At 72.2% G+C, this 113,675-nt stretch carries 108 protein-coding genes, 1 tRNA gene and 1 pseudogene (1 of these 110 running past the window's edge); 49 read left to right on the forward strand and 61 right to left on the reverse strand.

Going from position 1 to position 113,675, the window contains the following annotated elements:
• Positions 1-755 precede the first annotated feature (755 nt).
• Complete coding sequence (locus Q9R28_RS11970) at positions 756-1,742, reverse strand: helix-turn-helix domain-containing protein (protein ID WP_311206195.1); 987 nt, start codon at positions 1,740-1,742, stop codon at positions 756-758.
• 121 nt (positions 1,743-1,863) lie between these two features.
• Here Q9R28_RS11970 and Q9R28_RS11975 point away from each other — a divergent pair, with 121 nt between their 5' ends.
• Together Q9R28_RS11975 and Q9R28_RS11980 are read left to right on the forward strand one after the other, a co-directional pair.
• Positions 1,864-2,310, forward strand: coding sequence for a MarR family transcriptional regulator (locus Q9R28_RS11975; protein ID WP_251160547.1), 447 nt, complete (start codon positions 1,864-1,866; stop codon positions 2,308-2,310).
• Between the two features lie 161 nt (positions 2,311-2,471).
• The gene (locus Q9R28_RS11980) at positions 2,472-2,624 is read left to right on the forward strand and encodes a hypothetical protein (protein WP_158407728.1); all 153 of its coding nucleotides are present in this window, start codon (positions 2,472-2,474) and stop codon (positions 2,622-2,624) included.
• 135 nt (positions 2,625-2,759) lie between these two features.
• Here the strand turns inward: Q9R28_RS11980 and Q9R28_RS11985 are convergent, their stop codons facing one another.
• The 4 genes from Q9R28_RS11985 to Q9R28_RS12000 form a co-directional block, all read right to left on the reverse strand.
• Positions 2,760-3,608, reverse strand: coding sequence for a carbohydrate ABC transporter permease (locus Q9R28_RS11985; RefSeq protein ID WP_311206196.1), 849 nt, complete (start codon positions 3,606-3,608; stop codon positions 2,760-2,762).
• On the reverse strand, positions 3,608-4,534 hold the full coding sequence (locus Q9R28_RS11990) for a sugar ABC transporter permease (RefSeq protein ID WP_311206197.1): 927 nt from the start codon (positions 4,532-4,534) through the stop codon (positions 3,608-3,610). Before Q9R28_RS11990 ends, Q9R28_RS11985 begins: the two co-directional genes overlap by 1 nt.
• Positions 4,535-4,587: 53 nt before the next feature.
• On the reverse strand, positions 4,588-5,907 hold the full coding sequence (locus tag Q9R28_RS11995) for an ABC transporter substrate-binding protein (protein ID WP_311206198.1): 1,320 nt from the start codon (positions 5,905-5,907) through the stop codon (positions 4,588-4,590).
• A 160-nt stretch (positions 5,908-6,067) separates the two neighbouring features.
• Positions 6,068-7,087, reverse strand: a complete 1,020-nt coding sequence (locus Q9R28_RS12000; RefSeq protein WP_245171591.1) for a LacI family DNA-binding transcriptional regulator — start codon at positions 7,085-7,087, stop codon at positions 6,068-6,070.
• 247 nt (positions 7,088-7,334) lie between these two features.
• On the opposite strand from Q9R28_RS12000, the gene Q9R28_RS12005 reads away from it, so the two are divergent.
• The 8 genes from Q9R28_RS12005 to Q9R28_RS12040 all read left to right on the forward strand — a co-directional run bounded on the left by Q9R28_RS12005 (position 7,335) and on the right by Q9R28_RS12040 (position 15,738).
• Positions 7,335-8,573, forward strand: a complete 1,239-nt coding sequence (locus Q9R28_RS12005) for a sugar ABC transporter substrate-binding protein (protein WP_066652409.1) — start codon at positions 7,335-7,337, stop codon at positions 8,571-8,573.
• Positions 8,574-8,631: 58 nt separating this feature from the next.
• Positions 8,632-9,582, forward strand: a complete 951-nt coding sequence (locus Q9R28_RS12010) for a carbohydrate ABC transporter permease (protein WP_066652406.1) — start codon at positions 8,632-8,634, stop codon at positions 9,580-9,582.
• Complete coding sequence (locus Q9R28_RS12015) at positions 9,579-10,469, forward strand: carbohydrate ABC transporter permease (protein WP_209683854.1); 891 nt, start codon at positions 9,579-9,581, stop codon at positions 10,467-10,469. The genes Q9R28_RS12010 and Q9R28_RS12015 overlap by 4 nt, the downstream gene beginning before the upstream one ends.
• A 49-nt stretch (positions 10,470-10,518) precedes the next feature.
• Complete coding sequence (locus Q9R28_RS12020; protein WP_311206199.1) at positions 10,519-11,364, forward strand: ThuA domain-containing protein; 846 nt, start codon at positions 10,519-10,521, stop codon at positions 11,362-11,364.
• A complete protein-coding gene (locus Q9R28_RS12025) occupies positions 11,361-12,482 on the forward strand; it encodes a Gfo/Idh/MocA family protein (protein ID WP_066652397.1) in 1,122 nt (373 codons plus the stop codon). Before Q9R28_RS12020 ends, Q9R28_RS12025 begins: the two co-directional genes overlap by 4 nt.
• 260 nt (positions 12,483-12,742) lie before the next feature.
• Complete coding sequence (locus Q9R28_RS12030; protein ID WP_311206200.1) at positions 12,743-14,107, forward strand: ATP-binding protein; 1,365 nt, start codon at positions 12,743-12,745, stop codon at positions 14,105-14,107.
• Positions 14,104-14,724, forward strand: a complete 621-nt coding sequence (locus Q9R28_RS12035) for a response regulator transcription factor (protein WP_251155306.1) — start codon at positions 14,104-14,106, stop codon at positions 14,722-14,724. Before Q9R28_RS12030 ends, Q9R28_RS12035 begins: the two co-directional genes overlap by 4 nt.
• Before the next feature lie 135 nt (positions 14,725-14,859).
• Positions 14,860-15,738, forward strand: coding sequence for a hypothetical protein (locus tag Q9R28_RS12040; RefSeq protein ID WP_251160551.1), 879 nt, complete (start codon positions 14,860-14,862; stop codon positions 15,736-15,738).
• A 199-nt stretch (positions 15,739-15,937) separates the two neighbouring features.
• Here the strand turns inward: Q9R28_RS12040 and opgC are convergent, their stop codons facing one another.
• The 4 genes from opgC to Q9R28_RS12060 form a co-directional block, all read right to left on the reverse strand.
• On the reverse strand, positions 15,938-18,445 hold the full coding sequence (gene opgC / locus Q9R28_RS12045; RefSeq protein ID WP_311206201.1) for an OpgC domain-containing protein: 2,508 nt from the start codon (positions 18,443-18,445) through the stop codon (positions 15,938-15,940).
• The gene (locus Q9R28_RS12050; RefSeq protein ID WP_311206202.1) at positions 18,442-18,855 is read right to left on the reverse strand and encodes an ATP-binding protein; all 414 of its coding nucleotides are present in this window, start codon (positions 18,853-18,855) and stop codon (positions 18,442-18,444) included. The genes opgC and Q9R28_RS12050 overlap by 4 nt, the downstream gene beginning before the upstream one ends.
• Positions 18,852-20,879 carry a glycosyltransferase gene (locus Q9R28_RS12055; RefSeq protein ID WP_311206203.1) on the reverse strand — a complete coding sequence of 676 codons (2,028 nt, stop codon included), beginning with the start codon at positions 20,877-20,879 and terminating at the stop codon, positions 18,852-18,854. Before Q9R28_RS12055 ends, Q9R28_RS12050 begins: the two co-directional genes overlap by 4 nt.
• Positions 20,880-20,994: 115 nt before the next feature.
• The gene (locus tag Q9R28_RS12060) at positions 20,995-21,744 is read right to left on the reverse strand and encodes a TetR/AcrR family transcriptional regulator (protein ID WP_209683867.1); all 750 of its coding nucleotides are present in this window, start codon (positions 21,742-21,744) and stop codon (positions 20,995-20,997) included.
• A 121-nt stretch (positions 21,745-21,865) separates the two neighbouring features.
• Here Q9R28_RS12060 and Q9R28_RS12065 point away from each other — a divergent pair, with 121 nt between their 5' ends.
• Together Q9R28_RS12065 and Q9R28_RS12070 are read left to right on the forward strand one after the other, a co-directional pair.
• Positions 21,866-22,273, forward strand: coding sequence for an FAD-dependent monooxygenase (locus Q9R28_RS12065; RefSeq protein ID WP_311206204.1), 408 nt, complete (start codon positions 21,866-21,868; stop codon positions 22,271-22,273).
• Between the two features lie 140 nt (positions 22,274-22,413).
• Complete coding sequence (locus Q9R28_RS12070) at positions 22,414-22,794, forward strand: hypothetical protein (protein ID WP_311206205.1); 381 nt, start codon at positions 22,414-22,416, stop codon at positions 22,792-22,794.
• A 191-nt stretch (positions 22,795-22,985) separates the two neighbouring features.
• On the opposite strand, the gene Q9R28_RS12075 is transcribed toward Q9R28_RS12070, so the two are convergent.
• Positions 22,986-24,806: a DEAD/DEAH box helicase gene (locus tag Q9R28_RS12075; RefSeq protein WP_066652376.1), complete on the reverse strand. Its 1,821-nt coding sequence runs from the start codon at positions 24,804-24,806 to the stop codon at positions 22,986-22,988.
• Between the two features lie 182 nt (positions 24,807-24,988).
• Here Q9R28_RS12075 and Q9R28_RS12080 point away from each other — a divergent pair, with 182 nt between their 5' ends.
• The 4 genes from Q9R28_RS12080 (at position 24,989) to Q9R28_RS12095 (ending at position 29,850) form a co-directional block, all read left to right on the forward strand.
• Positions 24,989-27,229 carry an MDR family MFS transporter gene (locus Q9R28_RS12080; protein ID WP_066652372.1) on the forward strand — a complete coding sequence of 747 codons (2,241 nt, stop codon included), beginning with the start codon at positions 24,989-24,991 and terminating at the stop codon, positions 27,227-27,229.
• 119 nt (positions 27,230-27,348) lie between these two features.
• Complete coding sequence (locus Q9R28_RS12085) at positions 27,349-27,939, forward strand: TetR/AcrR family transcriptional regulator (RefSeq protein WP_066652370.1); 591 nt, start codon at positions 27,349-27,351, stop codon at positions 27,937-27,939.
• A gap of 182 nt (positions 27,940-28,121) precedes the next feature.
• On the forward strand, positions 28,122-29,171 hold the full coding sequence (locus Q9R28_RS12090) for a hypothetical protein (RefSeq protein WP_311206206.1): 1,050 nt from the start codon (positions 28,122-28,124) through the stop codon (positions 29,169-29,171).
• Between the two features lie 256 nt (positions 29,172-29,427).
• A complete protein-coding gene (locus Q9R28_RS12095) occupies positions 29,428-29,850 on the forward strand; it encodes a glyoxalase (RefSeq protein ID WP_066652363.1) in 423 nt (140 codons plus the stop codon).
• A 6-nt stretch (positions 29,851-29,856) separates the two neighbouring features.
• Here Q9R28_RS12095 and Q9R28_RS12100 read toward each other — a convergent pair whose 3' ends face one another.
• The gene (locus Q9R28_RS12100; protein ID WP_066652361.1) at positions 29,857-30,141 is read right to left on the reverse strand and encodes a hypothetical protein; all 285 of its coding nucleotides are present in this window, start codon (positions 30,139-30,141) and stop codon (positions 29,857-29,859) included.
• A gap of 64 nt (positions 30,142-30,205) precedes the next feature.
• Here Q9R28_RS12100 and Q9R28_RS12105 point away from each other — a divergent pair, with 64 nt between their 5' ends.
• The gene (locus Q9R28_RS12105; RefSeq protein ID WP_066652360.1) at positions 30,206-30,514 is read left to right on the forward strand and encodes a hypothetical protein; all 309 of its coding nucleotides are present in this window, start codon (positions 30,206-30,208) and stop codon (positions 30,512-30,514) included.
• A 54-nt stretch (positions 30,515-30,568) separates the two neighbouring features.
• Here Q9R28_RS12105 and Q9R28_RS12110 read toward each other — a convergent pair whose 3' ends face one another.
• The gene (locus Q9R28_RS12110) at positions 30,569-31,381 is read right to left on the reverse strand and encodes a glycoside hydrolase family 16 protein (protein WP_311206207.1); all 813 of its coding nucleotides are present in this window, start codon (positions 31,379-31,381) and stop codon (positions 30,569-30,571) included.
• A 295-nt stretch (positions 31,382-31,676) separates the two neighbouring features.
• On the opposite strand from Q9R28_RS12110, the gene Q9R28_RS12115 reads away from it, so the two are divergent.
• Positions 31,677-32,555: a DUF808 domain-containing protein gene (locus tag Q9R28_RS12115; RefSeq protein WP_311206208.1), complete on the forward strand. Its 879-nt coding sequence runs from the start codon at positions 31,677-31,679 to the stop codon at positions 32,553-32,555.
• 128 nt (positions 32,556-32,683) lie between these two features.
• Here Q9R28_RS12115 and Q9R28_RS12120 read toward each other — a convergent pair whose 3' ends face one another.
• The 5 genes from Q9R28_RS12120 to Q9R28_RS12140 all read right to left on the reverse strand — a co-directional run bounded on the left by Q9R28_RS12120 (position 32,684) and on the right by Q9R28_RS12140 (position 37,956).
• Positions 32,684-32,899: a hypothetical protein gene (locus tag Q9R28_RS12120; RefSeq protein ID WP_066652356.1), complete on the reverse strand. Its 216-nt coding sequence runs from the start codon at positions 32,897-32,899 to the stop codon at positions 32,684-32,686.
• Positions 32,900-32,999: 100 nt separating this feature from the next.
• On the reverse strand, positions 33,000-34,949 hold the full coding sequence (locus Q9R28_RS12125) for a potassium transporter Kup (protein ID WP_251160559.1): 1,950 nt from the start codon (positions 34,947-34,949) through the stop codon (positions 33,000-33,002).
• A 444-nt stretch (positions 34,950-35,393) separates the two neighbouring features.
• Entirely contained in the window at positions 35,394-36,098 is a 705-nt protein-coding gene (gene mtnN, locus Q9R28_RS12130) for a 5'-methylthioadenosine/S-adenosylhomocysteine nucleosidase (protein ID WP_251160560.1), read from the reverse strand.
• Between the two features lie 47 nt (positions 36,099-36,145).
• Positions 36,146-37,261, reverse strand: a complete 1,116-nt coding sequence (locus Q9R28_RS12135; RefSeq protein ID WP_311206209.1) for a HAMP domain-containing sensor histidine kinase — start codon at positions 37,259-37,261, stop codon at positions 36,146-36,148.
• On the reverse strand, positions 37,258-37,956 hold the full coding sequence (locus Q9R28_RS12140) for a response regulator transcription factor (RefSeq protein WP_311206210.1): 699 nt from the start codon (positions 37,954-37,956) through the stop codon (positions 37,258-37,260). The genes Q9R28_RS12135 and Q9R28_RS12140 overlap by 4 nt, the downstream gene beginning before the upstream one ends.
• 88 nt (positions 37,957-38,044) lie before the next feature.
• Here Q9R28_RS12140 and Q9R28_RS12145 point away from each other — a divergent pair, with 88 nt between their 5' ends.
• The 3 genes from Q9R28_RS12145 to Q9R28_RS12155 are packed head-to-tail and all read left to right on the forward strand — an operon-like array spanning position 38,045 to position 40,847.
• The gene (locus tag Q9R28_RS12145) at positions 38,045-38,725 is read left to right on the forward strand and encodes a M15 family metallopeptidase (RefSeq protein WP_311206211.1); all 681 of its coding nucleotides are present in this window, start codon (positions 38,045-38,047) and stop codon (positions 38,723-38,725) included.
• Positions 38,722-39,879, forward strand: a complete 1,158-nt coding sequence (gene alr, locus Q9R28_RS12150; RefSeq protein ID WP_311206212.1) for an alanine racemase — start codon at positions 38,722-38,724, stop codon at positions 39,877-39,879. Before Q9R28_RS12145 ends, alr begins: the two co-directional genes overlap by 4 nt.
• A complete protein-coding gene (locus Q9R28_RS12155) occupies positions 39,876-40,847 on the forward strand; it encodes an ATP-grasp domain-containing protein (protein WP_311206213.1) in 972 nt (323 codons plus the stop codon). The genes alr and Q9R28_RS12155 overlap by 4 nt, the downstream gene beginning before the upstream one ends.
• 41 nt (positions 40,848-40,888) lie before the next feature.
• On the opposite strand, the gene Q9R28_RS12160 is transcribed toward Q9R28_RS12155, so the two are convergent.
• A complete protein-coding gene (locus Q9R28_RS12160) occupies positions 40,889-46,345 on the reverse strand; it encodes a discoidin domain-containing protein (protein ID WP_311206214.1) in 5,457 nt (1,818 codons plus the stop codon).
• 203 nt (positions 46,346-46,548) lie between these two features.
• On the opposite strand from Q9R28_RS12160, the gene Q9R28_RS12165 reads away from it, so the two are divergent.
• Positions 46,549-47,406: a formate/nitrite transporter family protein gene (locus Q9R28_RS12165; RefSeq protein ID WP_066652338.1), complete on the forward strand. Its 858-nt coding sequence runs from the start codon at positions 46,549-46,551 to the stop codon at positions 47,404-47,406.
• Between the two features lie 70 nt (positions 47,407-47,476).
• Here Q9R28_RS12165 and Q9R28_RS12170 read toward each other — a convergent pair whose 3' ends face one another.
• The 6 genes from Q9R28_RS12170 to Q9R28_RS12195 all read right to left on the reverse strand — a co-directional run bounded on the left by Q9R28_RS12170 (position 47,477) and on the right by Q9R28_RS12195 (position 53,954).
• On the reverse strand, positions 47,477-49,036 hold the full coding sequence (locus tag Q9R28_RS12170) for a glycoside hydrolase family 32 protein (protein ID WP_311206215.1): 1,560 nt from the start codon (positions 49,034-49,036) through the stop codon (positions 47,477-47,479).
• Complete coding sequence (locus Q9R28_RS12175; RefSeq protein WP_209683910.1) at positions 49,033-49,977, reverse strand: carbohydrate ABC transporter permease; 945 nt, start codon at positions 49,975-49,977, stop codon at positions 49,033-49,035. The genes Q9R28_RS12170 and Q9R28_RS12175 overlap by 4 nt, the downstream gene beginning before the upstream one ends.
• Complete coding sequence (locus Q9R28_RS12180; protein WP_066652333.1) at positions 49,974-50,966, reverse strand: carbohydrate ABC transporter permease; 993 nt, start codon at positions 50,964-50,966, stop codon at positions 49,974-49,976. Before Q9R28_RS12180 ends, Q9R28_RS12175 begins: the two co-directional genes overlap by 4 nt.
• 103 nt (positions 50,967-51,069) lie before the next feature.
• Positions 51,070-52,389, reverse strand: a complete 1,320-nt coding sequence (locus tag Q9R28_RS12185; protein WP_066652332.1) for an ABC transporter substrate-binding protein — start codon at positions 52,387-52,389, stop codon at positions 51,070-51,072.
• 89 nt (positions 52,390-52,478) lie between these two features.
• Entirely contained in the window at positions 52,479-53,540 is a 1,062-nt protein-coding gene (locus tag Q9R28_RS12190) for a LacI family DNA-binding transcriptional regulator (RefSeq protein ID WP_311206216.1), read from the reverse strand.
• A gap of 111 nt (positions 53,541-53,651) precedes the next feature.
• Positions 53,652-53,954, reverse strand: coding sequence for a hypothetical protein (locus tag Q9R28_RS12195; RefSeq protein WP_066652329.1), 303 nt, complete (start codon positions 53,952-53,954; stop codon positions 53,652-53,654).
• Between the two features lie 103 nt (positions 53,955-54,057).
• Between Q9R28_RS12195 and Q9R28_RS12200 the strand changes: the two genes are divergently transcribed.
• Positions 54,058-54,567: a BLUF domain-containing protein gene (locus Q9R28_RS12200; RefSeq protein ID WP_251155317.1), complete on the forward strand. Its 510-nt coding sequence runs from the start codon at positions 54,058-54,060 to the stop codon at positions 54,565-54,567.
• Between the two features lie 96 nt (positions 54,568-54,663).
• Here the strand turns inward: Q9R28_RS12200 and Q9R28_RS12205 are convergent, their stop codons facing one another.
• A complete protein-coding gene (locus Q9R28_RS12205; RefSeq protein ID WP_271826807.1) occupies positions 54,664-55,344 on the reverse strand; it encodes a response regulator in 681 nt (226 codons plus the stop codon).
• On the reverse strand, positions 55,341-57,002 hold the full coding sequence (locus Q9R28_RS12210; RefSeq protein ID WP_271826806.1) for an ATP-binding protein: 1,662 nt from the start codon (positions 57,000-57,002) through the stop codon (positions 55,341-55,343). Before Q9R28_RS12210 ends, Q9R28_RS12205 begins: the two co-directional genes overlap by 4 nt.
• A gap of 190 nt (positions 57,003-57,192) precedes the next feature.
• Between Q9R28_RS12210 and Q9R28_RS12215 the strand changes: the two genes are divergently transcribed.
• Genes Q9R28_RS12215 through Q9R28_RS12225 form a run of 3 tightly spaced genes read left to right on the forward strand, consistent with a single transcriptional unit; the run spans position 57,193 to position 62,042 of the window.
• Positions 57,193-58,629 (forward strand): cation:dicarboxylate symporter family transporter, encoded by a 1,437-nt coding sequence (locus Q9R28_RS12215; RefSeq protein ID WP_311206217.1) that lies wholly within the window; start codon positions 57,193-57,195, stop codon positions 58,627-58,629.
• Between the two features lie 24 nt (positions 58,630-58,653).
• Positions 58,654-60,513, forward strand: coding sequence for a phosphoenolpyruvate carboxykinase (GTP) (locus Q9R28_RS12220; protein WP_311206218.1), 1,860 nt, complete (start codon positions 58,654-58,656; stop codon positions 60,511-60,513).
• On the forward strand, positions 60,513-62,042 hold the full coding sequence (locus Q9R28_RS12225) for a glyceraldehyde-3-phosphate dehydrogenase (protein WP_311206219.1): 1,530 nt from the start codon (positions 60,513-60,515) through the stop codon (positions 62,040-62,042). Before Q9R28_RS12220 ends, Q9R28_RS12225 begins: the two co-directional genes overlap by 1 nt.
• A 190-nt stretch (positions 62,043-62,232) precedes the next feature.
• Here Q9R28_RS12225 and Q9R28_RS12230 read toward each other — a convergent pair whose 3' ends face one another.
• The 4 genes from Q9R28_RS12230 to Q9R28_RS12245 form a co-directional block, all read right to left on the reverse strand.
• Positions 62,233-62,616, reverse strand: coding sequence for a hypothetical protein (locus Q9R28_RS12230; protein WP_311206220.1), 384 nt, complete (start codon positions 62,614-62,616; stop codon positions 62,233-62,235).
• A 119-nt stretch (positions 62,617-62,735) separates the two neighbouring features.
• A complete protein-coding gene (locus Q9R28_RS12235; RefSeq protein ID WP_311206221.1) occupies positions 62,736-62,936 on the reverse strand; it encodes a hypothetical protein in 201 nt (66 codons plus the stop codon).
• Between the two features lie 153 nt (positions 62,937-63,089).
• Positions 63,090-63,320 carry a hypothetical protein gene (locus Q9R28_RS12240; RefSeq protein WP_311206222.1) on the reverse strand — a complete coding sequence of 77 codons (231 nt, stop codon included), beginning with the start codon at positions 63,318-63,320 and terminating at the stop codon, positions 63,090-63,092.
• Positions 63,321-63,403: 83 nt separating this feature from the next.
• A complete protein-coding gene (locus Q9R28_RS12245; protein WP_311206223.1) occupies positions 63,404-63,697 on the reverse strand; it encodes a hypothetical protein in 294 nt (97 codons plus the stop codon).
• 529 nt (positions 63,698-64,226) lie between these two features.
• On the opposite strand from Q9R28_RS12245, the gene Q9R28_RS12250 reads away from it, so the two are divergent.
• Positions 64,227-64,688 (forward strand): hypothetical protein, encoded by a 462-nt coding sequence (locus tag Q9R28_RS12250; RefSeq protein ID WP_311206224.1) that lies wholly within the window; start codon positions 64,227-64,229, stop codon positions 64,686-64,688.
• A gap of 505 nt (positions 64,689-65,193) precedes the next feature.
• Here Q9R28_RS12250 and Q9R28_RS12255 read toward each other — a convergent pair.
• The 3 genes from Q9R28_RS12255 to Q9R28_RS12265 form a co-directional block, all read right to left on the reverse strand.
• Complete coding sequence (locus tag Q9R28_RS12255; RefSeq protein WP_396137160.1) at positions 65,194-66,006, reverse strand: MerR family transcriptional regulator; 813 nt, start codon at positions 66,004-66,006, stop codon at positions 65,194-65,196.
• A complete protein-coding gene (locus Q9R28_RS12260; protein ID WP_311206226.1) occupies positions 65,990-66,526 on the reverse strand; it encodes a VOC family protein in 537 nt (178 codons plus the stop codon). Before Q9R28_RS12260 ends, Q9R28_RS12255 begins: the two co-directional genes overlap by 17 nt.
• Positions 66,527-66,738: 212 nt before the next feature.
• Positions 66,739-66,810, reverse strand: a tRNA-Gln gene (locus Q9R28_RS12265).
• 94 nt (positions 66,811-66,904) lie between these two features.
• Here Q9R28_RS12265 and Q9R28_RS12270 point away from each other — a divergent pair.
• Genes Q9R28_RS12270 through Q9R28_RS12280 form a run of 3 tightly spaced genes read left to right on the forward strand, consistent with a single transcriptional unit; the run spans position 66,905 to position 68,524 of the window.
• Positions 66,905-67,399: a MarR family winged helix-turn-helix transcriptional regulator gene (locus Q9R28_RS12270; protein ID WP_209683931.1), complete on the forward strand. Its 495-nt coding sequence runs from the start codon at positions 66,905-66,907 to the stop codon at positions 67,397-67,399.
• Positions 67,400-67,457: 58 nt separating this feature from the next.
• Positions 67,458-67,925, forward strand: coding sequence for a VOC family protein (locus Q9R28_RS12275; RefSeq protein ID WP_311206227.1), 468 nt, complete (start codon positions 67,458-67,460; stop codon positions 67,923-67,925).
• Between the two features lie 35 nt (positions 67,926-67,960).
• Positions 67,961-68,524 (forward strand): hypothetical protein, encoded by a 564-nt coding sequence (locus Q9R28_RS12280; protein WP_311206228.1) that lies wholly within the window; start codon positions 67,961-67,963, stop codon positions 68,522-68,524.
• Positions 68,525-68,584: 60 nt separating this feature from the next.
• On the opposite strand, the gene Q9R28_RS12285 is transcribed toward Q9R28_RS12280, so the two are convergent.
• The 8 genes and pseudogenes from Q9R28_RS12285 to Q9R28_RS12315 all read right to left on the reverse strand — a co-directional run bounded on the left by Q9R28_RS12285 (position 68,585) and on the right by Q9R28_RS12315 (position 74,479).
• Positions 68,585-69,907, reverse strand: coding sequence for an ABC-F family ATP-binding cassette domain-containing protein (locus Q9R28_RS12285; RefSeq protein WP_396137164.1), 1,323 nt, complete (start codon positions 69,905-69,907; stop codon positions 68,585-68,587).
• A gap of 56 nt (positions 69,908-69,963) precedes the next feature.
• A pseudogene (locus tag Q9R28_RS16825) lies at positions 69,964-70,432 on the reverse strand (ATP-binding cassette domain-containing protein); the annotation flags it as partial.
• A gap of 221 nt (positions 70,433-70,653) precedes the next feature.
• Positions 70,654-71,052 (reverse strand): PLD nuclease N-terminal domain-containing protein, encoded by a 399-nt coding sequence (locus Q9R28_RS12290; protein ID WP_209683939.1) that lies wholly within the window; start codon positions 71,050-71,052, stop codon positions 70,654-70,656.
• A gap of 91 nt (positions 71,053-71,143) precedes the next feature.
• The gene (locus Q9R28_RS12295; protein WP_209683941.1) at positions 71,144-71,773 is read right to left on the reverse strand and encodes a hypothetical protein; all 630 of its coding nucleotides are present in this window, start codon (positions 71,771-71,773) and stop codon (positions 71,144-71,146) included.
• A gap of 33 nt (positions 71,774-71,806) precedes the next feature.
• Positions 71,807-72,235, reverse strand: coding sequence for a molybdenum cofactor biosynthesis protein MoaE (locus Q9R28_RS12300; protein ID WP_311206230.1), 429 nt, complete (start codon positions 72,233-72,235; stop codon positions 71,807-71,809).
• Positions 72,232-72,744: a molybdenum cofactor biosynthesis protein B gene (locus Q9R28_RS12305; protein ID WP_066652261.1), complete on the reverse strand. Its 513-nt coding sequence runs from the start codon at positions 72,742-72,744 to the stop codon at positions 72,232-72,234. The genes Q9R28_RS12300 and Q9R28_RS12305 overlap by 4 nt, the downstream gene beginning before the upstream one ends.
• Positions 72,741-73,241 carry a cyclic pyranopterin monophosphate synthase MoaC gene (moaC, locus tag Q9R28_RS12310; RefSeq protein WP_066652259.1) on the reverse strand — a complete coding sequence of 167 codons (501 nt, stop codon included), beginning with the start codon at positions 73,239-73,241 and terminating at the stop codon, positions 72,741-72,743. The genes Q9R28_RS12305 and moaC overlap by 4 nt, the downstream gene beginning before the upstream one ends.
• Entirely contained in the window at positions 73,238-74,479 is a 1,242-nt protein-coding gene (locus Q9R28_RS12315) for a molybdopterin molybdotransferase MoeA (RefSeq protein ID WP_311206231.1), read from the reverse strand. The genes moaC and Q9R28_RS12315 overlap by 4 nt, the downstream gene beginning before the upstream one ends.
• A 117-nt stretch (positions 74,480-74,596) precedes the next feature.
• On the opposite strand from Q9R28_RS12315, the gene Q9R28_RS12320 reads away from it, so the two are divergent.
• From Q9R28_RS12320 to Q9R28_RS12355, 8 genes are all read left to right on the forward strand, one after another.
• Positions 74,597-75,457, forward strand: coding sequence for an MTAP family purine nucleoside phosphorylase (locus Q9R28_RS12320; protein WP_251160616.1), 861 nt, complete (start codon positions 74,597-74,599; stop codon positions 75,455-75,457).
• Positions 75,454-76,527: an NAD-dependent epimerase/dehydratase family protein gene (locus tag Q9R28_RS12325; protein ID WP_311206232.1), complete on the forward strand. Its 1,074-nt coding sequence runs from the start codon at positions 75,454-75,456 to the stop codon at positions 76,525-76,527. Before Q9R28_RS12320 ends, Q9R28_RS12325 begins: the two co-directional genes overlap by 4 nt.
• Before the next feature lie 435 nt (positions 76,528-76,962).
• Positions 76,963-77,706, forward strand: a complete 744-nt coding sequence (locus Q9R28_RS12330) for a glycosyltransferase family 2 protein (RefSeq protein WP_058728516.1) — start codon at positions 76,963-76,965, stop codon at positions 77,704-77,706.
• A complete protein-coding gene (locus Q9R28_RS12335) occupies positions 77,703-78,353 on the forward strand; it encodes a DUF2064 domain-containing protein (RefSeq protein ID WP_311206233.1) in 651 nt (216 codons plus the stop codon). The genes Q9R28_RS12330 and Q9R28_RS12335 overlap by 4 nt, the downstream gene beginning before the upstream one ends.
• Positions 78,350-79,012, forward strand: coding sequence for a class I SAM-dependent methyltransferase (locus Q9R28_RS12340; protein ID WP_066652249.1), 663 nt, complete (start codon positions 78,350-78,352; stop codon positions 79,010-79,012). Before Q9R28_RS12335 ends, Q9R28_RS12340 begins: the two co-directional genes overlap by 4 nt.
• A gap of 120 nt (positions 79,013-79,132) precedes the next feature.
• The gene (locus tag Q9R28_RS12345) at positions 79,133-79,378 is read left to right on the forward strand and encodes a hypothetical protein (RefSeq protein WP_311206234.1); all 246 of its coding nucleotides are present in this window, start codon (positions 79,133-79,135) and stop codon (positions 79,376-79,378) included.
• Positions 79,379-79,541: 163 nt separating this feature from the next.
• A complete protein-coding gene (pgm, locus tag Q9R28_RS12350) occupies positions 79,542-81,161 on the forward strand; it encodes a phosphoglucomutase (alpha-D-glucose-1,6-bisphosphate-dependent) (RefSeq protein WP_311206235.1) in 1,620 nt (539 codons plus the stop codon).
• 212 nt (positions 81,162-81,373) lie between these two features.
• Complete coding sequence (locus Q9R28_RS12355) at positions 81,374-83,788, forward strand: MDR family MFS transporter (RefSeq protein WP_311206236.1); 2,415 nt, start codon at positions 81,374-81,376, stop codon at positions 83,786-83,788.
• 89 nt (positions 83,789-83,877) lie between these two features.
• On the opposite strand, the gene Q9R28_RS12360 is transcribed toward Q9R28_RS12355, so the two are convergent.
• Together Q9R28_RS12360 and Q9R28_RS12365 are read right to left on the reverse strand one after the other, a co-directional pair.
• The gene (locus Q9R28_RS12360; RefSeq protein ID WP_311206237.1) at positions 83,878-84,384 is read right to left on the reverse strand and encodes a hypothetical protein; all 507 of its coding nucleotides are present in this window, start codon (positions 84,382-84,384) and stop codon (positions 83,878-83,880) included.
• A gap of 67 nt (positions 84,385-84,451) precedes the next feature.
• Positions 84,452-85,348, reverse strand: coding sequence for a DNA-methyltransferase (locus tag Q9R28_RS12365; protein WP_396137161.1), 897 nt, complete (start codon positions 85,346-85,348; stop codon positions 84,452-84,454).
• Positions 85,349-85,427: 79 nt separating this feature from the next.
• On the opposite strand from Q9R28_RS12365, the gene Q9R28_RS12370 reads away from it, so the two are divergent.
• Positions 85,428-85,712 (forward strand): GNAT family N-acetyltransferase, encoded by a 285-nt coding sequence (locus Q9R28_RS12370; RefSeq protein WP_311206238.1) that lies wholly within the window; start codon positions 85,428-85,430, stop codon positions 85,710-85,712.
• An 18-nt stretch (positions 85,713-85,730) separates the two neighbouring features.
• Here Q9R28_RS12370 and Q9R28_RS12375 read toward each other — a convergent pair whose 3' ends face one another.
• From Q9R28_RS12375 to Q9R28_RS12390, 4 genes are all read right to left on the reverse strand, one after another.
• A complete protein-coding gene (locus Q9R28_RS12375) occupies positions 85,731-86,060 on the reverse strand; it encodes a hypothetical protein (RefSeq protein WP_209683961.1) in 330 nt (109 codons plus the stop codon).
• Positions 86,061-86,179: 119 nt separating this feature from the next.
• Positions 86,180-86,701 (reverse strand): hypothetical protein, encoded by a 522-nt coding sequence (locus Q9R28_RS12380; protein ID WP_311206239.1) that lies wholly within the window; start codon positions 86,699-86,701, stop codon positions 86,180-86,182.
• Positions 86,702-86,744: 43 nt separating this feature from the next.
• Positions 86,745-87,794: a biotin/lipoate A/B protein ligase family protein gene (locus tag Q9R28_RS12385; RefSeq protein ID WP_066652234.1), complete on the reverse strand. Its 1,050-nt coding sequence runs from the start codon at positions 87,792-87,794 to the stop codon at positions 86,745-86,747.
• A gap of 83 nt (positions 87,795-87,877) precedes the next feature.
• Positions 87,878-88,747 (reverse strand): alpha/beta hydrolase, encoded by an 870-nt coding sequence (locus tag Q9R28_RS12390; RefSeq protein ID WP_066657760.1) that lies wholly within the window; start codon positions 88,745-88,747, stop codon positions 87,878-87,880.
• 126 nt (positions 88,748-88,873) lie between these two features.
• Here Q9R28_RS12390 and Q9R28_RS12395 point away from each other — a divergent pair, with 126 nt between their 5' ends.
• Complete coding sequence (locus Q9R28_RS12395) at positions 88,874-89,815, forward strand: acetamidase/formamidase family protein (protein WP_311206240.1); 942 nt, start codon at positions 88,874-88,876, stop codon at positions 89,813-89,815.
• A gap of 403 nt (positions 89,816-90,218) precedes the next feature.
• Here the strand turns inward: Q9R28_RS12395 and Q9R28_RS12400 are convergent, their stop codons facing one another.
• On the reverse strand, positions 90,219-90,971 hold the full coding sequence (locus tag Q9R28_RS12400) for an SDR family NAD(P)-dependent oxidoreductase (protein ID WP_066657758.1): 753 nt from the start codon (positions 90,969-90,971) through the stop codon (positions 90,219-90,221).
• 118 nt (positions 90,972-91,089) lie between these two features.
• Here Q9R28_RS12400 and Q9R28_RS12405 point away from each other — a divergent pair, with 118 nt between their 5' ends.
• Positions 91,090-91,509: a MarR family winged helix-turn-helix transcriptional regulator gene (locus tag Q9R28_RS12405; protein WP_066652230.1), complete on the forward strand. Its 420-nt coding sequence runs from the start codon at positions 91,090-91,092 to the stop codon at positions 91,507-91,509.
• The gene (locus tag Q9R28_RS12410) at positions 91,506-92,852 is read left to right on the forward strand and encodes an MFS transporter (protein ID WP_066652228.1); all 1,347 of its coding nucleotides are present in this window, start codon (positions 91,506-91,508) and stop codon (positions 92,850-92,852) included. The genes Q9R28_RS12405 and Q9R28_RS12410 overlap by 4 nt, the downstream gene beginning before the upstream one ends.
• A 136-nt stretch (positions 92,853-92,988) precedes the next feature.
• Here Q9R28_RS12410 and Q9R28_RS12415 read toward each other — a convergent pair whose 3' ends face one another.
• The gene (locus tag Q9R28_RS12415) at positions 92,989-93,882 is read right to left on the reverse strand and encodes an alpha-E domain-containing protein (protein WP_209683965.1); all 894 of its coding nucleotides are present in this window, start codon (positions 93,880-93,882) and stop codon (positions 92,989-92,991) included.
• 146 nt (positions 93,883-94,028) lie between these two features.
• Here Q9R28_RS12415 and Q9R28_RS12420 point away from each other — a divergent pair, with 146 nt between their 5' ends.
• Together Q9R28_RS12420 and Q9R28_RS12425 are read left to right on the forward strand one after the other, a co-directional pair.
• Positions 94,029-94,550: a MarR family winged helix-turn-helix transcriptional regulator gene (locus tag Q9R28_RS12420; RefSeq protein ID WP_066652224.1), complete on the forward strand. Its 522-nt coding sequence runs from the start codon at positions 94,029-94,031 to the stop codon at positions 94,548-94,550.
• Between the two features lie 9 nt (positions 94,551-94,559).
• On the forward strand, positions 94,560-94,823 hold the full coding sequence (locus Q9R28_RS12425) for a hypothetical protein (protein WP_066652222.1): 264 nt from the start codon (positions 94,560-94,562) through the stop codon (positions 94,821-94,823).
• Between the two features lie 13 nt (positions 94,824-94,836).
• On the opposite strand, the gene Q9R28_RS12430 is transcribed toward Q9R28_RS12425, so the two are convergent.
• From Q9R28_RS12430 to Q9R28_RS12455, 6 genes are all read right to left on the reverse strand, one after another.
• Positions 94,837-95,694, reverse strand: coding sequence for an NAD(P)-dependent oxidoreductase (locus tag Q9R28_RS12430; RefSeq protein WP_209683967.1), 858 nt, complete (start codon positions 95,692-95,694; stop codon positions 94,837-94,839).
• Between the two features lie 142 nt (positions 95,695-95,836).
• On the reverse strand, positions 95,837-96,952 hold the full coding sequence (locus tag Q9R28_RS12435; RefSeq protein WP_311206241.1) for a M23 family metallopeptidase: 1,116 nt from the start codon (positions 96,950-96,952) through the stop codon (positions 95,837-95,839).
• A gap of 88 nt (positions 96,953-97,040) precedes the next feature.
• Positions 97,041-97,478, reverse strand: a complete 438-nt coding sequence (locus Q9R28_RS12440; RefSeq protein WP_311206242.1) for a hypothetical protein — start codon at positions 97,476-97,478, stop codon at positions 97,041-97,043.
• 121 nt (positions 97,479-97,599) lie between these two features.
• On the reverse strand, positions 97,600-98,313 hold the full coding sequence (locus Q9R28_RS12445) for a lysophospholipid acyltransferase family protein (RefSeq protein WP_311206318.1): 714 nt from the start codon (positions 98,311-98,313) through the stop codon (positions 97,600-97,602).
• Between the two features lie 126 nt (positions 98,314-98,439).
• Positions 98,440-100,281 (reverse strand): DNA helicase RecQ, encoded by a 1,842-nt coding sequence (gene recQ, locus Q9R28_RS12450; RefSeq protein WP_209683972.1) that lies wholly within the window; start codon positions 100,279-100,281, stop codon positions 98,440-98,442.
• Between the two features lie 9 nt (positions 100,282-100,290).
• On the reverse strand, positions 100,291-101,421 hold the full coding sequence (locus Q9R28_RS12455; RefSeq protein ID WP_209683974.1) for a CPBP family intramembrane glutamic endopeptidase: 1,131 nt from the start codon (positions 101,419-101,421) through the stop codon (positions 100,291-100,293).
• A 35-nt stretch (positions 101,422-101,456) separates the two neighbouring features.
• Between Q9R28_RS12455 and Q9R28_RS12460 the strand changes: the two genes are divergently transcribed.
• Positions 101,457-102,341 carry an EamA family transporter gene (locus tag Q9R28_RS12460; protein ID WP_311206243.1) on the forward strand — a complete coding sequence of 295 codons (885 nt, stop codon included), beginning with the start codon at positions 101,457-101,459 and terminating at the stop codon, positions 102,339-102,341.
• Between the two features lie 41 nt (positions 102,342-102,382).
• On the opposite strand, the gene Q9R28_RS12465 is transcribed toward Q9R28_RS12460, so the two are convergent.
• Entirely contained in the window at positions 102,383-102,841 is a 459-nt protein-coding gene (locus Q9R28_RS12465; protein WP_209683978.1) for a GNAT family acetyltransferase, read from the reverse strand.
• Between the two features lie 111 nt (positions 102,842-102,952).
• On the opposite strand from Q9R28_RS12465, the gene Q9R28_RS12470 reads away from it, so the two are divergent.
• Both Q9R28_RS12470 and Q9R28_RS12475 read left to right on the forward strand, forming a co-directional pair.
• On the forward strand, positions 102,953-103,759 hold the full coding sequence (locus Q9R28_RS12470; RefSeq protein ID WP_235426468.1) for a class E sortase: 807 nt from the start codon (positions 102,953-102,955) through the stop codon (positions 103,757-103,759).
• Positions 103,756-103,932 (forward strand): hypothetical protein, encoded by a 177-nt coding sequence (locus Q9R28_RS12475; RefSeq protein ID WP_158407726.1) that lies wholly within the window; start codon positions 103,756-103,758, stop codon positions 103,930-103,932. The genes Q9R28_RS12470 and Q9R28_RS12475 overlap by 4 nt, the downstream gene beginning before the upstream one ends.
• A gap of 97 nt (positions 103,933-104,029) precedes the next feature.
• Here the strand turns inward: Q9R28_RS12475 and Q9R28_RS12480 are convergent, their stop codons facing one another.
• The 4 genes from Q9R28_RS12480 to Q9R28_RS12495 form a co-directional block, all read right to left on the reverse strand.
• On the reverse strand, positions 104,030-107,068 hold the full coding sequence (locus Q9R28_RS12480; RefSeq protein WP_066652208.1) for an AAA family ATPase: 3,039 nt from the start codon (positions 107,066-107,068) through the stop codon (positions 104,030-104,032).
• Positions 107,068-108,231: an exonuclease SbcCD subunit D C-terminal domain-containing protein gene (locus tag Q9R28_RS12485; RefSeq protein WP_209683987.1), complete on the reverse strand. Its 1,164-nt coding sequence runs from the start codon at positions 108,229-108,231 to the stop codon at positions 107,068-107,070. The genes Q9R28_RS12480 and Q9R28_RS12485 overlap by 1 nt, the downstream gene beginning before the upstream one ends.
• Before the next feature lie 96 nt (positions 108,232-108,327).
• Positions 108,328-109,473: a S24/S26 family peptidase gene (locus tag Q9R28_RS12490; RefSeq protein ID WP_209683988.1), complete on the reverse strand. Its 1,146-nt coding sequence runs from the start codon at positions 109,471-109,473 to the stop codon at positions 108,328-108,330.
• A 43-nt stretch (positions 109,474-109,516) separates the two neighbouring features.
• Positions 109,517-110,116, reverse strand: coding sequence for a hypothetical protein (locus Q9R28_RS12495; protein ID WP_209683990.1), 600 nt, complete (start codon positions 110,114-110,116; stop codon positions 109,517-109,519).
• A 247-nt stretch (positions 110,117-110,363) separates the two neighbouring features.
• Here Q9R28_RS12495 and Q9R28_RS12500 point away from each other — a divergent pair, with 247 nt between their 5' ends.
• Together Q9R28_RS12500 and Q9R28_RS12505 are read left to right on the forward strand one after the other, a co-directional pair.
• Positions 110,364-110,969, forward strand: a complete 606-nt coding sequence (locus tag Q9R28_RS12500; RefSeq protein ID WP_209683992.1) for a MarR family transcriptional regulator — start codon at positions 110,364-110,366, stop codon at positions 110,967-110,969.
• A gap of 54 nt (positions 110,970-111,023) precedes the next feature.
• Positions 111,024-111,533, forward strand: a complete 510-nt coding sequence (locus Q9R28_RS12505) for a mycothiol transferase (protein ID WP_066652197.1) — start codon at positions 111,024-111,026, stop codon at positions 111,531-111,533.
• Between the two features lie 70 nt (positions 111,534-111,603).
• On the opposite strand, the gene Q9R28_RS12510 is transcribed toward Q9R28_RS12505, so the two are convergent.
• Positions 111,604-113,675 carry the 3' portion of a DEAD/DEAH box helicase gene (locus Q9R28_RS12510; protein WP_311206244.1) on the reverse strand. It continues 106 nt past the right edge of the window, so only the last 2,072 of its 2,178 coding nucleotides appear in the window; the start codon falls outside the window, past its right edge; its stop codon occupies positions 111,604-111,606.

Genomic DNA, 113,675 nt, shown 5'->3' on the forward strand with positions numbered 1-113,675 from the left:
CCGTCAGTACGGCGAGCGGGCCACATCCGTCACGCTCGGCGCTGCTGGCAACCGATCGCACCCGCCCGATGCACGCTCGCGGCGTGTCGTACCCACTCAGCCGTCGCGACGGGTCGACGGCCGGGTCGACGGCCGGGAGGCGCGCGACGACCCGGCACCGCGCCTCCCGGCGGTGCGGCGAGCGGGCAACATCCGTCACGCTCGGCGTTGCTGACAACCGATCGCACCCGCCCGACGCACGCCCGCGGCGGGTCGTACCCGCTCAGCCGTCGCGACGGGCCGACGGACAGGTCGACGGACGGGAGGCGCGCGACGACTTGGCACCGCGCCTCCCGTCCGGCGGCGCTCGCCTGCTGCGCGGTGGCGCGAGTCGTCCGCGAGAGCGACAGTGCGCCGCGGTCGGGAGACGGAATCACGTCGTTGCCGCGGCGCGGGCCGCGCCGCTCGCGCCCGCGGCGCCCACGATGCCTGCGGCACAACCGACGGCACGTCGCGCCACGGCCTTCCGTGGCGCGACGTGCTCCTGGTCATGCGTGAGCACGTCGCACCCGCCGACAGCGGCGCAGGCCGCGGCGCGGACCGCGGCGCGGACCGCGCCGCTCGCGCCCGCGGCGCCAGCGGCGCCAGCGGCACAACCGAAGACACGTCGCGCCACGGCGTTCCGTGGCGCGACGTGCTCCTGGTCATGCGTGAGCACGTCGCGCCCGCCGCTGCGCGCTGCGCCGACCGGTGCGGCGCCACCCGCGGCGCAGCGCTCAGCGCCGCAGCGTCTGCTTCGGGTACTCGCCGAAGCGCTCGGCGTAGGACGCCGAGAACCGCCCGAGGTGCGCGAAGCCCCACCGGCGCGCGATGTCCCCGACGGCACCGGCCTGCGGTCCTGCCTCGAGGAGCTCCTCGTGCACGCGGTCGAGCCGCACGTGGCGCAGGTAGGTCAGCGGGGAGACGTCGAAGACCCGCCGGAAGGACTCCTGGACGGACCGCACGCTCAACCCCGCGACCTCGGACAGGTCGACGATCGACACCGGTTCGGCGGCGTGCGCGTGGATGTACTCCACGGCGGCCCGGAGCCGGGCGTTCCGCGGCTGCTCCAGCACGTCGGGCAGGTCGTCGCTCTGCGGCGGGAACATGTCGAGGAAGACCTCGGCAGCGGTGACCTTCGCGTCCTGCCACGCGTCCGAGTCCGGTCCGCCGACGCGCAGCGCCCGGGACAACGCCGTCAGGGCGCCCTGCCAGCGGTGCTCGATCGACTCGTCGGCACCGCGTCGCGCGTCGAACCGCATCGGCCGGTCCGCGACGTCCGCCCGCGCCGCGGCGACACGTCGGACGAACTCGCGGTCGAAGTGCACCAGCCGCTGGTCGTAGTCCGCGGTGACGAAGCCGAACTCCTCGTCGGCGGGGAACATCACCGGGGTGTCGTGCAGCATGGGCCAGCGCTCACCGCGCATCTCGAGCTCACCCGTGCCGGTGCTGATCCACGTGACGACGTAGTCGACCGAGCCGACGGGCATCCAGCCCCGGATCTCGCCGTGCATCTGGGAGCGCCGGATGGTGACCTCGCTGTCCCCGATCGCGGTGTAGCGGTAGTCGAACCGCCCGTGGGACGGCACGGCGCTCCACCGCTCCCCCGCGTAGATGCCGCCGAGGGCGCGGACGGCGGCGTCCGGGCGCGTCCCGGACACCTCGAACCGCACCGGTGCGATGGTCTCCTCGGCGCCGAACGCCTCGATCAACGGGTCAGCCACGGCAGGTCCGTCGGCGTGGCTCTGTCCAGATGGCGCATGCTTCCTCGTTATCCGGATACGGTTCTGGGGTGGGTGCCGCGTAGTGTCGCGCACGACCGATGCGCACGGAGGGGGCGACCACGTGAGTGAGATCGACCTGACGGCGGCGATCACCCGGCTCGAGGCCGCGATGGGTGCCCTCCGCGGCCGACTGCGCGAACGCCTCTCCGTCTCCGGTTCGGACCTCACGGTCCTGCAGTTCGTCGCCCGCGCCGCTGCGGCGGACCGGACGGTCCGGGTGAAGGACCTCGTGTCGCACCTCGGCCTGACGGGCCCGGCGGTCACCGGGACGGTCGACCGGCTCGAACGCGCCGGGCACCTGTGCCGCGTGCCGAACCCGGAGGACGGCCGCAGCCGGTTCATCGAGCTCACGCCGGAGACGCAGCGCGCCTACGCCGCGGCGATGGACAGTACGAACGAGCACCTGCACGAGCTCCTGTCCTCCTTCTCCGAGCGCGAGATCACGCGGTACGTCCGCGTGATCGATCGTGTGATCGAGGCGCTCGAGTACGGCGCTCCGACCCCCTGACGGCAGGCTACGGGCGGCCGAGGACCCTGCTCGAACGTTTGTCCAACAAGCGCAGTTAGGTAACTTCCCGACCTATCTTGCCGGACGCGGAGCCGCTCTGCCCGTACCGTCACCACTGGGTACCCCCACACGGGGGTGGATCAGGGAAACGGGGAGGAACCATGGGTTCGTACCAGTCCGAGCCGGGCATCGACCCGGTGCGCATCGAGACGTTCCGCCGGATGCGCAAGCGGTGGAAGTACGGCGAGCTGCAGGACGCGAACGGCCTGTACGCCGACTTCTTCACCGACACCGCGCGCGACGCACGTCGCTGACGGCACGGCACCGTCCGGGCCGCGACGAGCGCGTACCGGCCGGGTGACGGACGGGAGGCCCGTGGCGGGATCGCCACGGGCCTCCCGTCCGTCACGGGGCCGGCGACCGGTCCGCGGTCACCGAGGCTGCGGACGTCACCCCTTGACCGCTCCGCTGGTGAGCCCGGAGACGATCGAGCGGCGGAACACCAGCACGAGGATGACGATCGGGATCGTCGCGGCGACGCTCGCCGCGAAGATCTGCGCGAACGGCACGGTGAACTGGGTCCCGAACAGGGCGATGCCGACCGGGATGGTCCGGAACGAGTTCTCGCTGTTGAACGTGAGCGCCATGAGGAACTCGCTCCACGACGCCGTGAAGGTGAACACCCCGACGGTGAAGAGCCCGGGCTTCGCCATGGGCAGGATCACCGACAGCACGGTGCGCCAGGCGCCGGCGCCGTCGATCTCGGAGGCCTCCTCGATGGTCGAGGGGATCCCCTGCAGGTAGTTGCGCATGATCCAGATGGCGAAGGGCAGGTTGAACGCGACGTACGGCACGACCAGGCCCGGGTACGAGTTGAGCAGCCCGAGGTTCCGCTCGAGCAGGTACAGCGGCGTCAGGACCGCGATCGCCGGGAAGACCGACAGCATGAGCAGCGAGGTCATGATCGCCGTGCGGCCCTTGATCCACCGCCCGGCGAGGGCGTAGCCGGCGAGGAACGACAGCGCGAGCACGATGATCGTCGTCGCCACCGACACCACGATGCTGTTCACCATGTACTGCCCGAGGGCGTTGTCGCGGAAGGCCACGACGAAGTTGTCGAACGTCAGCGACTGCGGCACGACGGTCGGCGGCGACTGGGCGATCTCCGACGACGGCTTGAGCGAGGTCGAGACCAGCCAGTAGAGCGGCAGCGCGGTGAGCACGGCGATGACGACACCGCTGACGTTGACGGTGTTGACCCACTTCCGCCAGCCCTTGCGGACACGTTGACGGGGCATCAGGCATCCCCTCCCTTCGCCTGGTTCCGGAACGCCCGCAGGAAGAGCAGGCACCCGACGGCCACGATGACCGCGGTGCTGGTCGCGATCGCTGCGCCCGGTCCGATGTTGATGTCCTGGAAGAGCACCTTGTAGCCCATGATCGCGAGCGACTGGGTCGTGGTGCCCGGTCCGCCGTTCGTCAGCACGAACGGCAGGTCGAAGACGCCGAACGCCTGCAGCACGCGGAACAGGACCGCGATCGTCAGGGTCGGCGCCAGCTGCGGGACGACGACGCGCCAGAACGTCTGCCACCCGTTCGCCCCGTCGAGCTCGGCGGCCTCGTAGAGGTCCTCCGAGATCTGGACGAGGCCCGCGAGCAGGATGATCGCCACGAACGGCGTGGTCTTCCAGATGTCCGCGACCATCAGACCCGTGATCGCGGGGACCGGTTCACCGAGGATCACCGGGGCGTCGCCGAACAGCCCGAAGAACCACGTCGCGACGCCGTAGGTCGAGTCGTAGATGTACTTCCACAGCTGTGCGTTCACGATCGTCACGAGCGACCACGGCACGAGGAGCAGCGCGAGCATCCAGCCGCGGGTGACCCCCAGCCGTTCGAGCACCAGGGCGACGAGCATGCCGAGGACGAGCTCCACGGACACCGTGACGACCGTGTACAGCACCGTGAAGCCGAGCGCCCGGTACCAGTCGGCGCTCTGCAGCAGGGCCGCGTAGTTGCCGAGGCCGAAGCCCTGGGTCGTGAAGCCGTCGTAGCCGATCTCGACGTCCGCGAAGCTCAGGACGATCGAGTACACCACCGGGAAGATCGTGACCGCGGCGACGACCAGGAGCGCCGGGGCGGCGAAGCCCCACGCGCCCCGGGCACGGACGCGCTCCATCCGCGACCGAGCGCTCGTCGGGCGGTACCCGTCGGGCCTCCTCACCGGAGTCCGTCCCCCGGCCGCACCGGCCGGCGTCCGCGTCGCGGTGCCGGCGCTCACAGCGCGTCCCCGGTCAGGGCGAGCGAGATCGCGGAGGCCATCGCGCGGGTGCCGCCGTCGACGGAGGCCTGCCCGCCGAGGATGCTGTTGCCGTTCTGGTACACGCCCTGCGAGACCTTCGGGTAGTACGCCGTCGAGGTCGGACGGGGAACGAGCGTGATGCCCGCCGCGGTGTCGTACGTCGGGCGGTTCTGCCGCTTCGCGTCGTCGCTGACGAGGCTCGCGCTGCGGGCCGGCAGGACACCGCCCTCGCGGGTGAGGAACTGCTGCGCCGTCTCGCTCGACATCCAGGCCGCGAATGCGAGCGCCGCCGCGGGCTGCTGGGTGTGCGGGTTGATGTAGTTCCCCCACCCACCGATCGTCGAGTGGTGCTCGTCCGTGCCGTCGAACGTCGGGCGAGCGGCGAGACCGACCTTGCCCGCGACCGCGGAGTCCGGCCCGTTGGCGATGCCCCACGCGTACGACCAGTTGCGCAGGAACGCGGCGCGACCGCCTGCGAAGGCGTCGTTCGTGTCCTGCTCCTGGTACGTCAGGGTCGCGCGCGGTGCGGCGCCGTCGGTGATGAGCGACCGCATGAAGTCGAAGGCGCGCTTCGTCTCCGAGCTCGTGGTCGCGGGCTTCGTCAGGTCGTCGTTGAGCAGCGAGCCGCCCGCATCGGCGACGAACTCGGTGACGTTGCAGGTGAGGCCCTCGTACACGTCGCCCTGGAACGCCAGCCCGTAGTCGACGTCGCCCGTGTCGACGAGCTTCGCGGCGGTCTCCTTGACCTCCTCCCACGAGCGCGGGACCTGGAACCCGTGCTTGTCGAGCAGGTCCTGCCGGTACAGGAAGAACGACTCGTCGATGTAGAGCGGGAACATGTAGTAGGTCCCGTCGACGCTGGCGGCCAGCCGGAGTCCCTCGGGGAACTGCTCGAAGAAGTCCTCGCCGACGAGCTGGTTCACCGGGGTCGCGAGCTTGTTCTTCGCGAACTGCCCGGGCCACGCGACGTCGCCCAGGTACACGTCCGGTGTCGGGCTCCCCGCGGCGATCTGCGTCGTCAGGCTGGTGCGGTTCGTGTCGGTGTCGCTCGGGGCGCTGACGATCCGCACGCGGATGTTCGGGTGCTCCTTCTGGAACTCCGCGATCAACCGGCGACGGAGGTCACCGCCGTCCTTCGAGGCCACCTGCCCCGCCCACCAGCTGATCGTGACGTCACCCTCGGGCGGGTCGGTGGGCCACTGCTCGACGGTGGTGCGCTCCGGCCGGGTGGAGCAGCCGGCGAGCAGCAGCACCCCCGTGCCCCCGAGCAGGAAGAGCCTGCGGTCGATTGCCATCCGTCCTCCTCGACGAAGGGTGCGCGAGCACCCGGCGATCACGTGGCACCACAGAACCAAGCGCGCCTGAGCGACCGCACAGGGAGCCTGAGTAGGCGACGGACGGGAGGCGCGGTGCGGGCCCGCCACGTGCCTCTCGTCCGAGGCGTGGCCGCGCGGGTCAGCGGGTGGGTGCGGGGGCCGTCGACTCGGCGGGGCGGAGCACGCAGGGCAGCAGGAAGTGCGGGAGCTCGACGGACGTGCCGTCGAGGCGGTCGATCAGCGCGTCGGCCGCGCGCACGCCGAGCTCGCGACCGGGCGCGATCATCGTCGACAGGCGGGGGTGGTGCTGGTCCCCCGCTGCGGCCGACGACGCGATGCTGAGCACCGAGACGTCATCAGGCACCCGTCGACCCGCGGCGTAGAGACCGACCAGCAGACCGGCGGACGAGTCGTCCTTCATCACGAGCACCGCGGTGACGTCCGGGTCCGCCTCGAGCAGGCGTCGGGCGGCGTCGCGACCGCCCTCGCTCCCGGGGCCGGCGTACACGATCGTTCCCGCACCACCGCGCTCGGCGACCGAGCGGCGGAAGGTGTCCTCGACCCGCAGGTGCGGTGCGTACCCGGCCATCGGTGTGCCCTCGAGGCTCTCGAGCACGAGCCCGAAGCGCCGGTGGCCGAGACCCTGCAGGTGGTCGAGTCCGTCCTCGATGGTGGTCTCGAAGTCGATGTCCACGTACGGCAGCTCGTCCGCGTCGCGCGTCCGGCCGATCAGGGTGAAGGGCACCCCGAGCTCGGACAGCTTGACCACGCGCGGGTCGTCCATCCGCACCTCCATGAGGACGACGCCGTCGACGAGACCGCCGGAGACGAGGTCGTCGAGGTCGTCGCCGGCCGGGTCGACGGGCCAGAGCACCAGGTGGTACCCGCGCTCGGAGGCCCGCTCCGCGGCGTTCATGAAGAACTCGGACGTGGTCGGGCTGAAGCGGTTGCCCGTGGTCGGGAAGAGCAGGGCGATGATCCGCGTCCGCCGGCTGGCGAGCGCACGCGCCACGACGTTGCCGCGGAACTTCAGCTCGCGCATCGCCGCGGTGACCTTCGCCGTCGTCGCCGGCGTGACGTACTTCGTGCCGTTCACCACGAACGACACCGTCGCGATGGAGACGCCGGCGCGGTCGGCGACCTGCTGCATCGTGGCCATCGGCCCCTCCTGATCGATCGGCACCGTCGGGTTCCGTGCACGTCCGGCGGCAGGCCGGCGACGGTGCCGTCCTGCTCCGCGTGCACTGCGGTGGTCACGAGCATAGACCCGCACCGGAACCAGAAAAGCGCTTTACAGGTGAAGCGCTTTTCTGTTAGCTTCTCGCCCCAGGACCACCGCGACGACGACGTCAGTGGAGTCGACGCACCGTGTCCTTCCCCGCATCCGCGAAGAGAAGAGCAGTGCAATGAAGCCTGGTTTCCGCTCCACGTCCCGCCGGGGCCGCGCCCTCGTCGGCGCCGCCGCGATCGTCGCGACGGTCCCCCTCGTCCTGGCCGGGTGCTCCGGCTCCGGCAACGCATCGTCGTCCGGCGGCGGCGGCAAGACCCTCACGATCGAGGACTACTACGACGCCAACTACGACCCCGTGTACCAGCAGTGCGCGAAGGACGTCGGCGTCGAGGTGAAGATCAACCACGTCGCCGGCGCCGGCCTCATCTCGAAGGTCCTGCAGCAGGCGTCGTCGCGCACCCTGCCCGACGTGCTCATGCTCGACAACCCCGACGTGCAGCAGATCGCCTCGTCCGGGGCGCTGTCCGACCTCGCCGACTACGGCCTCGACGCGGACGACGACGTCCCCGGCGTGAAGGGCGCGAACACGTTCGAGGGCAAGCTCTACGGGCTGCAGCCGAACACGAACTCCATCGCGCTGTACTACAACAAGAAGCTGCTCGACGAGGCAGGCGTCCAGCCGCCCAAGACGTGGGACGAGCTCAAGGAAGCCGCGAAGAAGCTCACGAACGGGTCGACGTACGGCTTCGCGATGAGCAACATCAACACCTACGAGGGCACCTGGCAGTTCCTGCCGTTCTTCTGGTCGAACGGCGGCGACGAGAAGGACATCGCGACGCCCGAGGCCGCCCAGGCGCTGCAGCTCGTGCAGGACCTGCAGGACGACGGCTCGATGTCGAAGAGCTCGATCAACTGGGCGCAGGCCGACGTCAACAACCAGTTCATCGCCGGCAAGGCCGCGATGATGATCAACGGTCCGTGGCAGCTGCCGGCGCTCAAGAAGGCGAAGGACCTGGAGTTCGACAGCGTCCCGATCCCGACGCGCACCGGGTCCGAGACCGTCGCCCCGCTCGGCGGCGAGGCCTTCACCGTCCCGCAGACCGGGAACAAGGACACGATGCAGCTCGCCGGCAAGTTCGTCGGGTGCCTGAACAGCGACAAGATGCAGGCCGTCCTGGCCGGGGTCAGCGGCAACGTGCCCACCAACATCGAGGTCGGCAAGAAGTGGGCGGAGGACCACGCCGACGTGGCCTCGTTCGTCACCACCGTGCAGACCGCCCGGGCCCGGACGGCCGAGCTCGGACCGGACTGGCCCAAGGCCGCCACGAGGATCTACACCGCCGTGCAGCTCGCACTGACCGGCAAGGCCGACCCCGAGCAAGCGCTCGAGCAGGCGCAGTCGCAGAACCAGTAGCGGAGCCGGGGAGCCGGTCGCGAGACCGGCTCCCCGTTCCCTGACGGAAGGACCTGACATGAGCGCCTCCACGCAGATCCGGCCCCGGGCGACGACGCCCGCGGCCCCCGCCCGCCCCGGACAGCGCCGCGCGCGCATCCGGTCGTCCATCACCCGCTGGCTGTTCGTCGTGCCGGCCGCGGTGTTCGTGGCCCTGTTCTTCGGCTACCCCGTGGTCAAGAACATCCTGATGTCGTTCCAGGACTACACGACGAAGACCTTCTTCACCGGCGAGGCCCCCTGGGTCGGCCTCGGCAACTACATCGCGGTCTTCTCGAGCAGCGTCTTCACGACCAGCGTCGTCAACACCGCCCTGTTCACCGCGGGCTCGATCGTCCTGCAGTTCGTCCTCGGCCTCGGCCTCGCGCTGTTCTTCCGGCGGCACTTCCCGCTGTCGGGCTTCCTGCGCGGCCTGCTGCTCCTGCCGTGGCTGCTCCCCCTCATCGCCTCGAGCGCGGTGTGGAAGTGGCTGCTCGACCAGGACAGCGGTGCGCTGAACCAGCTGCTCGGCGTCGTCGGCATCGGCCCCGTGCCGTGGCTGGTCAGCCCGAGCCTGGCCCTCATCGCCGTCATCGGCGTGAACGTCTGGCTCGGCATCCCCTTCAACACGACGATCCTGTACAGCGGGCTGCAGTCCGTCCCGCCGGAGCTCTACGAAGCGGGCGCCCTCGACGGTGCCACCGGCGTCAAGGCGTTCTGGTACATCACCTGGCCGAGCATCCGGAGCGTCGTGAGCGTGGTCATCGTGCTCGGGGTCGTCTACACGCTGAAGGTCGTCGACATCATCCTCGGCCTGACCGGCGGCGGTCCCGCGAACTCGACGCAGACGCTCGCCACGAACGCCTACCACCAGTCGTTCATCAACTTCCAGTTCGGCATCGGAGCCGCGGTGAGCAACGTGCTCATCGTCGTCTCGTTCGTCTTCGCGATGGTCTACATCGCGATCTCCCGGAAGGCGGTCGACGAATGAGCGTCGGACTCGCGAACCAGACCGTCACCGTCACCCGCGCGATCACGACGAAGCGGAGCGCACGAGCGCCCCGCCCGCGCCGCACCGCGAAGGGGTTGCCGTTCACCATCCTCGGGATCGTGTTCCTCGCGATCATGGTCTTCCCCGTGTACTGGATGGTGAACACGAGCCTCCAGGCGACCTCGGGAGCCGCCACCGCGACCTGGTTCCCGTGGAACCCGACGTTCGCCGGGTACCGGGCGGCCTTCGCCCAGCAGGGGCAGAACTTCGTGTCGAGCATGATCATCGGCCTCGGCACCGTCGTGCTCACGCTGGCGATCGCGACCCCGGCGGCGTACGGCCTCGCCCGGTTCCGGATGCGCGGCACGAAGGTGTTCCTGCTCGTGCTGCTCATCACCCAGATGATCCCCGGCATCGTTATCGCCAACGCGCTGTACACGCTCTTCAACAACGTCGGGCTGCTCAACAGCTACGTCGGGCTGATCCTGGCCGACAGCGCCGTGCAGGTGCCCTTCGCGATCCTGCTCATGAGGGCGTTCATGGAGTCGATCCCGCCGAGCCTGGTCGAGGCCGCGCTCGTCGACGGCGCGAACGACCTGCGTGCCTTCGTGTCGATCGTGCTGCCGATCAGCCGCAACGCCATCGTCACCGCGGCACTCTTCACGTTCCTCGGCGCGTGGGGCGACTTCCTCATCGCGCTCACGCTCACCTCGACCGACGCGGTCCGACCGATCACGCTCGGCATCTACAACTACATCGGCTCGAACGTCACCGACTGGGGACCCGTCATGGCGACGTCGGTCCTCGCGTCCCTGCCGGCGGCCGTGCTCCTCATCGTCGCCCAGCGCTACATCTCCGCCGGTGCACTCGGCGGGGCGGTCAAGTGACGACCGCCTCCGACGTACTCGACGCCACCCCTCCAGGAAGGCCCACACCATGACCACCACCCCGCTGCGCATCACCGTCTGGGGCGAGAACGTCCACGAGCAGGTCGAGCAGCACGTCGCCGAGCGCTACCCCGACGGCATGCACGGCGCGGTCGCCGACGGCATCCGCGAGAACCTGCCGGACGCCGTCGTCCGCACCGCCACCATGCAGGAGCCCGAGCACGGGCTGACCGATGCCGTGCTCGCCGAGACCGACGTCCTGACCTGGTGGGGGCACGCCGCCCACGCCGACGTCGACGACGCCGTGGTCGACCGCGTCCACAAGCACGTGCTGTCCGGCATGGGACTCGTGGTCCTGCACTCCGGCCACTGGTCGAAGATCTTCGGCAAGCTCATGGGCACCACCTGCACCCTGCGCTGGCGGAGCGAGCACGACCAGGAGCTCGTCTGGACCGTGAACCCGCAGCACCCGATCACCCGCGGTGTCCCGAACCCGATCGTCATCCCCGAGCAGGAGATGTACGGCGAGTACTTCGACGTGCCCACGCCCGACGAGCTGGTCTTCATCTCCGGGTTCACCGGCGGCGAGGTCTTCCGGAGCGGCATGACCTACCGCCGCGGCCTGGGGAGGATCTTCTACTTCTCCCCCGGGGACCAGGACTTCCCCGTGTACCACCACCCGGACGTCCGACGGGTGATCGCGAACGCGGCCGAGTGGGCGCGACCGGAGCGCGAGCGCGAGCTGCCGACCCTGCGCCGCTACGACCTCGGCGAGTACTTCGACGGGCAGCACTACCGCGGCCCGTTCGACGACGCACCCGAGGACGAGCTCGCCGAGCCGACCAAGCCGACCGAGCCGACCGAGCCCGCTGAGCCCGCCGAGGCCCGCGCATGACCGAGCACGCCCCGCTGCGGGTCGTGCAGGTCGGCGCCGGCGGCATGGGCCGCGCGTGGCTCGGGACGGTCGCCGCCGACCCGGACGTCGAGCTCGTCGGAGTCGTCGACCTCGACCTCGACGCCGCCCGCGCCGGGGCCGAGCTCGCCGGGTCCCCGACGATCCCGGTCGGTCGTGACCTGCCCGCGCTCCTGGCGGAGACCGGTGCCGAGGCCGTCCTCGACATCACGGTGCCCGTCGCCCACCACCCGGTGACGATGGACGCCCTGCACGCGGGAGTCCCCGTCCTCGGCGAGAAGCCCGCGGCGCAGACCGTCGCCGAGGCGCTCTCCCTCGCCGCCGCCGCCGAGGCCACCGGGCAGCTGTTCATGGTGTCGCAGTCGCGCCGCTACAACGACCAGCTCGTGGCCTTCCGGCAGCACGTCCGCGCGCTCGGCGGCGTCGGCAGCCTGAACACCCGGTTCGCGAAGGCCCCGCACTTCGGCGGCTTCCGCGAGGAGATGGACGACGTCCTGCTCCTCGACATGGCGATCCACGCCTTCGACTCCGCCCGCTACGTGCTCGAGCGCGACCCGGTGTCGGTGTACTGCGAGTCGTGGAACCCGTCGTGGTCCTGGTACCGCGGTGACGCGGACGCCGCCGCGGTGTTCACCTTCGAGGACGACGTCCGGTACGTCTACGACGGCTCGTGGTGCGCGCCCGGTGACGAGACGTCGTGGAACGGTGACTGGCGCGCGTCGGGAGCGTCGGGGTCGGCGTCGTGGGACGGCGACCACGACCCGTCGAGCGTGATCGACGACGCACCCGGCACGCCGGCGGGTGCGCCGGGGGTCGGTACGGAGATCGCCGGGGCGCTCGCGTCCTTCGTGCGGGCCGTCCGGACCGGGGTCACCCCCGACGGCGAGGTGCACGGCAACGTCATGAGCCTGGTGATGGTGGACGCGGCGATCGCCTCCGCCCGCTCGGGTCAGCGCGTCGTGGTCGACGACGTGCTCGAGCAGGCGCACGCGACGGCGCTCGAGGTCGAGCGGGACGACGCCGTCCGGGAGCGGCTCGCCGCGTGGGGGTCGGTGCGGCAGGCGCTCGCCTCCGCGCCGGACCGCACGCCCGCGGGCTGACGCAGGCACGCACGGACGGGAGGCGCGGTGCCGGCCGGCACCGCGCCTCCCGTCCGTCGCTGTTCGCGCCACCCTGCCGGACGGATCCGCGCGTCGCGGGCGGATCCGCGCGTACCAGGTCGTTCCTCCTGACCAGGTACGCGCGGTTCCGCTTCCCACTCCAGGCGTGATGGGGAGGAACGGGCACACGACACACGGTCGGCTCGTCCGGCATCCGCGACCAGGACGCGAGTGCAGCTCAGGGCGATTACGGTTGCTCCGTGCGTGGACACCGGGCGTCGACCAGCGGGCAGCCGACCCCGGTCGTGCTCGTCACCGCCGACCCGCGTCGTCGTGCGGCACGGACCCCCTGGCGGCGGGTCCTCGTCGGGGTCGTCGTCGCCGCGCTGCTCGGCGGCGCCGTCGTCGCGACCGCGGGCACCCTCGTGTCGCAGCGCGTCGCCGAGTCCTTCGCCGTGCGGGACGCCACCGCCGACACGGCTGCGCTCGCCCGGGTGGTGGTGGAGCCCGCCCTCGTGGACGACGTCACCAGCGGCGACCCGGACGCCCGAGCCGTCGCCCGCGCACGACTCGACGACGCCCTGGCCGGCGAGTCCCGCGCCGGCTCGACGGTGCGTCTGAAGCTCTGGGGTGCGGACGGCACCGTGCTCTGGTCCGACGAACCCCGGCTGGTCGGCGAGCGCTTCCCGCTCTCCGACGAGGACCTCGCGGCGCTCCGGACCGACCGGTCCGACGCCGAGGTGTCCGACCTGGACGAGCCCGAGAACCGGTACGAACGCGGGCACGGACCGCTGCTCGAGGCGTACCAGGCGGTGCACACGCCCTCGGGCGACGCCCTGCTGTTCGAGGCGTACCGGCCGTACGACCAGGTCATCGCCCGCGCCGCCGACCTGCGGGCCGCGTTCGCCGCGCTGGCGTTCGGCACCGTCGGGGTCGTGCTCGTGCTGCTCGTGCCGCTGCTGCTCTGGCTGCTCGTGCGGATCCGCACGGGCCAGCGGCTCCGCGAGCGGTTGCTCGGGCGCGCGCTCGACGCCGAGGCGGCCGAGCGCCGACGCCTCGCGGGCGAACTGCACGACGGTCCCGTGCAGGACGTCGCCGGGCTCGCACTCTCCCTCGGTGCGGTGCCCGAGACCCGTGCCGCCGCCGAGACGCTCCGGCAGGCGGTGTCCGCCCTCCGGACCTCGATGGCGACGATCCGCCCGGCCGCTCCCGGTCGCGACGGCCTGGGTGCCGCGCTCGACGACGCGTGCGCCCGTGCCCGGGCCGCGGGGGTGCTGACGGACGTCGACGTGCCGGAGCCGCTCGAGGCCTCCACGGCCGCGCGGACCGCGATCGTGCGCTTCGTGCGTGAGGCGGTCTGGAACGCCGTGAAGCACGCCGACGCGACCCGCATCCGGGTGTCGGTGCGGGCCGACCGCGGGGACCTGGTGGTGCGCGTGTCCGACGACGGGGTGGGGTTCGACCCGCGGCTCCTCGACGGGCCGGCTCCCGCCGGGCACCTCGGCACGACGCTCCTGCGCGAGGTCGCCGAGGACACCGGCGGCGCGCTGCTGCTGCGGACCGCACCTGGGGCGGGGACCGCCTGGGAGCTGACGCTGCCCGCCAGGACGGAGTCGCTGCGGTGAGGGTCCTGCTCGTCGACGACCACGCCCTGGTCCGACAGGGCCTCCGCGCCGTGCTCGCGACCACGACCGACTGCGACGTGGTCGGCGAGGCAGGCACGGGTGAGGAGGCCACCGAGCGTGCCGCGTCCCTGCACCCGGACGTCGTCGTGATGGACCTCTCCATGCCGGGCGCGGGCGGGGTCGAGGCGACGCGGGTGATCCGCACCTCGATGCCGGCGGTCCGGGTGCTCGTCCTCACCACCTTCTCCGACGACGACCGCGTGCGCGCTGCCCTGGCCGCCGGGGCGACCGGGTACCTGCTCAAGGACGCGGCTCCGGAGGAGGTCGTCGCCGCGGTCCGCTCGACGGCGCGCGACGAGGCACCCGTCGACCCACGCGTCGCCCGTGCCCTGCTGCCGGGTGCGCCGGCTCCGGGGCGGGACCGCGGACCGGCCCTGCCGCCCCGCGAGCGCGACGTGCTCGACCGCATCGCACGCGGCCTGTCGAACCGCCAGATCGCGACCGAGCTCGGGATCGCCGAACGGACCGTGAAGGTGCACGTCGGATCGCTGTTCCGCCGCATCGGCGTCGCCGACCGGACGAGTGCGGCGCTCTGGGCCCGCGACCACGGCTGGTGACGACGCGGCCGTGCACACGCCGGCGGAGCGGGTACTAGTACCAAGGTCCGATGGTGCCGCCTCCGCGTCCCGGCGACGATCGTCACGAGGGACGCGACCACCGCCGGCGCGTCGGACCAGCCCAGGAGGCACCCCATGACCACCCAGCGCACGCGACGCCGCACCACCGGCATCGCCACCGCGATCGCGCTCGGCGCCGTCGCCGCGGCGGCCCTCGTCGGGGTGTCCCCCGCGAACGCGTCCGGCAAGACGTCGACCGGCGGGGACTACGCCGTCACCGTCAACGGCGCCACGACGAACCCCGCGGTCGGCAAGGACTTCAAGCTCAAGGACGTCGCCGTCACCGGCACCATCGCGGTCCGCGGCAAGCACAACGGCTTCGACATCCGCATCGCCGACCTCGGCGTGTACGACTACACGCTGACCGGGGCACCGGACACCCAGCGGATGGTGACGAAGCCGACCGTGGTGTTCGCCTCGAAGGTCCCGTCGCTCACCGCCGCGCAGCTCGCCGGCACGAAGCTCTCCTCGCTCGAGGTCCGCGACGACACGCTCGTGGCGATCTTCGGCACCGGCGCGGGCAAGTTCAAGATCCAGGCGAAGGACGGCGCCCAGGGCGGGATCTTCCAGATGGAGACCGAGTTCGCCCAGCCCGTGACGTTCACGCACACGCTCGGGGCCGGGCTCTTCTACTTCACCAACCCCTACACGGGGAAGATCAACTTCGGCGACGGCGTCGCGGCGGTGTCCTCGGGCAGCGACGCGCACCAGATGCTGCTCGGCAAGGACAGCCCGCAGGTCGCGACGAAGACCTCGCAGACCGCGACCACCACGACCTGGACGGTCCAGCCCGGCGGACGCATGGGTGGTGTGCTCGGCGAGGACGCGGTCGAGCTGTCGCAGGGCGCGACGAACTGCACGAGCGACTGCCAGGCGCAGAACCAGGTCCGCGGCTCCCTGCCGGTCCCCCCGGACCCGGTGGACCCGCAGCCGCTGCGCGTCGCCACGCGCTGACGGGACCACGCGACGGACTGGAGGCGCGGTGCCAGCTGGCACCGCGCCTCCCGTCCGTCGTTCCGTCCCGCCCGCCCGGCCCGGCCCAGCCCGGCCCGAGACTCGGGCTCAGCGACGGTCCTCGTGCCGCCGACCGCGAGGACCGTCGGTCAGGACGAGACTCGGAGCCCGCTGCGACGGACCACGCCGCCCACGCGGGTCAGCGCGGGATGACCGAGAACATGAAGCGCTTCCGGATCATGTACCAGACCAGCAGGATCAGGGCCGTGTGGGCCGCGAAGCCGATCCAGCCGTTGAACCAGTCCACGCCCGGGATCGACGCGATGGCCAGCGCGAAGAAGACCTGCCAGACGAACACGTAGAGACTCGCCTGCCCGATCGGGATCCACAGCCACCCGATGACGGCGCTGATGGGCTTCCAGAACACGGTGAGGATCGCGTACGAGACGATCGAGAAGAAGGCGATGTCGACCAGACGCCCCCACTGCAGGTCCACCCGCTGGTACGCCGTGTTGTACAGGTCGTTGTACATCGACGCGGGGAACGGTGCCGGGGTGAACCCGAACTGGTCGCCCGCCCACACGTAGACGAGGAACGCGGCGTACCCGGTGATCCCGATGCCGATCAGGACCTTGCCGAGTCGGCCGGTCAGCGCCCCGATCACCTGGCGCCGGTAGTAGCCGAGCACCAGGCCGTGCGTGAAGACCACCTGCCAGGTGAGCAGCGGGAACACCGACTCGAACTGCGAGTTCAGCGGGCGGAACTCGGGGTTCAGCGCCTGGAACGCGTACAGCCCCCAGCTGACGAGGAGCAGCGCCCACCAGAAGCCGCGCCGGATCACCCACAGGAAGACGGGGATGAACAGGCTCAGCACCACGAACAGGCCCATGATGTTGAACGGCCACGGCCCCATCTCGAGCAGCAGGAACTGCCGGATCGCGAACCAGGGCGGCGGGTAGGCCAGCAGCTGCATCGCGTTCGGGTACAGGTCGTACACCCGGCCCTCGGCGCCGACGCCCCCGGTGCCGGTCCCCCGGTCGGTGAAGGTGGTGATCGCATCGGTGTTCAGGAACGGCACGAAGCTCAGCGCGAAGACGACCACGATCACCGCCAGGGTGACGACGTACTGCTTCCGCGCCCGCTTCCACGCCCCGACGGCCGCCACCCACTCGCCGAACTTCTTGATCGCGAACGGGTACGTCATGCCGAGCACCATGCCGGACAGGAACACGAACATCTCGGCGCCGGTGATCGCACCGGTGGCGTGCAGCGTGATGTACGAGTAGGGCCCGCCGATCTCGATGTGCGTGATCACCACCGCGAGGATGATGAACCCGCGGAAGAGGTCGAGGCGCAGGTCTCGCCCGGGCTTGCCGTCGTCGGGGTACCGCCAGCTCGGCAGCAGCCGTCCGACGAGCCCGCTCAGCAGGAACGCCGCTGCGAGGCCGAAGGCGCACCAGACGATCCACGCCATCTGGTCGCCGCCGGTCTCGTACTGCTGGCTGATCGCCGCGGCACCCTCCTGCGTCGTCACGCGCTCCGTCACCGGTCCGAGGACGAAGTCCCCGGCCTGTTCGAGGTCCGTCCGGAATGACCCGGCGATCCCCGGGTCGGCCGTGTCCCGCCAGTCGGCGACGCGGTTGCCGGCCTCGGGCTCGCGCCGGTTCGTCTCGAGGAACGTCACGCCCCGGACCTCGGGGTGGTCCTGCACGGCGGCGATCACCTGCCGCCACCACGCCTGCTTGACCGGGAGCTCGGCCGCACCGCGCAACGAGTGGTCGTACAGCGCGCCGGTGTCGAGCAGCATCGGCCGGTCCTCGCCCTGTGCGAAGCGCTCGGTGAACGTGCCCTCGGACTGCGTCTGCTCGTAGCCCCAGGTCTCGTCGAAGCGTGCCGCGACCTCGCCGTCCTGCGGGACCTCGTTGCGGGTCAGCGGGACGTCGCGACCGGCGGCCTCGGTCGCCTTGCCCTTGCCGAAGAAGAACATCGACAGCCCGACCCAGTCGACGCTCTCGGCGCCGGGCCAGTACGGGCCGTAGGGGTCGTCGGCGGCGGTGAGTCGGCCGTCGCCGTCGGTGTCCAGCTCGGCGACGTCGCTGCCCGACAGGGTCTGCAGCCGCCCGGCGGACTCGCCGAACGGGTAGCCCGCGCCGTACGACGGCGACCACACCATGGCAGCGTCGGAGTCACCCGCGTGCACGGCCGCGGCCAGCGTCCGGAACGCCGGGACGAACGCGGTCGGCTGCTGTCCCCAGCGAACCCACGTGCCGTTCATCTGGGGAGCGAAGCGCACGAGCAACTGGGTGTCGTACTGCCGGTGGACCTCCTCGAACAGCCGGTTCGCCGCGGCGGCGTCGGCCTTCGTGAGGGACCGCAGCGACCGAGACGGCTCCAGGCTCACCGCGAGCACCGCGCCCTGGGTCGCCGCCGCGCGGGTCGCCCGCAGGAACTCGTCCCGTGCGCTGCGGTCGAAGGGGTACTCGATCTCGACCCCGTAGACCGACGGCGTCGCGCCGAGCCGACCCTCGTACCCGTCGGGGGCGTCGCTCCCCCAGTCGAGGTCCGGGCCGAACCACACGCGCCCGTCGGAGGGCGTCTCGCCGGCACGACCCGGAGCCGACACGGCCGACGCGGGGAGCGCCCCGCCGAGCAGCAGCGTCCCGACGACGACGAGGAACGCGACGGCCTTCGCCAGCGCGCCCCTCACCGGTTGCACGCCAGGGTCCAGATGTTGTGGCCGCCGGTGTGCTCGTGCTCGAGGCGGTCGAGCGCGGCGATCGCCAGCGCGAGGCCGCGACCGCTCTCCTCGTCGGGGTCGGCCATGGTCACGGCGGACAGGTCGACGTCGGTGGGGCGCCCGTTGTCGGTGAGCACCGCGACGAGCTCACGGTCCGTGGCGCAGAGCTCCACCGTGTACCCGCGGCCGGCCTCGGCATCGGTGCGTCGCGTGTGCTCGACGATGTTGGCGGCGATCTCGGCGAGGGCGGTCTCGAGCGAGAAGCGGAGACGGGCGTCGTCGATCGCCATGGTGTCCCACCAGGCGCCGAAGCGGTCCTGCACGACGTCGAGCGACTCGGCGACGGCCGGGACGTCGAAGGTCAGGTCGTGGTCGGTCACAGTGGGCCTCCTGCCGTCGAGGACACGTGTTCGGACTGCGGCGTCCCCGCCTCCGGTCCGCGGTAGAGCACGGCGCGGACGACGATGCTGAAGATGAACAGGTCGAAGACCACCCACGCGGTGTTCACGAGCGGCGCGATGCCGTCCGCCTGGCCCGTGGCGTACCGGATCGCGATCATCACGAGGGCGGCGACGAGCGCACCCATCGCGTACAGCTGGGGCTTCACGAGGTCCCACCGCGGTCGCTGGTCGGACTCGTCCTTGACCTTCGGCGTGACCCGGAACCCCAATGGCTTGCCACGGAACACGTTCTCGAACGCGCTCGTCACCGACTCGATCCAGACGGGGAACAGCGCGAGCGAGTACTGCTGCCCGCGCCACGTGGGTCTGCCGGCGGCCACCACCCAGAACAGCAGCTGGTTGAGCACGAGGAACGGGATGAGCCGCACGAAGAAGTCGACGCTGTAGGCCTGCACGGGCACGACACCGAACGACAGGCAGAGCACCGGGGCCGCGATGTACACGATCGCCGCGAAGCCCGAAAGGTAGCTCCACATGGTCGAGAAGTACATGAGGCGCTGCCCCCACGACAGGCCCTTCTGCACGAGGGGGTTCTCGCGGAAGAAGACCTGCATGGTGCCCTGCGCCCAGCGGAGTCGCTGCACGAGCATGGTGGGCAGGTCCTCCGGCGCGAGGCCCTTCGCCAGGATCTCGTCGTGGTACGCGGACCTCCATCCCAGGCCGTGCAGGCGCATCGCGGTCGCCATGTCCTCGGTCACGGAGATCGTGGCGAGCGGCATGATCGGCTGGGCCTCGTCGTCGCGGTTCACGTCGAGCGCCCGGGCGAGCACCGCGATGGACTCGATCGCGGCCACCGGCGAGGCGTCCCGTCGTCCGAGCACGTCGAGGGCAGCGTCGTCGAGGCCGGCGAAGGTGTCCGCCTCGGTCGACATCGCGGCGAGCTCCTGCAGGTCACGGCGGACCGACTCGAGGTCGGCGGCGGCGAACCGGTACGCGATCGCGTCGATGCCGCGCTGGAAGTCGTAGGTGACGTCGCCGAGCGGTTCGCCGCGGTCGATCTGGTCACGGGCACGGTCGACGACCTGCTCCGCACCGTCGAGCGCGTCGAGCACCCGCGGGTCGGTCTCGGTCTCGCGGGCTCGTGCGAGCAGCTTCCGCGACGTCTTGATGGTCCGCTCGACGGACTCCTCGACCTCGCGCACGTAGCGGGTCACGCCGAGCTGCATGAGTGCCTCGCGCCGCAGGATCGCGTTCGACCCGCAGAAGAACGCCGCGTTCCAGCCGTCCTTCGACTGCTGGATGGGCCCGTAGAACAGCGGCGCCTGGCTGCCGAGCAGGTCGGCCTCGGGCACGTTCTCGAACCACTGCGGCGTCTGGACCAGCGCCATGCGCTCGTCCTTGAAGTAGCCGAGCGTCCGGTCGAGGATCGACGGCTCCGGGACCTGGTCGGCGTCGAGGATGAGCAGGAACTCGCCCTGCGTCGCGAGCAGCGCGTTGTTGAGGTTGCCGGCCTTCGCGTGCCGTGGCCGGTCGACCCAGTCGGCGCCGCGCGTGATCACGCCGATGCCGAGGGACTCGGCGGCGGCGCGCATCTCCGGGCGGTTGCCGTCGTCGAGGATCCACGTGGCGTGCGGGTGCGTGATCGCCTTCGCCGCACGGGCGGTGCGGACGACCAGCTCGACCGGCTCGTTGTACGTCGTGATGAAGACGTCGACGGTGACGTCCCCGGCGGGCTTCGTCGGCGGTTCCCCGCGTTCGCGGAGTCGCCAGGCGCCGAACGCGAACAGCAGCGAGTCGATCACGCTGTAGGTCTCCGCGAGGATCAGCGGCACCGCGATCCACCACGAGTGCCAGTTCACCGAGCCGATCCAGCGCCAGACGATGTAGTTGACGCCGGCGATCGACGCGAGGAGCGCGACGGTGCGCACGGTCGCGAGCCGCTTGGTCGGGGTACCGGTGGTGAGTCGGCGACGGTCCTGACGGCTGACGTCGAGCGCGGTCATCGGCGTCCTTCCTGCTGCAGCCGGCGAGCGCTGGGTGAGTGCGCCGTACCGCCCTGTCTACCGCAGGCAGGGCACCGCTGTCAGCCCGCCGCCCCGTCCGCGGGGTGAGATCGGCTCATCCGGGCGCTGCGAGCCCCAGATCGTGCGCGAGGCGGACGATCACCTCGTCGAAGTACGCCGCCGGGTCGGTCACCGAGCCGACCGCGTGCCCGAACAGCTCGAACGACAGGACGCCGAACACCGTCGTCCAGGCGATCAGGGTCCGCAGGACGACCTCGGGCGAGGGGTCGTCGTGGAAGCCGCGCTCTCGTGTGTAGGCGACCGCGTCGGCGACGGCGCCCGGCGCTGCGGGCCGCGAGCCGATCGCGGGACCGGCACCGAGCCTCCAGTCCGGAGCCAGCTCGGACCCGGCGACTCCCGACCACGCGTCGGTGACGACGCGGACGAGCACGTGCGTCGTCCGCGAGGCGGGCTCGACCGTGTCCTGCGGTGCGACGTACCCGGGCACGGGTGAGCCGTACAGGAGCGCGAAGTCCCCGGGGTGCCCGATCGCCCACTGCCGGACGGCACGACACGCGGCGACCCAGCGGCCGACGTGGTCGGACCGGTCGACCGGCGCCTCTGCCGCCTCGACCGCGGCGCCGAGTTCGTCGTAGTCGAGCACGAGCAGCGCGGTGAGCAGGTCGTCGCGGCTCGGGAAGTACCGGTACACGGCGGAGGACACCAGGCCGACGTCACGAGCGACGGCGCGCAGGCTCAACTGCGCCGGTCCCTCCTCGGTGAGCCGGGCGCGCGCGGCCGCGAGGATGCTCGCGTGCACGGCCTCCCGTGCCAGGGACCGGGCGGTCCTCGCCTTCTCCACCATGCCGTCAAGCGTGCCACGGGAGAGCACTGCACACAAACGAGAGCACTGCTCTTGCAATCGAGCCCGTCCGGCTGCATGATGGCTTCCGAGAGCACTGCTCTCCCGAATCTCAGGAGGAACCATGCCCCGTCACCACGTCGTCGTCGGCGCCGGCCCCGTCGGTCGCCACACTGCGGCACTGCTGTCCGAGCGTGGCGACGAGGTCGTCGTCGTCACCCGCTCCGGACGCGACACCGGTCAGCCCGGGGTCCGCCACGTCGGGCTCGACGCCGCCGACGCGGACGCCCTGACGGCCGTCGCGGACAGCGCGGCAGCACTCCACAACTGCGCGAACCCCGGCGACTACACGCAGTGGGAGCGGGTGTGGCCGCCGCTGGCGTCCTCCCTCCTCACCGCCGCCGAGCGGACGGGTGCCGTGTACGCGATCACCGGGAACCTGTACCCGTACGGCCCGGTCGACGGACCGATGCGCGCGGACCTGCCCGACGCCGCGACCGACCACAAGGGCGTCCTGCGGGCCCGGATGTGAGCAGACGCGCTGGCGGCGCACGAGGCCGGACGCATCCGCACGGTCGAGGTCCGCGGCTCGGACTACGTCGGCCCGGGCACCGGCGTCAACGGGCACGTCACGCGGGTGCTCCCGACCGCGATGCGGGGGAGCCCGTCACCGTGATCGGGCGCGCGGACCAGCCGCACTCGTACACCGACGTCGGCGACGTCGCGCGGCTCCTCGTCGCCGCGGCGGACGACGAGCGGTCGCACGGTCGGACCTGGATCGTCCCGACCAACGCACCGCGGACCCAGGAGCAGGTCCTCACCGAGATGCTCCGGACGGCCGGTCGGCCCGCCGTCCGCGTGCGGTCACTGCCGATCGGCCTGCTCCGCGGGATCGGCGCGGTGTCCCCGTTCATGCGGGAGGTCGCGCAGCTCGGCTACCAGTGGTCGGCCCCCTACGTGGTCGACGACACCGCGACCCGTGCGCACTTCGGGTTCGGCCCGACGCCCTGGGACGAGGTCTGCCGCCGCACGGTGGACGGGCTGACCGTCTGAGCCGACCGGACGGGAGGCACGACCCGCGACGGGCGGGCGGCTCGCGTCCGTCCCGGAGTCGGCCCGGCAACGGGCAGGGCCGATGGGGTCCCGCGACGCGACTGCGCGACCCCGGAGAACGGGGTCGCGCATCGGATCAGTGGCCGGTCAGTGGCCGGTCAGTGGCCGGTCAGTGACCGACCGATGGCTGGTCAGTGCCGGGGCTTGCGTGCCGGACGGTCGTCGTCGCGGCGGTCGTCACGGCGGGGACGGTCGTCCCGACGGGGCGCACGCGGTCCGCGGTCGTCGCGGTCGTACCGACGGGCACCGCCGCGGCGGTCCGGCGCGATCTCGATGAGCTTCCCGCTGATCCGGGTGTCGGCGAGCCGGTCGAGCACGCCCGGGTCCATGCTCTCGGGCAGCTCGACGATCGAGAAGTCGGGTCGGATCTGGATCGCGCCGAAGTCGTCGCGCCGCAGGCCGCCCTCGTTCGCCAGGGCGCCGACGATCTGGCGCGGCTCGACGCGGTGGCGACGCCCGACCTCGATCCGGTAGGCGGTCATCGGCTGCGAGCGGCGCGGCCCACGGTCCTCGCGGCCACCACGGTCGTCGTCACGGTCGCGGCGCTCACCACGGCGGCCGTCGCGGTCCACCTGGTTGCGGAGCTGGTCGTCGGCCGGGTCGAGCAGCAGCGGCGAGTCACCCTGCGCCACGACCGCGAGCGCGGCCGAGACGTCCTCGGCGGGCACGTCGTGGTTGCGGACGTAGTGCGCGATGACGTCACGGAACTTCTCGATGCGGTCCTGCTGCTCGAGCGCCGCGGTGATCGCGTCGTCGAACCGGCTGAGGCGCGTCTCGTTGACGTCCTCGACCGTGGGCAGCTGCATCTGCGTGAGCGGCTGCTTCGTGTGGCGCTCGATGGCCGACAGCAGCCGGCGCTCGCGCGGGGTGACGAAGCTGATCGAGTCGCCCTTGCGGCCCGCGCGACCGGTGCGGCCGATGCGGTGCACGTAGGACTCGATGTCGACGGGGATGTCGAAGTTCACGACGTGGGTGATGCGGTCGACGTCGAGGCCACGGGCGGCGACGTCCGTGGCGACCAGGATGTCGAGCTTGCCGGACTTCAGCTGGTTGACCGTGCGCTCGCGCTGCGCCTGGGCGACGTCACCGCTGATCGCCGCCGCGGCGTACCCGCGGGCGCGGAGCTTCTCGGCCAGGGTCTCGGTCTCGCTCTTCGTGCGGACGAAGATGATCATGCCCTCGAAGTCCTCGACCTCGAGGATGCGGGTGAGCGCGTCGACCTTCTGCGGGTACGACACCATCAGGTAGCGCTGCGTGATGTTCGCGGCGGTCTTCGTCTTGGTCTTGACGGTGATCTCGGACGGGTCGTTCAGGTACTGCTGCGAGATGCGACGGATCTGCGCGGGCATCGTCGCCGAGAACAGCGCGACCTGCTTGTCGTCCGGCGTCTCGGCCAGGATCGTCTCGACGTCCTCGGCGAAGCCCATCTTGAGCATCTCGTCGGCCTCGTCGAGCACGAGGTACTTCAGCTGGGACAGGTCGAGCGTGCCCTTGGCGATGTGGTCCATGATGCGACCGGGCGTGCCGACGACGACGTCGACGCCACGGCGCAGCGCGGACAGCTGCACGCCGTACGCCTGGCCGCCGTAGACGGGCAGGACGTGCACGTGCTTCATGTGCGACGCGAACTGCTCGAACGCCTCGCACACCTGTAGCGCGAGCTCACGGGTCGGCGACAGCACGAGGGCCTGGGGCACCTTGCTGCCCGACTCCATGCGGGACAGGATCGGCAGCGCGAACGCCGCGGTCTTGCCGGTGCCGGTCTGCGCGAGGCCGACGACGTCGCGCCCCTCGAGCAGCGTCGGGATCGTCGCTTCCTGGATGGCGGAGGGGGTCTCGTAGCCGATGTCCTTGACGGCCTTGAGCACCGGATCGCTCAGGCCGAGGTCGGCGAAGGTCACCACGGGCCCCTCGTCGGCGGTCTCGGTGGCGGTGGCGGTGTCCGTGCTCATGGGGAAACGGTACCTCGGACGGCGGACGCCCGCTGACGCGACCGGGCGAGCGGTGGCCGGACGGGAGGCGCGTGGCGGCGCCGCGACGCGCCTCCCGTCCGTCGCCATTTAGTTGCATTCCGGAACCACCGGAGGTATCGTTGCGCGGTCTGCAAAGTTACACAGTACGAAAAAGGAGTTCGATGACCGCCACCGCACCCGTCTCGGTGCAGCAGGGCCGCGACACCGCCGGCCCCGACGCGGCGACCGGCGCGCACGCGCCCGGCACCTCCGGCCAGCAGCCGCTCATGACGCACCGCCAGATCCTCCTGGTGATCTACGGCCTGATGGCGGGCATGTTCCTGTCGTCCCTCGGCCAGACGGTGTTCGGCACGGCGATCCGCACCATCGGCGACGACCTGCACGGCCTCGACCAGCAGGCATGGGTGACCACGGCCTACCTGATCACGTCGACGATCGCGACGCCGATCTACGGCAAGCTCTCCGACATCTTCGGCCGACGGCCGCTCTACATCTTCGGCATCGTCGTCTTCATCCTCGGCGCCGTGCTGTCCTCGATGTCCACCTCGATGCTCATGCTCGCGGCCTTCCGTGCCGTGCAGGGCATCGGCGCCGGCGCGCTCATGTCGCTGCCGCTCGCGATCATGGGTGACATCCTCGCGCCGCGTGAGCGTGCGAAGTACCAGGGGTACTTCCTCGCCGTGTTCGGCATCTCGTCCGTCATCGGACCGCTCATCGGCGGCCTGCTCGCCGGCTCCTCCGAGATCCTCTGGATCACCGGGTGGCGCTGGGTGCTCCTCATCAACGTGCCGATCGGCGTCGCCGCGCTCATCATGGTGATCGTCTTCCTGCACCTGCCGAAGGTGCACGGCAAGGGCGACAAGCCGAAGGTCGACTGGTGGGGCGCGACGGCCGTCATCGTCACGCTCGTGCCGCTGCTGCTCGTCGCCGAGCAGGGCCGCACCTGGGGCTGGGGCTCGCCCGCCGCGATCGCCAGCTACGTGATCGGTGCGCTCGGACTCGTCGCACTGCTGCTCGTCGAGTCGAAGATGGGCGACGCGGCGATCATCCCGCTGAAGCTCTTCCGCTCCGGCACGTTCTCGATGGCGACCGTCATCGGGTTCCTGGTCGGCTTCGCGATGTTCGGCGCCATGCTGACCATCCCGCTCTACCTGCAGATCGTCGTGGGCCTGACCCCGACCGAGTCGGGCTTCGCCACGCTGCCGCTCGTCGGTGGGCTGATGATCGCGTCGATCACCTCGGGCCAGATCGTCGCCCGTGTCGGCCGCTACCGGATCTTCCCGGTCATCGGCACGTTCCTGGTGTCGGCCGGCTACGTCGTCCTGACCTTCATGACGATCGACAAGCCGCTCTGGTTCCTCATGATCGGCATGTTCCTGATCGGCCTCGGGCTCGGCTCGGTCATGCAGTCGCTGACCCTGGCGTCGCAGGGCTCGGTCGAGGCCCGGGACATGGGCGTCGCGACCAGCTCGGCGACGTTCTTCCGGCAGATCGGCGGAACGCTCGGCACCGCGGTGCTGCTCTCGATCCTGTTCTCGGTCATGCCGAGCAACATCCTGACGGCGACCGCGAACCAGGCCGACCTCAAGCCGGCGCTGTCGGCCGCACTCGACCCCGCGGTGGCGAGCAAGCCGGCCAACCAGGGCGCGATCGACACGATCTGGGCCCCGATCACCACCCCGCTGCAGCAGACCGTCCAGGGGAAGCTCGACGACGCCTCGGCGCAGGCGAAGCAGGCGGCCGACCAGGCCGTCACGCAGCAGGTCACCGCGGCCGTGCAGCAGCAGGTCGCCGCCGGTGCCGTGCCCGCAGCCGCGGCGCAGGGCGTGATCGACCAGCAGGTCGCAGCGGCCACCCCGGCGGCAGAGTCCGCAGCCCTCGAGGCCGTGGCGGACGAGGCGCACGCCAGCGTCCAGGACGGCACGGTGTCGGTCGACTGGTCGAACGCCTCGCAGCGGTCGTACTGGGTGGACGAGCTCACGCCGGCCCTGGCGAAGCAGATCGACGACGGTGCCAGTTCGGACTCCGCGGCGACGAGCACGAACGACACCTCGTTCCTCACCGGCGCCGACAGCCGCCTCACGCGGCCGTTCATGGCGGGCTTCAACGCCTCATCCGTGACGATCTACTGGGTCGGACTCGGCGTGATCCTGCTCGCCTTCGTGCTCACCTGGTTCTTCCGGGTGCCGCCGCTGCGCCAGCGCTCGGCGCTGCAGGAACAGCACGACGCCGCGAACGGATCCTCGTCAGACGGCTCCTCGTCCGACGGTTCCTCGTCCGATGTCGACCGCTCGGCGCCGTCGGCCGAGGCCGAGCTCGAGGCCCGCGCCGGGCTCGCAGCAGCCGAGGCCGGATCGTTCACCGGGCCGATGACCGGCTCCACGCCGACCCAGCGTCGGTGACCCCCGGCCGCCCGCACCCCGCCCGGGGTGCGGGCGGCCTCCCCGTGCCGGACCCGTCCGGCGCAGACGACCCGGCCCACCGCAGCACACGGTGGCCGCCCAGCACCACAGGAGTGCACGTGAGCACCACAGCAGCACCGGAGCCGGTCACCGCACCGTGCACGTTGCGCGAGCGGAAGAAGCAGCAGACCCGGCAGGCGCTCCACGACGCCGCCCTGACGCTCGTCTCCGAGCACGGTCTCGACGGCGTCACCGTCGAGCAGATCTGCAGCGACGCCGACGTCTCCCCGCGGACCTTCTTCAACTACTTCACGTCGAAGGCGCACGCGGCGCTCGGTCTCGACACCGTCGAGGTGCCGGAGTGGGCGGCCACGCGCTTCGCCGAGGCGGACGGCCGACTCGTCGACGACCTGTGCGTCCTGATCGCCGCGACCGTCCCGCTCTCCCAGGACCGCCGCCGGATGAAGGAGCTCCTCGTGCTCCGACCCGAGATGGCACCGATGGTCATGCAGTGGATGGCCGAGTCGCGGCAGTCGCTCCTCGCCACGGTGTCGTCGCGCACCGACGAGCAGACCGCTCGCACGGCCGTCGGACTCGTGCTGTCCGCGCTGTCCGAGGTCGCGCACCGCGACACCGTCGGTGACAGCGACGAGCTCGCGGTGAAGCTCCGCACCGTCGTCGCCGAGATGGGCGCGATCGCCGCGTCCTGATCCGCGCCCGCGGTGCGACGCACGGTGCCGCACGGCGCTGCGGGGTTCCACAGGGTCCCTTCGGGAAGCCGCAACCGATCGTCCGCGAAGGTTCCTCGCCGCCTACGCTCGCGGCACCGGACGTACCCGACGACCGGTCCCGGCGCGGTCTCCCGACGCTCCGGGGATCCGCGAGGAGCACCATGCACCACGTCCCGAGCGCTCGGTCCGCAGCGCGCACCACCGCCGCGGCCGCCGCCGTGCTGGTCGCCGCCGCACTCGGCGTCCTGCCGGCCGCCACGGCCCGGGCCGCCACCCAGCCCGTGTCGGCGTCGACAGCGTCGTCGTCGCCGACACCGGTCACCCCGCCGACGACAGCGGACGTGCCGTCCTCGCCGACGACGGCGGACGTGCCGTCCTGGGCAGCGGCCACCAGCGAGTCCTCCCCCCAGGTGCTCCCGACCGTCCGGGCCGGCGAACCGTCCTCCGCCGACCTGCGCGCACGGGACGCCGACGGAGCCGCGTACTCGCTCACCACCGCGGACGGCGCCACGGCCCACCCGGACGACGGGCTGACCTTCGCCCACGGTGTGCTCTCCGGCACCCCGACCCACGCGGGCACCGCCACCGTGCGGGTCACCGCGACGACCGCGGTCGGCTCCGCGGAGCACTGGGTGCGCTGGACCGTCCTGCCCGCTGCCGCCACCGGCGTCGGCGTGGTCGTCCGCACCGTCCCCGCCGCGTCGGACGGGACGTACACCTGGGTCGGTGCCGACGGCCGGGTCTACCCGGATCCGCTGGGCGTGGCGCTCGGCGGCTCCCTCACGCTCGAACCGTGGACGACCGACCGGTTCGGCAACACGGTGGCGGTCGCCGAGGACGCCGAGGTCCGTGCGAGCGACGACGCCGACCGGGTCGACCGCGCCGACGGGACCGTCACGGTGACCTTCACCGGTGCGGCGTCGCAGACCGTCCGGGTGTCGGTCGACGGCACCGCGACCACGTTCCCGGTGCGGGTGACCGGCGGACGGGCGGCGACCGCTCCCGAGGGAGACGCCACCACCGCAGCTCGGGTCGGGCAGGACCCGGACGGTGGTCCGTCGAGCGCCCGCTCCGTCGCGGACACCGCTGGCGAGCTCGCCTGGACCGGGGCCGATGCCGCCGTGCCGATCGGCTGGGCCGTGGCGCTCCTCACGCTCGGCACGGCCGTGGTCGGACTGCGCCGGGCGCGTCGGACGCGGCACCGCGCCTGAGCCGGGCGGCCGGCCCGAGACGCCGGCGTTTCGCCGTGCCGGACGGGTCCGAGACGCCGGCGTCACCGCGAGACGCCCCCGATCGCGCGAGACGCCGTCCTCTTCGGCGGCGTCTCGGCACGACACCGGCGTCTCGGCACGACGGCGGCGTCTCGGCACGACGCCGGCGTCTCGGCACGACGCCGGCATCTCACGTCGACTACGGACAGGGAGGCCGAAGGGGGCCCGCCTGCGAGCACCGGAGTACGGTCAGCCCATGGACGGCACAGCCCCGACCCCGTACCTCCTGCTCCCCGGCACCGCCCGCACGGCGCTCGCCCGCTGGCAGCAGGTCTTCGGCGGCGACGTCCGCGTCACCTCGTACGAGGAGGCCGCTCGCGAGGACGGGCCGCCCGGCGCCGTGGCGCACGGCGAGCTCGTCGGCCCGGTCCGGCTCTTCGCCGCCGACACCGGCCCCGACGACACCGCGCTCGCGGTCTCCGGCTTGTTGTTCGCCCTGCTCGGGAGCGCCCGGCCCGAGGTGCTCCGGCGGTGGTTCGTGGACCTGGCCTCCGACGGCACGGTGGTCGACGACCTCCAGGAGCGGCCGTGGGGCGACTGGGACGGAACGGTGCGCGACGCGTTCGGGGTGACCTGGTTGATCGGGTTCGAACGGTCAGCGCTCGACGACCAGGACTGACCAGCCTCAGTCCGTCGGGTGCTCGTCGGACCCGAGCGGGAGCAACGGCGCCCAGAACGCGTCCGGGCCGTCCGTGACGACGGCGTCGGCCTCGAAGCGGAACCCGTACCCGCGCACGAAGTCGAGGGCTGCGACCCGCTCGTCCTCGGCATCGTCGGACGCAGCGTCTGGGAGGTGCACGCCGTGCCCCATCCGGACGCCGGAGTCGCTGACGAGGGTGAGGTCCCACCGGCCCTCCTCCGCGCGCTCGATCCGGACGACGGCGGCCTGTGCAGCGGTGAAGTCAGCCATGCAGCGGATCCTACGGACGGCCGCCCGGGCGCGTTCAGGGTGCCGACGCCCGTACCCTGACCGCATGGACACCCCGCAGCCGTCCGGCACGACGAAGCGCCGGATCACCCTCGACCTCGGTCGCCCCCTGCTGACCTGGGGAGCCCGACCGACGGTGACGATCGACGGCGTCGGTCACCCGGCCCAGTGGGGCACCGGCACGTGGGCGGTCGCCGACGACGGGTCGACCCGGATCGGCGTCTCCTGCTTCAACCGCCTGTGGCACTTCGGCACCGCCAGCGGCACGGTCGGCGATGCCGACGGCTTCGCCTACCGCAGCGGCGCACTGCCACTGGGCCGCGGTCGGCTGACCGCCCGTCGCACCGCAGGCTGAGCCCGGAGGCGCGGTGCCGGTGGGCGGTCCCGCTCACCGGCACCGCGCCTCCCGTCAGTCGTAGATCGCGATCCAGTCGACGCTCACGTGCCCCGAGGCGCCCGCCGGCACGCGCCCACCGGTGTCGGTCTCGGCCTGCAGCGTGACCCGCATCGGCTTCGTCGGCACGGCCTTCGTCGTCGACGCGACCAGCTTGCCGTCCCAGAAGAAGCGGACCACCTTGCTGTCCCACTCGGTGGTGGCGACGTGGTAGCTGCTCGTGTCGGTGGCCGCGAAGGTCTCACGCTCCGGCTGGAAGGTCATGGCGCCGTTCCGCAGGCTGCCCGGGACGGCCGACGCGGGTCGGGGCTTCGCGCCGAGGGCCGCTTCGGGCCAGTCGATCTCGCCCTCGTTCCACCGGTCGCTCGACGGCCACAGGATCACGACGAACTTGTACCCGGGGGTCTTCGTGGTCTTGTAGCGGATCGAGACGCGGCCGGTGCGGTGCGGCGCGTAGCCGTCGGGCATGACGGCCGCGGCGAGCGGCTGACCGCGGTCGGCCCGCAGCCAGAAGTCGAGCGCACCGTTCTGCACGCTCAGCACCTTCGACGGTGTGTAGCGCCCCTGACCGCTCGTGTCGGAGAACCCGTCGTACAGGCCCATGCCCGGGTACTTCGCGGCGACCTTGCCGGCCGGCGCGGCCGTGGCGAAGTCCTGCCGGTAGGTCTGCTTCCAGGTCCGACCGTTCGACACGACGGTGCCCTTCGGGGCGGAGGTCGTCGTGGTCGACGTCGGTGCGGCGGACGCGGAGGGGGGAGCCGAGACATCGGCGACCGCGCCGACTGCGAGCACGGCGACGGTGAGGGCTGCGACGATCGAGGACTGCAAGGGGCGCTCCTGCCTGTGGGCGCCGACGTGGGTGGCGTCGGCGGACCGTGGTGGTGGTGCTCGGTGTGCCCTGCTGTGTCGGCTCGGGAAGGGCTGCCGTCAGTGGAACGACGGGCGGCTGCCAGGCAACCCCCAGCGGCGTACCCCGTTCGCGCGAGCAGAACGGTCTGACTGCGCGCCGCTCCACGGATGTCGGCACGGACCCGCCGTCGCACGTACCCCGATCTGGGGGAAGCGCCGGCCGGTGGGAGGGCGCGGGACGGACGCCGGTGACCGCTCCAGTAGGGTGAGCGACATGTCAGTCGGGTTGCTCGCCGTGGTGGACGACATCCTCTCCGCGGCCCTCAAGGCCAGCGCGAAGACCGCGGGGGTCGTGATCGACGACGCGGCGGTCACACCGCAGTACGTCCAGGGACTGCAACCGGCTCGCGAACTCCCCGTCGTCGGGCGCATCGCGCTCGGCAGCCTCTTCAACAAGTTCGTCATCATCATCCCGTTGGCGCTGCTGCTGTCGGCGTTCGCCCCGTGGGTGCTGCCCTGGCTGCTCGTCATCGGCGGCACGTACCTGTGCTTCGAGGGCGCCGAGAAGGTCACCGAGTGGTTCGGTGTGCACCACGAGGCCGCCGGCGACGCGCAGCCGACCACGGAGCCCAAGCTCGTCTTCGGCGCCGTGCGCACCGACCTCATCCTCAGCACCGAGATCATGCTCATCGCCCTGTCGAGCCTGGACACCGGGCTCGACTTCTGGCCGAAGGTCGGTGCCCTCGCGCTGATCGGGCTCGGGATGACGGCCCTGGTCTACGGCGCCGTGGCGCTCCTGGTGAAGGTCGACGACATCGGCCTGCAGATGATGAAGAACGACTCCCGGCGGACCCGCCGTGCCGGTGCGCGGATCGTGCGCGCGATGCCGACGGTGTTCCGGGTCATCAGCATCGTCGGCACGGTCGCCATGCTCTGGGTCGGTGGGCACCTGGTGATCGCGAACCTGGCGGAGACGTTCTGGGCGGGCCCGGAAGAACTGCTGCACGTGGTCGAGCACGCGGTCGAGGTCGCCGGCCCGGTCGTCACGTGGATCGTCGACACCGCGGTGTCGGCCGTGTTCGGGCTCGTGCTCGGCATGGTCGTGGTCGGCATCGTGCTCGGTGTCGGTCGCCTGCGGGGCCGCGCACACTGACCCGGCCGGGCTCCCCCGACGGCACGGTCCGCGCGGTCCTCCTGGCGCGCTGTGGACGTGGCCGGCAGGTCGTCACCGCGACCGGGCGGAGTGCTGCGGCGGCCCGGTCCGGCCGAGGGACGGCGGCCTCAGGCGTCGCCGACCGCGGTCTCCCACTGGTACCAGGCCTCGAGCTGCGCCTGCGCACTGCCGAGGGCACTGTGCGACCCGCGCACCGATCCGTCCTCGGACTCGAGCTCGTACTGCCGCTGGAGCGTGATGCGGGCCAGCACGCGGCCGTCGGCCCACGCCGACCAGGAGGCGTCGCTGTCCTGACGCCAGGTGAGGTCGTTCCGGTGTGCCATGGTGCGGCTTCCGTTCGGTGCCGCAGGAGCCCGGGTGGCGGAACGACCCGTCGGACGCTACGCCGTCCGCCTGGACGGTGCTCAGCCGCACGGACGGCGCTCAGAGCTCGACGTCGCTGCCCATCGTCACCGTGCGCTGTGCCGGCAGCCCGAAGCGCGCTGCCGGATCGGCCGCGTTGTGCGCCAACCCGACGAAGAGCTTCTTCCGCCAGCGCGCCATGCCGCGGTTGCCTGCCTGCGGTCGGAGCGCACCGCGGGAGATGAAGTACGACGCCCCGGCGATCGCCTCCGGATCGACGTCGAGCACCTCGGCCAGGCACGCGGCGTGCAGTGCCCGCGGCAGGTCCTGGTCGTCGGAGAACCCGAACTTCACCGTGATGTGGTCGATGCCGTCGTCCTCGTACCCGAGGTCGTCGCGGAAGAACGCCTTGGCGTGCGGCACGTGCGGCACGTTCGCGGTGAGCACCGAGACGATGATCACGGTCCGGTGCACCACGTGGTTGTGCTCGACGTTCGCGCGGAGCGCCAGCGGGGTCGTCTCCTTGTTGGGGTGCGGGAAGATCGCGATGCCCTCGACCCGTGGGACGTGCTTCGTGTTGATGCGCTCGATGAACTCGGCGAGTGAGCCCTCGCGTTCCTTGCGTTCCTCCTGCACGAGCTGCCGCCCCCGGCGCCAGGTCGTCATCAGCGTGATCACCGCGAGGGCGATGAGCAGCGGGACCCAGCCGCCGTGCACGATCTTCGACAGGTTGCCGGCCAGGAAGGTCAGCTCGAGCCCGCCGAAGACCACCGCGGCCAGCACGAGCTTCCACGTCGCCCAGTGCCAGAGCGGCTTGACGACCAGGAGCAGCAGCAGCGTGTCCACGACCAGCGCGCCGGTCACCGACACCCCGTACGCGGTGGCGAGGCTCGCCGACGACCGGAAGGCGAGCATGATCGCGAGGACACCGATGAAGAGCAGCAGGTTGACCGCCGGCAGGTAGATCTGGCCGCCTTCCTCCCGCGAGGTCTGCCGGATCGTCAGGGGCGGCAGTAGCCCGAGCTGGACGGCCTGGCGTGTGAGCGAGAAGGCGCCGGAGATGACCGCCTGGCTCGCGATCACCGTGGCCATCGTCGCGAGCACGACGACCGGGATCTGCAGGGCGTCCGGGAAGAGCAGGAAGAACGGGTCCTTCGCCGCCGAGGGGTCCTGCAGCACCAGCGACGCCTGGCCGAGGTAGTTGAGCACGAGCGCCGGGAACACCACGAAGAACCAGGCGCGGAGGATCGCCGGACGGCCGAAGTGGCCCATGTCCGCGTACAGCGCCTCGGCCCCGGTGATGACGAGCACGACGGCGCCCATCGCCACGAACGTGATGTACGGGTGGGCGACGAGGAAGGAGATCGCCCAGGTCGGCGAGAGCCCCTGCAGCACGCCGGGGTGCGCGACGATGTGCGGGACGCCGGCCGCGGCGATGACCACGAACCAGAGCAGCATCACCGGACCGAACAGGTTGCCGACCTTGCCGGTGCCGAACCGCTGCACGAGGAACAGCAGCACGAGGATGACGGCCGCGATCGGCACGATGAGGTGCTCGAGCGACGGCGCCGCGGTCGAGAGCCCCTCGACCGCGGAGAGCACGGACACGGCCGGGGTGATGACCGAGTCGCCGTAGAAGAGCGAGACACCGATGATGCCGATCACCAGGAAGACCGTCGCGCCCCCGCGCCGCTTCGCGTAGAGCCGGCGCGCCAGTGCGGCGAGCGCCATGACCCCGCCCTCGCCGTCGTTGTCGGCGCGCATGAGCACGAGCACGTACTTGATCGACACGACGATCGTGACGCTCCAGAACATGATCGAGATGACGCCGTAGACGTCCTCCTGGTTCGCCTTCACGATGCCGCCGTCGATGGTGAACACCGTGCGGAGGGCGTACAGCGGGCTGGTGCCGATGTCGCCGAACACGACGCCGAGGGCGGTGAGGGCGAGGGCTGCGATGCCCTTCGCCGGCCCGTGCGAGGGGTCGTCGACGGTGTCGCTCGTCGGCGCCGGGGAGCGGGTCTCGGTCACGCTCGTCACTTCCGTCCGGGCCGTCCGTGCGACGGCCGCGGATCATCATCGCACCGGCGGAGCGTCGAGGCACTCGGCTGGCGCCCAACCGTGCACGAGTGTGCGGAGACCGGCTGTCGTGCAGGAGCCGTACCCCGTCCCCTCGACGCGTACAGGAACCGCGTCCTACCGTTCGGGTCGATGCGAGCGCGGACGTCCCGCGCACGGAAGGAGTGCACCATGGACCTCGACGGGTTCCAACCGGCCCAGCTGATCGTCTTCGTGATCGCGGTCGTCCTGGTGTTCGGCGGCCTGATCGCCAGCCGCCGGCGTCGCTGACCCGGCGCTCACCCGGTCTGCCGGCACGCGCGTCCGACGCGGGCGACCGACGGACGGGAGGCGCGGGACCGACGGGTGCCCTGCCTCCCGTCCGGTGGGCGGTGGCGGTCGCTGGTGGTCGCCGCTTCAGGCCGCCAGGTCGAGCAGCACGTCGTGCGCCACGCGCGCTGCGCGTGCCGACGCGTCGTCGAGGTGCTCCCGGAACTCGTCGCCGTCCGGTGCGCACAGGTCGCTGATCCCACGGATCGACAGGAACGGCATGTCGTGCACGTGCGCGAACTGCGCGATGGCCGCGGACTCCATGTCCACCGCTGCGACCGCGGGGAAGACCTCGCGCAACGCACGGGCGCGCCCCTCGGTGACGAAGACCTCGCTCGAGCCGATGGTCGCGGACCGGATGCGGTACGGCGTCCGAGCAGCGGCGGCGCGGGCGAGCATGCGGGAGTCGGGCGCGTACTGCGGCGGCATCCCGGGGACCTGCCCGAGCGCGTAGCCGAACGCCGTCGCGTCCGCGTTGATGTTCACGTAGTGCTCGCCGACGACGACGTCACCGATCTCGATGCCGCGCATGAGCCCGCCGGCGGTCCCGACGCTGAGCACCGGGACGGTGCCGAAGTCGTGGAAGCAGTGCGCGACGGCGGCCGTCGCGTTCGTGAACCCGATGCCGCTGCGGCGGAGGGCGACCACCGATCCGCCGACGTCGAGCAGGTGGTGCTCGTCGTGTCCGCCCACCGGCCCGTCGTCGATGACGACACCACCCAGCAGGGTGGCGACGGCGGAGAGTTCCTCGGTCATCGCGGCGATGACGACGGCGACGGGCGTTGCTTGCACCGACCGATCCTCGCACGGAGCGGCTCGGCTCCCGTGCACGACGGCGGTCACGCGGCAGAGGACGGCCCGGCCTGGCACCCCGCGGCGGGCAGTGCCACCTCGACGACGAGACCGCCCTCCGGACGTGCGGCGACGTCGAGCGTGCCACCGTGCGAGGTCACGATCGCCGCGACGATCGCCAGACCGAGACCGGCGCCGGCGTCGTCCTCGCGCCGCCGCGAGGCCACCCGTTGGAACGGCTCGGTGAGGGTCGGGACGACCGCGGCCGGCACGACGGCACCGGGGTTCTCGACCACGACGACCGACGCGCCCTGCCGGGTGCCCGTCGTGACGCGGACCCAGCCGTCCCGCCCCGGGCCGACGTTGTGGACGACGGCGTTCTGCAGGAGGTTCGTCACGAGCTGGAGCAGCAGGGACGTCGAGCCGGTCGTCCACGCCGTCGCCGTGACGGGCTCGACGTCGATGCCCCGCGCCTCGGCGAGGGGCAGGACGGTCTCGACGGCCTCGTCCGCCAGGAGCGACAGGTCCACCCGCTCGCGGTCCGGGAGCTCCCGGCCGGCTCGTGCGAGCACCAGCAGGGCCTCGGTCAGGTCGACCGCCCGCTCGTTCACGTTCCGCAACCGCTCGAGGACCCCGGCCGGGTCGCGGTCCGGCTCGCGGGCGGCGACCTCGAGCAGCGCGCGCGTCGTGGCCAGCGGCGTCCGCAGCTCGTGCGAGGCGTTCGCCGCGAAGCGCTGCTGCTCCGCCACGTACGCCTCGAGCCGTCCGACCATCCCGTCGAACGCGTCGGCGAGGTCGCGGAACTCGTCGCGTCGCCCGGGGAGCGCGACGCGGTGCGCGAGCGACCCCGCCGCGACCTGTCGCGTGGCGTCGGTGATCCGGTGGAGCGGCGCCAGCACCCTCCCGGCGAGGAACCACCCGCCGACCAGCCCGACGACCACGAGTCCCACGGACACCGCGGCCGCTGCGGGGACGAACGCACGGACGAGGTCGGAACGATCCGGGACGTAGCCGTCGGTCGTGGCCAGGTTCCCGACGGGCACGTACCGCAGGAGGAACACCCAGACCACGGCGAGGATCAGCGCTCCGGTGAGCACCACCACCCCCGCGTAGCTGAGGGCGAGTCGCACCCGCACGCTGGCGCCGCGGCGACGGTCGGTCACGAGCCGCCGTCCGTCACGCCGTCGGCACGCGGTCCGTCGGTGTCGATGCGGTAGCCGACGCCCGGCACGGTGGCGATCACCCACGGCTCCCCCAGGCGCTTGCGGAGCGCCGACACCGTGATCCGGACGGCGTTCGTGAAGGGGTCCGCGTTCTCGTCCCAGGCGCGTTCGAGCAGCTGCTCGGCGCTCACCACCCCGCCACCGGCGCGGACGAGGACCTCGAGCACGGCGAACTGCTTGCGGGTGAGGGCGACGTGGTGGCCGTCGCGGAAGACCTCGCGGCGGAACGGGTCGACCCGCAGCCCAGCCGCTTCGAGGACCGGTGGGCGCTGCTCGCCGCTCCGCCGTGCCAGCGCGCGGACGCGGAGCACGAGCTCCCGCAGTGCGAACGGCTTCGTCAGGTAGTCGTCAGCACCGACGGCGAAGCCGGACACCTTGTCGTCGAGACGGTCGGCCGCGGTCAGCATGAGCACCGGGACGCCGGCGTCGGTCGCGACCAGGTGTGCGGCGACCTCGTCGCCGGTCGGCCCGGGGACGTCCCGGTCGAGCACCGCAACGTCGTAGCGGTTCAGTGCGAGGAGCTCGAGCGCGGCGTCCCCGTCCTGCGCGACGTCGGCCGCGATGGCCTCGAGGCGGAAGCCGTCGCGGACGGCCTCGGCGAGCAGGGGTTCGTCCTCGAGGATCAGCACACGCACGGCACCGATGCTAGGCGGCGGTACGTGTCGGGAGCGTATGCGGAAACGCGTACGCTCCGACGACACGGTCCACGCTGCACTGGTCGACATGCAGCACCGTCCCGCTCCTCCCTCCGTCCCCGTCCCCGCACGCCCGCGACGAACCGAGGCCGTCCTGGTCGTCGTCCTCCTCGCCCTCGTCGCGGCGATCGCCGTCGTCCTCGTCGTGCTGTCCGCCGTCTCCGGCCGCCCCGGAGCGACCGGCGGCGCACCGGGGCACGGCCTCACCGGCGCCTCCGCCGGCACACACGACGACGGCACGACCGGCGCCGCCACCGGATCCGCCGCCGGCGAGGTGCCGTCCGGCGCGTCGGTCTTCGACGACGACCTGCCCGCGGTCGCACGACTGCAGCCGGACCTGCTCGACGCGGTCCGTCGCGCTGCCCGGGACGCCGAGGGCGAGGGCGTGCGCTTCGTCGTGAACAGCGGCTGGCGCTCCCCCGCGCTCCAGGAACGACTCCTCGACGACGCCGTCGCCGAGTACGGCTCGCGGCAGGAGGCGGCGCGCTGGGTCTCGACGCCCGAGACGTCGCTCCACGTCCGCGGCGAGGCGATCGACATCGGGGACTGGGATGCGGCCACGTGGCTGCAGGACAACGGCGCTCGGTACGGGCTCTGCCAGGTCTACGACAACGAGGCGTGGCACTTCGAGCTCCGGCCGGACGCCCCCTCCGACGGGTGCCCCCGCAAGTACTGGGACCCGACCGGCGACCCGCGGATGCAGCAGTGACCGCGTCCGGGTCGCTCCTGACGGTCCACGACGACGCCATCCGCGCCAACACGACCTTCTTCGCCGCCCTGACGGGCGGACGGTTGATGGCGGTGCTCAAGGCCGACGGGTTCGGGCACGGGGCGGTCGCACGGTCCGTCCTGGAGGCCGGGGCCGGCTCCGTCGGTGTCACGAGCGTCGACGAGGCGCTCGCGGTCCGCGCCGAGGGCGTGACCGCACCGGTGCTGAGCTGGCTGAACCCACCGGACGCGGACTTCGCCGCGGCGGTCGGCGCCGACGTCGCGCTCGCCGTCGCCGACCCCGCCGTCCTGGTCGCCGTCGTGGTCGCGGCACGCGCCGTCGGTCGCGCGGCACGGGTGCACCTGCACGTCGACGTCGGCATGGCCCGCGAGGGGTGTGCGCCGGCCGACTGGGCAGCGCTGTGCTCGCTGGCGCGCGAGGCCGAGGGCACCGGCGCGGTCCGGGTCGTCGGCGTGATGGGGCACATGTCCTCGGCGGACCGCCCCGAGGACGACCAGAACGTCCGCGAACGCCTGCTCTTCGGCAACGCCGTCCGGACCGCCCGTCGCCGCGGGCTGACCCCGTCCACGGTGCACCTCGCGGCCACCGCTGCCACGCTGACCGGCGTCGGGGCCGGGTTCGACCTGCACCGGATCGGCGCCGGACTCTTCGGCATCGACCCCTCGGGCACGACCGACCGGCTGCGGCCGGCGCTGTCACTGACGACCGCGGTCGTGTCCTCGCGCTCGGCGAGGGCGGGCACCCGCATCGGGTACGGCGGGACGAGCACGACCGCGTCCGCGACGAACCTGGCGCTGCTGCCGCTCGGGTACGGCGACGGTCTCCCCCGCGCTGCCTCGGGCCGGGCCGAGGTCCTGGTCCGTGGGCGCCGGTGTCCGGTCGTCGGGCGCTTCTCGATGGACAGCGTCGTCGTCGACACCGGCACCGAACGCACGTCCCCGGGCGAACCGGTCACCGTGTTCGGCCCCGGGGACGGCGGCGAACCGACCGTCGCCGAGTGGGCGGCGTGGGCGGGGACGATCCCGCACGAGCTCGTCACGCGGATCGGCAGCCGGGTCGCCCGCGTGCACCGCACCAGCACCAGCACCAGCACCAGCACCAGCACCAATCCGAGCACCGAGGAGCACCCGTGACCGACCGACCACACCACCGCGTCGCCGTGATCGGCGGCGGCGCGAACGACGAGCACGACGTGTCCCTGGCCTCCGCGGCGGCCGTCGTCGCCGCACTCCGCACCGGCGGCCACACCGCGGTCCCGCTGACCGTCGGCCGTGACGGCACGTGGCACGACGAGGGCGGGGCGCTCCTGTCCCCGGCCGATGCCGTCGCCCGGTTGACGTCCTGCGACGCGGCCTTCCCGCTGCTCCACGGCGAGCACGGCGAGGACGGCGCCGTCGCCGGGCTGCTCGACCTCGTCGGCGTGCCCGTCGTCGGCTCACCGGTCCGAGCCGGCGCCCTCGCGGCGGACAAGTGGGTGACGAAGACGGTCGCCGGCGCGGTCGGCATCGCCTGCGCGCCCGCCGTGCGCGTCGCGGCAGCGGTGTCGGCGACCGAGGCAGCGGCGGCCGTCCCGTCCGCACCCCCGCTCGTGGTGAAGCCGACGTCGGCCGGGTCGAGCAACGGCGTCACCCTGGTCCGGCGGCACGACGACCTGACGGCGGCGATCGAGCACGCACGCTCCGCCGGCAGCACCGTACTCGTCGAGTCGTTCGTCGCCGGGCGTGAGGTCGACGTGGCGCTGTTCCGCGACCGGTCCGGCGTCCTGCGGTGCGGCGCGACACTGGAGATCGCCACCGACGAGCGCGGCGTCTTCGACCGGGAACAGAAGTACGACGGTAGCGCCCCGTTCCGGATCCCGGCCGGCCTGTCGGTCGCCGAGCACGCAGCGGTCACCGGGGCCGCCGCCGTGCTCTACGAGGTCCTGGGCTGCGCCGGGGTCGCCCGCTTCGACTTCTTCGTGACCGGTGACGGGGTGGTGCTCAACGAGGTGAACACCGCGCCGGGCTTCACCGAGCAGTCGCAGGTCCCGCGGATGTACGCGGCGGTGGGCCTCGGCTACGTCGAGCTCGTCGACGAGCTGCTCGCCGCGGTGCTCGGATGATCCGGCGGGCGGGCGGCGGGGTGTGCCGCCCGCCGCCCGGTCTACCGGACCTCGAACCCGTAGACCGAGTAGCCGTACGGTGTCGCCCGGTCGACACCCTGCAACCGGATCTGCCGCCACGTACCGGACAGCGGGACCCGGTCGGTGCCGCCGTCACCGTCGGTGACGGTGACGATGGTCGTCCACGCGCCCGTCGTCCCGTCCCGTCCCTCGATGCGGTAGGCGCGGCCGTACGCGTCCTCCCACCGGATCGTCGCCTCGTGCACCTCGTGCCGCGCGCCGAGGTCGACGTCGAGGCGGGCGTCGTCCCGGTGCTCGCTCGCCCACCGCGTACCCGGGTCGCCGTCCACCGCGTGGCGTGCCGGGGTCCCGGCCGACTCGTCGCCGGACGACGACGCTGCGGCACGTCGAGCGAGGTCCGGCGTCGGCGAGCCCTCGGTCGAGAACACCCGGAACGACCACACCGAGACGCCGTACCGCGTCGTGCGCGAGTCGGCCACCAGGCGCACGAAGCGGGCCCGGACGCCGTCGAGGTCGTGCGTCTCCGTCCCGCCCCGTCCCTCGGTCGTCGTCGAGACCGTGCGCCACGGGTCGGATGCCCGGTCGCGGACCTCGACGTGGTCCGACGCCGCTGCAGCCGTCTCCCAGAGGACCTCGACGCGGTCGAGCGGCAGCACCGAGCCGAGGTCGACGGCGAGCCACTCGCCGTCGCGAGCCGTGCTCGACCACCGGGTGGTGTCGTCGTCGTCCACGGCTGCGTCGCCCGACAGGTCCCCGCGCTCGTCGGACGAGGTCGTCACCCGCTTGCCGACGGCGACGTCGCGGGAGACCGCGGGCGACTCACCCTGGTCGAGGGTCGTGAGGACGGCCTGCCCGGTCGCCGCACCACGGACCGCGCGGACCGTCGCGGTGGCACCGCCGCGGTCCGGCAGGGTCGCCGTGCCCGAGGCGCTCACCGTCGCACCCTCGTCCGCGGTCCAGACGGGCTGGGCGTCACCGGTCAGCAGACCGCCGTAGCCGTCGGCGTCGAACCCGTACGCGGCGAGCCGGACGGAGGAGCCGGGCAGCACCGTGACGCTCCGCGGGGCGACCAGCAGGTCGCGCACGTCCACGTCGGCGGTGGCCGGTGTCCCGGTCACCTGCACGTCCCACACCGAGTAGCCGTACTGGGTGAGGCGGTCGGTCATGTGCAGCCGGACGAAGCGGGCGGTCGCGCCGACCGGCACGGTGTCCACCGACGCGTCCGCGTTCGTGACGGTGCGGACGTTCCGCCAGGGGCCGTCGTCCGTGTCGGACACCTGCACGACGTACCGTGCCGCCGCGGCGTTCTCCCACGTGACCCGGACGGAGTCGACGTCCCGCGCGGACCCGAGGTCGAGCGTCAGGTCCACCGTGTCGACGCCGTGCGCGCTCTCCCAGCGGGTGGCGGGGTCCCCGTCGACGGCCTTCGCCGCGGTGTTGCCCCCGTCGGTCGAGCTCGCGGTCGCGGTGGTCCCCTCGACCACCGGGACCGAGGCGATCGACGACACGACGGCACTGCCCTCGACCCCGCCGGCCTCGACCCCGCCGGCCTCGACGTCGCCCACCGTCGCGACGACGTAGCCTGCGCCGGGCGCGGTGGTGGTGAGGGTCCCGTCACCGGTGACCGTGCCGGGAGCGGTGGTGCTCCAGGCGACGTCGGCGGGCAGCGGAGCCGGGTCACCGTACTGGTCGCGCCCCTCGGCGGAGAACGTCACCGACTCGCCGACCACGGCACGGGCGGTGCCGGGCGTCACGGCGATGCCCGTGAGCACCGGTGCCGGGGCGACACGGACGTCGTACGCGTCGGAGACCGTGCCGACGGTCGCGGTCACGGACACCTGGTCCGCCGCGGCCCCCGCGTGCAGGGTGCCGTCCTGGTCGATCGTCCCCGCACTCGTCGACCACCGCACGTCGTCGAGCGGCACGGTCGCGCCGTACTGGTCGTAGCCGGTCGCGGTGAACGCGGTCGTGCTGCCCGGGGCGAGCGTGCGCGGGTCGCCCTCCGTCCCGACGACGACCTTCGCCAGTCGGGCATCGAGGTGCGACGTGATCTGCGTCCGGGCGGGCACCGCGATCTGCCCGACGACCCGCTGCCCCGCGTACACGTCGTAGGTGCGCTGGACGTCGTCGACGTTGTCGATCACGTAGGAGTACGTGCCGTCGGCGGCGCGGAACACCTGGCTCAGCGGGTTCGACGTGTGGCGGTCGGTGACCTCGTGCCCGACGGTGCGGTTCGACATCGCCTGGTGGTAGACCATCCCGGCCATCGACTGTCCGGTCACGGTCGGGTCCTGCGCCTCCCAGAGCGCCGCGTGGACGTCGGCGTAGGTGTCCGGGTCGTACTGGGCGAGGAACCCGAGGACGACGTTGCCGAGTGCATCGCCCATCTCGCTGAAGACGGCGGCCGCGCGGGCGGTGTCGGCGCCCGGGCGGTGGTGGGTCAGGTCGACGCCGTACAGCCGGCCGATGGTGTCGGGGTCCGCCCGGTAGTCGGTGACGAGGAACGGCAGGAGCGGCGACGGCTCCGGCCAGTCCCCCGGCTGCCGGTCCGCCGTCGGGCCGTCGAGCTGCGCGGGCACGAGTGCCGCCGGCAGGGCCTCGGGTGTCCACCACCGGGACGGGAACACGACGGAGCCGCCGTCGTCGACCGAGACGTACAGCGTGTCCGTCGACCGGTCGTACAGGGGGTTCGTCGCGGTCTTCGCGGTCACGTAGCCCGGGTGGTTCCGTTCCACGGCCCGGATCGCGTCCTGCAGCTCACCGATCGCCGCCGGCCGGTCCCGCGTGATCGCGACGTCCCCGTAGGTACCGACGCCCCACCACTTCTTGGTGAGCATCTGCACGTGCCCGGCGTTGCCGTCCACGACGCCGTCCTGCCCGACGACCTCGCCCCGGGCTGCCATCATCTGCCGCATGATCGCCTTCGAGAAGTCCGGGTCCCACCCGAAGTACGTGAACCACGGCGCGGTCGGCATCCACTGGATCCCGTAGATCCACGCGGGGTCGCCGGAGAAGTACGTGGCCTCGGCCTGCCCGGAGTCGAAGAGGATGCCGGCCTGTCCGGCGTCGTACGCCTCGGGGAACGCGCCGTCGCCGTCGTACGCCGCCGACGCCGGGTTGCCGTGGGCGTTCTGGTAGTAGTCGCGGACGGCGGCACGCTCGGTGACGTACTGCACCGCACCGGCTGCCTGCATGTCCTCGTCACCGAGCACCGACCCGAGCAGGAACAGCCCGGCCTCGGACTGGATCGCCTCGGACGACGACTCCTGGTTGTTGCCGCCCGGCGAGGACACACCGCCGGCGTTCGAGTGACCGGTCCACACGCCGAAGGTGCGGAAGTGCGGGAAGCGCTCGTCGTCCCGGTCCCAGTTCGCGTACTGCTTCGCGACGAGGGTCGCCATCTCGCCGTACCGCTGTGCCCACTCGGGGTCGGCCCGTCCGAGCAGCGCGGTCGCGAGTGTGAAGTAGCCGTAGTGGAAGTGGTTGTCGTTGAACTGGGCGGACCCGTACGAGTCGCCGAACCCGATGAGGGCCTTCCACGTCGGGTACATCGCGAAGAAGTGCTCCCGCTCGCCCTCGCTGTACGTGTACCAGTCCGTGAGTGCGCGCTCGAGGGTCGCCCGCATCCGGTCGGCGTCCTCGGTGTCGCCGATCTGGTCCGCGACGCTCATGTACGCGCCGAGCTGCTGCAGGTCCTTGCCGCCCCAGTAGGTGTCGCCGCCGTAGGTCTCCTTCGCGGCGTAGTCCGACAGGTACTGCCGCATGACCTCCTCGCGGTACGGGTCGTCGCCCGTGCTCGTCGGCTCGGCGCCGATCGGGGTCAGCCCGCTGAAGGCGTACCGCAGCGTCCAGCCGTCGTGCCCGACGGTCGTCCTCATCGTGCCGCGCGGCGTCGCGTACGTGGCTCCGGTGAACGACAGGTCGTGCGTCGCCTCGGCGTACTGGTGCTGCAGCCAGCCCTGGACGGTGTCGTGGTCCGAGCCCTGCAGCACGTCGGTCTGCAGCGACCACCGCTGCTCGACCTGACCCGCCGCGGGGTCGTACGAGTAGTCCATCCGGGTGTCCCGCGGGACGGCGAAGGCCGTGCGGTGCAGGTCGTCGAGCGTCAGCCCCTGCTCGGGCACCGCGCTGAGCACGAGGAAGGGGGTGCCCGCGGATGCCTCGAGCACGTTCCCGGAGCGGGTGAAGGTGGTGCCGGTGGGCGCGTGCACCCCGAACACGTGCCCGTCCTGCCGGATCTCGAAGCGGTCGGTCGTGATCGTCCCGGTGAGTCCGCGGCCGTCGGCGTCGGTGAGCGCGGCGCCGTCCTGCAGGGTGATGCGCGGGGTCATGCCGTGGAACTCGAACCACTCGTACGGCGACCCCTGCACGCTCGTCACGTCCATGTACTGACCGCCCGGTCCGGCCTGCGGCATCCGCCAGCTCACGTTCCAGTCGCCCCAGCGCAGGGCGTCGGCCCGATCGGCGGAGAACGCCGTGGTGAAGCGCTCCGCGATGCCGTCCGGGGCGTCCGTGAGCAGCACCTGGTCGACCAGGACGTGCGCCCACCCGGCACGGAGCGAGTCGACGACCCGGACCTGCGCCGTCCGTCCGCGGTACGCGCTGACGTCCCACGTCGTCCAGCGCAGCTCCTCGCTGTCCGCGCCGGTCGCCTCCTCGACCACCGCGCCGTCGACGAGCAGCTGCACTGCCTCGGCCCCGGGGTGTCGGCCCCCGCCGACCAGGAAGGCGAGGGCCGACCGGTCGACCGTGAACCCCGGCGAGGTGAGCGTGCCGGTCGCGCCGTCGCCGTCGCGGTCGGTGAACGAGTCGACGAACCCACCACCGAGCCAGCCGGACACGGCGCTCTGCCCCGACGCGGTCCCGGACGAGGTCCCGGCGAAGGCGTCACCGGTCGTGGTCCACCCGTCGGGCAGACCGTCCTCGAAGTCGGCGAGCACCCGGTCGGAGGCGTCCGGCGTCGGGTCGACCGTGCCGCCCACGGTGACCGGCGCGTCGAGCCGCATCGCGGTGCCGTCCGCGTTCCAGGACGTCGGGAGGGTCACCTTCGTCCCCTGCGCACTGTTCGACGACACGAACGGGTACGCCCACATGTCGCCCGAGTACCTGCTGACGAGCAGGTCGGTCCACCACTGGTTCGTGGGGACGGGCTTCCCCGCCTGCGACGGGTCGACGTACAGGTGCTGGTCGACGGTCTTCCGCACGTCGGCGACGGACGCGATCTCCGCCGGCGGCGTCGGCGCGTACGAGCCGGCCCCGACGCGCACGCCGTCGACCTGCGGGCCGGCAGCACCGGGAGCGGATGCGGCGGCCCGGTCGACCGGCGGGTCTGCCGGGTCGGCGGCTCCGGTCCCTTCGGCAGGGTCCGGCAGGACCGTCGGGAGGGTGCTCGCCGACGCGAGGTCCGCGGCGGCGACGGGCGCGAGCGAGAGCCCGCCGAGCAGGAGCGTGACGACGACGGTGCGGACCAGGTGCACGGAGGGGTCCCTTCCGGGGGCGGAGGTTCGGCGGGGCGTGCGTCGGGTCGCAGGGACCCCTGTCGGCAGGCCCGCGCTGGACGTCAGGAGAAGTGAGGATCCGTTCTAGAGATGCGGTGGCGGCACGACCCCGCTGCGCGTCCGCCGGGCCCCGATCCGCACCGTCGTCGGCTCCCAGCGGGCCCGGGGCTACCGTCGGACCGGTGACGGACGAACGACGCCGCGAGGTCGGCGACAACGACGCCCCGGTCGAGGACGAGATCGAGGAGTCCTTCGACGCGGTGGTCGACGAGGGGGCCGAGCGCCTGCAGCGGACCCTGCGGGTGGTGCTCGCGACCGGGTTCGCCGGCGGCCTGGAGATCGGGCTCGGCGTGATGGGGTACCTGGCCGTCCTGCACGAGACCGACAGCCACCTGCTCGCGGGCCTCGCCTTCAGCATCGGGCTCGTCGCGCTGTACCTGGCGCACAGCGAGCTCTTCACCGAGAACTTCCTCGTGCCGATCGTGGCGCTCGTCGCCCGGGAGGGCACGGTGTGGCAGCTCGTCCGGCTCTGGGCGGGGACGCTGGTCAGCAACCTCGCCGGCGGTTGGGTCGTGATGTGGCTCGTCGTCCAGGCGTTCCCGCAGTGGCACACGGTGCTCGAGGAGTCCGCCCGGCACTACGTCGACGCCCCCTTCGGACTGCAGACCGCGGTGCTCGCCGTGCTCGGTGGGAGCACGATCACCCTCGTGACCCGCATGCAGCAGGGCACCGACTCCGACCCGGCGAAGCTCGTCGCGGCGGTCGCCGGTGGCTTCCTGCTGGCCGGTCTGCAGCTCTTCCACTCGATCCTGGACTCGCTGCTGGTCTTCGGCGCCATCCAGGCGGGGGCGTCGATCACGTACGGCCAGTGGGCCGCCTGGTTCGGCTACGTGCTCGTGTTCAACGTGCTCGGCGGTGTCGTGCTGGTGACGTCGCTGCGCCTCATCCGGTCGGCGGACCTGCTGCGCGGTCGACGGCGCGACGCGCCGGACGCACCGGACCGTGCGACGGGCGAGCAGGAGCGGGGCACCGCGCGCTGACCGGACCGGGTGCCGGACGGGAGGCCCGTGGCGGCGTCGCCACGGGCCTCCCGTCCGGCACGGCGTCGGGTCAGCCGACCGGGGTCACCTCGTCCGCGTCGGCGGATGCCGTCACGGTGACCGCGTGCGGCCCGGGGTCCACCAGCAGGCGACGGCGTGCGTCGGTCGCCGACCCGGCGAGCAGCGCCGTCATCGAGCCGGTGCCGGCACCCGACGAGACCTCGACCGACGACTCGTCGAACCACAGGGTGAGCGCGACGCGGTCGCCCTCCGGTCGCACCGTCGACGCCACGTGCCGTCCGAACGACGCCGGGAGCCCCGGCACGGCGGGACGGTCGAGCCGGAGCGAGGCGTCGGCGGCGTCGTAGCGCAGGCCGAGCCGACGTCGGCCGTCGGCGTCGTCGAGCTCCAACCGGACCACACCGTCGGGTCCGCGCAGCGTGATCACGACCTCGACGCGGACGAGTCCCGGGAGCTCGTGGGTGCTCGCCGCGTCGTCGTCGTGACGGAGCACCGTGTCCACGGCACCGGTCGGGCCGACGATCCGCTGCACCAGCTCGAGGCGTCCGTCCCGCTCGGTCAGGCCGAGGGCCCGAGCAGCGGTCATCGCGCCGCGCCACGGCGTGGTCGGCAGGTCCTTCGCGTAGTCCCAGTTGTCCATCCACGCGACGAGCGTCCGGTCTCGGAGGCCCGTACCGGAGAAGGTCACGCCGGCGTACGAGTCGGGACCGTGGTCGAGCCAGCGGTACGTCGCGAGCTCCTCGGTGGACTGCTGCCGCCAGGACCCGTCCGGCGACCGGGTCTCGGCGGGGAGCGGCTCGTCCGGGACGAACCGCTCCCCGTCGAACTGCCCGAGCACGACGTGCGTACCGGATCCGCCCGCGACCCCGCCGGGGTTGAGGCTGACCAGCAGCACCCAGACCACGCGGTCGGGGTCGCCGTCGACGGTCAGGGGGAAGAGGTCCGGGCACTCCCAGACGCCACCGACCGGACCGGCGGGACCGTAGGTCGACACGAGGGTCCAGGTGCGCAGGTCGGTCGACCGGTGCACGAGCACCTGGCGGTCCTGGGCCTCGACGGCGACCATGATCCAGCAGGGGCCGTCCGTGCCCTCGTACCGGAACACCTTCGGGTCGCGGAAGTCGGCGGAGCCGCGGCGCAGCACCGGGTTCCCCGGGTACTTCCGCCACCGGTACCCGCCGTCGGTGCTGGAGGCGAGGGCCTGCGACTGCTCGGTCTCGGCGGCCTGCGTCCAGATCGCGACCAGCGGCGGCTGCTCGGCCGATCCGAGCCCGCTCGTGTTCTCCGCGTCGAACACCACGGAGCCCGAGAAGACCTGCCCGTCCGCGTCGGCCTCGAGCGCCACCTCGTGCTCGGTCCACGTGAGCAGGTCGGTGCTCGACGCGTGCCCCCAGCCGACCGTACCGTGGTCGATCCCGTCCGGGTTGTGCTGGAAGTAGAGGTGGTACCGGCCGTCGTGGACGACCAGGCCGTTCGGGTCGTTCATCCAGTTGCGGGCGGGCGTGAAGTGCCGCCGCGGGCGCCGGATCGTGGCGCCGTCCGCCGCTGGCTCGGTCCGGGTGCGCTCCGTCTCCGGCACGTCGGACTGCGTGGCCGTCTCCGTGCTCACTTGACCGACCCTGCGGTGAGGCCACGGACGAAGAAGCGCTGGAGCGACAGGAACACCACGAGGGGCACGATCAGCACGATGAACGAGCCGGCCGCGACCAGGTTCCAGCCCGACCCGTACTGTCCGAGCAGCCCGAGCAGGCCCTGCTGCAGCACGGGGTTCGTGTTGCCGATGAAGATGTACGCGACGAGGTAGTCGTTCCAGACCCAGAGGAACTGGAAGATCGCGAACGACGCCAGCGCCGGCACCGACATCGGGACCGCGAGCCGCCAGAAGATCTGGAAGTGCGACGCGCCGTCGACGCGGGCGGCCTCGATGAGCGCGACGGGGAGCGTCGACATGTAGTTCCGCAGGATGTAGATGCAGAGCGGGAGCGCGAACGCCGAGTGCACGATCCACGCCGCCGGGAAGGTGCCGGTGATCTGCAGCCCGGTCGCCTGCGTGATCGTCTTGTACAGCTGCAGGACCGGGATCAGCGAGATCTGCACGGGCACCACGAGCAGCCCGACGATGACCGCGAAGTAGAACTCCTTGAACCGGAACTGCAGGAACGTGAACGCGTAGGCCGCGAACGCGGAGATCATGAGCGGCAGGATCGTGGCCGGGACCGCGACGGCGACGCTGTTGAGGAACTCGGCCGCCAGGCTCTGCCCGGTCCCCGAGGTCGCCCCCGTCAGCGCGTTCGAGTAGTTGTCGAGGGTCCACTCCGTACCGAACAGGTTCCCGAAGACGGTCCACCACCCGGTGCTCTGGGCGGCGGTCGTCGTGCGGAAGCTCGTGACGAGCAGGCCGATCGCCGGCACCATCCAGAGCACGGCGATGACGCCCATGACGATGCTCAGCAGGACGCGGGGACGCTGCTCGGCGCTGGTCTTCGTGACCCGTTCGCGCTTCGTCGCGACGATCTCCGGGGCTCCGGCCACCGGGACGATCTCGGTCATCGGAGGGCCTCCTGTTCGCGGTAGGTCCGCACCTGGTACACGATGACGGGCACCACGGCGAGGATGAGGATGACGACCACGGCGGACGCCTTCCCGGGGTTGTTGAACGCGAAGAACTGCGAGTAGAACTCGACGCCGAGCACGTTCGTGTCGAACTGCCCGTTGGTCATCGCGAAGACGATGTCGAAGATCTTCATCACCGTGATGAGGACCGTGATGCCGACGGCGATGATGGTGGTGCGGATCTGGGGAGCGATGACGCGGAAGAACGCCTGCCGCTCGCTGGCACCGTCGATGCGTGCCGCCTCGATCGTCTCCTCGGGCACGGCCTTGATCGCCGCGGAGAGCAGGACCATCGCGTAGCCGGCGTTCAGCCAGATCACGACCGCCATGAGCAGGAAGCTGTTCATGCGCAGGAAGTCGTTCTGCAGCCACGGGATCGGGTTCTGGTGCGTGATCGCGGTCCAGATGCCGTTGAGCAGTCCGACCTGGGGCTGTCCCGGTGCGTTGTACGCGTACACGAACGACCACATCGACGCGGCCGCGATGAAGCTCACCGACATCGGCAGGAAGATCAGGGACTTGAACGTCTTCTCGCGCTTCGGCCCGAGGCGGTCCGCCAGGGTCGCCACGAGCAGCCCGATCACGACCACCACCGCCGGGACGACGATGATCCAGAGCAGGTTGTTGAACAGGGTCGACAGGAACGACGGCGTCGAGAAGAGCGAGACGTAGTTGTCGAGGCCGCCGAAGGACGTCAGCCCGTACTGGTCCGTCTTCTGCAGGCTCTGGATGACCGTCTGCACCGTCGGGACGACCAGGAAGACGAGCAGGAGGAGCAGGACCGGCCCGATGAAGACGTAGGGCAGCAGTCGACCGTGCCACTTGCCGTGCGTCTTCGAGACCAGGAAGTTCAGCCCGAGGTAGATCAGGAACGAGACGGCCAGTCCGCCGATGACGGAGACGAGGACGCTGAGGACTTGCTGCACGAGGGGTCACCTCACTTCGTTGTCGGGGTGTGTCGTCGCGGCGTGCAGGCGCCGACGGCCGTGGCGGCGCCGGTCGGCACCGCCACGGCGCAGGTGGAGGGTGTTACTGCGACGGCCAGGAGTCGTCGATGGCCTTGAGTGTCTGGTCGAGTGACTGCTGACCCGCGGTCCAGGCCGTCAGGTTCGTCCACTCGGTACCGGCACCGACGGCTCCGGGCATCTGGTCGGAGGCGTCGAAGCCGAACACCTTCGAGTCCTTCACGGCCTGCTGCGCGACCTTCTGGAACGGGCTGGTGTACTCGGACGCCGGGAAGTCGTTGTGCGGCGAGAGCGCGGCCGACCAGTTCTTGGCGTAGCCGTTCGTGCCGAACTCCTTGCCGACCAGGTAGTCGACGACCTTCTTCGTGTCGTCGTCCGTCTTGAACGCGGCGACCAGGTCACCACCGCCGAGCGTGCCGGAGGTCGCGGCACCCTCGGGCGTCGGGAGCGGGAAGGCGTTCACGTTCGTCGTGTCGCCCTTCGCGATCTGCTCCTGGATCGCGGCCGGGAAGTTGCCCGTGATGAAGGTGCCCTGGCGCATCATGTAGCACTGCCCCGCCGACTTGCCGCCGTCGACGAACAGGTTGTTGCCCGCCGCGCCGAAGTCGGTGGACGCCATGGCCTTGCCGCCGCCGTTGACCGCGCCGTCGGCGAAGATCATCGACTCGACCTTGCCCGCGGCCTGCTTGACCAGGGGCGAGTCGAACTTCACCTCGTGGGTGATCCAGTCGTCGTACTTCTCGAGGCCGCCGTAGCGGAGCACGTACTCCTCGAGCCAGTCCGTCATCGGCCAGCCGTTCGAGCCCTGCGACGCGATGCCGACGCACCACGGGTAGCCGGAGCCGTCCTTGATGATCTTCTCCTGCAGCGCGGTGAGCTCGGCGTCGGTCTTCGGGACCTCGTACCCCTTGGCCTCGAACGCGGCCGGGTCGTACCAGACGAGCGACTTCACGTTGATGTTGTAGGGCAGGCCGTACGTCTTGCCGTTGACCTTCGCGATGTCGGCGAGGCCGTTCGCCTCGTCCGCGGTGACGCTCTTGACGTCCACGAGGTCGTCGAGCGGCTGGATGCCCTGGCTGATGAGGGACTTGAGCACGCCGGGCTGGGGGAAGATCGCGACGTCGGGGGCCTGGCCGCCCTTCACCTGCGTGACGATCGACGTCTGGAAGCTGTCGCTGCCCGAGTACTTGACCGTGATGCCCTGGCCCTCGGCCCACGTGTCCAGGTCCTTCTGGAACGCCGTGGCCTGCGCACCGGTGAAGCCACCGGAGATCGTGACCGTGCCGTCGGACGATGCGGATCCTCCGGCGCTGCAGCCGGTCAGCGTCAAGCCGGTCCCGACCGCGAGCGCGGCGGCGACGGCGATGCCCTTACGAAGCCTCATTACTTCGACCTTTCACTCGCACAAACCCAAATCGTTTTGTGTTGAGGAAGAGCATCACACAGGGGCCGACCGCTCGCCACGGGCGCGGGTCACGAACGAGTAACGGTTACCGGTCCGATCGAGTCGCGGACGACGAGCTCTCCGCGGAGCCGCTCGACCCCGGCACGCGGCGTCGGCGGTGCGGTCAGCGCTCCCGTCTGCTCGAGCGCACGGCGGACCGCCGCACGACCCATCTGCTCGTGCGGGAGCGCGACGGTCGTCAGGCCCGGACGCAGGGCGGCGGCCACGAGCTGCAGGTCGTCGATGCCGACGACCGACAGGTCACGGCCGATCCGCATGCCCCGCTCCTCCGCGACCTGGTAGACCCCCATCGCCATCTGGTCGTTGAAGGCGAACACCGCGGTCGGGCGCTCGGCGGCGCGGTCGCCGGCTGCCTCCGGTACCGGTCCGAACAGGTCCGTCGCCGCCCGGAAGCCCGCTGCGGCATCCGCGACCTCGCCGACCGCGCGGACCACCACGGGGGTGCCGCCGGCCTCCACCAGGGTCCGCTCGTACCCCTCGACCCGGCCGGTCACGGCGGGACCGGCGCCCTCGACCGTCAGGTGCGCGATGCGCCGGTGCCCCGCCGCGAGCAACGCGCGGACCGCCGTCGCGGCGATGTCCTGCTCGTCGGGCACCACCGACGGCACCGGAGCAGCGGGGTCGAACGCGTCGAGCAGTACCGTCCGGGCCGGGTCGAGCGACCGCGGCAGCCGGATGACCCGGTTCGACGCCGAGGCGAACACCACCGCGTCGACCTGCCGCTGGATCAGGGCGTCGATGCGCGGGTCGTCGAACTCCCCGGCTGCGATGTCGACGATCATCAGGACGTGGTCGTGCGCGGCGGCCTCGGCCTGCGCCCCGACGATGATCTTGCCCGCGTACGGGGTCGACGCGATCTCCTCGGACACGAACCCCAGGACCGCCCGTCGGTCGGTCCGCATGGCACGGGCGATCGGGTTCGGCGCGTACCCGAGCCGTTCGACCGCTTCCTCGACCCGGAGGCGCGTCCGGGCACTCACGGTGCCCTTGCCGCTCAGCGCGTGCGACACCGTCGTGATCGACACCCCGGCCTCGGCCGCCACGTCGCGGATGCTCGTCGCTCGCGCCACGTGGTCTCCTGCTCTCTGCCCGTCCGGCCCGACGGCCCTTCCGGGAACCACCCGCGGACCGCACGTGCTGAGCCTAGTCACGCACTCGGCGGACGCGGGCGCGGCGAGGGACTAGCGCGGAGCGGGCGCTCCCACGGCGAGCGCCGACGCCAGGGTCGCGATCAGCCCGAGCCGGGCGAAGTACGGTCGGGCGCCCACGGGGAGCACCGCGATCAGGGCGAACGCGTTCGCGGCGGTGTCCGCGAGCCGGTCCTGCTCGGACGCCGACAGCGGCACCCCGGCCACGACGAGGGTCGCCCACCCGACGATCTCCGCGCTCGGCAGCTCCGGGTCGCAGGCACTGGCACGGTCCACGCCGTCGGGCAGTGGCGTGACGCGGTGTGCCTGCAGGACCGCCTCGAGCTCTTCTCGCATCGCTCCACCGTAGAGAGCGGCACGACGTCGGTCACAGGGAACCGGGGGACGTCACCGCCCGGTCACCGGGTCGGCTCTCGGCTCGCGCGGGTTGAGTGGACCCGTGCAGCCCTCATCGGAACCGACGCAGACCCCGGGTGACGGCGCGCTGCTGTCGCTCGTCTACGCCAGCCGCGCGGTCGTCGGCTTCGGACTCGACGACCTCGACGACCTGCTGGCGCACGCCCGCAGCGCGAACGCCCGCGCCGGCGTGACCGGCCTGCTGCTGTTCCGCGACCACCGGTTCCTGCAGCTGCTCGAGGGGCCCGCCACGGCGGTCCGCGAGAAGATGGCGTACATCGCCGAGGACCCGCGCCACGACCAGGTCACCGTGCTGCTCGAGGAACAGGTGCCCGCACGGCAGTTCCCGGACTGGTCGATGGGCTACGCGGCCGAGACCACCCTGCAGCGCGCCGCGGTGCCCGGTCACCGCACCACCTTCGACGACCTCGACTTCCTGCCCGACGACCACGGCGGGGCACCGGACCTCGCCGCGGTGCGGGAGCTCCTGCAGTGGTTCCGGCAGGACCGGACCGGAGCAGGTGCGGACGTGGGCACGGCCCGCGCACGCTGACCCCGCTGCCGGGGCGACCCGGCCACGGACGGGAGGCGCGGTGCCGGCCCGCACCGTGCCTCCCGTCCGGTACGCCTCACGCCCGCAGCGGGCCGATCAGCGCAACCAGCGGTACTCGTACTCCGGCCGTCCCTGCCCGCGGTGGCGGACGTCCTTGCCGACCTGCCCGGCGGCGGCGAGGTGCTCGAGGTACCGCCGGACGGTGACCCGCGACAGCCCGGTCGCCTCGGCGACCTCGGAGGCCGAACCACCGTCGGACCGCTGCAGCAGTGCGTCGCGCACCACCTCGAGCGTCTCCGGGGCGATGCCCTTCTCGTGGTCGGCGGGCGCGACCGGACGGAGCGTCCCGAGCCGCTCGTCGATGTCGGCCTGCGTGAGGGCACGACGGTCCTCGAACCCGCGCCGGAACTCGCGGTACGACGTCATCCGGTCGGCGAACGACCGGAAGCTGAAGGGCTTGACGAGGTACTGCACGACCCCGAGGGCGATCGCGTTCCGCACCGCCTGGACGTCGTGTGCCGCGGTCACCGCGACGACGTCGACGGCGGAACCGGCGGCCCGCAGCGTGCGGACGAGCTGCAGGCCGTGGGCGTCCGGCAGGTTCAGGTCGAGCAGCACGAGGTCCGGTCGCTCCGCAGCGACCGCGGCGAGCATCGCCCGACCGGTCCCCACGGTGTCGACCACGGCGAAGCCCTCGAGGCGCGACACGTAGGCCGTGTGCGCCTCGGCGGTCAGCGGCTCGTCCTCGACGATGAGGACCCGGATGGGCGCGGTCACGAGGGCACCGGCCCGGTGGTGATCTCGACGGTGAACGTGCTGCCGTCCGGTCCCGTGGTCACGGCGACGTCACCGCCGATTCGGGCCAGGGTGGCGCGGACGAGGTCGAGGCCGATGCCGCGTCCCTCGGGACCGGACTGCTTCGTCGACCACCCGCGCTCGTAGACGGCGTCGACGTCGGCGATGCCCGGTCCGTCGTCGCGGACGACGAGCCGGACGGTCCCGCCGGCTGCGGCGACGACGACGTCGACGCGGCCGCGGTCCGGGCCCTGCGGGGAGCCGGCGACGGCGTCGACGGCGTTGTCCACGAGGTTGCCGAGCACGGTGACCACGTCGGCGGGTGCGGCCGGGACGGGGTCGAGCAGTCCGCTCGTGTCGGCGACCAGGTCGACGCCGCGCTCGCCCGCCTGTGCCCGCTTGGCGGCGAGGAGGGCGTCGAGCACCTCGGGCTCGGTGTGCGCCGGGTCGGCGCACGGGTCGCTCTCGCCGGACGCGTCGGTCCCGGTGCGCCGGTCGGTCTCGCCGTGCCGCTCGACCTCGCTGTGGCGGTCGATCTCGTGTGCGGCGAACCGGATCGCCTCGTCGACCCGACCGAGCTCCATCAGTGCGACGACGGTGTGCAGGCGGTTGGCGAACTCGTGCGTCTGCGAGCGCAGCGCATCGGTGAGCGTCCTGGTGGCGGCGAGCTCGCCGGACAGGTGCAGCAGGTCGGTCTGGTCGCGGATGGTCGCGACGGTGCCGACCGGCCGGGTCGCCCCCCGCGGGAACGCCATCTCCTGGTTCACCACGAGCACCCGGTCGCTCGTGGCGTACGTCTCGTCCACGGCACGGTCACCCGATGCGAGCAGGGTCCGCAGGGCGTCCGGCACGTCGAGCGCCGCCAGCGGCACCGGATCCTGGCGTTCGGCCGGCGCCGGCAGGTGCAGCAGCTCCGCCGCACGGTCGTTGTGCAGGACGACCGCCCCCGACCGGTCGACGACCACGAGCCCCTCGTGCACCGAGTGGAGCACGCCCTCGTAGGACGCGAAGACCCGCGCGAGCTCCTCCGGGCCCCGTCCCGCGGTGACCCGACCGAGGTACCGGCTGAGCAACCACGAGAACAACGCGGACACCGCGACCACCGCCAGGCCGAGCAGGACGACCGACGTGAGCCGCGGCACGAGGGCACTCGAGATGTTCGCCACGGTGACCCCGGCGGCGACCAGTCCGACGATCCGGCCGTCGTCGTCGGTGATCGGCGTGACGGCCCGCACCGAGGGGCCGAGCGTCCCGGTGGAGGTCTCGGTGAAGGTCCGGCCGTCGAGCGCCGGCTGGACCGTACCGCGGAACGGCCGGCCGAGCTCCGACCGGTCGGGGTGCGTCCACCGGGTCCGATCGGGCGCCATGATCGTGATGAAGTCCGTGTGGGTGCGGCGCATCAGGTCGAGCGCGTACGGCTCGAGGCGCTCGGACGGGTCCGCGGTGGTCGCCTGCTGGACCACGAACGGGTTCCGCGCGATCGACACCGCGACGGCGGTGGACTTCTCGGCCGCGTCCGCCTCGAGGTCGGCTCGCGCCGAGGTCCAGCTCCAGACGCCACCGACCGCCACCCCGACCACGACGAACAGCAGCTGCAGCGCGAAGAGTCGCGCGGCGATGCTCCACCGACGGGGTACCACTGAGCTGCCTCCTCGCTCCGTTGCGGGACGACCCATCCTCGCGCACGGGGGCCCGTCCGCGCAGCCTCCCCGTGAACGTTGTGAACACAAGTCGCCGCCGCGGGTCGCTCCGCGCGAGGGTGTGTCCGTTCCCCCGAGGACGAACCGACCGGAGCGACGCCGCTCCCGGTCCTGACGACAAGGAAGTCGCATGGCATCGACGCACTCGACCACCGCCCGCCCACGGCGACGCGGTCTGGATCGCTCGCACTGGCTCTACATCGCGGTCATCGTGGCCGTGCTCGCCGGCATCGTGGTCGGCCTGACGGCCCCCGACTTCGCCGTCGGACTCAAGCCGATCGGCGACGGCTTCATCGCGCTGATCAAGATGATGATCGCGCCGGTCATCTTCTGCACGATCGTGCTCGGCGTCGGCTCCATCGCGAAGGCGGCGACGGTCGGCAAGGTCGGCGGGTTGGCGCTCGGCTACTTCGTCGCGATGTCGACGTTCGCCCTGGCGATCGGCCTCGTCGTCGGCAACCTCATCCACCCCGGCGACCAGCTCGACATGTCGAAGGCGACGTACGAGCTGCCCGCCGGCACCGAGGAGAGCGCGTCCTCGACGTCCGGGTTCCTGCTCGGGATCATCCCCGCGACGCTCGTGTCGTCCCTGACGAGCGGCAGCATCCTGCAGACCCTGTTCGTCGCGCTGCTCGTCGGCTTCGCGCTGCAGGCGATGGGCGAGAAGGGTGCGCCGATCCTCACCGGCATCCGACACCTGCAGGCCCTGGTGTTCCGCATCCTCGCGATGGTCATGTGGGCCGCCCCGATCGGCGCCTTCGGGGCCATCGCTGCGGTGGTCGGTGCCACCGGCGTCGCGGCGCTCGTCGCGCTCGGGACCCTCATGGTCGCGTTCTACATCACCTGCACCGTGTTCGTCGTCGGCGTCCTCGGTGTCCTGCTCCGCGTCGTGACCGGCGTCAACATCTTCCGGCTCATGAAGTACCTCGGCCGCGAGTACCTGCTCATCGTGTCGACGTCCTCCAGCGAGGTCAGCCTCCCGCGGCTCATCGCGAAGATGGAGCATCTCGGCGTCTCGAAGCCCGTCGTCGGCGTCACGGTGCCGACCGGGTACTCGTTCAACCTCGACGGCACCGCGATCTACCTGACGATGTCCTCGCTGTTCATCGCGAACGCCCTCGGCACGCCGCTGAACATCCCCGAGCAGATCTCGCTCCTGGTCTTCATGATCATCGCGTCGAAGGGCGCTGCCGGGGTGACCGGTGCCGGACTCGCCACCCTCGCCGGCGGCCTGCAGGCGCACCGCCCGGACCTGGTCGACGGCGTCGGCCTGATCGTCGGCATCGACCGGTTCATGTCCGAGGCCCGCGCGCTGACGAACTTCACCGGGAACGCCGTGGCCACGGTGCTGGTCGGGACGTGGACGAAGCAGATCGACAAGCAGCAGGTCGAGCGGGTGCTGTCCGGTGCGGCGCCGTTCGACGAGCGGACGATGTCCGCCGACGACCACGGCGCGTCGGCTCGCGCAGACGGTCCCGGCTCCGCTCCCGCCACCGACGAGCGGATCTCGACCGAGGCCGTCCGCACCATCGTCGAGCCCGAGGGCTCGACCGCCACCCGCCGGTAGTCCCCCGTCACGAGGAGATCGACGATGATCACGAACCCCAACCACACGAGTCCCGCACCGCACACCGTGCCCGGCTCGCCCCGCGTCGCCCTGGAGGCGTGGGTCGCCCGGATCGCGTCCCTCACCTGCCCGGACCAGGTCGTCTGGTGCGACGGGTCAGCCGACGAGACCGCCCGCCTGACGCAGCAGCTCGTCGACGAGGGCAAGCTGATCGCCCTCGACCCGGAACGCCGACCGAACAGCTACCTCGCCCGGTCGGACCCGGACGACGTCGCCCGGGTCGAGGGGCGCACGTTCACCTGCTCCCGCACGCCCGAGGACGCCGGTCCGACGAACCACTGGCGGGAACCGGTCGCGATGCGCTCCGAGCTCGACGAGCGGTTCGCCGGGAGCATGCGCGGCCGCACGATGTACGTCGTGCCGTTCTCGATGGGACCGGTGGGCGGCCCGATCTCGCAGCTCGGCGTCGAGGTGACCGACTCGGCCTACGTCGTCCTCAGCATGGGCAGGACGACCCGGCTCGGGGCGGACGTGCTCCGCGCGATCGACGCCGGCGTGCCGTGGGTCGCGACCGTGCACAGCGTCGGGCACCCGCTCCGCGACGACCAGGGCGTCCCGCAGCCGGACGTGTCCTGGCCCTGCAACGCGACGAAGTACATCGTGCAGTTCCCGGAGACCCGCGAGGTCTGGTCGTACGGCTCGGGCTACGGCGGCAACGCCCTGCTCGCCAAGAAGTGCTTCGCGCTCCGGATCGCCTCGGTGATGGGTCGTGACCAGGGGTGGCTCGCCGAGCACATGCTGCTCGTCCGGCTCACCTCGCCCGATGGCCGGGCCGTCCACGTCGCCGCCGCGTTCCCCTCGGCCTGCGGCAAGACCAACCTCGCGATGCTGCAGCCGGCCCTGCCCGGGTGGTCCGTCGAGACGATCGGCGACGACATCGCCTGGCTCCGTCCCGGAGCGGACGGGCGGTTGCACGCGATCAACCCCGAGGCCGGACTGTTCGGCGTCGCGCCCGGGACCGGCCCCGACACGAACCCCGTCGCGGTCGAGACGATCGCCGCGGACACGATCTTCACGAACGTCGCGCTCACGGACGACGGCGACGTCTGGTGGGAGGGCCTCACCCCCGAACCGCCCGCGCACCTGGTCGACTGGACCGGCGCCGACTGGACACCGGCGAGCGGCACTCCGGCCGCGCACCCGAACGCCCGGTTCACGGTGGCGCTCGACCGGGTCCCGACGCTCGCCGACGGGTGGGAGCGCAGCGTCCCCGTCGACGCCGTCGTGTTCGGCGGTCGTCGGTCGACGAACGTCCCGCTCGTGGCGCAGGCGTCGACCTGGGCCGAGGGCGTGTTCATGGGTGCGACGGTGTCGTCCGAGCGGACCGCCGCAGCCGAGGGCACCGTCGGGGAGCTCCGCCGCGACCCCTTCGCGATGCTGCCGTTCTGCGGCTACGACATGGCCGACCACTGGGCGCACTGGCTCCGGATCGGCGAGCGCCTCGGCGCCGGGGCACCGGCGGTGTTCCAGGTCAACTGGTTCCGGCGTGGCGAGGACGGCGCCTTCCTGTGGCCGGGCTTCCGCGAGAACGCCCGCGTGCTCGAGTGGATCGCGCGCCGCGTCGAGGGCACCGTGCCGGCGGTCGAGAGCCCGGTCGGCCTCCTCCCCGACCTGGACGACCTGGACGTGCACGGGCTCGACGTCACCGCCGCACAGCTCGAGGCCCTCTTCGCCGTCGACCCCGGGCCGTGGCTCGAGGAGTGCGACCTGACCGAGGAGTTCCTCGCCGGGTTCGGCGACCGCACGCCCCCGGTGTTCACCGCGATCCTCGACGAGCGTCGCGCCGCCCTGCACGCCACGGCCGACGTCCGGCAGGTCGCCTGATGCCGTCCGGCGCCCCGACCACGACCGGGGTGTCCACCGCCGCCGAGCGTGCGCGCCTGCAGCAGGTGTGGGACGAGAGGCTCGCTGCCGCCGAGGCGATGGTGCCGCTCATCGGACGGCTGTACCGGCGGGACGACGTCGTGCCGTCCGTCCACGGCCGTCCCCTGGTGGGGCAGTCCCCGATCGGGATCGTCAAGGCGCACCGGTCGAGCCGCCGGGTCGACGAGACCGAACTGCCGGTCGCGACGAGCCTGGCGATCCTGACCGAGCTCGACACGATGGCGCTGTCGTCGGTGTCGGTGGACCTCGGCGACCTCGCGTCCCGCCACCGACGTGACCGCCTCGGCAGCACCCTGCGCGAGTTCCTCACCGACGAGTTCTTCCTGCACCGCGGCACGGCGGACGGACCGCACCGCGACGCCCCACGCGACGTCGTGCTGTACGGGTTCGGGCGGATCGGTCGGATGCTCGCCCGGATCCTGCTCGAACGCGCCGGGGAGCACGCCCCGCTCGCCCTGCGCGCCGTCGTCGTCCGCCGTCGCGGGCCCGGCGACCTGGTCAAGCGCGCGAGCCTGCTCCGCCGGGACTCGATCCACGGCCCCTTCGCCGGCACGGTGACCGTCGACACCGAGCACGACACCATCACCGCGAACGGCACCCTCGTGCAGTTCGTCTCGGCCGACTCCCCCGACGCCGTCGACTACCGCGCGCACGGCATCGAGGACGCGATCGTCGTCGACACCACCGGTCGCTGGCGCGACGCCGAGGGGCTCGGGCAGCACCTCCTCGCCCCCGGAGCGGCCCGCGTGCTGCTCACCGCGCCCGCGAAGGGCGACGTGCCGAACGTGGTGCACGGCATCAACCACGACGGCATCGGCGACGACCCGGTCGTGAGTGCCGCCTCGTGCACGACGAACGCGATCGTCCCGGTGCTCAAGGTCGTGTCCGACGCCTGGGGCATCGTCCACGGGCACGTCGAGACCGTGCACTCCGCCACGAACGACCAGAACCTGGTCGACAACTACCACCCCGCCGACCGGCGAGGGCGGGCGGCGGGCCTGAACATGGTGATCACCGCGACCGGTGCCGCGAAGGCCGCCGAGAAGGCACTGCCCGAACTCCGCGGCCGGCTCACCGGCAGCGCCGTCCGCGTCCCCACGCCGAACGTCTCGCTCGCGGTCATCCACCTGACGCTCGGTCACCCGGTCGGACGCGACGAGCTGAACGGGGTGCTCCGGGACGCCTCGCTCACCTCGCCGCTCCGGCGGCAGATCGACTACGTCGAGTCGCCGGAGGTCGTCTCGACGGACCTGCTCGGCAGTCGGCGGGCGGGCATCGTGGACGGGCTCGCGACGATCGCGGACGGGTCCGAGCACGCGGTGCTGTACGTCTGGTACGACAACGAGTCCGGCTACAGCCGACAGGTGCACCGGGTCCTGCAGGAGATGGCCGGCGGCCGGCGGGCGGCGTCGCCGCCCGCCGGTCACGCACTCCGTCCGGTCCGTGCGGCAGCGCACCTGTCGTCCTGACGGGGCGGACGGGAGGCGCGGACCACCGGACGCCGACCGGCGACGGTGATCCGCGCCTCCAGTCCGTCGTCGCGGTGCCGGTCCGTCAGCCGGCCTGCGGACGACCGGCACGATCGCCGTGCCGCGTCGACCGCTCGGGACGCGACGTCGGTTCCGTCTCCCCCGACCTCGGTGCCGTCCCCTGCACCGGCTAGGTGAAGAAGACGACGGTGCCGACGCCGATCCAGGCGAGGCCGATGGCTGCCAGCGCGGCAAGGCTGGCGAGGCTGGTCGCGATGACCGCCGACACCTGTTCGCGCCAGACGCGGAGCGAGCTCGCCGCGATGCAGAGGGCGAGGACGGCGACGGGCAAGGACCCGATCAACGCGGCAGCCTGGACGGCAGAGGTCCGGCGGTCGTCTGCTGTGGGCGGGAGCATCCCGTCGTCGTGGTCGAACTGGGACGGCGGGGTCTGGTGTGCGGGGTCGAAGACTCCGGTCGCCACGAGCACGATGCCCCACAGGACGATCAGGGCGATCGCGACGAGTGCCCGGACGTTGATCTGCCGTGATCGGTCCCGCTCCCGAAGCCCCACGCGCCGACCCTAGCGCGCCGGGCGCCGGACCTCCGCGAGCATCTGATACGCCGATGTGACGTCGAGGCCACAGCTGACGGGCACTGAGAAGAGCAGCCGGAAGTTCCAACCCCTTCGACTCAACCGCGATCTCGAGCTCGGCCGATCAGTGCATCGACCCACAAGCCCGCGCCGCCAATCAGAAGAACGATGGCGAGCACCCACGTCGGGAAGCCGTGTGTCGTGATCGCGGTCCGCGCTGGCGTCAGTAGGCACGCCAGGCCCAGCACAAGGGAGGCGGTTGCAACGCTCACCCGACGCCAGAACGATGACTTGCTCATGAATCGAAGGTAGCGAGCAGCAGACGGCGAGGCTTGATCGCAGCTGTCCGGTAGCCGATGGCAGCCCGGACGGCAGACAGGGCCGCCATCGCGATGAGGGCAAGTTCCGCTCGCGACGATCACGATCGGCGCCGGTCAGGAGTTCCTGGGCCCTCAGTGTTGCGGGAAACGGTCGGACCGGGCGAACAGCATCAAGCTGACGACGAGGAGCACCACGCCGATGTACGCAAGAGGCTGACCGAGGAACAACAGAACGCCGGCACCGATGTTCGCGCCGCCGTCCGGATCCGACGTGACCTCTGCGAGGAACGCGCCGCCGCAGAGAAGGCCTCCGACAGCGAGGAGGATGCCACCGATCAGGCAGGCGAGGCGAGACGAATTCATCGCCGCATCCTCTATGGAATCGGACGAAAAGTCGACATTGAGGCAGTCTCAGTAGCCGATGCCTGACCGTACGGCTCTGAGGTCTACAACCCCTTGCGCTTGTTGGTCTCCCAGTAGCCGAGCACCACGTCGTCTTCCTCCGGCAACTCTCGTTCGACGAGCAGTAGCAGACGATGTCCTTGACGTTCGTGGGAGCCCGCAGCAGCCTCAGTCGGCCAGCCAGTTTCGATGCCGTAGTTCTCGTTGAAATCGTGAGCCCATTCGAGGATTTCGCGCTCAAGTCGGGGCGAGAACGATGGCGTGCGGGCCACGCAGAGACCGTCGTCGTGCCACAACGGCCAGTCGACGCTGTACTCGTTCATCAACCGGTAGCGCATACACGCAGGATCGCCCAGGAGGCGAAACCCTGTCCGATAGCCGATCGACTACCGGGCACTCCTAGGCTCGGGCTACGGGGACGAACAAGGATCGACGGCTGGCAGCGATCGTCGGGAGCACGGTGATGGTCATGGGTCTCGGGGTAGCCATCTCGGCAGGATTCGGCCTCTTCGGTTCGTGATCTGATCCGTCGGCCGGCTTGCGTAGAGCACCTTGCGTCGGGGTCCTCGAGCAGGAGCGGGCCGGTGGGCTCCCAGCCGACGAGCGCGCGCGTCCGACGGCTCGACGCTGGCTGATCGCCCCCGGGCAGTGCTCCGAAGACGCCGAGGGTGTCGGGGTCGACCGGCTGGGCAGGGAGGCCGGTCTGCCTGCTGACGGCGTCGGCGAACGCGCGCAGCGGAGTTCGGGGCGCTCGTGCGGCAGGAGGCGGCGGCGCTGTAGGCGGCGGCGGTCGAGCCGCAGCAGACGGCGGGTCGCGGAACGAGCCCGGCGAGCGCGAGGTGTTCGGCTTGTTCGCGGATGCCAGTAGTGGCACGGATCGCCGATTCGAGTGCAGACGGGCGTTCCACGGGTTTCGGGGATCCGTTCCGCGGGTCGCAGCGCTCCTGCCTCTGGCAGTATGCCGAGAGCTCGGCGCAGTTGGCGTACGAGTTCGAGAAGCCTCCGTCGATCTTCACGGAGTTCGAGACGAACGGACTGCATGCCCTGGCTACGCGGCTTCGAGCGGCCGAAGATCGTAAGGCGGTCGGTGAACCAGCCCCGTCGATCGACACCGTGGGCGCTCATTGGGTCGACACGATCAACGCATGGGAGTGGTGGGACGAAACTCGACAAGTTCCCGAGAACGAGGGCCTCTGGCGGAGCGGCGAAGACGTCGATGCAGCGTTTGCGCACTTCGACGAACGTCGAGGAGGCTTCATCACCAGATCGGCGCAGCTGCGTGAGGAGCTACAGGTGATCATCGACCGGATTGACGCACGCCACAGCTGACGGCGGCTCCGCTGGCGCTCAGTTCGTCAGCGGAGCAAGTAGGGCTGAGCGACGAGCCGCGGAGCGTCCGTTGAGCGACTCTCGTCCGAGAGCGATCGAGGATCAACGATGGCCGCGGCGGATGCGGTGCCACAGGGCGACCACGCGGTCGCGGAGCAGATAGGCGACACCCAGCACGAGGACAACGAGAGGCAAGGCGATCGGCCAGGCTGTAGTGAAGGTGAGAAGGACCGCGACAGCTTCGAGACCGATCAAGGAAACAGCTCCGAGATAGACAGTCCCCGCCTGGGTAGACAAGCGCCAGGTGAACGCGGTGAACCATGATCTCGTGCGCGCTCTGAACCTGTGACTACTTCTCACATCGACAGCGTACGTCAAGCGTTCGTCGCGGTAGCGGATCGGCCATCAGGCGGTTGAGACGCGGCGACGTACATCGAAGCGATGGAGGAGTAGCGACACGGCCGCTAGCAGTTGCACGCTCGGCGCGACCCGCGACCCGCGACCCCTAACGCCAGGTGGCGGTGTCGGGGTCGATGCCGCTGGCGCGTGCGCTGGCGTCGATGATGCGTCGCAACCATGAGGCGAGCCCGCCGCGGACTCCGTCGTAGTGTGCGGTGTACGCGGGATCGGCTTCGTACATGCGGCCGAGGACGACCTGCATCTGCTGAGTGATCGGGAAGTAAGCGGAGAACACCCGACGATGCTTCTCCGCTAGAGCATCCGCAGTTGGGCTGCCGGGCTCGACCCCGGCGTCCATGGCGTTGGCCAGGTCCCGATCAAGCGCCGCTGCTGCATCGGCGACGGCCTGCCATTCGTCAGTGGTGCGTGACGCGGAGCGTTCGGCGTACTGCCTCCACTCCGGAGTATCGCCGTAGCGTCGCCTTGCCTGGGCTGGCCACTGCGGATTCCAATCAGGCCCGAACATTGCGGTCTGCTCTTCAACAGTCATGAGCAGCCCGTGTTCGTGGGCCTCGGCCATTCGGGCCAGATCATCGCCGAGCGCGTTGAGATGATCGATCCGCGCCGCAAGCTGGTCCTGCTGGGCGCGCAGCGCACTGACGACAGCCGCGCTCGGGCCGTCGAGGACGCTTCGGATGGCTTCCAGGTCGAGTCCTAGTTCGCGATAAACAACGATGCGCCGCAGCCGCTCGAGGTCGTCATCGGCATAGAGCCGGTACCCGGCAGTTGTCCGTGACGACGGCGTCGCCAGGGCGATCTCATCCCAGTGATGCAATGTCCGGACAGTCACGCCGAGGCGCGCCGCGGCCCGACCAACGGTCAGGTCCACGGCGTCGCTGTCATCAGGCACGGGCTCCATTCTTCTCACCATCGGTGTCCGGCGCGGTGATGCCGATCGATTCCAGGTTCTTGGCGGTCTGGCTGGCCGGATCGAAGGGCTTCGCGGCGGTGAAGACGACTCGTGCTTTCTCCGGCGTGATCACCTCGACATCGCGGGTGCCCCAGGGCGTGTCCCGCGGCTCGCGCACAACGCCCGCGTCGTGGGCCCGGCATGCGGCCACGAGGGCGTCGATCTGGTTCAAGACGCACGCGAAGTTGAAGCTGACCGTCGGCACCTGGTCCGGCGCCGATGCAGCAGGGACCAGCAGGACATCCTGGAAGGCCCACCGGCGCAGGTGCACGAGCTGGTAGGGCACGCTGAACAGCTCGAAGAAGTCCAGGGCACGGGTCCAGTAGTCGACGGAAGCGGTCAGGTCGGTTGTCGGGATTGTCACGAACGACGGCATCCCGTAGATCCCGCGATACGGCTCGGGCGCAACCGCGTCGGGTCCAGGAGCCGGGACTGGGCTCACCTCAAAAGCGTTGTAGTAGTTGCTCATGCACTTCATGTTCTGCCCTCACGTGACGTGAGGGTCAAGTCGGGGAAGCCCCGGGACCAACCCGGTGGCCCGGTACAGCTGCAGGCGGCGGAAGTGTGTACGCCGAACAATCGGTCACCGAAAGCGGCCCTCCAATCCGGTTCTCGCGGCGCCAAGCTCCCCCAGGCGCGAAAAGTCTCAACCCGAACGCCGAAAACTCGGATCACCCCGCGCTCCGCCTCCAGGATTCGAACCCGGACCTAACGGCACCAAAGGCCGTCGTGCTGCCGTTACACCAAGGCGGAACACACCGGACGGGGTGGAGCCCATCCGGTGCCCGTCCATCCTCCCACGGCCCGGGCGCTGGCCGCGCGCGACCGGTTCGGCCAAGATGGAGGGATGCCGCAGCAGGACGAGGTCGACCGGATCGTCGCGGCGTGGGGTCGGGAGCGGGGCGACCTGGACTTCGGGCCGCTCGAGGTCCTGTCCCGCGTCGACCGGCTCGCCCGGCACCTCGACCGCGCACGACGGGCCGCGTTCGACGCGAGCGACGTCGAGCCGTGGGAGTTCGACGTGCTGTCGGCGCTGCGGCGTGCAGGCGAACCGTACGAGCTCAGCCCGAAGGCGCTGCTGCAGCAGACCCTGGTGTCGAGCGGGACGATGACGAACCGGGTCGACCGGCTCGCGGCACGAGGGCTAGTGAACCGGCGGACGGACCCGCGGGACGGTCGGGGCATCCTCGTGTCCCTCACGGCGAGCGGTCGCGCGGCCGTGGACGCCGCGATCGCGGACCTGCTCCAGGCCGAGCGCGCGATCCTGTCCGGGGTGTCCGAGGACGAGCAGGCGCGGCTGTCCGGGCTGCTCCGACGACTCATCCTCGGGCTCGGCGACTGACGGCAGCCGGCAGCCGGCAGCCGGCGGCCGGCGGCCGGTCCGGCGTAGCGTGCGCGGCATGCACGCCATCACCCTCGCCGTGGCCGACGTCGGACGCTCGGCAGCCTTCTACCGCGCACTGCTCGGCATCGACGGCAGCGGGATCATCGGCACCGAGTACCCCGCGTCCGAGACCGCGGCGGGCGGCACCACCGCGATGTTCACCCTCGACGACGGGCTGATCGTCAGCGTCTACGGGCGCGAGGACATGCGGAAGGACTCCGGCGTCGCACTCGCCGAGGCACCGAGCACCACCATCGGGCACTTCGAGCCGTCGCAGGAGGCCGCACAGGCGTTCCTCGACCGTGCGGCAGCCGCCGGAGCGACGATGCTCGCGGCGCCGTACACGCGCCCGTGGGGCATGTGGTCCGGCTTCTTCCAGGACCCGGACGGCCACCTCTGGGAGGTCGTGGCGAACCCCGGTGGCGGTGACCCGGCCGGAGCGGACCCCGAGCAGGACAGCGTCGACCCGGAGTCGATCGAGTAACGTCTCCCGACCCTGACCTGCCCTACGGTTGCGACATGGACAGAGGACGGGCCGTCGTCGGAGCGAGCATCGTCGGGGCACTCGTGCTCGCGGCGGGCCTCGCGATCGAGCTCGCACCCGCCCGGGGACTGTCGACGGACATCCTGGGTGGCTGCGTGAGCGGCACCTTCCCCGACGACGACAGCGACGCAGCCGCCTGGTTCCTGACGGAGTTCGCCAACGACAACGCCCACGACGTGCACGTCCGCACGGTCCGGGTCGACACCGTGCAGGGCGTGCGGCTCGAACACCTCGCGCTCGCGCCGCACCCGACCGCGGACGCTGCCGGGCTCACCGTCACCGAGGACGCCGCGCGCCCGTCGGAGTACGGCCGGACGGTGCCGGTCGACAGTGGGCTCGTCGTCCCGCCGCACGGGCACCTCGACGTCGTCGGTCGGTTCGTGCTCGACCCGGACCAGCGCGCCGGGTTCGTCCGCGCCGTCGTCGTCACCGAGCAGGACCGGCTCGGCCGACTGCGCACGGTCACGGATCCGTCCGCCTACGGCGTGGGCCGGGGCGAGGACCTCGAGCCGACCGAACTCGGCTGCGAGGGCCCCTGACCCGGGCCACCCGGTAACGCTACGTCGGTCGAGCTACGGGTCTCCGACCCGCGGCCCCCGCTACACCCCGAGCTGCTCGGCCACTTCGAGCCAGCGCTCCTCGAGCTGCTCGACCTCGGCGTCGAGGGCGCCGAGCTTCGTCTGCAGCGCTCCGAGCCCCGCGTAGTCCGACTGGTCGTGCGCGGCGAACGCGTCGAGCAGCTTCTGCCGGTCCTGCCCCGCCTTCGCGATCTTCCGGTCGAGGGCCGACATCTCCTTCTCCGCGGCGCGACGGTCCGCACCCGACAGGCCGGGCGCGGCAGGGTTGGTGGACCCGGCCGCGGCACCGCCAGAGCCGCCTGCCGGAGCCGTGTCGGGCCTCCCGGCCGAGGCGGCGGCGGCCGCAGCAGCCGTCTGCGGGACGGAACCGGACGCGCGCAGCCGCATGTACTCGTCGACGCCACCGGGCAGGTGACGGAGGTGCCCGCCGAGGACCGCGTACTGCTGGTCGGTGACCCGCTCGAGCAGGTACCGGTCGTGCGACACGACGAGCAGGGTGCCCGGCCAGGTGTCGAGCAGGTCCTCCATCGCGGCGAGCATGTCGGTGTCGAGGTCGTTCGTCGGCTCGTCGAGGATCAGCACGTTCGGCTCGTCGAGCAGGATGAGCATGAGCTGCAGGCGGCGCTTCTGCCCGCCGGACAGGTCCTTGACCGGCGTGGACAGCTGCTCCGAGGTGAAGCCGAGCCGCTCGAGCAGCTGCGACGGCGTCATCTCCTTGCCGTCTGCGACGTAACTCGTCTTCTTGCGGGCGACGACCTCGCGGACACGGTCGTCCGCGAACTGCTGCAGGTCGGCGAGCTGCTGGTCGAGCACCGCGACCTGCACGGTCTTGCCGGTCTTCACGCGGCCGGTGGTCGGCTGCAGCTTGCCGGACACCAGGTTGAGGAGCGTGGACTTGCCCGCACCGTTCGGTCCGAGGATGCCGGTCCGCTCCCCCGGTGCGATCCGCCACTCGACGTCACGCAGGATCACGTCGTCGCCGAACGAGACACCGATGTCGAGCAGGTCGACGACGTCCTTGCCCAGCCGGGCGGTCGCCATCTGCGACAGGCCGACGGTGTCACGGATCGGCGGCACGTCGTCGATCAGGGCGTTCGCCGCGTCGATGCGGAACTTCGGCTTGCTGGTCCGCGCGGGGGCACCGCGGCGGAGCCAGGCGAGCTCCTTGCGGGCCAGGTTCTGCCGCCGCTGCTCGCTCGCGGCTGCCTGCCGGTCACGCTCGACGCGCTGCAGGATGTACGCCGCGTAGCCGCCCTCGAACGGCTCGACGACACCGTCGTGGACCTCCCACGTGTCGGTCGACACCGCGTCGAGGAACCACCGGTCGTGCGTCACGACGACCATGCCGCCCTGGTTCGACGACCACCGGCGGTTGATGTGGTCGGCGAGCCACTGGATGCCCTCGACGTCGAGGTGGTTCGTCGGCTCGTCGAGGAACAGCACGTCCCAGTCACCCACGAGCAGCTTCGCGAGCGCGATCCGTCGCCGCTGCCCACCGGACAGGTCGTCGACCGTGGCCTCCCACGGGATGTCGGACACGAGGCCGCCGATGATGTCGCGGATCTTCGGGTCCCCGGCCCACTCGTGTTCCTCGAGCTCGCCGACGACGATGCTGCCGACGGTCGCCCCCGCGGGCAGGACGTCGCGCTGGTCGAGGTACCCGACGGTCAGGCCGCGCCGGTGGGTGACGCGGCCGGCGTCCGGCTCGAGGCGCTGCGCGAGCAGGGCGAGCAGGGTCGACTTGCCGTCACCGTTGCGGCCGACGACGCCGATGCGGTCGCCCTCGTCGAGGCCGAGGGTGACGCTGTCGAAGACGACACGGGTGGGGAACTCGAGATGCACGTTCTCGGCGCCGAGGAGATGAGCCACCCGTCAAGGGTAGGCGGCGCGGCGGGGTGTGGGCGCCGCGGGGTGCGGGTGGGGGCCGGAGTGGCCCCGGTGGTTCGGTGGTGTTGTGTGCTCCCGCACAACCGTAAGCACGTCGCGCCACGAAATTCCGCGGCGCGACGTGCTTTGGGTTGTGCTGCGGCGAGCGGGGTGGCGGCTGCGGCGAGCGAGCGGGGCAGCGGCTGCCGGCCTGGAGGCGCGGCTCAGCTCCCCGGGGTCGGCTCGCCCTCGCCCGCGGCCTCCTTGGCACGCCGGAGGCGCGCCTGCGCCTCCCAGTACTCGATCTCGCGTTCGAGCTCGGCGAGCTCCTGCTCGGTGCCGTTCACGCGCTTGTCGCCGTGGGCGGCGCGGGCGTGACCGATGCTGGCGTACCGGTCCTCGTGACGGTTCGGCTCGAGGTAGCGGCCGTGGTTCCGGTCGTTCGCGCTCCAGTCGTGCCCGACGGCGAACCACACGATGCTGCCGACCACGGGCACGAAGATGCAGATCAGGACCCAGGCGAACTTCGGGAGTCCGCGGACCTGGTCCTCGCCCCGGGTGACGATGTCGATCAGGGCGAAGACGAGCAGCACGATCCCCGCGCCGTACAGCAGAACGCTCATGGCTCCGGATTCTATGGATCCGCCGAGTGCGGGACCATGCCCTGAACGGGTGCCGGGATCACGATCCTGCGTCGGTCTCCTGCGGTGCCGCTCAGGTCGTCGGCCTCGGGGCCTCGATCGCGGGGGTGCGGTCGGCGAGCCAGCGTCGAGCAGCGACGGCGTCACGGGCCGACACGACACTCGACCCAGTGGCGAGCAGGCCGGTGGCGACGTACATCGGCCACAGCTCGCTTCCCGTCGCGGTTGCCGCCACGCTGCTCACCGCGAACAGACACAGCACGACGAGTTCCTGTCCGGCTGCCGCCTGGGCGGCGGCCGCGTCCACGACCCGCCGTCGGTCCTCCGGCACCGGTCGACTCCCGTGGAAGGCCTGGCGGACGGCGTGCCGCTCGCGGGTCTGCAGCAGTGCGACCACGGGAGCCGGGGGCACACCGCGGCGGCGGCGGACGACGATCGCTGCGACGACCTGCACCACCGTGCCGGCCAGGGCAGCGGCAATGACGACCGTGGTGGTGACCGTCCTGCCGGGCGCACCGGACGGGAGCACGAGCGCGAGGACGACCAGCGCGACCGCCACGGCGGCCGAACCGACGAGCACCCACACGACGGGAGCCGCCGTACGCCGACGCGCCGACGGATCGGCCGCGGCGAGGACGACCTGTGCGCGCTCGTCCGCCAGGGCCCACCGATGCGCGGCAGCGGTCAGTTCGTCCGTGATCATCGCCCCGAGCCCATCACCAGGAGCCCGGTCCCGTCACAGCGCAGCGACCCACTCGTCCGTGCCGTCCGTGAACTCCTGGCGCTTCCAGATCGGCGTCCGCTCCTTCACCAGGTCGACGAGCGCGGCGCAGGCTGCGAAGGCCTCGGCACGGTGCGGCGACGCCACTGCTGCGGCGAGCGCCACGTCCCCGATGCCGAGCGCGCCGACGCGGTGCAGCACGGCGATGCGGACCTCGGGGTGGTCGGCGGCGATCGACCGGGCGACCTCGGCGATGACGTCCCCCGCGCTCGGGTGTCGTTCGTAGTCGAGTGCCGTGACGCCCTTGCCCTCGTCGTGGTCGCGGACGACCCCGGCGAAGGTCACGACGGCGCCGTCGCGGTCGGTCGTGACGGCAGCGGAGACCTCGTCCACCGTGATCACCCGGTCCACGACGTCGGCCACGACGACACGGTCGCCGCTCACGACGCGCTCCGGGGTGCGTGGCCCTCGCCGTGCAGCTGGGCCAGCACGTGGTCGAGCACCCCGTCCAGCACCGCGAGCCCGTCGGCGACGCCCCCGCGCGATCCGGGCAGGGTCACGACGACGGTGCGGCCACCGGCGATGCCCGCGACCCCGCGGGTCAGCAGCGCGGTCGGACCGGCACCGGCGAGTCCGCGCCGGCGGATCTCCTCGGTGATGCCCGGCAGCTCGAGGTCGATCAGGGGTGCGACGGCCTCGGGCGTGCGGTCGGTCGGGGTCACGCCCGTACCGCCCGTGGTGACGACGACCTTCGCGTCCGCGAGGAGCTCGGCGGACACCGTCTCGGCGATCGGGCCGCCGTCGGGCACGATCGTCGGCTCGGCGACGGCGAAGCCGCGCTCGCGCAGCCACGCGGCGATGACGGGTCCGGTGCGGTCGAGCGCGGGGTCGGTCGAGGCCTGCGTGGAGACCACGACGACGCCCGCGCGGCCCCTGGTCGGTTCGGGGTTCATCGGTTGCTCCAGTCGCCCGAGCGTCCACCGTGCTTCTCGAGCACCCGGACGTCCGTGATCACGGCCGTGCGGTCGACGGCCTTCACCATGTCGTACACGGTCAGTGCCGCGACGCTCGCGCCGGTCAGGGCCTCCATCTCGACACCGGTGCGGGAGGTCGTGCGCACGGAGACCTCGATCCGCACGCGGTCGCCGTCGCCGGTGATGTCCACCTCGACCCCGGCGATGGGCAGCGGGTGGCAGAGCGGCACCAGGTCCGACGTCTTCTTGACGGCCATGATCGCCGCGATCCGGGCGGTGCCGATCACCTCTCCCTTGGGCAGCGACCCGTCGAGGATCCGCTCGACGACGTCGGTGCGGGTCACCAGCGTGGCCGTGGCCGTGGCCGAGCGGGCAGTGACGTCCTTGTCGGATACGTCGACCATGTGCGCGGTGCCGTCGGCGCGGACGTGCGAGAGCTCGGCGTCGCGCACGCCGTTCGGGTGGTCGTCGGTCATCGGAGGCTCCAGACGGTCAGCGGGTCCCCCGGTTCGACGGAGTCGGTGCCGAGGGGGACGTGGACGAGGTGGGTGGCAGCGGCGAGGTGCCCGAGCAGGTGCGAGCTCGGCCCGCCCACGAAGTGCACACGCCCGTCGGCGACCCGGCCGCGGCGGACCTGGTGCTTGCCGACGGGTGAGCTCGCCGACTCGGCGGCCGGCAGCTCGGCGGTCGGGCGGTCCGGTGCACCGACGAGGGCCGCGAGCGCCGGCCGCAGGAACACCTCGAACGACACGAGGGCGGACACGGGGTTGCCCGGGAACGCCACGACCGGCACTCGTCGACCGGCGAGGTCGGCGAGTCCGAGGGCCTGGGGTCCGCCGGGCTGCATCGCGACCGGGGTCACGGCGAGTCCGCGCGGCTCGAGCACCTGACGCACGACCTCGTACGCCCCCGCACTGATCCCACCGGTGGTCAGGACGACGTCGGCCCAGTCACCGACGGCCGACTCGAGCCCCGGCAGGAAGGCGTCCGGGGCGTCGCTGAGCCAGACGCCACGGGCGATCGCACCGACCTCGGCCAGGGCCGCACGGAGCGCGACACCGTTCGCGTCGCGGATCACCGCGCCCGTTCCGTCCAGCCCGTCAGGCGCGGCGTCACCGGCGAGTTCGCTGCCGGTGGACACGACGAGCACGTGGACCGGGCGGACCACGGACACCTCGCCGACACCCGCCGAGGCCAGGGCCCCCAGGAGCGCCGGCGTCACCGGGGACCCGGCCGGGGCGAGCTCGGCGCCGACGGCGACGTCGCTGCCGACCCGGCGGACGAACGTCCCGGTGGTCGTCCCGGCGGGCACGGTCAGCACGTCGAGCCCCAGCGCCGCGGGGAACGCCCCCGGCGGTGTCGCCTCCACCGGCACGACGGCGTCCGCGCCCTCGGGGATCCGCGCCCCGGTCATGATCGGCGCAGCGGTGCCCGGGCCGAGCGGTGCCGGCACGGCCCCGGCGGGGATCGGGTCGACCACGCGGACGTCGTGGCCGGCATCGGTCGACCGGACGGCGAACCCGTCCATCTGGCTGTTGTCGAACACCGGCAGCGGGACCGGCGCGGAGACGGCCCGGGTGAGCACCCGGTACCCACGGCCGGCACCGGCGCCGTCCGCCAGCGCGTCGAGCGGCAGGGTCTCCTCCGCCCGCGCAGCGAGCACGGGCGCGAGGAGCGCGGCGACCTCGTCGCGGTGCTGACCGATCGTGCGCACGGATGCCTCCGAACCTCGTGGGGACACCCCGTTCCCGGTCGATGCCGGAGGGGCGTCAGTAGCGTATCCAGGGCGCACCACGCGCCGAGGACATCCGGAGGACCTGTGGAGGACCACGTGACCACGACCGAACCTGTGGACGGAACGACGGCTCGCATCGGGGTGATCGGGGGCTCCGGCCTCTACCGCCTCTTCGAGGAGGGCACCGCCGACGAGATCACCGTGGACACGCCCTACGGCCCGACGTCGAGTCCGATCACGGTCGGCACGATGGCCGGCAAGCGCGTCGCGTTCCTCACCCGCCACGGTCGCGAGCACTCGGTCGCCCCGCACCTGATCAACCACCGCGCGAACGTGTGGGCCCTCCGGTCCCTCGGCGTGCGCGCGATCGTCTCGTCGAGCGCGGTCGGTGGCCTGCACCCGGACTACGCCCCCGGCACCTTCGTCGTGACCGACCAGCTGATCGACCGCACCTGGGGCCGGAAGGACACGTTCTTCGAGGACCAGGTGCAGCACCTGTCCTTCGCCGACCCCTTCGACCCGGTGCTCCGCCGCGCCGCGATCGACGCCGTCGCCGCGCTCGACGTGCCCTTCCGGCCGACGGGCACGTGCGTCGTCATCCAGGGCCCGCGCTTCTCGACCCGCGCGGAGTCGACCTGGATGCGCGAGGCCGGCGGCCACACGATCAACATGACGATGACGCCCGAGGTGCCGCTCGCTGCCGAGCTCGGCATCGGCACGGTCAACCTGTCCTTCGTGACCGACGCGGACGCCGGCCTGGCCCCCACCGAGGACGAGGCGGCACGGTCCACCGACGCCCCGGTCACCCACGGCGCCGTCATGGAGCGCCTGGCCCGCGCGAACGAGGTCATCGTCCGCGCCATCGGCGGCGTCGTCGCCGCGTTGCCCGACGACTACACCCCGCGCGAGCTCGTCCCCGCTGCCGCCAGCGCCAGTGTCCTCGGGGCGACGGCGTGAGCCGCCTGCTCGTCACCGGCGGCGCGGGCTTCATCGGGTCCGCGATCGTCCGTCGCGCCCTCGCCGAGGGGCACGAGGTCCGCGTGCTCGACTCCCTGCGTGACGACGTGCACGGCGACCCGGCCGAGGTCGTCCTCGCCCACGAGCAGCAGGGCCTGTCGTTCGTGCACGGTGACGTCCGTGACCGTGTGGCCCTCGAGGCGGCGCTCGACGGCGTCGACGTCGTCTGCCACCAGGCGGCCAAGGTCGGCCTCGGCGTCGACTTCCAGGACGCCCCGGACTACGTGTCGTCCAACGACGCCGGGACCGCGCACGTGCTCGCCGGTATGGACCGGCACGGCATCGGCCGCCTGGTCGTCGCGAGCTCGATGGTGGTCTACGGCGAGGGCGCGTACGAGACCGCCGACGGCGAGCCGATGCGGCCACCGGCACGACGACGCGAGGACCTCGACGCCGGACGCTTCGACCCGATCGGGCCCGACGGTCGCGCGCTCGTGCCCGGGCTGATCGACGAGTCGGCCGCCCTGGACCCCCGCAACGTCTACGCGCAGACGAAGGTCGCGCAGGAGCACCTGGCCTCGTCGTGGGCCCGCGCGACCGGCGGTACCGCGATCGCCCTGCGCTACCACAACGTCTACGGGCCGGGCATGCCGTCGAACACCCCGTACGCCGGCGTCGCGTCGCTCTTCCGCTCGGCCCTGGCCCGCGGCGAGGCACCCCGCGTCTTCGAGGACGGCCGCCAGCGTCGCGACTTCGTGCACGTGGACGACGTCGCGGGTGCCAACGCCGCGTCGATCGCCGCGACCGCGGAGCTGCCCGCCGAGACCTTCCGCGCGTACAACGTGGGCTCGGGCGTCGTCCACACCATCGGTGACATGGCCGCGGCCATCGCCGGGCCGGACGGCCCGCAGCCGGTCGTCACCGGGGAGTACCGACTCGGAGACGTCCGGCACGTCACGGCGTCGTCCGAGCGGATCCGTTCGGAGCTCGGCTGGCACGCGCAGGTCGACTTCGAGCAGGGCATGCGTGACTTCGCGACCGCACCGCTCCGCGCCGCCGTGCAGCGGTGACGCAGCGTCCAGCGGACGACGCCGCCTGAGACTCGTCTCAGCGGACACGGCTCGCGCCTCAGGGCGCGAGCCGTGTCCGCCCAGGCGAGTCTCGCGTCCGCCACCGCACCAGCGCGGGACGCCACCGCGCCAGCGCGGGGCGCCACCGCACCAGCGCGAGACGCCACCGCACCAGCGCGGGGCGAGCACGCACCACCCGCCCGCGCACGCGGACCCGGGACCGCACCCGGGCCTCCCGGCCGTCCCCCGATCGCGGGCCAGACGGTCCGATCACCGCGCTCGACACGCCCTGGGGGACAGGATCCTGTACCCCGCGACGTGTCATCGTGTTACGTCGTGAGCATGGACCGAACCCCACCCGCCGGCGACCAGCCCGACGAGGACGCGACGCGCGCGACCGGAGATCGGCCCCGTCGCCAGGGCGACCCGCACCGAATGGACCACATGACCGTCGACGTGATCCTCCCCTGCCTGGACGAGGCGGACGCGCTCCCGCGCGTCATCGGCCGCCTGCCCGAGGGGTACCGCGCCATCGTCGTCGACAACGGCTCGACCGACGGATCCGCCGACGTCGCCCGCGCCCACGGCGCGACGGTCGTCACCGAACCGGTCAAGGGCTTCGGCTCGGCGTGTGCCGCCGGCGTCGCCGCCGCGACCGCGGAGTACGTCGCGTTCTGCGACGCCGATGCCTCGATGGACCCCGCAGAGCTGCCCGACCTCGTCGCCCGCGTGGCCGACGGGCGGACCGACCTCGCCCTCGGTCGGCGCGTGCCGACCACCCGTGGCGCGTGGGCGCCGCACGCCCGCTTCGCTAACCGCGTGCTCGCGGTCCTGATGCGCCGCGCCACCGGCTACCGCCTCCGCGACCTCGGCCCGATGCGCGTCATGCGCCGCGCCGACCTGGTCGCCCTCGACCTGCAGGACCGACGCAGCGGCTACCCGCTCGAGATGGTCCTGGCGGCACACGCCGCCGGGTGGCGGGTCGACGAGTCCGACATCGGGTACGCCCAGCGCGTCGGTGACAGCAAGGTCACCGGCACGCTCCGCGGGACGGTCAACGCCGTCCGCGACATGTCCCGTCTGCTGCGCGAGTACGGCCGGGAGGCACGCCCCCGCGTGGTCGCGCCCGGTCCGGCCCGCGACGTGGCCGGGTCCACCACGGAAGGAGCACGCTCATGACGGACGTCACGGTGGTCGTCGTGGCCAAGGAGTGCCTGCCCGGCAAGGTCAAGACCCGGCTGACGCCGGCCCTGACCCCGGAGGGTGCTGCCCGCGTCGCCTCGGCCGCGCTGGCCGACACGATCGCGACGGTGCGTGCCCTGCCCGCCTCGCGTCGCGTGCTGCTCTACGACGGCGTCGTCCTGCCCGAGGGCACCGACGACTTCGAGGTCCTGCACCAGGTCGGTGGCGGGCTCGACGAACGCCTCGGGGCGATGTTCGACGCGATGACCGGTCCGACGCTGCTCGTCGGCATGGACACCCCGCAGGCCACCCCCGAGCACCTCGCACCCGTGTTCGACGACCCGGACCGCGACGCGTGGTTCGGTCCGGCGGACGACGGCGGCTTCTGGTCGCTGTACCTGCGCGAGCCCGACGGCGCCCTGCTCCGCGGCGTCCCGATGTCGCAGGACGACACCGGCGCCGTGCAGCTCGCGCGCCTGACCGACGCCGGCCTGTCGGTCGGCACCCTGCCCGCGCTGCTCGACGTCGACACCGTCGCGGACGCCGAGCAGGTCGCCGCCCTCGCGCCGACCTCGCGCTTCGCCACGGCCTTCGCCGCCGAGCACGACACGACCATGACCACGACGACCGGAGGTGCCCGATGACGATGCACGACACCGTCACGTTCGGCGCCGGCGGCGGCGAGCCGTACGCCCGCGCCCTGCAGACCGACGGCCACCTGCGCCTGACCGACCCGGAGCGTCCCGACGTCGAGGTCACGATGGACGTCGGCCGCTGGAGCGCCGCAGCCGACCGGATCGACCGTTCCCTCCTCGAGGGCGCGGACGGCCCCGTGATCGACATCGGGTGCGGCCCCGGTCGCATGCTCGTCGCCGCCCGGGCGCTCGGCATCCCCTCGCTCGGCGTGGACGTCTCCGCCGAGGCCGTCGCGATCGCCCGACGCTCCGGCGGCACGGCCGTGCAGGGCTCGGTGTTCGACCCGATCCCCGACGAGGGCCGCTGGGACACCGCCCTCGTGATCGACGGCAACATCGGCATCGGCGGCGACCCGGTCGCGCTCCTGGCCCGGTGCGGCGAGATCGTCCGCGACGGCGGCCGCGTGGTCGTCGAGACCCACGTGGACCGCGCGGCGGACCGTGCGTTCACCGCGCACGTGGTCGACGTGGACGGCAACCGGAGCGAGGGCTTCCCGTGGGCCGAGGTCGGCGTCGACGCACTCCTCCGTCACGCGGCCACGGCGGGGCTGCGAGCCCGGCAGAGCTGGACCGCCGACGGACGGACGTTCTGCGAACTCGTCGCGTGACCGCGTCGCGTTGTCTTGCATGATTCAAGACAACGCGGTAGCGTCGTGGGCAACAGCCGACGGCGTCCTGGTCGTCGGTCCGACGACCCGGGACCCTCGGCACGACGACGAGGAGCACCCGTGCAGAACCGACAGAACCCCCTCGGCGGCGCCTACGTCTCCGGTCTCGAGCAGCGCGACGAGCTCGGCGCGTACACGGTCGAGGCCGCATGGCGCCCGGTCGGCAGCTACACCGGCACCGGGGCGGGCCGTGCGCTCGGCCGCTTCGTGGACACCCAGTTCCGCCGTCCCGGCGCCGCGACGTCCTCGACGCGGACCGTGACCGGCTCGCTGCGGACGACGACCGGGTCGTTCCGGACCGCCTGAGCCCCGGCTCCCCCAGACCGCGAGCGGTCGCCCGGCCCGGGACGTCCCCCCACGTCCCCGGCAGGGCGGCCGCTCGTGCCGTACCGGGGCGGTCTCCTGCCGGACCCGTGCGGCTGCGTGACACCCGGCGACGCGCGGAGGGTCCTGGTGCCAGGATGGGCGCATGAACGACCGCGCCGGCACCCCCGCGACCGCAGACGACCTCGTCGACCTCGACGCCCTCCTGGCCGCGTACCACGAGCGTGTCCCCGACGTGTCGATCCCCGAGCAGAAGGTGGTGTTCGGCACCTCCGGCCACCGCGGCTCGTCGCTCGACACCGCCTTCAACGACACGCACATCGCCGCGATCACGCAGGCGATCGTCGAGTACCGCACCGAGCAGGGCACCACCGGTCCGCTGTTCATCGGCCGGGACACGCACGCGCTCTCCGCGCCGGCGGAGCAGACCGCGCTCCAGGTCCTGGCCGCCAACGGCGTCCGCGTGCTCGCCGACGCCGAGGACGGCTTCGTCCCGACGCCCGCACTGAGCCACGCGATCATCCGCTACAACCGCGCGGAGCACGGCGACACCGCCGACGGCATCGTCATCACGCCGAGCCACAACCCCCCTCGTGACGGCGGCTTCAAGTACAACCCGCCGCACGGTGGCCCGGCCGACAGCGACGCCACGTCGTGGATCGCCGACCGGGCGAACGCGATCATCGCCGGCGGGAACGCCGACGTCCGCCGCCAGGACGAGACCGCAGCCGAGGGCTACGACTACCTCGGCACGTACGTCGCGGACCTCGAGCACATCATCGACATCGACGCGATCAAGCGCGCCGGGGTGAAGATCGGCGCCGACCCCCTGGGTGGGGCGTCCCTGCCGTACTGGGAGCGCATCCGCGACCACTACGGCCTCGACCTGACCGTCGTGAACCCCGAGGTCGACCCGACGTGGGCGTTCATGACCCTCGACTGGGACGGCAAGATCCGCATGGACCCGTCGAGCCCGTCCGCGATGGCGTCGGTGCTCGCCCACAAGGACGACTTCGACGTCCTGACCGGCAACGACGCCGACTCGGACCGCCACGGCATCGTCACGCCCGACGGCGGCCTGATGAACCCGAACCACTACCTCGCCGTGGCGATCGAGTACCTCTACGCGCACCGCCCCGAGTGGCGCGACGACGCGGCGATCGGCAAGACGCTCGTGTCGTCGAGCATCATCGACCGCGTCGCGGAGTCGCTCGGCCGCCGGCTGTGGGAGGTCCCCGTCGGCTTCAAGTGGTTCGTCCCCGGTCTCATCGACGGCTCCGTGGCGTTCGGCGGCGAGGAGTCCGCGGGCGCCTCGTTCCTCCGCAAGGACGGCACGGCGTGGACGACCGACAAGGACGGCATCATCCTGGCGCTCCTGGCGTCCGAGATCACCGCGGTGACCGGCAAGACCCCCTCGCAGCTCTACACCGAGCTCACGGTGCGCTTCGGTGCGCCGGTCTACCAGCGGGTCGACGCCGCTGCGAGCAAGGAGCAGAAGGCCCGGCTCTCGAAGCTCGACGGCGACGCGATCACCGCCGACACCCTGGCCGGCGACCCGATCACCGCGAAGCTCTCGAAGGCGCCGGGGAACGACGCCGCCGTCGGCGGCGTCAAGGTGGTCACGGACAACGCGTGGTTCGCCGCACGGCCCTCCGGCACCGAGGACGTCTACAAGATCTACGCGGAGAGCTTCGTCGGGCAGGAGCACCTCGAGCAGGTGCAGCGCGAGGCGAAGGAGATCGTGGACGCCGCCCTGGGCGCGTAGTCCCCGACGACCGACAGGGGCGTCACCGGATCCGTCCGGTGGCGCCCCTGTCGCTCCTCCGCATCCGCCGGAGGACCCTGCCGATGTCCACAGGAACGAGGCGGATGGGAACAATCCGTTTGCGCTGGTTGTATTTTTGCAGTGCGCGCAACAACGCTCCCCCGCGCCCGGGCGAGAGCGACGCGCGAGCACCAGTACGCACGGGAGACCGAATGACCCAGACGGCGACCGCACCCGCGGCCCCCACCACGTCCTCGAACGCGGTGATGAACCACCGACAGATCCTGCTCGTCATCTACGGACTGATGGCCGGCATGTTCCTCGGCGCGCTCGACCAGACCATCGTCGGCACCGCCATCCGCACGATCGGCGACGACCTGCACGGGCTCGACCAGCAGGCGTGGGTGACCACGGCCTACCTGATCGCGTCCACGATCACGACGCCGATCTACGGCAAGCTCTCCGACATCTTCGGCCGCCGCCCGCTGTTCCTCACCGCGATCGGCATCTTCATCCTCGGGTCGCTCGCCGCGTCGTTCTCGACCTCGATGCTCATGCTCGCCGGGTTCCGCGCGCTGCAGGGCCTCGGCGCCGGCGGCCTGATGTCGCTGCCGCTCGCGATCATGGGCGACATGCTCGCCCCGCGCGAGCGCGCCAAGTACCAGGGCTACTTCCTCGCCGTGTTCGGCATCTCCTCGGTCATCGGGCCGCTCGTCGGCGGCCTGTTCGCCGGCGCGTCCGAGATCCTGTTCGTCAGCGGGTGGCGCTGGGTCTTCCTGGTCAACGTGCCCGTCGGCATCATCGCGCTCTTCATGGTGACGACGTTCCTGCACCTGCCGAAGTTCGGCGACCGCGGGAAGCCCCGCATCGACTGGTGGGGCGCCTCGCTGGTCATCGTCACCCTCGTCCCGCTGCTCCTCATCGCCGAGCAGGGTCGCGAGTGGGGTTGGGACTCCCCCGGCGCGATCGCCTGCTACGCGATCGGCGCGCTGGGTCTCGTCGCCTTCGTGATCGTCGAGCGCTCCATGGGCGACGACGCGATCCTCCCGCTCAAGCTCTTCGGCTCGCGGGTGTTCTCGATGGCCGCGGTCCTGTCCGTGCTCGTCGGCTTCGGGATGTTCGGCGCGATGCTGACGATCCCGCTCTACCTGCAGATCGTCAAGGGCGTCACCCCGACCGAGTCCGGCTTCGCCATGCTGCCGATGGTGCTCGGTCTGATGATCTCCTCGATCGCCTCGGGTCAGATCATCTCGCGCACCGGCCGCTACGGCGCCTTCCCGATCACGGGCACCGCGTTCACGGCGATCGGCTTCACGCTCCTCACCTTCCTGACCGCCGACAGCCCCCTCTGGTTCCTCATGCTCGGCATGTTCGGCATCGGTCTCGGGCTCGGGCAGCTCATGCAGACACTGACCCTCGCCGCGCAGAACTCGGTCTCCCCGCGGGACATCGGCGTTGCCACGAGTGCAGCGACGTTCTTCCGCCAGATCGGCGGCACGATGGGCACCGCGGTGCTCCTGTCCGTCCTGTTCACGCTCATGCCGACGAACATCACCGGCGCGATGCAGAACGAGTCGACGCTCAAGCCGGCCCTCACCGCCGCGCTCACCCCCTCGGTCGCCAGCGCGTCCGAGAACAAGGGCGTGATGGACCAGATCTGGTCGAAGATCGTCGACCCGGTGCAGCAGAACGTGCAGCAGGGTCTCGACCAGGGTGCCGCAGCGGCGAAGCAGGCCGCGGACCAGGCCGTGACGAAGCAGGTCACCGCGCAGGTGCAGCAGCAGGTCGCCGCCGGCCGGATCCCCGCCGCCTCCGCCGACTCGGTCATCGCCGAGCAGGTCGCCGCGAACAAGTCGGCCGCCGAGCAGCAGGCGCTCGAGACCGCCGCGTCCAAGGCGAACGCCGAGGTCGTCGACGGCACGCTGCAGATCGACTACAGCAACGCCGACCAGCGGAAGGCCGTGGTCGACGAGGTCGCGCCGAAGCTGGTCGACCAGCTGAAGAACGGCGACACGGCGGCCAGCTCGTCCGCCGGCTCGGCCACGAGCGACACGTCGTTCCTCAACGGTGCGGACCAGCGGCTCACCCGTCCGTTCCTGGTCGGGTTCAGCCAGTCGGCCGTCGTCGTCTACTTCGTCGGGCTGGGTGTCATCCTGCTCGCCTTCGTCCTGACCTGGTTCTTCCGGGTCCCGCCGCTCCGCAAGGTGTCTGCACTGCAGGAACAGGCGAACGCGGCGAAGGGCGACTCCGACCGCCTGGCAGCGGACGCGCAGCAGGCGGCGGCGGACACCGGCTCGCTGGTCACCCCGGACACGGTGTCGGTCCGGGCGGTCCCGACCTCGCCCGACGTCACGGTGCAGCAGCCGCAGGACCGGTCCGGAGGCTCCACCTCCGCCGCCGACCGGCCCGCCCCCGACACGGGTGCAGCTGACCGCGCCGGTCACGACCCCGAGGGCGGCACGCGGGCACCGCTCACCGACGCGACCACGCACGGCGCGCACGCCGCGGCGGCACCGGTGGACGAGCCTCCGGCCACGACCGCGACCATCCGGACGCACCCGGCGCACGCCGCGTCGGACGGGGCACCTGCCACGGCCGAGCACCACGGGCGACACACGGCGGAGTAGCCCGCCGCCGCTGGGAGGCGACATCCCCGACGTCGTACGACGTCGACGATGTCGCCTCCGTCGTCCCTACCGGGCGGGCGCCGCGCTCGTCAGCGCTGCCCGCGCTCCTGCTCCCGGAGCTCGACGTAGTCGCCAGCCGCGCACTCCGAGGTCGCACTGATCGTGTCGCCGCCGCCCAGGTCAGACGAGTTGAACGCGATGTTCGCGATCCCGGCGCCCCTGCCGTTGAGTCCGGAGTAGCTGCCGTCCCCGTTGGTGAAGCGCTCCGTCACGAGCCCGGCACGCTTCCACAGCGTGGTGAGGGTGCTGACATCGGTCTCGATGTCGCCGCGCTCGGCTCGCGAGGACAGGATCGTGGAGTGCACGCCCTCGCCGTTGCCGCGTTCGTCCGTGCACGTCCCGAGTCGTGGGCCCTCCTCCACGGTCCAGTCCCCTCCGAGCGCACTGGCGGAGTCGTCCACGATCTGCTGCACCGCTCGCTCCGCGTCCTCGGGCCGCGACGACGGGGAACCCGTCCCGCCCGTGCACCCGGCCGTGAGGGCGAGTGCACTGACCATCAGTCCGACCGCAGCCGTGCGGACCCTCTTCGCCGCCATCTCCCCCGTCTCCCCGGGCGCAACGCGTCCGCCCCGATCCATCCTGGCCGCTCCGGGCGGAAGGCGCTCAGTCCTCCTGCGCGACGGGAGACACGACCGCCGAACCGACCGCCGACTCGACCGCTGCGTGCGGCAACCGGCGCCGCATCACGTCGACCGCCACCGGGTTGTCGTCCACGAGCACGAACCGCCGGCCCAGGTCACGAGCGACCGCACCGAGCGTGCCGCTCCCCGCGAAGAAGTCGAGCACCCAGTCCCCCTCGCGCGACGACGCCTGCACCATCCGACGCAGGACCCCCTCGGGCTTCTGCGTCGGGTAGCCGGTCTTCTCGCTGCCGGTCGGCGACACGATGGTGTGCCACCACACGTCCGTCGGCAGCTTCCCGCGCTCGCGCTTCTCCGGCGTGACGAGTCCCGGCGCCATGTACGGCTCGCGGTCGACCGTCTCGGAGTCGAACCAGTAGCGCTCCGGGTCCTTCACGTAGACCAGGATCGTGTCGTGCTTGGTCGGCCAGCGCGTGCGGGACTTCGCGCCGAAGTCGTACGCCCAGATGATCTCGTTGAGGAACGCGTCGCGGCCGAAGAGCGCGTCGAGCAGCACCTTGGCGTAGTGGGCCTCGCGGTAGTCGAGGTGCAGGTACAGCGTGCCGTCGTCGGTGAGCAGCCGCCAGGCCTCGAGCAGGCGTGGCTCGAGGAACGCCCAGTAGTCCTCGAAGCGGTCGTCGAAGCGCATCAGGTCACCGCGGATCCGCTCGTAGGTCCGACCACGGAAGCCCGTGATCGTCCCGGCGTCGCCGACGGTCCGGCGCTCGGCGGTCACCGCGTGGCGCCGCTGCTTCCGTCCGGTGTTGAAGGGCGGATCGAGGTAGACGACCGTGAACGACGCGTCGGGCAGTGTCGGCAGGACGTCGAGGTTGTCGCCGAGCACGACGAGGTCGGGGCTCGAGTCGTCGATGCTGCGCACCGGACCATCCTCCCGCAGAGCGGACCGACGCCCGACCGCACCCAGCCCCCACCCCGTCCGACGGCGTACGGTCCCCTGCATGGCATCACCCGAGGTCCGCAACGACACCGACGCGCAGCAGTACTCCCTGGTCGAGGACGGCGAGGTCATCGGCTTCGCGGCGTACGAGGTCGACGGCGACGAGATCCGCTTCACCCACACCGAGGTCGACCCCGCGCACCGCGGTGGTGGCCACGCGTCGATCCTCGTCCAGCACGCGCTCGACGACGTCCGCGAGGGGTCCCTCCGGGTCGTTCCGCTCTGCACCTACGTCAAGGTGTGGATCGAGCGGCACCCGGACTACCAGGAGCTCACCACGCGCTAGCGCGGCAGGTGCTCGCGCTCAGTAGGTGCGGTCGAGCGTGCCGGGTCTCGCCTCGTGCCGCCCGCCGTGTCCGACCGCAGGCACACGGATGAGGACGGTGCCACTGAGCAGGTCGTGGTCGTCGTCGGCGGGCGTCGGGGCCTCCTCCGGGAGGCGCGACTGCCGCTCGTACTCGGCCTGCGTCTCGTGACGGGTCGGGGCGAACACCTCGTCCATCATCGCGCCGACACCGCCGGATCCGCCGCTGCGTGTGGCCTTGTTCGACAGGTCGATCCACCCCACGCGATCGGCGACCCACATCACGACGGCCGCCACGGCCACCGCCCCCAGGAGGATCAACCAGTTCACGGTCCCGACGCTACGTCAGTCGACCGGCCAGGGCCTCCGCCGCGCGGATGATCCTGGCGATCGGTCCGCCGCGCCGGCGGACTGCTCGCGAGCTCGTCCAACGGTGTCCGTCGTGCGGATCAGTCGACGACGACCGTCGCCTCCGGCTCGAAGCCGCGGTGCACGATGGAGACGTACCAGTACGAGACGACGTCGCCGTGCCGGACAGCATCGCTCGCGTCCGACTGCGGCTCCACCTCGACCGTCAGCCCGCCGCCGCGCGGCACCGTGACCGGCACCCTCGTGACCAGGCCGCACGGTACGTCGGTGCGCAGGACCTCGTCACGGCCGCCGGGTCCCACGGACACCCGCAGGCGCTTGCCGTCGACGCCGTTGCAGGCGACGAGGAGGTCCCAGTCGCCGGCGGGCGTCTCCGTCCCGGCCGCGCCACGGTCGAGTCCGTTCGACGAACCGAAGCCGCGGTCCCCGTCGAGCAGCGCTGCGTTCATCGCGTCGCCCCACCGGTCGAGTCCTGCCGCCCGTGTCGCGTCGGCATCGTCGGCCAGCAGTCCGGAGACAGGTGCGGACGAGCAGGCCGTCGCGACCCCGAGGACCACGAGTCCTGCGACCGTGGCGGACAGGAGACGGCTCGGACGACGCATGCGCAGAGCATAGAGGGCGCTCCGGATGGGCGTCACTGCCCGGTCAGGGCACCCGCTCGAGCCACTCCCGCGTCGCGAACTTCGTCTCGACCAGCTCCCGCGCGCGGGCCCGCTCCGCCTCGGTCACGTGGCCCTCGTGCGCGCCGTAGAGCTTCGTGAAGGTGCCGATCAGCCGGTCGATGATCTCGGCTCGGGTCAGACCGGTCTGCGAACGCAGCGGGTCGACACGCTTGGCGGCCGAGGTCGTCCCCTTGTCGCTCATCTTCTCGCGACCGATGCGGAGCACCTCGACCATCTTCTGGCCGTCCATGTCGTAGCTCATCGTGGCGTGGTGCAGCAGGGCACCGGTGCCGAGCCGCTTCTGCGCCGCGCCGCCGATCTTGCCCTTGGTCGAGGAGATGTCGTTGAGCGGCTGGTAGTACGCGTCGATCCCGAGGGACTTCAGCGCCTCGATCACCCACTCGTCCAGGTAGGCGTACGAGTCGGCGAAGGTCATGCCCTGCACGAGGTCGGTCGGCACGTACAACGAGTACGAGATGATCGCGCCGGCGTCCATGAACATGGCGCCACCGCCGGAGATGCGGCGGACGACCTCGACGCCGTACTTCGCGGCACCGGTCGGGTCGACCTCGTTCTTCAAGGACTGGAACGACCCGATCACGACCGCGGGCTGGTCCCACTCCCAGATGCGCAGGGTCGGACCGCGACGGCCGGCACCGACCTCCTCGGTCAGGACCTGGTCGAGCGCGAGGTGCTCGTTCGGGCTGATCGGCCCCTCGTGCACGATCTCCCAGTCGTACTCCTGCCACGTCGACGCCCGCGAGAGCGCGCGACGGACGGCGACCCCCACCGACTCCGGTGTGAAGCCGAGCAGCACCGCCCCCTCGGGCAGCGCCGTGCGGACCGCGGCGGCGATGCCGGCCGCGTCGGTGGTCGCGGGCAGGCCGTCCACGGCCTGGTCGATCAGCGGCAGCGCGTCGTCCGGCTCGAGGAAGAAGTCACCCGCCAGCCGGAACTCCTGGATGCTCCCGTCGACGACCTCGAGGTCGACGACGACCAGCTTGCCTCCGGGGACCTTGTACTCACCGTGCACAGGGCGAGCCTACGCCCGCCGTCCGCCGGACGGGAGGCACGGGGCACCGCTGCCACGCGCCTCCCGTCCGGCAGCCCGTCGCGTCAGCGCGCCACGTGGCGGTCGAGCCACGCGATCAGGTCGGCGACCACCTCGTCGCGGTTCGTCTCGTTGTAGACCTCGTGCCGCGCCCCGTCGTAGACGTGGACCTGGACGTCCGACAGCCGACCGCGACGGCGGTACGCCTGGGCGAGCCGCTCCACGGAACGGGGGCCGCCGAGGGTGTCGTCCGATCCGACCTGCAGCAGGATCGGCAGGTCGTGCGGGATGCCTCGGCGTGGCACGCCGAGCAGCCGCGCGGCGTCACGGACGCCGAAGAGCTTGATCACGTCGGCCTCGACCGCGAGCGGGTCGGCGGCGATCGCGTCGATGACGGCCCGGTCGCGCGTGATCCACTCGAACTTCGTCGGTCCGGAGCCCGCGTGCCGGGCGTTCAGGTCGCCGCTGTTCATCCACCCGGGCAGTCGGTACGCCGTGGCGGAGAGCACGACCCCGTCGTACCGCTCCGACGAGGTGTTCACGATCCGCTGTGCCATGAGCGACCCCCACGAGTGCCCGACGAGCACGAGCGGGACGCCGGGGTCCTGCGCGCGGGCGACGTCGCTCATCTGCTCCACGGCCGCGATCGCCGCACGCAGGCCACCGGGTCCGAGCCGTCCGAGCCGCGCGTGGTCCCCGTCCCACTGCGCCAGACCGGTCCGGCCGTGCCCGCGGTGGTCGTTCGCGTGCACGGTGTACCCGGCACGGACGAGGTCCTGCGCGAGCGGCTCGTACCGGAGTCCGTGCTCCCCGACGCCGTGCGCGATCTGCACGATGCCCTTCGGCCTGGCGGCGCGCCAGGTCGAGTAGACGATCTCGACGCCGTGCGCGTCGGTGAACGAGGAGTCCCCTCGAGCGGCGGAGAAGGTGGGCACGGGTCGATCCTCGCAGACGTGGGGGCGGCGTTGGCGGTCCGTGGCGTGTCCGTCCGGCGTCCACGCAGCCGGCTCGGAGCCTGCGCATGTCCACCAGGAACGCTGCACGCCTGGGAGGATCGACCGGTGACCTCCCACCGCATCGATGCCTCGCCCGACACCGCTGTCGACGTCCTCACCGCGGAACGCGAGCCCGTGCTCCGCCTCGAGGACGGTGACACCGTGACCGTTCGGACGCTGAGCGCCGCGGGCTACACCGAACGGCTGGCCGCGCCGGGGGCGGACGCGCCGACGCTCCTCGATCCGCGACGCGGGCACTGCCTGGTCGGACCGATCGCGGTCGCGGGAGCGCGACCCGGACAGGTGCTCGCCGTGCGCTTCGACGCGCTGGTGCCGGACGACTGGGGCTACACCGGGTCCGGCGGCGTCGACACCCCGGTCAACCGGGCGCTCGGGCTCGTCGACGCTGCGTCGCGCGGGCCGCTGCTCTGGGACGTCGACGCGGACGCCGGCACGGCGTGGAACCAGCTCGGGCTGGGCGTCCGGACCGCGCCGTTCCTCGGCGTGGTCGGTCTGCCGCCGGAGCCCACCGGGGAGCACTCGACGATCCCGCCGCGTCCGCTCGGCGGGGGCAACATCGACTGCCGAGAACTGGTCGCCGGCGCGACGCTGTACCTGCCCGTCACCGTGCCGGACGCGCTGCTCTCCGTCGGGGACGGGCACGCCGCACAGGGCGACGGCGAGGTCTCCGGCACCGCGGTCGAGTGCGGCATGACCACCACGATGACGCTGTCCCTGCTCGACCACGCCCCGGTCGAGGGCGTCCACGCCGACACCCCTGCCGGCCACATCACGTTCGGGTTCGACGCCGACCTCAACACGGCGACGACGACGGCGCTCGACCGGATGGTCGACTGGATCGTCGGGCTGCACGGGATCACCCGCGGGCAGGCACTGGCGATGGCGAGCGTCGCGGTGAGCATGCGCGTCACCCAGGTCGCGAACCGGACCTGGGGCGTGCACGCACTGCTCCCCCACGACGCGATCCTCGCGCCCGACGCAGGCTGAGCGCCCGACGCGAGCCGACGGTCCATCGGCACCACGCGCCGGGACGGGGAGGCGCGACCAGCGTGCTCGACGTCGGGGACTCGGGTCGCGCCTCCTGTCTGCCCGCTCCTTCCCATGACACTCGCGATGCATGGAGAGAACGGGCGTACCTGACCGGAAGTTCCGACCAGGTACGCCCGGACCGACCAGGTACGCCCGGACCGACCAGGCGCGCCACCATGCTCGTCGCGTCCGCGCTGGCGAGACGGCGCGCTCGAGCCGCGCCGCGCCTCCCGTTCGCCCGTTCTTTCCCATCGCACCTGCGATGGAAGGTGAGAACGGGCGTACCTGGTCGATCGTTGCGATCAGGTACGCCCGTTCTCACCGGGTACGCCCGATCCGACCAAGTACACCCGCTCCGGGGTCAGTGCGCGGAGTACCCGCCGTCGACCAGGTGGTAGCTGCCGCTGATGAACGAGGCCTTGTCGCTCAGCAGGAACAGCACGAGCGCTGCGACCTCGGCATCGGTACCGAGCCGCTTCGCCGCGTGCTCACCCTCGAGCGCCGCGAGCTCCTCGGCGGAGAGCGACGACCGGACGAGCGGGGTGTCGATGAACCCGGGACCGACCGCGTTCGTGCGGACACCCTGCGCCGTGTACTCGAGCGCCGCGACCTTGGTCAGCCCGACGAGCGCGTGCTTCGACGCCACGTACGCGGCGTTGTGCGCGATGCCGACCGACCCCAGCACCGACGCCATGTTCACGATCGCGCCACCACCGGCAGCCAGGATCGCCGGGATCTCGTAGCGGAGCCCGTAGAAGACGCCGTCGAGGTCGACCGCGCGGACCCGGTCCCACGCCTCGACGTCGTACTCGCCGATGGGCTGGGGAGCCGCACCGATGCCGGCGTTGTTCACCGCGAGGTGGAGCGCGCCGTAGGTGTCGACCGCGTGCTGGACCATCCGCTCGTTGTCGCCCGCGACCGCGGAGTTCGCCTCGAACGCACTCGCGGTGCCCCCGGCACCCTCGATCTCGGCCACGACGCGCTGCGCGGCCTCGGCCTTGATGTCGGTGACGACGACCCGCGCGCCCGCGGCCGCGAGCTCCTTCGCGATCGCAGCCCCGATGCCGCTGCCGCCACCGGTGACGACGGCGACCCTGCCCTCGAACTCGGACATGTTCTCCTTCTTCCTCGACGTTCCGTCGATCGTGCACAAAGCAACACGTGTTGCGTACGCAGCGTACACCTCGCGCAGACCAGTTCGTTCGCTGAACTAATGAGGTAGGCTAACGGTCGTGCCCGACACCTCACTCGCCACCGACCTCCGCGTCGCGGTGGCCCGGTTGTCCCGGACGCTGCGCGCACAGAAGGTCGACGCGAGCATGACGGACGGCCAGTTCTCGGCCCTCGCGCGACTGCACCGCGAGGGCGCCATGACCCTCGCCGAGCTCAGCCGGCAGGACGGCGTCACACCGCCGAGCATGACGAAGTCGATCGCGGTGCTCGTGGACCGCGGCCTCGTGTCGAAGGTCGACCACGGCGACGACCGCCGCAAGGTCCTGCTCGCCGCGACCCCGGCCGGAGCGACCTTCGTCGAGGAGACCCGGCGCCGCCGCGACGACTGGCTCTCCCCGCGCCTCACGACCCTGACCGCCACCGAGCGCCGCACCCTCGCCGAGGCCACCGAGATCATGAGGAGGCTTGCCCAGCAGTGACCGCCCTGTTCCGCTCCCTGTCCACCCGCAACTACCGCATCTGGTTCGCCGGGGCCCTGGTCTCCAACGTCGGCACCTGGATGCAGCGCACCGCCCAGGACTGGATCGTCCTGACGAAGCTGTCCGACAACGACGCGATCGCGGTCGGCATCACGATGGCGCTGCAGTTCGGTCCGCAGCTGCTCCTGCTCCCGCTGACCGGCCTGGCTGCGGACCGCTTCGACCGGCGGCGGATGCTCATGCTGACGCAGGGACTCATGGGCGCCCTCGGGCTCGGCCTCGGGATCATGGTCCTCACCGACACGGCGACCCTGTGGTCCCTGTACGGCTTCGCCCTGGCGCTCGGCATCGTCGCCGCGTTCGACACCCCGATCCGGCAGGCGTTCGTCTCCGACGTCGTGCAGGGCGAGCACGTCTCGAACGCCGTCGCGCTGAACTCGGCGTCCTTCAACGCCGCCCGGCTCATCGGGCCCGCGGTCGCGGGGGTGCTCATCGCCGCGATCGGGTCCGGCTGGGTGTTCGTCATCAACGCCGGCTCGTTCCTGGCCGTCCTCGTCGCGCTCCGCTTCGTCGACCCAGCCCAGCTCGCCGAACGCGTGCGCGCGAAGCGCGGGAAGGGGCAGATCCTCGCCGGCTTCACCTACGTGCGGACCCGTCCGGACATCATCGTGGTGCTCTGCATGATCTTCGTCGTGGGGACCTTCGGCGTGAACTTCCCCATCTTCACCTCGACCATGGCGCGGGTCGAGTTCGGCAAGGGTGCCGGCGAGTTCGGCCTGCTGAACTCCGTCATGGCGATCGGTTCGGTCGCCGGCGCGCTCCTCTCCGCCCGGCGGGACCGCCCGCGGATGCGGACCCTCGTCGTCGCCTCGGCCGGCTTCGGCCTGGCGTGCACGGCGGCGGCCCTCGCCCCGACGTACTGGACCTTCGCGGTCGTGCTCGTCTTCGTCGGCCTGGCCTCGCTCACCTTCATGACCACGGCCAACGCGCTCGTGCAGACCACCACGAAGCCCGCGATGCGCGGTCGCGTGATGGCGCTGTACATGGCGATCTTCGCCGGGGGCACGCCGATCGGCGCCCCGGTGGTGGGCGCCGTCGCGGATGCGTGGGGGCCACGCTGGGCGATCGTGGTGGGAGCCGCGTCGGGCTTCGTCGCGCTCGCGATCGCCCTGGTCTGGCTCGTCCGCTGGGAACACCTGCGGCTGCGGTACGACGCCGACGCCCGACTGCACCTCGCGGTCACGCACGCGGTGCCGGTGGTCGGCACGCGGGCGTCGCGTGCCGCGCTGCGGCGCGACCTGGAGCGCGACGAGGCGGTGGCGGACCGGTCCAGCTCGGTCTGAGCGTCGGGACCGTCGGCCAGGAGGCACGGGCCACCCCCGCCGCGCGCGCACCGCGACGGGATGCCGGCCGGGAGGCACGGTGCCAGCCCGCCACGATCCTCCCGTCCGGCGCTGTGCCCCGCCCGACGACCGCAGCTCAGCGCGCGGGGGTCGCGACCGTGAAGACGCGGTCCTCGAGCGCCGCGACGACGGCGTCGACCGCGGCGGCGAGTCCCTCGGCGGCGGCTCGGATCCGGTCCGGAGCACCGACCTCCACGCGTCCGAGCGCCGAACGCGCGACCCGGAACGCGGCGACCTGGTCCCCCACGCAGGCGGGCGCGACGTCCGCGAGGCAGTCGTCGGCGCGCGCCGCGAGGAACGCGAGCGACCGCGGACTGTGCGACTCGTGGAGCAGGAACCCGGCGGCGTCCCGCGGATCGACGCCGTGGTGGTCGCGCCCCCGCCGGAAGGCCTCGCCGGCACCGCACGCCCGCAGCGCGGTGGTCCACGACGCCGCCGACCCCGCATCGACGAGCGACGACGCCAGCAACCGCGCCGTGAGGCCGCACCGCAGCAGGGACCTGCCCAGGGTGAAGAACTCCCACACCTCGTCGCGGCTGACGTCACCCTCGACGACGCCGACGGCCAGCGCGCTCCGTTCCCGCACCCACGCGAGGAACTCGTGCGCCCGGTCGACGGCGACCTTGCGCGGCATGCGCGACCGGGTGACGTCGAGGCAGTCCCAGAGCTCGGTGGACACGACCTCGCGCGCGCGACGGGCGTGGTCCCGTGCCACACCGACCGCGTGTGCGACCGAGGCGGGTTCGTGCCGGTCGAGCGCGAGCGACTCGACGACGGCCGCACGCTCACGGCGTCGTGCGGGCGCGCGTGCCCCCACGACGCGGTGCAGCACGGAGCCGACCGTGGACTCCTCCTCGACCACACCCGCGTCGGGCCGGACGACGTAGACGTCGAGCATCCTCGCGACCACGTCGGCCCGCTCCACCGCGCTCCCGACGTGGAACACGCTCCCCGCGAGTCGGCTCAGCACGTCGGCTCCTGCATGCGGCGAAGCTACCGAGCGGGCGTTGCGGCGGTGTTTCGGGACCGCGTCACGGGTGTTGCGAGCCATCCGGCAGACGCGCTCCCAGGGGACACTCGCTAGACAATCTAACTAGAGCGTCTAGCATTGTCCGTATGACGACCGAGGTGACGAACACCACCACGGGCTTCTGGTACGGGTCAGGATCCAGGGTCGACGCGGTGGACGTACTGAACGCGCTCCGTAGGTACCGGAGTGCCGAGAGCGCTGCCCAGCGCCGGGCGCGCGAGGCACTCGGCATCGGCGAGAACGCACTGCTCGCGCTCCGGGTCCTGCTGGACGCCGAGTCCGAGGGACGCTCCGTCAACGCGAAGGAACTCGCCGACCGACTCGAGATCACGCCGGCGTCGACGTCGGCACTCGTGGACCGACTCGTCCGCAGCGGTCACGTCGAACGACACCCCGACCCCCACGACCGCCGCGGGGTCATCCTCACCGCGTCCGGCGGGTCGATGCGGCAGGTGCTGCGGGTGATCGACCAGCTCGACACGCGCGCGATCGAGGTCGCCGAGCACCTGCCCCAGACCGACATGTCGGTCATCGTCGCGTTCCTCGAGGAGATGGCCCGGGTCGTCGACCACGACGAGGACGCGGCCGACACGGAGCGCTCCGCGTAGCCTCGTCCCATGCCCAGCGCACCGGACGAACCCGTCGGGGTCCCACCGCTCGGTCCGCGGTCGCAGGAGCCGGGCCGCGAGCACGCGCGCGACCCCGAGGACGACATGCCGCTCGCCGAGCTCGACGCGCGTGCCCGGGCCGACGCCGCACTCCGGCGCATCCGGAACGGCGCCGACCCCGCGCGGGAGGCCTTCGACCTGGCGAACACGATGAACGACGAGGCCGTCGGACGGCTCCGCGGCGCCGTGCTGCGCTGGCTGCGCCGAGACTGACCCGGCTGGCGGCCTACCGCTGGTCGTCGGCGAAGGCGGTGCCCACCGCAGCGATGTCGTCGGCGCCGTGCCCGGCTGCACTGGCGTCGGCGTAGACCCGGTCGAGCGCGTCGAGGAGGGTCGTCGACACCCCCGCGGTCCGTGCCGCGTCGCCGATCAGCCCGATGTCCTTCCGCAGGCCGTCGAGGGCGAACTGTGGCGCCAGGTCACCGCCGATCATCGCTGCACCCTTCGTGTGCGCGTAGGGCGAGTCGCTCGCGGTGCCGTCGATCGCGTCGAGGAACAGCTGCGGGTCGAGTCCGAGCGCACGGGCGATCGCGAGCGACTGGCCGGTGGCGGCGGTGATCGACGCGACCCAGGCGTTGGCCGCGAGCTTCAGGGCCGTGCCGTCGCCGACCCGCTCCCCCGCGCGGACGGTCTTCGCCCCGATGGCGTCGAGCACCGGGTCCACACGGTCGAGCACGTCCGACGGGCCGGCGGCCAGCATGGTGAGCTTGCCCTGCTCCGCCGGGGCCTTCGTTCCGAGCATCATCGCCTCGACGAGGGTGATGCCGTACTTCTCGGCCAACTGCACCACGGTCTCGGTCCCCGCGACGCCGATGGTCGAGGCCTGCACCCACACGGCGTCCGCGGGAGCGTCCCCGGCAGCGGTCTCGAGGACGTCGACGACCGCATCGGTGTCGAAGAGCGTCAGCAGGACGACCTCGGCGTCGCTCACCGCCGCGGCAGCGTCCGTCGCCACGGTGGCGCCGGCGTCGCCGAGCGGGCGGGCCTTGTCGGCGCTGCGGTTCCACACGGTCACCCGGTGGCCCTCGCGCAGCAGCGACCCCGCGACCCCTGCACCCATCGTCCCCGTACCCAGCACCGTCACGCGCACCACTGTCTCCGTCCTGCGTCCGGCACCCTGCCGACGTCGCTCTCGACGCTACGCCTGCGCGGCCCGACCAGCCTGACCCGACCAGCCTGGCCCGGTCGGCGTGCGGACGCCGACACCCGTCGCCGGTGCGACCCGTTCAGAGCAGGCCGCGAGCGGCGAGCCACGGGGCCGGATCGATCGGCGTCCCGCCGACGATGACCTCGAAGTGCAGGTGCGGGCCGGTGGAGACCCCGGTGCTGCCCACGGCGCCGAGCTGTTCGCCGGCCGACAGCGTCTGCCCGGGCAGGACGTCGATGCGGGACAGGTGCCCGTACCGCGTCTGCGTGCCGTCCGGATGTGCGAGGAGCACCTGGTTGCCGTACCCGCCGAGCGGCCCGGCGGACACGACCCGTCCGGGCATCGCGGCGACGACGGGCGTCCCGGATGCCGCGGCGAAGTCGAGCCCGTGGTGGTTCGTCGAGCACGCACCGCACCCGGCGACCTGCCGACCGCCGAAGCCTCCGGCGGTCGGGATCGTCCCCGCGACGGGACGGACCACGTCCGAGCCCGTCGTGATCTGCACGCGGCCGTGTCGATCGCCACCCGCCCGGGTCGCCTGCACGTCGAAGCCGTCGCGGATGACGGTGACGGTGACGCCGGACGCGACGCGGTAGTGCTGCTCCGGCGCCGGGGCGACCTGGTGCGCGGGTGCGGATGCGGGTGCGGCGCCGAGACCGAACCCGGTGGGGTCGTCGAGTGCGGCGGCCGGGGTCGACACGGAGACGACCAGGCAGGCTGCGAGGGCGGACGCCGTCACCGGGAGGAGTCGCGAGGACGACCCCGATCGGGCCGCCGGCAGCGCCGCGGGACGCTGAGGCCGACCGACAGCGACGCCCCGGCGGAGCTCGGGGACGTGCCGGTCACGCCCGGGTCGCCCGGACATGCGCAGGTCGGGCACGCGCAGGTCGGGCACGCGCAGGCCGTGCTTGCCGTGCTTGCCGAGCCTGCCGAGCCTGCCGGGACGATCGGCGGACCGGCGAGGGGCGCGGAGGTCACGACGACTCGGCAGGGCTGCTCCGGACCGAGCGCCGTCGATGGTGGTGGTGGTGGACACCGAGGCGGCGGCAGGGGGGACCGCCGCCCCGGCGGTCTGGTGGCCGACACGGACGGACCGGGCAGCTGCGTCGTTCGCCGCTCGGCGGGCCGCTCCGCGGGGGCGGATCGGTGCCGTCGGTGCCGAACCGGGGGCGCTGTCGGTCGTGGTCGTCGTCATCGTGTCGGGAGATCGGATCGGGTGTGTCGGGATCGGGTGCGTCGGGACGCTCGGACGTCGTCCGTCATCGGTGGCGGTGCCGGTCGGCTCAGCCGCGGACGACGCCGTCGCGCGTGATGCGCTCGAGCTCCCCGACGACGGCGTCGACGACCGCGCGGGTGATCGCGTCGGTCACCGCTTCGACCAGGGCGAGCTGGTCGGGCGAGACGGCGACCTCGTTCGGGAGCGCGGTCCCGACCCGCTGCGGGATCTCGTCGATCGCGGCGACGAGGGCAGCAGGCACCAGGGCGGACCGCATCGGGGACACGGGGGCCGTCAGCGGCGAGGTGGGTGCGGGGACGACCCGGGTGCGTGCGGCGGTGACGGAGACCGCTGCTGCCGGAGCGGGCGTCGCCGTCGGGGCCGGTGCCGGTGCCGGTGCCGGTGCCGCCGGAAGGGTCACCGCGGGCTGGGCCTGTTCCGGAGCCGTGGTCGCGGCGCGGGAGGCCCGACGCGAGATCGAGTCGAAGAGGGGCGTGGAGGACATGCTGCTTGCCTTCCGGTCAGTGGTGGATCGGGCCGTCCTGAGCGGTCCGACTGGGCTCGTGCCTCGGGCACGAGGACGATTCAACCACTGATATTCCGAATGTGCAATAGCGCGTTCCAGATCAGTCCGGCTCGACCGCCTGCGTCGGGTCGTCGCGCCGCAGCACCTGCTTGACCCGCTCGACGATCGTCGACGGCGGGTTGTTGTAGGCGTTCGCGGGTTCCTGCCCGCTCAACGCCTGGATCGCGTCCATCACGGCGTCGGTCGCGTGGCGCCGCGCACGGCCGGACGACGCCTCGCCGAAGTGGGACAGTTCCATCGGTGCGCCGAACTCGATGGTGACGCGGGCGAGCCGCGGCAGCCGCGAGCCGACGGGCTGTACGTCCTCGGTGCCGGTGAGTGCGACCGGCACCACCGGCGCCCCGCTCGTCAGCGCCAACCAGGCCACGCCGGTCCGACCCTTGTAGAGCCGACCGTCGAGGGACCGGGTGCCCTCGGGGTAGATGGCGAAGGCCTCGCCGGCCTCGAGCCGCTCGAGCCCGAGGTCGAGGGCGTGCTGCGCCGCGGCTCCCGCTCCGCGTTCGACCCCGATGGCACCGATCCCGCCGAAGAACGCGCGCGAAACCGCACCACGCACACCGGTCCCGGTGAAGTACTCCTGCTTGGCCAGGAACGACACCTTGCGCGGCGCCATGAGGGTGATCGCCGGAGAGTCGATGAACGACCGGTGGTTGCTCGCCAGGATGACCGGCCCGTGCTTCGGTACGTTCTTCCGTCCCACGATGCGCGGTCGCCAGACCAGGCGCGCGAGCGGGGTCACCACCGCACGGCTCATCGTGGTGGCGAACTTCGTCGTACCGGGCAACCGGGCCTCCTCGTCGTGGGAGGTTCCGAGTGTAGTGAGCGTCGGGCGGGCCACATTCCGTCTGCGGAATGCATCTGCGCGGCAACCGCCGGCGGCTCAGTCCGCGTGCGCTGCGACCACGTCGAGGACCGCGCGCCCGTACCGCTCGAGCTTCGCGCCGCCGATGCCGGAGATCTCGCTGAGGGCGTCCTCGTCCGCCGGCTTCACCGCAGCGATCCCCCGCAGCGTCGCGTCGTTGAACACCACGTAGGCGGGGACCCCCTGCTCCCGGGCCTGCGCCGCACGCCAGGCACGCAGCGCCTCGAACAGGCCGAGCGCCTCCTGCGGCACGTCGGTGACCGCCTGACGTCGCACCCGTTGACCCCGCGGAGCCTTCACCGGGTCGCGACGCATCAGCACGCGCGTACGACCGCTCAGGACCTCGGCGCTCGTGGGGCTGAGGACGATCGTGCCGAAGCCGTCGCCCGACACCGCCGCGTAGCCCTGCGCCAGGAGCTGCCGGGCGACCGCACGCCACTCCCCCTCGCCCAGGTCGTTGCCGATGCCGAACGTGGCGAGCGAGTCGTGCCGCAGCTCCTGCACGCGGGGCGACTGCTTGCCGACCAGGATGTCCACGAGGTGCGCGACGCCGTACCGCTGGCCGCGCTCACGCTCCAGCCGGACCACGGTCGACAGGAACTTCTGCGCGGGCACGGTGCCGTCCCACGGCTCGGGCGGCGCAATGCAGGTGTCGCAGTTCCCGCAGGCCGTGGACTCCTGCCCGAAGTACGCCAGCAACCGCACCCGGCGGCACTCGATCGTCTCGCACAGCGCGAGCATGGCGTCGAGGTGGGCGCTGAGCTGCCGCCGGTGCGCCGCGTCGCCCTCGGACTGGTCGATCATCCGGCGCTGCTGCACGACGTCGTTCAACCCGTAGGCGAGCCACGCCGTCGAGGGCAGCCCGTCACGACCCGCACGGCCGGTCTCCTGGTAGTACCCCTCGACCGACTTCGGCAGGTCGAGGTGCGCCACGAACCGCACGTCCGGCTTGTCGATGCCCATGCCGAAGGCGATCGTCGCGACCATGACGATGCCGTCCTCACGGAGGAACGTCGACTGGTTGCGCTCACGGACCTTCGCGTCGAGGCCGGCGTGGTACGGCAGCGCCGGGATCCCCTGGTCGGCGAGGGCGGCCGCGGTGCGTTCGACCGAGTTGCGGGACAGGCAGTAGACGATCCCGGCGTCGCCGCTGTGCTCGGTGCGGATGAACGTCAGCAGCTGCTGCAGCGCACCGGTCTTCGGCTCGATGCGGTACTGGATGTTCGGCCGGTCGAAGTCGGCCACGAAGTGCGCGGCGTCGTCGAGCCCGAGGCGGCCGGAGATCTCGCGGTGGGTCTGCGGCGTCGCTGTCGCGGTGAGGGCGACGCGCGGCACCGTCGGCCAGCGCTCGTGCAGCACGCTGAGCTCGAGGTAGTCGGGGCGGAAGTCGTGGCCCCACTGGGCCACACAGTGTGCCTCGTCGATGGCGAACAGGGCGATGCGTGCGCGGTCGAGCAGGGATCGGGTCGACTCGAGTCGCAGGCGCTCGGGCGCGAGGTAGAGCATGTCGACCTCGCCGGAGACGACCGCCCGTTCGACCCGGGCGCGCTCGTCGGGGCCCTGGGTGGAGTTGAGGAACGCGGCGCGGACACCGTTGGCGGCGAGGGCGTCGACCTGGTCCTGCATGAGGGCGATGAGCGGCGAGACGACCACGCCGACGCCGTCACGGACGAGCGCGGGCACCTGGTAGCAGAGCGACTTGCCGCCACCGGTCGGCATGAGCACGAGCGCGTCGCCGCCGGAGACGACCTGGTCGATGATCGCGGCCTGCTCGCCGCGGAAGGCGTCGTACCCCCACACGCGGTGCAGGACGTCGAGCGCGGCAGCCCGCGACGGCGAGGTCGTGGTCGTCGTGCTCATGCACCCAGCCTACGAGCGCGGGGCGACACCCACCGTCTCGTCCACAGGCACCGCGTCGTCCGGGCCGGCCGCCGACGTGTCCCGGTCCGTCTCGGGACCGCGGGCCGGTGCGGCTGCCCAGCCCGTGCCTCCCGGCAGGGTCCACTGCCGACCGCCCGCCCAGACCGGAACCGGACCGCGGAAGCGGGGCGCCTCGTGTCCCGGGAAGCGACGGTCGAGCCCCCGCCACCACGCGAGGAGCTCGATCATGCCCCAGAACGCGAGCGAGGTCGCGAGCGTGACCAGGAAGCCACCCGCGGTGCCGTCCGAGGCGTCGAGGTCGACCTTCGACCAGCCGGGGGCCTGCAGCACGAAGATCATGATGTTGTTGAAGGCGTGCTGGAGGACGGTGGCCTCCATGCCCCCGGTCCGCAGCACGATGATCGCGGCGATCAGCCCGAACGAGCCGACGTCGAGGATGCCCCACACGTTGTAGCCGTTCGGGATGTGCCCCGCGGCGAACACGACCGTCGACACCGCGACGGCGACGACGACGCCGACGATCCGCACCGGGATCCACGATGCGATCGTCTGGACCAGGAAACCGCGGAAGACGTACTCCTCCGCTGCACCCTGGAAGGGCACGAGCACCAGGACCATCACGATCGTGAAGGTCAGGGTGGCGGGCGAGACCGTCGACTGCCCGATGGCGTCATGGTCCCAGCCGAAGCCGCCGTCGAACGAGAACATCCCCCACGTCTGCAGCAGGAACATCGGGATCGCGATGACGAGCGTGGGGAGCAGGCACCACAGCGTCCACCGCCAGCGCACCCGGAAGCGCGTCGACGACAGGATGCCCGCCGGGCCGATCCGGGCGATCTTCACCGCGAGCAGGATGCCGGGCAGCAGCACCACGAGCGACAGCAGGGTCAGCGACAGGATGAGCGGGTCCGTGGGGTCGAGGGCGCCGCTCGTCAGGTCGTCCTGGAACCCGATCAGCCCCTCGGCGCCCTGCGTCGCACCGATCGGCACGAAGTACGCCACCGCGAGGACGATCTGCGTCACGACGTAGTACCCGACGAGGAACGCGAGCGCGACCAGCGGACGCCACCAGCGCCAACGGGCATCGACACGGGGCAGGCGGTGGTAGGGAACGCTCACCCGCGCAGGCTACCGGCACGGGCAGGATGGGAGCCGTGCTCTCCGTCCTGCTCGGCCTGACCGGTGCGGTCGTCTACGGGGCGGCCGACTTCCTCGGCGGCCTCGCCGCACGCCGGGTCCGGGCCGTGGTCGTCGCGGCCGCCGCTGCGGCGGTCGGGCTGGTCCCGCTCGGTGCCGGGGTGCCGCTCGTGGGCGCGGCGTTCTCGACCGGCGCGGTCGTCGCGGGGACGGCCGCGGGTGTCTCCGGGTCCGTGGCGGTGCTGCTGCTGTACCGGGCGCTGGCCGTCGGCCCGATGAGCGTGCTGTCGCCGCTGACGGCGGTGTTCGCCGCACTCACCCCGGTCGTCGTCGCGCTGCTGGGCGGGACGGTGCTGTCGTTCGCGGCGTCGGTCGCGCTCGTGGTCGCGGTGCTCGCGGTCGTGCTGGTCGCGGCGGTGCGGGACTCCTCGGGTGCACGGGTGACCGCGGTCGGGGTGGCCACGGCAGCGGTGGCGGGGTGCGGGTTCGGCGGGATCGTGCTCGCGTACGACGCGGCACCCGGGGACGCCGGGGTCGCGACGCTCCTGGTCGGGCGGGTGGTGCAGGCGGTGCTGCTCGGCGCCGTGGCGGTCGCGGTGGCGGCGCGGTCGGGGCCGGTGCGGTGGCGGGGTCCGTTCCGCTGGCCGCGCTGGTCACGGCCGACGGTGGTCGCCGTGGTGGCGTGCGGGGTGCTCGACGCCCTCGCGAACGCCTGCATCCAGGCGGCGCTGCACGTCGGTTCGGGCGACGCCACGCTCCCGGTGGTGAGCGTCCTCAACGCGCTGTACCCGATCGGCACGGTGGTGCTCGCCGGCGTCGTGCTGCGCGAACGGCTGACCGCGGTGCAGTGGACGGGGATCGTGCTCGCGTTCGTGGCCGCGGTCGGACTGGCGCTGGCCTAGCGGGCGTCGAGCCTCGGGCGTCGGGCGTCGGGCGTCGTGCGTCAGTCGTCGGCGATGAGGCGCTTGCCGAGCGAGACCGCGCGGTCCGGGGCGTACCCGAGCGAGGCGTAGAACCCGAGGACCTGCTCGTTCCCCTCGCGCACCTGCACGTTGACCTTCGGGCACCCGCGCTCGGTGAGCAGCCGTTCGAACTCGGCCATGAAGGCGCGACCGAGCCCGGAGCCCTGCAGGTCGGGACGGACGGCCAGGTAGTTCACCCAGCCGCGGTGCCCGTCGTACCCAGCCATGCCGACGCCGACGACCGTGCGCTCGTCGTCGTGCTCGGGCTGCTCGGGCTGGTCGGGCTGCTCGGCGACCAGGAAGAGCTCGGGCTGCTCGGCGACCTTCCGCGCGATGTCACGACGCGGGTCGTTCCATGGACGCAGCAACCCACAGGCTTCCCACAGGGCGACGACCGCCTCGGTGTCTTCGGGGCGGAACGGTCGGAACACCGGGGTCATCCGTCCACGCTAGCGGGCCCCGTGGGCATCCACAGGTACGAGGACTCGTCACCTGTTCGTCGGCGTGGTCTGATAGACCTGTCCGACCACCCCATCCGGATCAGGAGCACCGTGACCGCACACGACACCGCCCCGACGCGCCGCTCGGCGCGCGAGGACGAGGCCACGCGGCCGCCACGACGCCCTCGACGCCGTCAGACCGTCGGCGGGGCGCTCGTCTCGCTGCTGGCCGAGCTCCTGATCATCGCCGGTGCCGGCACGGGCCTCTACGTGGTGTGGACCGCGTGGTGGACGGACGTCGTCGCCGTGAACGAGCAGACGAAGCTCGTCGACGACCTCGGGCAGCGCGCGGCGCCGAAGGTCGAGGGCTCGGAGCACCGGGGCGAGGCGCCCGTGCTCGCCGAACCGCCGGAGGTCACGAGCGTGTTCGGCACGATGCAGATCCCCCGCTTCGGCGCCGACTACCTCCGTCCGATCGGTGAGGGCACCGACCGCGAGCGCGTGCTCAACACGATCGGGCTCGGGCACTACCAGGACACCGCGATGCCGGGCGCCGAGGGCAACTTCGCCGTTGCCGGGCACCGCGTGACGTACGGCAAGCCGCTCAACCAGATCGCGGAGCTCAAGACCGACGACGCGATCGTCGTCCGGGTGACCGACGAGGAGAAGGACTTCGACGTCTGGTACGTCTACAAGGTCACCGACTCGCAGATCGTCACGCCGGACAAGATCGAGACGATCGCGCCGGTGCCGAACCAGCCGGGTGTCACGCCCTCGGCCGAGGACCGCTGGCTCACCCTGACCGCGTGCCACCCCATGTGGTCCGCCAAGGAGCGCTACGTGACCCACGCCAAGCTCGACTACTGGATGCCCGTCTCGGAGGGCACCCCCAAGGAACTCTCGGAGACGCCGAAGTGATCTTCCCGTTCGTCTGGCGGATCCTGCCCGGCCCTGCTGCCCTGAAGGTCCTCGAGCTGCTCGTGCTGCTCGCGGTGATCGTGTACGCGCTGTTCACGTGGGTCTTCCCGTGGATCGCCGCCGACATCCTGCCGCCGCCCGACGGCACGGTGGACGCGCCGCCGTCGCCCTGACCACAGCCGTCCGTCGACCGCCCGCGAGGTCCGCAGCGGCGGTCTGCGGTCCGACGTCTGCTGCCCGCTGCCCGCCGCCCGCTGCCCGCGCGGACCGTCAGACCGTGGTCGTGACCCGCGAGCCGCCCTCGGCGGTGCGCCGCACGGCGATGCGCTCGGGGATGCGCTGCTTGAGCTCCTCGACGTGGCTCACGATGCCGACCTGCCGTCCGCCGGCGGTCAGGCGTGCGAGTTGCCCGATGACGTCGTCCAGCGTCTCCGGGTCCAGCGTGCCGAACCCCTCGTCGACGAACAGGGTGCCGAGCGAGACCCCGCCGGCCTCGGCCTGCACGACGTCGGCGAGCCCGAGTGCCAGGCAGAGCGACACCGTGAAGGTCTCGCCGCCGGACAGGCTCCCCGGGGCGCGCCGGGTGTCGGTGGTGTGGTCGTGGACGGCCAGCGCGAGGCCGGTCCGGCGGGCCCGTGACCCGGCCTCGCGCTCGTCGGACGTCTCGAGGGTGAACCGCCCTCCGAGCATCCCCCGCAGCCGGTCGTTGGCTGCGGCGACGACGTCCTCGAAGCGCCGCATGAGCACGTAGGTACCGAGGGTGATCCCGCTCGGGTTCACGGCGGTGACACCGTTCGCGACGTCTGCCAGGCGGACCACGGCGCGGCTGCGTGCCGACGTGTCGTCGCGAGCACGGACGGCCCGGACCACCTCGGCGGCACAGCGGGCTGCGGCCTCCGACCGGTCGGACGCGGACACCGCCGCGCGGGTGGCCTCGTCCGCACGCTCGGCAGCGGCGACGGTCGCGGTGCGGGCGGCGTCCAGGTCGAGCGCGACGGTGGCCCCGGCGGCGGAGCCCTCGTCGGCGGCGGCCGCCACCACCGCCGGTTCGACGAGCCCGGCGTCGACGACGGCACGCTCCCGCTCGGCGGCGACGACCTCGGCCTGCAGCGCGGCCGAGGCATCCGGCTGGAGCAGTGCTGCCCGGGCCGCGTCGAGCGTGTCGAAGCCCTGCTCGGTCAGCGCCAGGTCGACCTCGGCGGACCGCTCGCGCACGGCCTGTGCCGCCGTCGTCGCCTGCGACTCGGCGACGGCGACCTCGTCGGCTCGTGCGACGAGGTCGTCGAGCTGCCGGACCAGCTGCGCGAGGGAGCGGTCGTCCGACGTCCCACCGATGCGGCCGTCGGTGTCGGCGGATGCGTCCCAGGAGCCCGCGGCGACGGTCGCTGCGCGCTGTCGGGCGTCCGTCACGGCAGCGGCGTCCTGGTCGAGCCGCGATCCCTCTGCCCCGCTCGTCGCCACGAGAACGGCGTGGTCGGCCTGCACGGTGTTGTGCTCGCGCTCGAGTGCCCGGGTCTCGTCGTCGTACGCCGTCCGCTGCCCCTCGACCTCGGCGACGCGGACTGCCGCAGCGTGGGCTGCCTGCACGCGGGCGTCGGCGGCCGCGGCTCGGGTCGCCAGGGCGTCGGCGTCCGTCTCCCCGACGGCGGCGCGCAGTCGTTCGAGGGCGGCACGCTCGACGGCGAGCGCGGACGCCGCCTCGGCGAGGGCGCCGTCGGCGACACGTGATGCGTCGGCGGCTTCGTCGACGGCGGCTGCGTCCGGGTGGTCGTCCTGCGGCAGGGCGACGTCCGGGTGCTCGAGCGCGCCGCACACGGGACAGGGGTCGCCCGGGACGAGTGCCGCGCCGAGTTCGCCCGCCAGTCCGGCGATGCGGCGGGTACGCAGGGCCTGCTCGGTCCGCAGGAGCGCTTCGGCGCGGACGCGGCGGTCCGCCACCACCTGCTCCGCCCGGTGCACGGCGGCGGCTGCGGCGTCACGGGCGTCGAGGTCTGCGCGCAGCTGCCGGAGGCGCTCGACCTCGGCTCGGGCGGCCTCGGCGTCGCCCGCGGCGGTGGCCGCGGTCCGGGCTTCCTCGACGAGCGCGGCCCGACCGGCGGGACGCGCCTCGAGCGCACGGTCGAGCTCGGCCACCCGTCGGACGAGCAGTGCGGCCCGGTCGGCGGCGTCCGTGCGGGCTCGTCGGCGGTCGTCGAGCGTGGCCTCGACCGCGACGAGGTGCCGGACCGCCGCGACGCAGGTGGCCAGGTCGGTGCGGCGTGCGGCGGTGTCGACGTCCGACGGGACACCGAGGCGCGCACGGAGGTCGTGCGCTCGGCGACGGTGCTCGTCAGCACGGGAACGGGCGGCGTCGAGCCCCTGTGCCGGCGTCGTGACCCGGACGGCCCGTTCGGCGAGCGCGAGCCGGGCGCGGGCGGCCTCGACCCGGGGTGCGGCGTCGTCGAGGGCGCGGCGACGATCGAGGAGCACGGCACGTCGCGCCCTGGCCTGCAGTCGCGCGGCCACGTCGTGCTCGTGCACCCGGGCGCGTTCCGCCGCCGCGACCGCCTCGGTGCGATCTGCTGCGGTCGCCGTGGCCACGGCGCGCAGCGCGTCGAGGGTCCCCGGCACCGAGGCCTCGTCGGCGTCGACGACACCGGCGGCCTGGGCGAAGCGGCTCAGCGCGTCCCGCACCCGGGCGTCGGCGGACTCCACCTCGGCCTGGACCTCTCGGCGGCGGGCGGCGAGCTCGTCCGCCGTGCGGTCGTAGACCTGGGTGCCGAAGAGCGACTGCAGGAGCTTCCGGCGGTCCTCGCCCGGTGCCCGGAGGAAGCGAGCGAACTCGCCCTGCGGGAGCACGACCGTCTGCAGGAACTGTGCACGGTCGAGTCCGACGACCCGAGCGACCTCGAGCCCGATCTCCGGGATCCGCGAGGACACCGGCTCACCGACGACGTCGCCGGAGTGTGCGAGCCGGAAGAGCTGCGCCGACGCCTGCTGTCGCACCGTCCCTGCGCCGCGCTGCTTCGGCCGGTCGTACTGCGGCGTCCGGCGGACCCGGTACACGCCGGCACCGGTCTCGAACACGAGCTCCACGAAGGGTTCCACCCCGGGGTCGGCGTGCTGGCTGTGCAGGCGGTCGTGCGTCGATCCCTCGCCCGCGAGCCCGCCGTACAGGGCGAACACCACGGCGTCGATGATGGTCGACTTGCCGGAGCCGGTCGGGCCCTCGAGCAGGAACACCCCGGAGGCGGCGAGCGCCGCGAAGTCGATCGTCACGAGTTCGGGGTAGGGCCCGATCGCCCGGAGTTCGAGTCGGTGCAGGTACATCAGCGCCCCCGGTCGTCGTGCATCGCGAGGACCGCTGCCTCGTACGCCTCGGTCAGGACCGCGCGGTCGTCGTCGCCCGGCGTCGCGCCGGTGGCGAACGCGACGAAGTCGGCCGCGACCTCGACCGGGTCGGAGGTCGCCGTGACCGCCCGCGCCGCCTGCCGGTCGGGGCGGTCGGCGGGCTCGTGCGTGATCGCCAGCGCGTGCGGGAAGTGGTCCTTCACCCGGGCGTAGAGCCGCTCGGGGTGGACGGTGTCGGTGACCGCGACGCGGACCCAGGCGTCGGCGTCCGCGCGGTGCGCGCCGGACTCGATCGCCTCCATGCTCGTCCGGACGTCGACCAGGCGCCGGGGCACGGGAGCGGGTACCAGCTCCACCGAGACCCCACCGTCGGCCGCCAGTTCGACGAGGGTGACGCTCTTGCGCTGCTGCCGCTCCCCGAACGAGAACGCGAGCGGCGACCCGGCGTACCGGATGCGGTCCCCCGCGCCCACGCGCTGCGGTCCGTGCAGGTGTCCGAGCGCGACGTAGTCGATGCCGTCGAACACCGAGGCAGCGACCTGGTCGACCCCGCCGACCCGGATGTCCTGCTCGCTGTCGCTCGGAGCAGCCCCGCCGACGAAGGCGTGCGCGACGACGACGCTGCGGGTGCCGGCGCGCTCGGCGAGGTCTGCTCGGATCCGTGCGGTGGCTGCTCCGACGACCGCCTGGTGGGACCGGGCGAGGGGCTCGTCCGGCACGTCCGCGAGGGCGTAGCGCGTCAGGTCGGGGTGCAGGTACGGGATCCCGTACACGGCGACCGGGCCGTGCTCGTCGTCGAGCAGCACCGGCGTGCCGATGCCCGTCGGCTCCGCCAGGATCCGCACGCGGTCGTGCATGACCCCCGCGCCGAAGCCGAGCCGGGCGGCGGAGTCGTGGTTGCCCGGGGTCAGCACGACCGTCGCCGTCTCGGCCAGACGTTCGAGCGTCCGCGAGAGCAGCCGGACGGCGTCGACCGGTGGGATCGCACGGTCGTAGACGTCGCCGGCGATGACGACCAGGTCGACCGCGCGGTCGCGGACGGTCTCGACGAGGAAGTCCGCGAAGGTCGACTGGTGTCCGAGCAGGTCCGCACCGAGCAGCGTGCGGCCGAGGTGCCAGTCGCCGGTGTGGAGGATCCGCATGCCGCCACGGTAGCGGCGGCCGGGGACATCACCGAGGCACCGCGCTCCGGCTGTGGCGTGGGGAACACCGCGCGGTGGTGTGCAGGAGTCACGGGCTCAGGGCCCGCAGCTCGTCCCGGTCCCGATGCCCGCGATCGTCACCAACTTGACCGGCACCGATTCGGTGGAGGTCGCCGTCCACGAGCCCAGGTCGTTCGTCTGCACCTTCACGGCGTGGTTCACCCCGAGTCCGAGCAGTCCGCTGAGCTGCACCGTCTGGGCGGAGGCCGTCCCGCTGGTCGTCGTCGCGAGCACCGTGCCGTCGGTCGTGTCGAGGACGGAGAAGGACCGGGGCGCGTCCCCGCTGTACGACCACCCGATCACCACCGAACCGTTGGCGTTCCGGCACGTCAGGGCGGTCGCCTTCGCGGTGACGCCGGCGGTCAGTCCGACCAGGGTGCCGGTGGTCCGGCCGAAGGGCGCGGCCTGCGCCGGTCCGGCTGTCACGGCAGCCGCACCGGTGACGATGACGGCGAGCCCAGCGACGACGCCGCGGCGCACCACCCCGCTGCTGCGGCTCGTCCGTCGGGTCCGGTGCGCCGGTGCGTGAGCACCGCGGGGGACCTGCCCGGCGGAGGCGAGCCGTGCCTCCCGGCCGTGGCCCGCGGCCCCGCCGTCACCCGCGTGCCCACCGTCGCCGCGGTGCCGCGGACCGCGTCGACGGAGCGGAGCGTCGACCGTGCAGAGCAGGAGCACCGCGACGAGCGCGAGGGCGACGGTGCCGACCTCGACCCAGCGGCCCTCACGGACCCAGAGCACCGGGGTGGCGACGGACGGCACCCGCAGGAAGCCGACCCCGTGCACGGCGGAACGCTCGATCGGCGTCGAGTCGACCTGCGGGTTCGCGTCGCCCTTCGTGACGACGGTGCCGTCCGGGCCGGGTTCGACGAACCGGTGCATCCGCAGGTGTCCCGGCTGGTCGGGGTCGTCCGCGAGCAGGATCTGCCCGGGCCGGATCTCCGCCGAGGCGACCGGCCGCGACACCACGACGTCGCCCGGCGCGAGGCGCGGTGCCATCGACCCGGTCATCACGGTGGTCGGGTGCCAGCCGAGGAGCGCCGGGGCGGCCGACCACAGCGCGAGCCCGAGGAGCGTCGCGACGACGGCCCGAGCCGCGGTCGCGACGACGACACGCCCCCAGTCGACGACGTCGTGGAGCACGTCGTGCGGGGTGTGACCACCGTGCACTGCGATGCTGACCATGACTGCCTTCGACCGGGGGCGTGGTGACGGGCGAGGTGCCCTGCTAGTTGTTCTGGGCCTCCCAGGTGAGACCGATCTGGGCGTTGGTGCCCTGCGCCGCGTTCGGGGTGTTCGCGGAGACGGTGTACGTGACCCTGTAGACCCGGGTCTCGCTGGCGGCACCGGTCGTGGTCCACGCGCCGAGGCCCGAGGCGAAGTTCGTCGCCTGCGTCCCGAGGGTCGGGAGCGTGTTCTCGAAGAGGGTCCCGCCGGTCGCCGCGGGGGTGAAGCCCGAGCACGACGAGAGGCCGCCGCCGGTGCCCTGCTCGATCTTGATCGTGGTGTTCTGTGCGAGCACGCTCGAGGTCGACGGCGAGGTCGCGTAGAGCTTCACGGTCGACGGCAGCGACCCGGTGGAGGTCACGGTGATGCACTTGCTGTCGACGGAGCCGGGCTTGAGGTTCGCAGCGGTGAAGAGCGCGGTGTTCGCGTCGTCGTCCGACAGCGCGACGGTGCCGGCGGTCCAGTTGCTGGTGGGGTTCGTGGTGGTGGCCGAGAAGGCCGAGTACGAGGCGGTCGACACGACGACGCCCGAGGCGACGAGGGCGGCGGGCACGGCGATCCAGGCGGCGAGACGGGCGGCGCGAGGGGACACACGGGACATGGTTGTCCTCCGGAGGAGAGATTCTGATCGGTGGTGGCTCCGGACCCGCGGTGGTTGGTCGCGCTACGGTGCCTGTGTACTACGGCGATCAAGCTACTTGTCGAACGTGTTGATGACAAGGGAAGCAATGACCCCATTGTTGGGGGGTGTCTCAATCGTTGAGATACTTGTTGCATGGACCTCTGACCCGGGTCCGCCCGCGTCCCGTCGATCGCCGCCGCGATCACCACCCGAGAAGAGCCACCCCGTGACGGACACCTCCCCCGCCCTGCCTCCCCTGACCGTCACGACCAGCCTCCCCCCGGCCCCGGTCTCCCCCGACGTCGAGATCGACCTCGAGAGCGACCTCGCGAGCGACCTCGCGATCGGCGACCCGGCACCGGCGCACCGTGTCGGCACGGCCGCGGACGACGCCGGGCTCGCACGGATGATCGCGGCCTTCCGGGTCCTGCAGGTCCGGCACGCTCGGGTCCTCGCGCACGAGAGCGCCGCGCAGGGCCTCGGCATCACCGACACGCGCTTCCTGGTGCACCTCGCGGCATCGGAGGGGCAGGCGACGACACCGAAGCAGGCCGGCGACGTCCTCGAGCTGAGCACCGGTGCGATGACCTCGCTGCTCGACCGGCTCGAGCGCCACGGGCACCTCGAGCGACGCCCGAACCCGGGCGACCGGCGGAGCATCCTCGTGCACCTGACGCCGTCGGGCGCAGCCGTCGCACGGGCCGTCAGCGCCGCGTACGCCTCGGCCTTCAGCGAGGCCGTCCCCGCCACCGAGCGGAACGGCGTCGCGGCTGCCCTCGAGGACATCGGCGCAGCGCTCGACCGGCGGCACCGCGCGGCCACCGCCCGCTGAGCGCGGACCGGTGCCCTGGAGCAGGGCCCGCACCCGCCGCGTAGCGTCGGCCGCATGACCCCTGCCGAACTCCTCACCGAAGCGTTCTCCCGCGTCCCCGAGACGGTCGAGCGTGCGCTCGACGGTCTGTCCGCGGACCAGCTCGCCGCTCGCCCGGCGGCCGGCGCGAACACCCTCGCGTGGCTCGCCTGGCACATCGCTCGCGGGCAGGACGCGCAGGTCGCCGACCTCGCCGGCTCCGAGCAGGTCTGGACCGCGGACGGCTGGGTCGATCGGTTCGACCTGCCGTTCCCGGCCGACGCGCTCGGGTACGGGATGTCGCGCGACGACGTCGGTCGCGTGCGCGCCTCGGCGGACCTGTTGAACGGCTACCTCCGCGCGGTCCACGAGCGGACTGTCGCGTACGTCGCGACGCTGGCGCCGGAGGACCTCGACGCCGTCGTCGACGACGCCTGGGACCCGCCGGTGACCCGCGGCGCACGGCTCGTCAGCATCCTCGACGACTGCACGCAGCACGCCGGCCAGGCCGGCTACGTGCGCGGCCTGCTCTTCTTCAGCCGCTGACCCCTTCCGGACGGACGGGAGGCACGGTGCCAGCTGGCTCCGTGCCTCCCGTCCGTCGAGGTGGTCGCGTCTAGCGCGCCGCGAGCTCCGCGACGATGCCGTCGCCGGGGGCGGCCTGCACGAGGTCCGCCTCGATCTCGGCGTTCTCGAGGATGCCCTCGATCTTCCGGACGCGGCCACGCGGGACGAGCGTGACGACGGTGCCCTCCTTGCCGGCACGGCCGGTGCGGCCGGAGCGGTGCATGTACGCCTTGTAGTCGTCCGGGGCGTCCGCCTGCACGACGAGCGACACGTCGTCGACGTGGATGCCGCGCGCCGCGACGTCCGTCGCGACGAGGACGTTCACCCGGCCGCTCGTGAGCAGCTGCAGGTTGCGCGTGCGGCGCGACTGGTTGAGGTCACCGTGGAGCGAGGTCGCCCGGATGCCGGCGTCCTCGAACTGGTCGGCCAGGCGCTCGGCGTAAGCCCGGGTGCGGGCGAAGACGATCGTCTTGCCGTCGCCGGCGACGAGCTCCTCGAGCACCTGGTCCTTCTGGCGCTGCTCGACGACCAGCACGCGGTGGTCGATGGTCGAGGACGCCTGGTCTTCGCCGGCGACCTCGTGGACGCTCGGCTCGTGCAGGAACTCGGACACGAGCGACGCCACCTGGGCGTCGAGCGTGGCGCTGAACAGGAGCTTCTGGGCGCGGTTGCCCTGCGGGGTGACCTCGGCGGTCGCGGAGAGGATCTCGCGCACCGGCTCGAGGAACCCGAGGTCGCACATGTGGTCGGCCTCGTCGAGCACGGAGACGACGACCTCGCTGAGGTCGAGCTTCCCCTTGTTCATGAGGTCCTGCACCCGGCCGGGCGTGCCGACGATGATGTCGACGCCGCGCTCGAGGGCACCCTCCTGGCGGCCGTAGGGCACACCGCCGTAGATCTGCGTCGTGAAGAGGCCCACCGAACGGGCGATCGGCTGCACCGTGCGGTCGATCTGCAGGGCGAGCTCACGCGTCGGGGCGAGGATGAGCGCACGCGGGGCGCGGCCCATCTTGCGCTTCGTGCCGCCGCCGTGCTCCATGAGCTTCTCGACCAGGGGCGCACCGAACGCGATCGTCTTGCCGGAACCGGTGCGGCCACGGCCGAGGACGTCCTTGCCGGACAGCACGTCGGGGATCGTCGCCGCCTGGATCGGGAACGGGGCCGTGGCGCCCATCTCGGCCAGGGCGCGGGAGATGTTGCCGCCGATGCCGAGGTCGGCGAAGGTCACGCCCTCGACGTCGGCCGCGACGGTCGCCTCGGCCTGGAGCTTCTCGAGCTTGACGTCGTCCGCGGGGACGTAGGCCGGGCGCGGGTCGTCGCGGTCGCGGCGGGGCGCGCGGTCGTCGTCGGAGGAGCGGCGCTGCGGGCGGTCGTCGCGGTCGAACCGGCGCGGGGCACGGTCGTCACGGTCGAAGCGACGCGGGGCACGGTCGTCACGGTCGAACGACCGGCGCTGCGGACGGTCGTCGCGGTCGGGGCGTCGGGCACCACGGTCGTCGTCACGACGGGGAGCGCGGTCGTCGCGGTCGAACCGGCGCGGGGCACGGTCGTCACGGTCGAACCGACGAGCACCACGGTCGTCATCGCGACGGGGGGCACGGTCGTCACGATCGAACCGACGCGGGGCACGGTCGTCATCGCGACGGGGGGCACGGTCGTCACGATCGAACCGACGCGGGGCACGGTCGTCACGATCGAACCGACGCGGGGCACGGTCGTCGTCACGACGGGGAGCGCGGTCGTCGCGGTCGAACCGGCGCGGGGCACGGTCGTCACGGTCGAACCGACGCGGGGCACGGTCGTCATCACGACGGGGAGCGCGGTCGTCGCGGTCGAACCGGCGCGGAGCACGGTCGTCGCGGTCGAATCGACGAGCACCACGGTCGTCGTCACGACGAGGGGCACGGTCGTCACGGTCGAACCGACGCGGAGCACGGTCGTCGCGGTCGTGGCCACGACCACCACGGTCACGGTCGAACCCGCGTCCGCCGCGGTCGTCACGGCGCTGGCCGCCGTCGCGCGGCTCCCAGTTCGGGCGAGCCGGGCGCTCGCCCTGCGATGCGCGGCCGCGACGCTCCTCGGCGTCCCAGCGCTGCTTCTGCCGCGGCTGGGCCGGGTCGG

Source organism: Curtobacterium sp. BRD11 (assembly GCF_031844345.1).
Lineage (GTDB): Bacteria > Actinomycetota > Actinomycetes > Actinomycetales > Microbacteriaceae > Curtobacterium.

Coding starts and splice junctions, on each gene's coding strand:
- Q9R28_RS12185 (WP_066652332.1), bottom strand. CDS start 52,389: ATGAGGCTTCGTAAGGGCATCGCCGTCGCCGCCGCGCTCGCGGTCGGG.
- Q9R28_RS12495 (WP_209683990.1), bottom strand. CDS start 110,116: ATGTCCCGTGTGTCCCCTCGCGCCGCCCGTCTCGCCGCCTGGATCGCC.
- pgm (WP_311206235.1), top strand. CDS start 79,542: ATGAACGACCGCGCCGGCACCCCCGCGACCGCAGACGACCTCGTCGAC.
- moaC (WP_066652259.1), bottom strand. CDS start 73,241: ATGACCGACGACCACCCGAACGGCGTGCGCGACGCCGAGCTCTCGCAC.
- Q9R28_RS12440 (WP_311206242.1), bottom strand. CDS start 97,478: ATGTCCTCCACGCCCCTCTTCGACTCGATCTCGCGTCGGGCCTCCCGC.
- Q9R28_RS12245 (WP_311206223.1), bottom strand. CDS start 63,697: ATGCGCTACCGGTTGATGAACGAGTACAGCGTCGACTGGCCGTTGTGG.
- Q9R28_RS11995 (WP_311206198.1), bottom strand. CDS start 5,907: ATGGCAATCGACCGCAGGCTCTTCCTGCTCGGGGGCACGGGGGTGCTG.
- Q9R28_RS12020 (WP_311206199.1), top strand. CDS start 10,519: ATGACCACCACCCCGCTGCGCATCACCGTCTGGGGCGAGAACGTCCAC.
- Q9R28_RS12270 (WP_209683931.1), top strand. CDS start 66,905: ATGCCGCAGCAGGACGAGGTCGACCGGATCGTCGCGGCGTGGGGTCGG.
- Q9R28_RS12330 (WP_058728516.1), top strand. CDS start 76,963: ATGGACCACATGACCGTCGACGTGATCCTCCCCTGCCTGGACGAGGCG.
- Q9R28_RS12095 (WP_066652363.1), top strand. CDS start 29,428: ATGGACGGCACAGCCCCGACCCCGTACCTCCTGCTCCCCGGCACCGCC.
- Q9R28_RS12195 (WP_066652329.1), bottom strand. CDS start 53,954: ATGCGAGAAGAGCTCGAGGCGGTCCTGCAGGCACACCGCGTCACGCCA.
- Q9R28_RS12370 (WP_311206238.1), top strand. CDS start 85,428: ATGGCATCACCCGAGGTCCGCAACGACACCGACGCGCAGCAGTACTCC.
- Q9R28_RS12040 (WP_251160551.1), top strand. CDS start 14,860: ATGACCACCCAGCGCACGCGACGCCGCACCACCGGCATCGCCACCGCG.
- Q9R28_RS12480 (WP_066652208.1), bottom strand. CDS start 107,068: ATGTACCTGCACCGACTCGAACTCCGGGCGATCGGGCCCTACCCCGAA.
- Q9R28_RS12400 (WP_066657758.1), bottom strand. CDS start 90,971: ATGTCCGAGTTCGAGGGCAGGGTCGCCGTCGTCACCGGTGGCGGCAGC.
- Q9R28_RS12240 (WP_311206222.1), bottom strand. CDS start 63,320: ATGAATTCGTCTCGCCTCGCCTGCCTGATCGGTGGCATCCTCCTCGCT.
- Q9R28_RS12490 (WP_209683988.1), bottom strand. CDS start 109,473: ATGGTCAGCATCGCAGTGCACGGTGGTCACACCCCGCACGACGTGCTC.
- Q9R28_RS12025 (WP_066652397.1), top strand. CDS start 11,361: ATGACCGAGCACGCCCCGCTGCGGGTCGTGCAGGTCGGCGCCGGCGGC.
- Q9R28_RS12100 (WP_066652361.1), bottom strand. CDS start 30,141: ATGGCTGACTTCACCGCTGCACAGGCCGCCGTCGTCCGGATCGAGCGC.
- Q9R28_RS12105 (WP_066652360.1), top strand. CDS start 30,206: ATGGACACCCCGCAGCCGTCCGGCACGACGAAGCGCCGGATCACCCTC.
- Q9R28_RS12145 (WP_311206211.1), top strand. CDS start 38,045: ATGCAGCACCGTCCCGCTCCTCCCTCCGTCCCCGTCCCCGCACGCCCG.
- Q9R28_RS12285 (WP_396137164.1), bottom strand. CDS start 69,907: ATGGTCGTCGTGACGCACGACCGGTGGTTCCTCGACGCGGTGTCGACC.
- Q9R28_RS12435 (WP_311206241.1), bottom strand. CDS start 96,952: ATGACGACGACCACGACCGACAGCGCCCCCGGTTCGGCACCGACGGCA.
- Q9R28_RS12305 (WP_066652261.1), bottom strand. CDS start 72,744: ATGAACCCCGAACCGACCAGGGGCCGCGCGGGCGTCGTCGTGGTCTCC.
- Q9R28_RS11980 (WP_158407728.1), top strand. CDS start 2,472: ATGGGTTCGTACCAGTCCGAGCCGGGCATCGACCCGGTGCGCATCGAG.
- Q9R28_RS12255 (WP_396137160.1), bottom strand. CDS start 66,006: ATGGAGCCCGTGCCTGATGACAGCGACGCCGTGGACCTGACCGTTGGT.
- Q9R28_RS12445 (WP_311206318.1), bottom strand. CDS start 98,313: ATGAGCCGTGCGGTGGTGACCCCGCTCGCGCGCCTGGTCTGGCGACCG.
- Q9R28_RS12000 (WP_245171591.1), bottom strand. CDS start 7,087: ATGGCCACGATGCAGCAGGTCGCCGACCGCGCCGGCGTCTCCATCGCG.
- Q9R28_RS12010 (WP_066652406.1), top strand. CDS start 8,632: ATGAGCGCCTCCACGCAGATCCGGCCCCGGGCGACGACGCCCGCGGCC.
- Q9R28_RS12355 (WP_311206236.1), top strand. CDS start 81,374: ATGACCCAGACGGCGACCGCACCCGCGGCCCCCACCACGTCCTCGAAC.
- Q9R28_RS12340 (WP_066652249.1), top strand. CDS start 78,350: ATGACGATGCACGACACCGTCACGTTCGGCGCCGGCGGCGGCGAGCCG.
- Q9R28_RS12220 (WP_311206218.1), top strand. CDS start 58,654: ATGATCACGAACCCCAACCACACGAGTCCCGCACCGCACACCGTGCCC.
- Q9R28_RS12465 (WP_209683978.1), bottom strand. CDS start 102,841: ATGACCCCGGTGTTCCGACCGTTCCGCCCCGAAGACACCGAGGCGGTC.
- Q9R28_RS11985 (WP_311206196.1), bottom strand. CDS start 3,608: ATGCCCCGTCAACGTGTCCGCAAGGGCTGGCGGAAGTGGGTCAACACC.
- Q9R28_RS12215 (WP_311206217.1), top strand. CDS start 57,193: ATGGCATCGACGCACTCGACCACCGCCCGCCCACGGCGACGCGGTCTG.
- Q9R28_RS12055 (WP_311206203.1), bottom strand. CDS start 20,879: ATGACCGCGCTCGACGTCAGCCGTCAGGACCGTCGCCGACTCACCACC.
- Q9R28_RS12275 (WP_311206227.1), top strand. CDS start 67,458: ATGCACGCCATCACCCTCGCCGTGGCCGACGTCGGACGCTCGGCAGCC.
- Q9R28_RS12120 (WP_066652356.1), bottom strand. CDS start 32,899: ATGGCACACCGGAACGACCTCACCTGGCGTCAGGACAGCGACGCCTCC.
- Q9R28_RS12005 (WP_066652409.1), top strand. CDS start 7,335: ATGAAGCCTGGTTTCCGCTCCACGTCCCGCCGGGGCCGCGCCCTCGTC.
- Q9R28_RS12225 (WP_311206219.1), top strand. CDS start 60,513: ATGCCGTCCGGCGCCCCGACCACGACCGGGGTGTCCACCGCCGCCGAG.
- Q9R28_RS12015 (WP_209683854.1), top strand. CDS start 9,579: ATGAGCGTCGGACTCGCGAACCAGACCGTCACCGTCACCCGCGCGATC.
- Q9R28_RS12260 (WP_311206226.1), bottom strand. CDS start 66,526: ATGAGCAACTACTACAACGCTTTTGAGGTGAGCCCAGTCCCGGCTCCT.
- Q9R28_RS12335 (WP_311206233.1), top strand. CDS start 77,703: ATGACGGACGTCACGGTGGTCGTCGTGGCCAAGGAGTGCCTGCCCGGC.
- Q9R28_RS12425 (WP_066652222.1), top strand. CDS start 94,560: ATGCCCAGCGCACCGGACGAACCCGTCGGGGTCCCACCGCTCGGTCCG.
- Q9R28_RS12115 (WP_311206208.1), top strand. CDS start 31,677: ATGTCAGTCGGGTTGCTCGCCGTGGTGGACGACATCCTCTCCGCGGCC.
- Q9R28_RS12380 (WP_311206239.1), bottom strand. CDS start 86,701: ATGCGTCGTCCGAGCCGTCTCCTGTCCGCCACGGTCGCAGGACTCGTG.
- Q9R28_RS12060 (WP_209683867.1), bottom strand. CDS start 21,744: ATGGTGGAGAAGGCGAGGACCGCCCGGTCCCTGGCACGGGAGGCCGTG.
- Q9R28_RS12175 (WP_209683910.1), bottom strand. CDS start 49,977: ATGACCGAGATCGTCCCGGTGGCCGGAGCCCCGGAGATCGTCGCGACG.
- Q9R28_RS12280 (WP_311206228.1), top strand. CDS start 67,961: ATGGACAGAGGACGGGCCGTCGTCGGAGCGAGCATCGTCGGGGCACTC.
- Q9R28_RS12360 (WP_311206237.1), bottom strand. CDS start 84,384: ATGGCGGCGAAGAGGGTCCGCACGGCTGCGGTCGGACTGATGGTCAGT.
- Q9R28_RS12090 (WP_311206206.1), top strand. CDS start 28,122: ATGCACCACGTCCCGAGCGCTCGGTCCGCAGCGCGCACCACCGCCGCG.
- Q9R28_RS12485 (WP_209683987.1), bottom strand. CDS start 108,231: ATGCGGATCCTCCACACCGGCGACTGGCACCTCGGCCGCACGCTGCTC.
- recQ (WP_209683972.1), bottom strand. CDS start 100,281: ATGAGCACGACGACCACGACCTCGCCGTCGCGGGCTGCCGCGCTCGAC.
- Q9R28_RS12505 (WP_066652197.1), top strand. CDS start 111,024: ATGACCCCTGCCGAACTCCTCACCGAAGCGTTCTCCCGCGTCCCCGAG.
- Q9R28_RS12420 (WP_066652224.1), top strand. CDS start 94,029: ATGACGACCGAGGTGACGAACACCACCACGGGCTTCTGGTACGGGTCA.
- Q9R28_RS12075 (WP_066652376.1), bottom strand. CDS start 24,806: ATGAGCACGGACACCGCCACCGCCACCGAGACCGCCGACGAGGGGCCC.
- Q9R28_RS12080 (WP_066652372.1), top strand. CDS start 24,989: ATGACCGCCACCGCACCCGTCTCGGTGCAGCAGGGCCGCGACACCGCC.
- Q9R28_RS12235 (WP_311206221.1), bottom strand. CDS start 62,936: ATGAGCAAGTCATCGTTCTGGCGTCGGGTGAGCGTTGCAACCGCCTCC.
- Q9R28_RS12065 (WP_311206204.1), top strand. CDS start 21,866: ATGCCCCGTCACCACGTCGTCGTCGGCGCCGGCCCCGTCGGTCGCCAC.
- Q9R28_RS12290 (WP_209683939.1), bottom strand. CDS start 71,052: ATGAGCGTTCTGCTGTACGGCGCGGGGATCGTGCTGCTCGTCTTCGCC.
- Q9R28_RS12295 (WP_209683941.1), bottom strand. CDS start 71,773: ATGATCACGGACGAACTGACCGCTGCCGCGCATCGGTGGGCCCTGGCG.